Below are 115,343 nucleotides of genomic sequence, written 5' to 3' on the forward strand. Positions count from 1 at the left end.
GCCCCGCCCGGCGCCCCACCGCGCCCCGCCCCGCCGCGCCGCGCCCGCTGCGCCTCGGCAGCCCCCGTCCCCGGCTGCGCATGGTCGGCCTGGCGCTCACCCTGGTGCTGCTCGCGTTCGTGGTACGGCTGCTGCAGGTACAGGCCGTGGACGCCGACACCTATGCCGCCAAGGCCCAGCAGAACCGCTATCTGACCCACACCCTGGCCGCCGAGCGCGGCGGCATCACCGACCGCAACGGCGTGGAACTCGCGACCAGCGTGGACGCGTACGACATCACGGCCGACCCCACGATGTTCACGAGGAAGGCGCTCGAGGTCGGCGACGGACCCGAACAGGCCGCGGCGCTGCTCGGCCCCATCCTCGGCCAGGACACCGCCGAGCTGACCAGGAAGCTGAAGACCCGGGACACCCAGTACGTGCTGCTGGCCCGGCGGCAGACCCCCCAGGTCTGGAAGCAGATCAAGGACCTGAAGAGCACCCTCGCCGACAAGGCGCAAGCGGACCCCGACACCGCCAACGTCCTCGCGGGCGTCTTCCAGGAACCCACCAGCAAGCGCGTCTACCCGGGCGGCGACCTCGCCGCCGCGCTGCTGGGCTGGGTCAACGCCGACGGCAAGGGCGGCGGCGGCCTCGAGGCGCAGCTGAACGAGGAACTGACCGGCAAGGACGGCAAGATCCGGTACGCCCAGTCCGGCGGACGCCAGGTGCCCACCGCCGGCTCCACCGAGACCCCCGCCGTACCGGGGGAGGAGGTCGAGCTCACCCTCGACCGGGACATCCAGTGGGCCGCGCAGAACGCCATCACCGACCAGGTGAAGAAGTCCAAGGCGGACCGCGGGTACGTGATCGTGCAGGACACGAGGACCGGCGAGGTCCTCGCCATGGCCAACGCACCCGGCTTCGACCCCAACGACCTGTCGACGGCCGACGCGGACGCCCTGCGCAACGCGGCCGTCGAGGACGCCTACGAGCCCGGCTCCACCGCCAAGGTCATGTCGATGGCCGCCGTCCTGGAGGAGAACGCGGCGACGCCCGCCACGCACGTCACCGTGCCCAACCGGCTGCAGCGCGGCGACCGGCTCTTCAAGGACGACATCGAACACCCGACCTGGTACCTGACCCTCAACGGTGTCCTCGCCAAATCCAGCAACATCGGCACCATCCTGGCCACCGGCCAGCTGGGCGAGACCCAGCCGCAGGCCAACCGGGTCCTCCACTCGTACCTGCGCAAGTTCGGCATCGGCAGGCCCACCGGACTCGGCCTCCCGGGGGAGACCTCCGGCATCCTCGCGGCCCCCGACAAGTGGTCCACCTCACAGCAGTACACGATCCCCTTCGGACAGGGCGTGTCGATCAACGCCATGCAGGCGGCCTCCGTCTACTCGACGATCGCCAACGGCGGCGTACGTGTCGAACCCACACTGGTGCGCGGCACCAAGGGACCCGACGGACGTTTCACACCCGCACCCAAGCCCGGGAAGACCAGGGTCGTCAGCGAGAAGACGGCGAAGACCCTCGCGCAGATGTTGGAGTCCGTCGTGGACGACCAGGAGGGCACCGGCACCAAGGCCCGTATCCCCGGCTACCGGGTCGCGGGCAAGACGGGTACGGCCAACCGCGTGGATCCGGCCACCGGCAAGTACCGCGGTTACACGTCCTCGTTCGCGGGGTTCGCCCCGGCGGACAACCCGCGGATCACCGTCTACTGCGCGATCCAGAACGCCACCAAGGGCAGCTACTTCGGCGGTCAGATCTGCGGACCCGTGTACAAGCAGGTGATGGAGTTCGCCCTGAAGACGCTTCAAGTACCACCGACCGGTGCCAAGCCCGCCCGGCTGCCCGTCACCTTCACCCCCTGAGCCGGGAACCAGCCACGAACAGCCGGGGAAGCAGTCCGGGAACCCACCGGAAACCCCGGGGAGCAGTCCGGAAACCCACCAGGTACAGCCAACGACGCCCTCAGGAACCAGCTCGTGACAACGAATACCCCCGACCCCGGGAACCACGGCACGCAACCCGCCCCGCCCGCGCCGGACAGCGCTCCGCGCGGGCGACCGTTTAGCTCCGGCGGGGGTGCGCCCGGTACGCTCACCGCCGTGCCACACGCTGATCAGTCCCCCACCCCCCAGAAGGCTCCTGTGACGTTCCCGGGACCGCCACGGCCGGTCCGGGTCTCCGCAACACCCCTCGCGGAGCTCGCCGATCAGCTGGGTGCCGCCGAGCCGGAGGGAACCGCCGAGGTCACGGGCATCACCCATGACTCACGCGCGGTGCGCCCAGGCGACCTGTACGCCGCGCTGCCCGGCGCCCGTCTGCATGGAGCCGACTTCGTGACCCAGGCGGCCGGCCTCGGCGCCGCCGCCGTGCTCACCGACCCGACGGGCGCCGAACGCGCCGCGGCCACCGGACTGCCGGTCCTCGTCGTGGACGACCCGCGGGGGCGGATGGGCGAGCTGGCGGCCACGATCTACGGACACCCCGGACGCGATCTCCTCCAGATCGGCATCACCGGTACCTCCGGCAAGACCACCACCGCCTATCTCGTCGAGGGCGGTCTGAAGACCTTCCGCAGCACCGGGCTGATCGGCACGGTCGAGATGCGCATCGGCGACGAACGCATCAAGTCCGAGCGCACCACCCCCGAAGCCACCGATCTGCAGGCCCTGTTCGCGGTCATGCGTGAGCGCGGGGTGGACGCCGTGGCGATGGAGGTGTCCAGTCACGCCCTGGTCCTCGGCCGGGTCGACGGCTGTGTCTTCGACATCGCCGTCTTCACCAACCTCAGCCCGGAACACATGGAGTTCCACTCCGACATGGAGGACTACTTCCGGGCCAAGGCGCAGCTGTTCACGCCGAAACGCAGCCGGCAGGGCGTGGTCAACTTCGACGACGAGTACGGGCGCAGGCTCGTCGAGGAAGCCACCGTCCCCGTGGTGACGTTCTCCGCGGAGGGCCACCCGGACGCCGACTGGCGGGCCGAGGACGTCCAGGTGGGACCCCTGGACTCGGCGTTCACCGTCGTCGGCCCGAAGGGCGAGCGGATCACGGCGAAGTCGCCCCTCGCCGGTCCCTTCAACGTCGCCAACACGCTCGCCGCGATCGTCGCCCTCGCCACCGCCGGACTCGACCCGCAGCACGCCGCCGACGGCGTAGCCGCCGTACCGGGCGTCCCGGGCCGGCTGGAGCGTGTGGACGCCGGCCAGCCGTATCTCGCGGTCGTCGACTACGCGCACAAGACCGACGCGGTGGAATCCGTCCTGCGGGCCCTGCGCAAGGTCACCGAGGGCAGGCTGCACGTCGTGCTCGGCTGCGGCGGCGACCGTGACAGGACCAAGCGGATGCCGATGGGCGCGGCCGTGGCACGGCTCGCCGACACCGCCGTACTGACCTCCGACAACCCCCGCTCCGAGGATCCGCTCGCGATCCTCGCCACCATGCTCGCGGGCGCGGCCGAGGTGCCGGCGCACGAGCGCGGCGAGGTACAGGTCTTCGAGGACCGGGCCGCCGCCATCGCCGCCGCCGTGGCCCGTGCCCGGCCCGGTGACACGGTGCTGGTCGCGGGCAAGGGCCACGAGCAGGGCCAGGACATCGCCGGCGTGATTCGTCCCTTCGACGACCGCCAGGTGCTTCGCGAAGCTATCCAGCAGACCCAGGGATGAACTTGTGATCGCCCTCTCTCTCGCCGAGATCGCAGCTGTCGTCGGCGGGCAGACGCACGACATACCGGATCCGGAGTCCGTACATGTCACCGGACCTGTCGTCCGGGATTCCCGTGAGGTGGAACCGGGGTGCCTCTTCGTCGCCTTCGTGGGCGAGCGCGTGGACGGCCACGACTTCGCCGCGGCCGTTGTCGAGGCGGGTGCGGCAGCCGTGCTGGCGTCCCGCCCCGTCGGTGTGCCCGCCGTCGTCGTGGACGACGTCCAGCGGGCCCTGGGGGCACTGGCACGCCATGTCGTGGCGCGGCTCGGCACGACCCTCATCGCCCTCACCGGCTCCGCGGGCAAGACCAGCACCAAGGACCTGATCGCGCAGGTGCTGCGGCGCAAGGCGCCGACGGTCTTCACCCCCGGTTCGCTGAACAACGAGATCGGGCTGCCGCTGACGGCGCTCAGTGCCACCGAGGAGACGAAATTCCTCGTCCTGGAGATGGGCGCCCGGGGCATCGGCCACATCCGCTACCTCACGGACCTGACGCCCCCGAAGGTCGGCCTGGTGCTCAACGTCGGCACCGCCCACATCGGCGAGTTCGGCGGCCGCGAGCAGATCGCCCAGGCGAAGGGCGAACTGGTCGAGGGCCTCCCCGAGGACGGCGCGGCGATCCTCAACGCCGACGATCCGCTCGTCCGCGCCATGGCCTCGCGGACCAAGGCCCGGGTGATCCTCTTCGGTGAGTCCGGCGAAGCGGACGTACGCGCCGAGAACGTACGTCTCACAGAGGGCGGACAGCCCGCCTTCACGCTTCACACACCCTCCGGGTGCAGTGACGTGACCATGCGCCTGTACGGTGAGCACCACGTGTCGAACGCGCTCGCCGCGGCCGCCGTCGCCCATGAGCTGGGCATGTCCGCAGACGAGATCGCCGTCGCGCTCTCCGAGGCGGGCTCCCTCTCCCGCTGGCGGATGGAGGTCACCGAGCGCCCGGACGGCGTGACGATCGTCAACGACGCCTACAACGCGAACCCCGAGTCCATGCGGGCCGCCCTCAGGGCGCTGGCGGCCATGGGCAAAGCCGCACAGGCACGAGGGGGCCGCACGTGGGCGGTGCTCGGCAAGATGGCCGAGCTCGGGGACGAGGCGCTCGCCGAGCACGACGCGGTCGGACGGCTCGCCGTCCGGCTCAACGTCAGCAAGCTCGTCGCGGTCGGGGACAGGGAAGCGTCCTGGCTGCAACTGGGCGCATATAACGAGGGTTCGTGGGGTGAGGAGTCGGTGCACGTGTCCGACGCACAGGCGGCGATCGACCTGTTGCGCAGCGAGTTGCGCCCGGGCGACGTCGTGCTCGTGAAGGCGTCCAGGTCGGTCGGACTTGAAGGAGTGGCGCAGGCGCTCCTCGAGAGCGGCGCCGAGGGTGAGGTCTGACGCCCGATGATGAAGCAGATCCTGTTCGCAGGAGTCATTGGCCTCTTCCTGACCCTCGTCGGCACCCCGCTGCTGATCAAGCTGCTGGCCCGCAAGGGCTACGGCCAGTACATCCGCGACGACGGCCCGCGCGAGCACCACCACAAGCGCGGTACGCCGACCATGGGTGGCATCGCCTTCATCCTCGCCACGGTCGCCGCCTATTTCCTGTCCAAGCTGATCACGGGCTACACACCGACCTTCTCGGGTCTGCTGGTGCTCGGGCTGATGGCGGGCATGGGCCTGGTCGGCTTCCTGGACGACTACATCAAGATCGTCAAGCGGCGTTCGCTGGGTCTGCGGGCCAAGGCGAAGATGGCCGGACAGCTGATCGTCGGTGTCGCCTTCGCGGTCCTCGCCCTGCAGTTCGAGGACGCCCGGGGCCAGACACCGGCCTCCACGAGGCTCTCCTTCGTGCAGGACTTCGGCTGGACCATCGGCCCCGTGCTGTTCGTGATCTGGGCGCTGTTCATGATCCTGGCGATGTCGAACGGCGTGAACCTGACCGACGGCCTGGACGGCCTCGCCACCGGTGCCTCCGTGCTGGTCTTCGGCGCGTACACCTTCATCGGCGTCTGGCAGTTCCAGGAGTCCTGCGCCAACACGGAGACGCTGACCAACCCGTCCGCCTGTTACGAGGTGCGAGATCCGCTGGATCTCGCCATCGTCGCCTCCGCGCTCATGGGCGCCTGTCTCGGCTTCCTGTGGTGGAACACCTCACCGGCGAAGATCTTCATGGGTGACACCGGTTCGCTGGCCCTCGGCGGCGCGCTCGCCGGCCTCGCGATCTGCTCCCGCACGGAGCTGCTGCTCGCCCTCCTCGGCGGTCTGTTCGTCCTGATCACCATGTCGGTCGTCATCCAGGTCGGCTCCTTCCGCCTCACCGGCAAGCGCGTCTTCCGCATGGCACCGCTCCAGCACCACTTCGAGCTCAAGGGCTGGTCGGAGGTGCTCGTGGTGGTCCGCTTCTGGATCATTCAGGGCATCTGTGTGATCGTCGGACTTGGCATCTTCTACGCGGGATGGGCGGCCGACAAGTGACCGACTGGCAGGGGAGCGACTGGGCGGGCAGGCACGTCACCGTCGCCGGGCTCGGCGTCTCGGGCCTCCCGGCGGCCAAGGTGCTGCACGGCCTCGGCGCCGTCGTCACGGTCGTCAACGACGGCGACGACGACCGCGCCCGGGCACAGGCCGAGGAACTCCAGGCGCTCGGGGTCACCGTGCGTATTGGCGACGGCGCGACCCTGCCCGAGGGCACCGAACTGATCGTGACCGCTCCCGGCTGGCGGCCGGACAAGCCGTTGTTCGCGGCGGCGGAGGCGGCCGGCGTGCCGGTCTGGGGCGACGTGGAACTCGCCTGGCGGCTCAGGGGGCCCGACGCCCCGCCCTGGCTCGCCGTCACCGGCACCAACGGCAAGACCACCACCGTGCAGATGCTCGCCTCGATCCTGAAGGCGGCCGGGCTGCGCACGGCGGCCGTCGGCAACATCGGCGTCTCACTGCTCGATGCCGTGCTCGGCGACGAGACCTACGACGTCCTGGCCGTCGAGTTGTCGAGCTACCAGCTCCACTGGGCTCCCTCGCTGCGCGCCCACTCGGCGGCCGTGCTCAACCTCGCCCCCGACCACCTCGACTGGCACGGCTCCATGGAGGCCTACGCCACCGACAAGGGCCGTATCTACGAGGGCAATCGCATCGCCTGCGTCTACAACACGGCCGACAAGGCCACCGAGGACCTGGTGCGCGAGGCGGACGTCGAGGAGGGCTGCCGGGCCATCGGCTTCACGCTCGGCACGCCCGGACCCTCCCAACTCGGCGTCGTCGACGGCATCCTGGTCGACCGCGCGTTCGTGGAGAACCGGCAGAAGAACGCCCAGGAACTCGCCCACGTCTCCGACGTCAACCCGCCCGCGCCGCACAACATCGCCAACGCACTGGCCGCGGCCGCGCTGGCCCGCGCCTACGGGGTGCCCGCACAGGCCGTACGGGACGGCCTCAGGGCCTTCACCCCCGACGCCCACCGGATCGCACACGTCGCCGACATCGACCAGGTCGCGTACGTCGACGACTCCAAGGCCACCAACACCCATGCCGCGGAGGCCTCCTTGGCGGCGTATCCGTCGATCGTGTGGATCGCGGGCGGGCTCGCCAAGGGGGCGACCTTCGACGAACTGGTCGCCAAGTCGGCAAAGCGACTTCGCGGGGCGGTGCTGATCGGCGCGGACCGCGCGCTGATCCGCGAGGCGCTCGCGCGACACGCGCCCGAGGTACCCGTGGTGGACCTCGAGCGGACCGACACTGGGGCGATGCTCGCGGCTGTCCGGGAGGCCGCGCGGATCGCTCGCGCGGGCGACACGGTGCTGCTGGCGCCCGCCTGTGCCTCCATGGACATGTTCGTCAACTACAACCAGCGCGGGGACGCGTTCGCGGATGCCGTTCGTGAGCTCGGCTCCGCAAGCGCCTGACGGCGGGGCCGAGCCGGTCCGGGCGCGCCCGGGACCCTGTGGGAGGGACGCGTGACGCCATCGTGGTCGGTGCTTCGGGGACGGCTGCCCGCGGGCCGCACGGCGCCGGCCCGGCCCTCCACCGAGCCCGCACGGGCCGGCGCGGCGGTCACCCCGGATCGCACCCGCGCGGTGGACAGGGGCGCTGATGGCCAGTAGCCGTACCGGCCGTCCCCCGGCTCCGCGCGCCTCCGGACGGTCCGCCACGCCCCGCACGCCGGGCGAGAACCCGGTGCGGCGGCTGGTCCTGCGGGCCCGGCGTGCCTGGGACCGGCCGCTGACCGCTTACTACCTGATCCTCGGCGGCAGTGTGCTGATCACCGTGCTCGGACTGGTGATGGTGTACTCGGCGTCGCAGATCAAGGCCCTGCAACTGTCGCTGCCGGGGTCGTACTTCTTTCGCAAACAGTTCCTGGCCGCCGTTCTCGGGGCCGTGCTGCTGCTGATCGCCTCGCGGATGCCGTCCAAGCTGCACCGGGCGCTGGCCTATCCGATACTCGCGGGATCCGTGTTTCTCATGGTGCTGGTGCAGGTGCCGGGGATAGGGATGTCCGTCAACGGCAACCAGAACTGGATCTCCATCGTCGGCCCCTTCCAGCTCCAGCCCAGTGAGTTCGGCAAGCTGGCGCTCGTCCTGTGGGGCGCGGACCTGCTCGCCCGCAAGCAGGACAAGCGGCTGCTGACCCAGTGGAAGCACATGCTGGTGCCGCTGGTTCCGGCGGCGTTCCTGCTGCTCGGGCTGATCATGCTCGGCGGCGACATGGGAACGGCGATCATCCTGACCGCCATCCTGTTCGGCCTGCTGTGGCTGGCGGGGGCGCCCACCCGGCTCTTCGTCGGGGTGCTGGCCGTGGCCGCGCTGATCGGCGCACTGCTGATCAAGACCAGCTCCAACCGCATGGCCCGGCTCGCCTGCATCGGCGCCACCGACCCCGGCCCGAACGACCAGTGCTGGCAGGCCGTGCACGGCATCTACGCCCTGGCCTCCGGCGGACTCTTCGGTTCCGGTCTCGGTGCCAGTGTGGAAAAATGGGGCCAACTCCCGGAAGCACACACCGACTTCATCTTCGCCGTCACTGGTGAGGAACTGGGCCTCGCGGGGACGCTGTCGGTGCTGGCCCTGTTCGCGGCCCTAGGCTATGCGGGTATCCGCGTGGCCGGACGCACGGAGGACCCCTTCGTGAGGTATGCCGCGGGAGGCGTGACCACCTGGATCACCGCTCAGGCGGTGATCAACATCGGTGCGGTGCTCGGTCTGCTGCCGATCGCCGGTGTCCCGCTCCCGCTGTTCTCCTACGGGGGCTCCGCCCTGCTGCCGACCATGTTCGCCATCGGGTTGCTGATCGCCTTCGCGCGCGAGGACCCCGCTGCGCGGGCCGCGCTTGCGATGCGGCAACCTCGCTTTGGTAGAAAGCGGGCTGGAGGCTCCGGGAGAAACCGGAGTCCTCGGAGCTGGAACACGATGCGACGGCGCGCACCCGCGCGTTCGTCCGGAGAGCGGTGAATTTCGGTGCATGTCGTACTCGCCGGTGGGGGAACCGCCGGCCACATCGAGCCCGCGCTCGCCCTCGCGGACGCCCTGCGCAGGCAGGACCCGACAGTGGGCATCACGGCCCTGGGCACGGAGCGCGGCCTTGAGACACGTCTCGTACCCGAGCGTGGCTACGAACTCGCGCTGATCCCCGCCGTTCCCCTGCCGCGCAAGCCCACCCCCGAGCTGATCACCGTCCCCGGACGGCTGCGCGGCACGATCAAGGCGGCCGAGCAGATCCTGGAGCGCACCAAGGCGGACGCCGTCGTCGGCTTCGGCGGCTACGTCGCCCTGCCCGGCTACCTCGCGGCCAAGCGGCTCGGTGTCCCGATCGTCGTCCACGAGGCCAACGCCCGGCCGGGCCTGGCCAACAAGATCGGTTCGCGGTACGCAGCCCAGGTCGCCGTCTCCACGCCCGACAGCAAGCTGCGCGACGCCCGTTACATCGGCATCCCGCTGCGCCGCTCCATCGCCACCCTCGACCGTGCGGCGATGCGCCCCCAGGCCCGCGCCGCCTTCGGCCTCGACCCCAACCTGCCCACGCTGCTGGTCTCCGGCGGCTCGCAGGGCGCCCGGCGGCTCAACGAGGTGATCCAGCAGGTCGCCCCGCTGCTCCAGCAGTCCGGCATCCAGATCCTGCACGCGGTCGGCCCGAAGAACGAACTGCCGCAGGTGCAGCAGATGCCGGGCATGCCCCCGTACCTGCCGGTACCGTATCTGGACCGGATGGACCTCGCGTACGCCGCCGCCGACATGATGCTCTGCCGCGCGGGCGCGATGACCGTCGCGGAGCTTTCCGCCGTGGGACTGCCGGCGGCCTACGTCCCGCTGCCCATCGGCAACGGCGAGCAACGGCTGAACGCCCAGCCGGTGGTCAAGGCGGGCGGCGGACTGCTGGTCGACGACGCGGAACTGACGCCGCAGTGGGTGCAGTCCCAGGTGGTGCCCGTGCTCACCAATCCGCACCGGCTGTACGAGATGTCCCGCGCCGCAAGCGAGTTCGGCCGCCGGGACGCCGACGACCTGCTTGTCGGCATGGTGTACGAGGCGATCGCCTCGCGCCACCGTCGTTAGCACGTCGGCGAGTGAGCCTCAGGGGCCGCCTGGACACCGGCACAAGCGCCCCGGAGGCGAACCGAGCCTGAAATGGGAGGGCAGCGTGGCCGGACCGACGACCGCCGAGCGCGGTGAACGGCAGCAACTCGATTCCGGCCCGCCCCGGCCGCCCCGTATCGGGTGGCCACCCCTCTCCCGAACTCGTGTGATTGTCATCCTGGTTGGCCTCACGCTGCTGGCCGGGGGCACCCTGTGGACGCTCTACGGCTCGCAGTGGCTGCGGGTGGAGCGTGTGACCGTCTCCGGCACGGACGTGCTCACGCCCGCCCAGGTGCGGGAGGCCGCCGACGTGCCGATCGGATCGCCCCTGATTTCCATCGACACCGATGCGATTGCGGACCGACTCCGGCGAAAATTGCCCCGGATTGACTCGATTGATGTCACCCGTTCCTGGCCTGATGGAATCGACCTGAAAGTGACGGAGCGCAAGCCGGTCCTGGTTGTGGAAAAGGGGGGCGAATTCGTCGAAGTGGATGACGAGGGCGTGCGATTCGCGACCGTCAGGACCGCGCCGAAGGGTGTTCCCACGCTGGAAATCACCCGGGGCCCCGCAGCCAGTCTGCGCCGCTTCGGGACCGAGCGGCTGGCCCGGGAGGCGGTGCGCGTCGTGGCCGTCGCTCCAGCCGCCGTGGGGCGCGACCTACGGACCGTCAAAGTCCGCTCGTACGACTCCATCTCGCTGGAGTTGAGCGGGGGACGGACCGTGGACTGGGGCAGCAGCGAGAAGAGCCGCGCGAAGGCGGCGACACTCAAGGCTCTCATGAAAGCCTCCCCCGGCGCGCGGCACTTCGACGTGAGCGTCCCCACCGCCCCCGCGTCATCGGGAAGTTGACGGGTATCCGCGCAGGCCAGCACCCTGGTTGGGCACCGCTATGGCTGATCACATAGGGTGAAAAGAAAAACGGGAGGTTCGGCGTGTTCGTTGAACGTGCGCCACTTGTCGACTTAGTGTCCTGTTCCGAAGAGTCCAAGGAACAGACACACTGGTAACCCTAAACTTCAGGGTTAGGGTTCGGGTCGGCGTTCGGAACCGTCCCATTCGGCATCAGTCGTCGGATCGCTCCCATGCGAGGCGGCGACACGTAACTCGAGGCGAGAGGCCTTCGACGTGGCAGCACCGCAGAACTACCTCGCAGTCATCAAAGTCATCGGTGTCGGCGGCGGTGGTGTCAATGCCATCAACCGGATGATCGAGGTCGGTCTCAAGGGCGTCGAGTTCATCGCCATCAACACCGACGCGCAAGCTCTGTTGATGAGCGACGCCGACGTCAAGCTCGACGTCGGCCGTGAACTCACCCGCGGACTCGGCGCCGGAGCCAACCCGGCCGTCGGCCGCAAGGCCGCCGAGGACCACCGCGAGGAGATCGAGGAGGTCCTCAAGGGGGCCGACATGGTCTTCGTGACGGCCGGTGAGGGCGGCGGCACCGGAACCGGCGGCGCGCCCGTCGTGGCCAACATCGCGCGTTCGCTCGGCGCCCTCACCATCGGCGTGGTCACCCGCCCGTTCACCTTCGAGGGACGGCGCCGCGCCAACCAGGCCGAGGACGGCATCGCCGAACTCCGCGAGGAGGTCGACACCCTCATCGTCATCCCGAACGACCGGCTGCTGTCCATCTCGGACCGCCAGGTCAGCGTCCTCGACGCCTTCAAGTCCGCCGACCAGGTGCTGCTCTCGGGTGTCCAGGGCATCACCGACCTGATCACCACGCCCGGCCTGATCAACCTCGACTTCGCCGACGTCAAGTCCGTGATGTCCGAGGCCGGTTCGGCCCTCATGGGCATCGGCTCGGCCCGCGGCGACGACCGCGCGGTGGCCGCCGCCGAGATGGCGATCTCCTCCCCGCTCCTCGAGGCCTCCATCGACGGCGCCCGGGGCGTCCTGCTGTCCATCTCCGGCGGCTCGGACCTCGGCCTGTTCGAGATCAACGAGGCCGCCCAGCTGGTGAGCGAGGCCGCGCACCCCGAGGCCAACATCATCTTCGGCGCGGTCATCGACGACGCCCTCGGCGACGAGGTCCGGGTCACCGTGATCGCGGCCGGCTTCGACGGCGGCCAGCCGCCCGCCAAGCGGGACAACGTGCTCGGCTCGTCCTCGGCCCGGCGCGAGGAGCCGACTCCGGCCCGTCCCGCCGAGCGCCCCTCCTTCGGCTCGCTGGGCAGCGTGACCCCGAAGGAGGCGCCGGAGCCGGCGCCCGCCCCCGAACCGGTGAACGAGATCCCGGTCGCGCCGCCGGTGCCGCCGTCGCGTTCCTACTCCGACAGCGCGGCCGAAGAGCTTGACGTCCCGGACTTCCTCAAGTGATCCCGGGCCTCCTGAAGTGATAGGGCAGCACTACACGACGGGTACCGCAGGCGGCGCGCACTTCGCCTTCACCGACCGGTGGGGCGGGGTGAGCGCCGCTCCGTACGAGGAGCTCAACCTGGGGGGCGCGGTCGGTGACGACGCGGACACCGTCCGCACCAACCGCGAACTTGCCGCCAAGTCGCTGGGACTCGACCCGGCCCGGGTGGTCTGGATGAACCAGGTGCACGGCCGTGACGTCGCCGAGGTCGACGGGCCGTGCGGGGAGGGTCCGGCGGCCGAGGTCGACGGAATCGTCACCGCGCGGCGTGGACTCGCGCTCGCCGTGCTCACCGCAGACTGCGTCCCCGTCCTGCTCGCCGACCCCGTCGCCGGGGTGGTGGCGGCGGCCCACGCGGGCCGGCCGGGCATGGTCGCCGGGGTGGTACCCGCCGCCGTCGAGGCGATGGCCCGGCTGGGCGCCGACCCCGCCCGGATCGTCGCCCGCACCGGGCCCGCCGTCTGCGGACGCTGCTACGAGGTCCCCGAGGCCATGCGCACCGCGGTCGCCGCTGTGGAGCCCGCGGCGTTCGCCGAGACCGGCTGGGGAACTCCCGCCGTCGACGTGGCCGCCGGGGTGCATGCGCAACTGGAGCGGCTCGGGGTGCGCGACCGGGAGCGGTCACAGGTGTGCACCATGGAGTCGGAGGACCACTTCTCCTACCGCCGGGAGGGCACCACCGGGCGGCTCGCGGGATATGTGTGGCTGGACTGATCGGAATGACGGAGCGCAGGGAACAACTCACCCGGAATCTGGCGGGTGTTGAGGAGCGCATCGCGGCGGCGTGCTTGGCGGCGGGCCGCAAGCGCGATGAGGTGACGCTGATCGTGGTCACCAAGACCTATCCCGCGAGCGACGTGCGGATCCTCTCCGAGCTCGGGGTGCGGCACGTCGCCGAGAACCGGGACCAGGACGCGGCACCCAAGGCTGCCGAATGTTCGGATTTGCCCATCAGTTGGCATTTTGTCGGTCAACTGCAGACCAACAAGGTTCGATCCGTGGTCGGTTATGCGGATGTGGTGCAATCCGTCGACCGTGCCCGGCTTGTCACCTCCTTGTCGAAAGAGGCCGTGCGGGCCGGGCGGGAGATCGGCTGTCTGATCCAGGTCGCGCTGGACGCGGAGGAGAGCGGCCGGGGGGAGCGCGGTGGCGTGGCGCCCGGCGGGATCGAGGAGTTGGGTGAACTCGTGGCCGGGGCTCCCGGGCTGCGGCTCGACGGACTGATGACCGTGGCGCCGCTCGCCGGGGAGTACGCGGGACGGCAACGGGCGGCCTTCGAGCGGTTGATGGATTTGTCGACCGACCTGCGCCGTGCTCATCCGGCTGCCAACATGGTCTCCGCAGGGATGAGTGCGGACCTCGAGGAGGCCGTGGCGGCAGGGGCGACACATGTACGCGTCGGCAGCGCGGTACTCGGAGTCCGGCCCAGGCTCGGGTAACGTCGCCAGGAAGTCGGACCACAGCAGAAAATATGGTCATTCCCGCTGATCGCGGGCATAACGGCCTCGTGGATGGCGGACACTTGGGAAGTCGTCAGCCGATTCACCACAGAGCGGAGGACTCAGAGCAATGGCCGGCGCGATGCGCAAGATGGCGGTCTACCTCGGCCTCGTGGAGGACGATGGTTACGACGGCCGGGGTTTCGATCCCGACGACGACTTCGAGCCCGAGCTGGACCCGGAGCCCGAGCACGACCGGCGGCGGCACGAGCCGTCGCACCAGTCGCACAGTCCCCACCAACCTCAAAGGGATGAATCGGTACGAGTGGTGCAACCGCCCGCACAGCGCGAGCCGGTGGCCCATTCCGCCCCGCTTCCCCTCGAATCCGGCCGCCCGGCGCGCATCGCTCCCGTGGCATCCATCACACAAGAACGTCAGTCCCTCGAGAAGAACGCACCGGTGATCATGCCCAAGGTCGTGTCCGAGCGAGAGCCGTACCGGATCACCACGCTCCACCCTCGGACCTACAACGAGGCCCGTACCATCGGGGAACACTTCCGTGAAGGCACCCCGGTGATCATGAACCTCACGGAGATGGACGACACCGACGCGAAGCGACTTGTCGACTTTGCCGCCGGTCTCGTCTTCGGCCTGCACGGAAGTATCGAGAGGGTGACGCAGAAGGTGTTCCTGTTGTCGCCTGCTAACGTCGATGTCACGGCGGAGGACAAGGCCCGCATCGCAGAGGGCGGGTTCTTCAACCAGAGCTGAGATGTACCACCGGAAATCGGGCACGGAACGGGGAGAGGGAAGCACGGATCATGGGCGTGGTCTTGGATGTCATCTATATCGCGCTGATGTGTTTCCTCATCGTGCTGATCTTCCGGCTGGTGATGGACTACGTCTTCCAGTTCGCCCGCTCATGGCAGCCCGGCAAGGCCATGGTGGTAGTTCTGGAGGCCACCTACACTGTCACCGATCCACCGCTCAAGCTTCTGCGGCGGTTCATTCCGCCGTTGCGTCTCGGGGGCGTGGCGCTCGACCTGTCCTTCTTCGTACTGATGATCATCGTCTACATCCTGATCTCCGTCGTGAGCCGGCTGTGAACGATACGGTCTTGCCGAACGCCGACGATGCCGACGACTACGTTGAGGTGAAGAGATGCCGTTGACCCCCGAGGACGTGCGGAACAAGCAGTTCACGACCGTCCGCCTCCGAGAAGGCTATGACGAGGACGAGGTCGATGCCTTCCTCGACGAGGTCGAAGCCGAACTGACCCGCCTGCTCCGCGAGAACGAGGACCTGCGCGCCAAACTGGCCGCGGCGACGAGGGCCGCCGCGCAGAACCAGCAACAGGGCATGCGCAAGCCTCCCGAGCCCCAGGATCAACAGCAGCAGGGCATGCCGCAACAGGGCATGCCCCAGCAGGGCATGCCCCAGCAGGGCATGCGCGGTCCGGGCGGTCCGGTACCCGCCGGCATATCGGGCCCGCCGCAGCAGCAGATGGGTGGCCCCATGGGTGGCCCGCCCCAGCTGCCGAGCGGTGCTCCCGCGCTGCCCGCCGGCCCCGGCGGTCAGGGTGGTCCGCAGGGTCCCGGCCCGATGGGTCAGGGTCCGATGGGGCAGGGCCCCATGCAGGGGCAGGGTCCTATGCAGGGGCAGGGTCCGATGCAGGGCCAGGGTCCGATGCAGGGACAGGGCCCCATGCAGGGACAGATGGGCCAGGGTCCGGGTCCGATGCAGGGGCAGATGCAGCCGCAGATGGGTGGCCCGATGGGCGGTCCCATGGGTGGCCCGATGGGCGGCCCCATGGGCGGTCCCGGTCAGGGTCCCGGCGGCGACAGCGCCGCGCGCGTGCTCTCGCTGGCCCAGCAGACCGCCGACCAGGCGATCGCCGAGGCGCGTTCCGAGGCCAACAAGATCGTGGGCGAGGCGCGCAGCCGCGCCGAGGGTCTGGAGCGTGACGCCCGTGCCAAGGCCGACGCCCTGGAGCGGGACGCGCAGGAGAAGCACCGCGTCGCGATGGGTTCGCTGGAATCCGCCCGCGCCACGCTGGAGCGCAAGGTCGAGGACCTGCGCGGCTTCGAGCGCGAGTACCGCACGCGTCTGAAGTCGTACCTCGAGTCCCAGCTGCGTCAGTTGGAGACCCAGGCGGACGACTCGCTGGCTCCGCCGCGCACCCCCGCGGCCCCGTCGCTGCCGCCGTCCCCGGCGCCTTCGATGGCACCGGCCGGTGCGAGCGCCCCGTCGTACGGCGGCAACCAGTCCATGGGTGGCCCGCCCCCGTCCGCGCCCTCCTATGGCGGCCAGCAGCAGATGTCGCCGGCCATGACCCAGCCGATGGCTCCCGTCCGTCCGCAGGGTCCCTCCCCGATGGGCCAGGCGCCGTCGCCGATGCGTGGCTTCCTCATCGACGAGGACGACAACTGACGGGCTCTAATACGCCGTAGGCGTCGGCAGCGTTCAGGGCGAGGCCCCCGGATTTTCCGGGGGCCTCGCCCTTTTGTTCGTGTTGTCCGGTATGGGGGTGCAGTTGTGGGGGTGATGTGGCGAAGGACACATTCTGGTGCGGGCACGGGTGAGGGCCCGGTCCGTCGGAAGGACCGGGCCCTCTTGGGTCGGTTGCGGTCTGCGGCCTCGCCGGGCGCTACGCCTTCCGCAGGCGGAAGGTCAGCGCCAGGCCCTCATCGGTGAACGTCTCGCCGTAGCTGTCGTCCGCCTCGCCTTCGGCGAAGTCCGTGGAGAGCACCTCGTCGGAGATGAGCGGAGCGTGCTCGGACAGGGCCGCGGACACGGCGGGGTCGCTGGAGGACCAGCGCAGGGCGATCCGGTCGGCGACGTCCAGGCCGCTGTTCTTGCGGGCTTCCTGGATCAGGCGGATCGCGTCACGGGCGAGGCCCGCCCTGCGCAGCTCCTCCGTGATCTCCAGGTCCAGGGCGACCGTCGCACCGGAGTCGGACGCCACCGACCAGCCCTCGCGCGGGGTCTCCGTGATGATGACCTCGTCCGGGGCGAGGGCGACCGTCTCGCCGTCGACCTCGACCGAGGCCGTGCCCTCGCGCAGGGCCAGCGACAGGGCGGCCGCGTCCGCGCCCGCGATGGCCTTGGCGACGTCCTGGACGCGCTTGCCGAACCGCTTGCCCAGCGCACGGAAGTTCGCCTTGGCGGTGGTGTCCACCAGCGAGCCGCCCACCTCACTCAGGGAGGCGAGGGAACTGACGTTCAGCTCTTCGGTGATCTGGGTGTGCAGTTCGGGGTCGAGCGACTCGAAGCCTGCGGCGGCGACCAGCGCGCGCGACAGCGGCTGACGGGTCTTGACACCGGACTCCGCGCGCGTGGCGCGGCCCAGTTCCACCAGGCGGCGCACCAGCACCATCTGCTTCGACAGCTCGGGGTCGATGGCGGACAGGTCCGCCTCCGGCCAGGAGGACAGGTGCACGGACTCCGGTGCGCCCGGGGCGACCGGCACGACCAGGTCCTGCCAGACCCGCTCGGTGATGAACGGGGTCAGCGGCGCCATCAGCTTGGTGACCGTCTCGACGACCTCGTGCAGGGTGCGCAGTGCCGCCTTGTCGCCCTGCCAGAAGCGGCGGCGCGAACGGCGTACGTACCAGTTGGACAGGTCGTCGACGAACGCCGACAGGAGCTTGCCGGCGCGCTGGGTGTCGTACGCCTCCAGGGCCTCGGTCACCTGGTCGGTGAGCGCGTGCAGTTCGGACAGCAGCCAGCGGTCGAGGACGGGGCGGTCGGCCGGGGCAGGGTCCGCCTCGGACGGCGCCCAGTTCGACGTGCGGGCGTACAGGGCCTGGAAGGCGACCGTGTTCCAGTACGTCAGCAGCGTCTTGCGGACGACCTCCTGGATGGTGCCGTGGCCCACGCGGCGGGCCGCCCAGGGGGAGCCGCCGGCCGCCATGAACCAGCGCACCGCGTCCGCGCCGTGCTGGTCCATGAGCGGGATCGGTTCGAGTGTGTTGCCCAGGTGCTTGGACATCTTGCGGCCGTCCTCGGCCAGGATGTGGCCGAGGCAGACGACGTTCTCGTACGACGACTTGTCGAAGACCAGCGTGCCGACCGCCATCAGCGTGTAGAACCAGCCACGGGTCTGGTCGATGGCCTCCGAGATGAACTGCGCCGGGTAGCGGGACTCGAAGACGTCCTTGTTCTTGTACGGGTAGCCCCAATGTGCGAACGGCATCGAACCCGAGTCGTACCAGGCGTCGATGACCTCCGGCACGCGTGTGGCCGTCTTCCCGCAGCCGTCCTGGGGGCAGGCGAAGGTGACCTCGTCGATGTACGGGCGGTGCGGGTCGAGGCCCGACTGGTCGGTGCCGGACAGCTCGGTGAGCTCCGCGCGGGAGCCGACGACGGTGAGGTGGTCGTCCTCGCAGCGCCAGATCGGCAGCGGGGTGCCCCAGTAGCGGTTGCGGGACAGCGCCCAGTCGATGTTGTTGTTCAGCCAGTCCCCGTACCGGCCGTTCTTGACCGACTCCGGGTACCAGTTGGTCTTCTCGTTCTCCTGGAGGAGACGGTCCTTGATCGCCGTGGTGCGGATGTACCAGGACGGCTGCGCGTAGTACAGCAGCGCCGTGTGGCAGCGCCAGCAGTGCGGGTAGCTGTGCTCGTACGCGATGTGCTTGAACAGCAGGCCGCGGTCCGCTAGGTCCTCGGTGAGCTTTTCGTCGGCCTTCTTGAAGAAGACGCCGCTTACGAGCGGGACGTCCTCCTCGAACGTGCCGTCGGGGCGCACCGGGTTGACGACGGGCAGGCCGTAGGCGCGGCAGACCTTGAGGTCGTCCTCACCGAAGGCGGGGGACTGGTGGACCAGACCCGTGCCGTCCTCCGTGGTGACGTACTCGGCGTTCACCACGTAGTGGGTCTCGACATCGCCCGGGAACTCCACGAGTTCGAACGGACGTTGATAGGTCCAGCGCTCCATTTCGGCGCCGGTGAAGGTCTGGCCGGTGGTCTCCCAGCCCTCGCCGAGCGCCTTTTCGACGAGCGGCTCGGCGACGACCAGCTTCTCCTCGCCGTCGGTGGCGACGACGTACGTCACCTCGGGGTGGGCGGCGACCGCGGTGTTGGAGACCAGCGTCCACGGGGTCGTCGTCCACACCAGGAGCGCGGCCTCGCCCGCGAGCGGACCGGAGGTGAGCGGGAAACGGACGTACACCGAGGGGTCGACGACCGTCTCGTAGCCCTGCGCCAGCTCGTGGTCGGACAGGCCGGTGCCGCAGCGCGGACACCAGGGGGCGACACGGTGGTCCTGGACCAGCAGGCCCTTGTTGAAGATCTCCTTGAGCGACCACCAGACGGACTCCACGTACTCGGGATCCATCGTGCGGTAGGCGTCGTCCAGATCGACCCAGTAGCCCATGCGGGTCGTCAGCGCGGAGAAGGCGTCGGTGTGGCGGGTCACGGACTCGCGGCACTTGGCGTTGAACTCAGCGATGCCGTACGCCTCGATGTCCTGCTTGCCGCTGAAGCCCAGTTCCTTCTCGACCGCCAGCTCCACCGGCAGGCCGTGGCAGTCCCAGCCGGCCTTGCGGGCCACGTGGTAGCCACGCATGGTGCGGAAGCGCGGGAAGACGTCCTTGAAAACGCGGGCCTCGATGTGGTGGGCCCCCGGCATGCCGTTGGCCGTGGGCGGACCCTCGTAGAACACCCACTCCGGGCGGCCCTCGGACTGCTCCAGGGTCTTGGCGAAGATCTTCTGCTCGCGCCAGAAGTCGAGCACGGCGTGCTCGAGCGCGGGCAGGTCGACCTGAGCGGGCACCTGGCGGTACGTCGGCGTTGTCATCAGCGAGCTTCCTCCGGCGGACTTGCTGCCTTCCGTCCGGAGGGACGAGAGCCTGTTGCTGTCCACGCCGTGTGCGGCGCGCTCCCGCGGTACCACCCTCCTTGGCCCTCCGGTGCGCCCTGTGCTCCGGTGAGCCCTCTCATTGGGGTCGCGATGCCGGGTCTACTGACCGTTGCGGTGTCGCTCCGGTGTTCTTCCGGCGGCTCCGGGGTGATCTTCACGTCGCGCTCGCCCCCGGGCTTCCACCGCCCCCGGGTCGCTCTTGGCCGCGTACGCCGCTACTCGTCCCCATCCACGCTTTTCGCTCCGACCAGTGTACGGCGCCGGGCCCATGGCGGCCGACCGGTTTTCGCGGACCGCCCGCGCGGGGGTGCGCGGGCCCCGCTGGTGCTGTCCGGAGTGACCCGAATGGGCAGGCGCCGATGTTCGTATTCTGGGACGTCCGGCTTGTCGGAATACCTGCCGAAGAGCTGGGCACAACGCATGCAGACCTGGTCCCCGGCGCCCGCGGGGCGGGCGGAACGGTGACTCGCCCCGTTGCCGCGGGCCCCAAGTCGATTTATCGTCCCAGCACGATTTGCATACAAGATCACAATATGCGAAGGGGCCGCGGCCATGGTGGGTAAGAAGACCGCCGTACAGCGCTCGGCGTCCGGGAGACCTACGGATGCCGCGGCCAAGGACGCGAGCGGCAAGAAGAGCACGCGGGCGCCCCTGGGCCGCGGTACCAAGTCCGTGAAGAGGCTGCATGCGGCTGCCTCCGCGGCGAAGACGGGTGCGGGCGCCGCCGGCAAGTCGGCGGCGGCGAAGAAGAGGGCGGTTTCCGGGAAGACCGCGGGGGAGACGGCCGGCACTGGGAAGAAGGCTGCCGCGAGGGTTGCTGGTGGGGCTGGAGAGCCTGGTGAAGCCACTGGTACGCGGGCGCCTGCTTCCGCGGCGACCGCCGGGGGAACCGCTGCTGAGAAGGCGGCGACGGTTCCGAAGGCGGGCGCCTCGAAGAAGGGCGCGGTCCGTGCAGCGACTGCCGGCCCGGGCGCCTCGAAGGCGGCCGTTGCGGAGACTGCCGAGACTGCCGAGACTGCCGAGAGGGGCGCGGCGAAGGGCGCTGCGGGCGGTGTGAAGGTCGCTGCCGGCGGTGCGCAGGGCGCCGCGGGCGGTGTGAGGGGCGGCGCCGCCGGTGGGACGGCTGCCGAGGAAAGCGCTGCGACCAAGACGGGTCGGAAGAAGGCAGGCACGAGAAAGACCGCTTCCGGGGAGGCGGGCGCTCAGAGAGCGGGCGCCGGGAAGACGGGCGCCCGGAAGGCGCGCGCCGGGCAACCGGGCGCTGAGGAGACGGCCGCAAGGAAGACGGCGACCAAGGACAGGGCAGGCAAGAAGGCCGCTGCCAAGGAGGCGGCCGGGGGTAAGGCTGCTGCCAAGGAGGTGGCCGGGGACAAGGCCGCTGCCAAGGAGGCGGGCAGGGGTAAGGCCGGCACCAAGGGAGCGGGCGAGGACAAGGTCGTCGGCAGGGGAGCGGGCGGTGAGCGAGCCGCTGCTGGGAAGGGCCCCCCTGGGAAGCGTGGGGCGATGAGGAGTGGCGCGGCGAAGGGCGGCAACACGGAGAAGGCCGCTACGGCTACGGGTACGCCCCAGCGTGCCGCCGCGGCGAGGGGCACCACTGAGCGGGCCGCTGGGGCGGGCGGCGCCAAGAAGAGCACTTCCACGAAGAGTGCGGCCAAGAAGAGCCCGGCCGCGAAGACGACGGGAGCTACGACGGTGGTTGCTAAGAAGACTCCTGGCACGGCCACGGCGGAGAGCGAACCCACCGCCGTCCCCAAGGCACGGTTCAGCGCGGTGGAGCCCGGTGAACTCGCGGTGCGTCCCGGCGAGGACCCCTGGTCGGAGGAGGAGGTCGCCGAGGCCCGGGCGGAACTGCAGTCGGAGTCCGTGCGGCTGAGTACCGAGATCACGTCGTCAGAGCAGGCGCTCGCGGGTCTCATGCGGGACTCCGGGGACGGCGCGGGAGATGACCAGGCCGACACCGGCACGAAGAACATCACGCGCGAGCACGAGATGGCGCTCGCCGCCAACGCGCGCGAGATGCTCATCCAGACCGATCGCGCCCTGGAGCGCCTGGACGCCGGCACCTACGGGCTCTGCGAGAACTGCGGCAACCCCATCGGCAAGGCCCGGATGCAGGCCTTCCCGCGGGCGACCCTGTGTGTGGAGTGCAAGCAGAAGCAGGAACGCCGCTAGACGGACCTGAGTACGGACAGGAGCGGACAGGAGCGGACGGGAGGCGGACAAGAGCGGACGGGAGCGGACGGTAACGGGAGCGTGACGACAGGGCCCGGGAGGCGCGTGGTCCCGCGCGGCGGTGCCGTAACCTCGTCCTCAGTCAGGCACCTAGGTTGAGGGATTCACGTGGCAGAGGCGGAGCGCATCATCGGTACGCCGGACATCCCGGAGGGGGCAGAGGCCGAGCCGGAGCACGACGAGGGCGCGGCGGCCGGGCACGTGGCCGAGGAGCCGGCACGGCCGAAGGGCAAGCGCCGGATCGCGGTGCTCTTCGCCGTGGCCGCCTTCGCCTACCTTCTCGACCTGGGCAGCAAGATGCTGGTGGTCGCGAAGCTGGAGCACCACGCCCCCATCAACGTCATCGGTGACTGGCTGCGGTTCGAGGCGATCCGAAACGCGGGCGCCGCCTTCGGGATCGGCGAGGCGTTCACGGTGATCTTCACGGTGATCGCCGCGGCTGTGATCGTGGTGATCGTCCGGCTCGCCCGCAAGCTGTACAGCCTCCCCTGGGCGATCGCCCTCGGTCTGCTGCTCGGCGGCGCGCTGGGCAACCTCACCGACCGGATCTTCCGCTCGCCGGGCGTCTTCGAGGGCGCGGTGGTGGACTTCATCGCGCCCAAGGGCTTCGCGGTCTTCAACCTGGCCGACTCGGCGATCGTGTGCGGCGGCATTCTGATCGTGCTGCTGTCGTTCCGCGGGCTGGACCCCGACGGCACCGTCCACAAGGGCTGAGCCCGCCGAAGATCCGTCCCGCGGGCGGCAGATGGGCCGGGGCCGCCGAGGCTCGCGTACGGGGCTGTCGGACCCGTCCGGCATACTCGACCGAGTGAGCACGCTTCCCGAGATCCGCACCCTGCCCGTACCCGACGGCCTGGAGGGCGAGCGCGTCGACGCCGCCATCTCCCGGATGTTCGGGTTCTCCCGTACGAAAGCCGCCGAGCTGGCCGCGGCGGGCAAGGTGCTGGTGGACGGCGCGGCGGTGGGCAAGTCGGAGCGGGTGCGCGGCGGCGCCTGGCTCGAGGTGGAGATGCCGCAGGCGCCCGCGCCCGTACAGATCGTCGCCGAGCCCGTCGAGGGCATGGAGATCGTGCACGACGACGATGACGTGGTCGTCATAGTGAAGCCGGTCGGTGTGGCCGCGCATCCCAGCCCCGGCTGGACCGGGCCGACCGTGATCGGCGGGCTCGCCGCCGCCGGGTACCGCATCTCGACGTCGGGCGCCGCCGAGCGCCAGGGCATCGTGCACCGCCTGGACGTGGGCACATCGGGCCTGATGGTGGTGGCCAAGTCGGAGTACGCGTACACGTTCCTCAAGCGCCAGTTCAAGGAGCGCACGGTCGACAAGCGCTACCACACCCTGGTTCAGGGCCACCCGGACCCGACGAGCGGCACGATCGACGCCCCCATCGGCCGGCACCCGAACCACGACTACAAGTGGGCGGTCACGGCCGACGGCAAGCCCTCGGTCACGCACTACGACCTGGTGGAGGCGTTCCGCGCGGCCTCGCTGCTCGACATCAAGCTGGAGACGGGGCGCACCCATCAGATCCGCGTTCACATGGCGGCCCACCGCCACCCGTGCGTGGGCGACCTGACGTACGGCGCGGACCCGACGCTCGCGAAGCGGCTCGGCCTGACCCGTCAGTGGCTGCACGCCGTACGCCTCGGCTTCGAGCACCCCGCCGACGGCCGGTGGGTGGAGTTCGGGAGCGACTACCCCGAGGACCTCCAGAAGGCACTGGACCGGGTGCGCGAGGAGACCTACGCGTGAGCCGTGAGCCAGGCCCGAACAGGGGCCCGTCGTACGAGGTACGCGTCGCCGAGGACCCCGCCGACCGCGAGGCGTGCTTCGCGGTGCGCAAGGAGGTCTTCGTCGTCGAGCAGCACGTCCCCGAGGACATCGAGTACGACGCCTACGACCCCGGTGCGCTGCACGTGCTGGCGATCCGTGCCGACGGCGTGCCGCTCGGCACCGGCCGGCTGCTGTACGGCGCGGAGGCGGCCGCCAAGACCGGCGGCGACCTCACGGTGGGTTCCCTGGGGCGGCTGGCGGTGGCCCGGGAGGCGCGCGGGCTGGGTGTCGGCGTCGCGCTGGTGGGCGCCATCGAGGAGGCGGCACGCGCGCGTGGGCTCGCCGCCGTCGACCTGCACGCGCAGACACACGCGCTCGGCTTCTACGAACGGCTGGGGTACGTGACGTACGGGCCGGAGTTCCCCGACGCCGGGATACCGCACCGGGCCATGCGCAAGGACCTCTGACCCCGCCCGTTCTGACGGGCCCCCACGGGCCGTGGTCCGTAGGATCGGTTCATGACGCGCAACGTGGTGATCAGCGGTGGTGGCACGGGCATCGGGCTGGCCACGGCGCGGTCCTTCGCGGCCCACGGTGACCAGGTGCTGCTGCTCGGGCGGCGTGCCGAGGTGTTGCGGGACGCGGAGGTGCCGGGCGCGCTGACGTACGCCGCCGACCTCAGCGAGCCCGGCGCGGTGCGGGGCGTCGCCGAGTTCGTCGGAAGGGAACTGGGCGCGGTCGACGTGCTGGTCCACAGTGCGGGCGGGGCGGGGCATCTGGAGCCCGGGGCAGGCACCGACGATCCGATCGAGGCGGCTGCGTACGACTGGAGCCTCAACTTCCGGCTCAACACGCTGACCGCCGTGCTGCTCACCGAGGCGCTGCGGGACCGGCTCGCCACCCCGGGCGGGCGGTTGCTGTTCCTCAGTTCGATCGCCGCCTACCGGGGGTCGGGGGTGGTGTCCTACGCCGCGGCCAAGGCGGCCCTGCATCCGTATGCCTTCGCCCTGGCACGGGAGTTGGGGCCGCGGGGGATCACCGTGAACGTCGTGGCGCCCGGTTATGTGCAGGACACGGAGTTCTTCGGCGACCACATGGACGAAGCGCGGCGCGAGCGGTTGATCGCGGAGACCTCCACCGGGCGGGCCGGTACCCCCGCGGATGTCGCCGCCACCCTGCACTGGCTCGCCTCCCCGGGGGCGGCGCACATCACGGCCCAGGTGATCCAGGTCAACGGTGGCGCGGAGCGGGGCCATTGAGCCGGTGACGAGGCGCCTGCTCGCGCTGCGCCACGGCCGATCGCGTGCGCTGTGGCCGGTGGCGTCCGCTCCGCGGCCGATGCGTGTGCGCTGTGCGATGCGCGTGCTCCGCGGCCGGCGTCACCTCCGCTCCGTACCCGGTGCCTGATGGGCGCGGTGGGTGCGGGGCCTCGGGACCTCGCCGTCCGGGGACGCGGTGGGCCGGTGGCCGTCCGGGCGGTGGCCGTTGCCGTGGACGGGCGGCAGTACCGCTTCCGCGGTGTTCACCCGGGGCAGGGAGTGGGGGTGCTCGTTCGCGAGCCAGGCCATGAGCTGCTCGCGGACGGTGACGCGCACGGTCCAGATGTCGTCCGGGTCCTTCGCCGTGACCAGGGCACGGACCTGCATGGTGTTGGGTGTGGAGTCGGTGACCGACAGGTCCCAGGCCCGGCCGTCCCAGGCGGGACACCGGCGCAGGATGTCGCGGAGCTTCTCGCGCATCTCCGGGATCGGTGTGCTGTGGTCGACGTGCAGGAAGACCGTGCCGGTCATCTGCGCGCCGCCGCGCGACCAGTTCTCGAAGGGCTTGCTGGTGAAGTACGACACCGGCATCGTGATCCGCCGCTCGTCCCAGGTCCGCACGGTGAGGTGGGTCAGCGTGATCTCGTCGATGGTCCCCCACTCGCCGTCCACCACCACGACGTCACCGAGCCGCACCGTGTCGCCGAAGGCGATCTGCAGCCCCGCGAAGAGGTTGCTCAGCGTGGACTGGGCGGCGACACCGGCGATCGCGGCGATGATGCCTGCCGAGGCCAGCAGCGAGGCACCGGCGGCCCGCATCGCGGGGAAGGTGAGCAGCATCGCCGCGACCGCGACCACCCCGATGATGGCGGCGACCACCCGCATGATGAGCGTCACCTGCGTGCGCACCCGGCGGACCCGGGCCGGATCGCGGTGGGCGTGTGCGTAGCGGGTGAACGAGGTCTCGACGATCGCCGCCGCGACCCGTATCGCCAGCCACGCGGCCGAGCCGATCAGCACCAGGGTCAGCGCTCTTCCCACGCCGACCCTGTAGCCGTCCAAGATGTTCGCCTGGTCGTAGGAGCCTCTGAGCAGGGCGGCGCACAGCACGAGTTGGAAGGGGATGCGGGCACGGCGCAGCAGACCCCACAGCGGGGTCTCGCGGTGCCGTTCGTCGGCCTTCCGCATCAGGCGGTCGACCGCCCACCCCACAACCAGCGTGAGGACGACCGAACCACCGATGACGATCAGCGGACGCAGTACGTTCTCCATGCCTTCGACGGTAACCAGTCCCGGCCCGCTCCGAACATACGGGTTGGAACGGGCACTGTCGGTGACGGCTGGCACGATGGCCTCATGAACATCATGCTGTTCCATTCGACGTACGGGCTCCGGCCCGCGGTGCGCGCGGCGGCGGACCGGCTGCGCGGGGCGGGCCACGAGGTGTGGACGCCCGACCTGTACGAGGGGCGCACCTTCGGGACCGTCGAGGAGGGCATGGCCTTCAAGGACGAGATCGGCAAGGAGGAGCTGCTCAAGCGTGCCGTCCTGGCCGCCGCGCCGTACTCCGAGCGCGGTCTCGTCTACGCGGGGTTCTCGCTGGGCGCGTCCGTCGCCCAGACCCTCGCGCTCGGCGACCACAAGGCGCGCGGGCTGCTGCTCCTGCACGGCACGTCCGACATCGCGGCGAGCGCGTCGGTGGACGAACTGCCGGTCCAGCTGCATGTGGCGGAGCCGGACGTGTTCGAGACGGAGGACTGGCTGAGCGCCTGGTACCTGCAGATGCGCCGGGCCGGAGCGGACGTGGAGATCCACCGCTATCGCGGGGCGGGGCACCTCTACACCGACCCGGACCTCCCCGACTATGACGAGGAGGCCGCCGAGGCCACCTGGCGGGTGGCGCTCGGCTTCCTCGACACTCTGTAGTCCGCGCTCCGCGGCCCGCTCGCGGGAGGGTGTCAGCGCACCGGCGCGTTCACCCGCTCCACCTTCTGCGTTCCGGTCCGCGTCCGGTACGAACGCGCCCAGGTCGAGGTCGCCGTGGGGCTCGTGCGGCTGGACAGGACGTAGTAGTCCATCTGCGCGCGCTCCGCGGTGAGGTCCAGGACGCCGTAGCCGTGGCGGTCGGTGTCGACCCAGTGGACGTGCCGGTTGGCGGCCCGGATCAGCGGGGCGGCCACGGCGGAGACGGTGCCCTCGGGGACCTTGAGGATGTCGTCGAGGTTGTCGGAGGTGACCGAGGTGACCACGAACTCCGTGGCGGCCGACGCGGACAGCGGGTAGGTGCCGGCGTCCAGCGGCACGTCGTTGGCCCACGCCATGTGGATGTCCCCGGTGAGGAAGACGGTGTTGCGGATGGCGTTGTCGCGCAGGTGGGCGAGGAGTTCGCGGCGGTCGTCGGTGTAGCCGTCCCACTGGTCGGTGTTGAGGGCGAGGCCCTCCTGCGGCAGTCCCAGCAGCTTGGCGAGCGGCCTGAGCAGGTCCGCGGAGAGCGAACCGATGGCGAACGGCGCGATCATCACCGAGTTGCCGACCAGCCGCCAGGTGGCGCCGGAGGACTTCAGCCCGGCCTTCAGCCAGTCGAGCTGGGCGCGGCCGGTGAGCGTACGGCTGGGGTCGTCGACCGAGCCGCTGCCGGTGCTCACCTGCTGGGAGCGGAAGGTGCGCAGGTCGAGCAGGGAGAGGTCGGCGAGCTTGCCGAAGCGCAGCCTGCGGTAGGTGGTGCCCTCGACGGCGGGGCGGACCGGCATCCACTCGAAGTAGGCCTGCCTGGCGGCGGACTGACGCGCCGACCAGGTGCCCTCGGCGCCCTCGGTGTGGTTCTCGGCGCCGCCGGACCAGGCGTCGTTGGCGATCTCGTGGTCGTCCCAGATGGCGATGGCGGGGGCGGCCCGGTGCAGGGCCTGCAGGTCCGGGTCGGTCTTGTAACGGCCGTGCCGGGCGCGGTAGTCGGCGAGGGTGACTGTTTCGTGCGTGGGGACGTGCGGGCGGACGACGGTACCGCGCGTTCCGTACTCACCGGTCGGGTACTCGTAGATGTAGTCGCCGAGGTGCAGCCAGGCGTCCAGGTCGCCGCGTGCGGCCAGGTGCCGGTAGGCGCTGAAGTAGCCGGCCTCCCAGTTGGAGCAGGAGACCACGCCGAAGCGCAGGCCCGTGACTGCGGCGTCGGCGGCCGGGGCGGTGCGGGTGCGGGCGACGGGTGAGTCGGCGCCCTCGCAGGAGAAGCGGAACCAGTAGTCGGTGGCCGGCTTCAGGCCCCGGATGTCCGCCTTGACGGTGTGGTCGGTGGTGGCCGACGCCTTGGTGGAGCCCTTGGCCACCACGTCGGTGAACGCCTTGTCGGTGGCGACGGTCCAGCTGACCTCGGTGTCCGGGCCGAGCCCGGAGCCCGGAACCGCGTCGGCGGTGGGTGTCACCCGGGTCCACAGCAGGATGCCGTCGGGCAGCGGGTCACCGGAGGCCACACCGTGCTGGAAGGCGGGGACCTCGGCGGCGCGGGCGGGTACGGCGGTGGCGAGGGGCGCGAGGGCCGCGGTCGCGGCGGCGGCCTTGACGACCGTGCGGCGGCGGGGTGCGAGCAGCTCCCCGGAGCGCGAAGAGCCGTTGGGCTCGGCCGAGTTGGGGTTATCGGATGATCTGTATCCACTGGTCACGAGCGATCAGATTACTGATCAGTACGATCGAAGAGCGGGCGAACTCGTAAAGTTCGCCCGCTCTTCTCCTCCCAGTACTCCGGCTCGTACTCCGGCTCGTGCCCCGGCTCGTTTTCCGGCGCCGTCAGGCCTTGAGCGCCTTGTCCAGCGCCGCGTTGAACTCCGCCACGGTCATCGGCGGGTTGTCCCCGGTGCCGGTGAGCGTCTTGCCGTCCATCTTCAGGGTCGGGGTCCCCTGCACGCCGCTGTCGTCGAACTTGGCGGACATCTCCAGCGCCCACTTGTCGTAGGTGCCGTTCTTCACCGCGGTCTCGAACTCCTTGTTGTTCTTCAGCGCGGGCACGGTGTCGGCGACCTCGATCAGATACGCGTCGTCCTTGAACTTGTCCTCGCTCTCCTCCGGGTGGTACTTCACCGAGTAGAGCGCGGTCTTGTACTCGAGGAAAGCGTCGGTGCTCACGTTCAGCGCGGCGCCCATGGCGCTCAGCGCGTTCTTGGAGCCCTCGCCGTTGGTGTTCCGGTCGATGAACGAGGCGCCTATGTACTGGACCTTGAACTTGCCCTCCTCGACGTCCTTGTCCACGGTCGAGCCGACGGTCTGCTCGAACTGCGCGCAGACCGGGCAGCGCGGGTCCTCGTAAAGCTCCAGCGTCTTCTTGGCGCCCGCCTTGCCGATGACGACGGTCGTGCCGTTCTCGCCGCTGGTGTTGGCCGGCTTGACCAGCTTGTCGTTCTTGGCCTCCTCCCAGTAGCCGGGCTTGTTGGCCTGGACGACGGCGTAGCCGACACCGCCGGCCGCGGCGAGCACGCCGACGATGGAGCAGGCGACGATGATCTGCCGCTTGGCCTTGGCCTTCTTGGCCTGGCGCTCGCGCTCCTGACGCAGCCGCTCACGGGCCGCCGTCTTCGCCGCCTGGCTGTTCCTCTTGCTCATGATCGTTCTTCTCCGTGGATGATGACACGCACGCGTAGTGCGCGAAGGACGTGGACGGATGGTGGATGTGCTGCTCAGGCGAATACGGCCGAGCAGGGCGGTCCACGCCGTCCCACGGAGTGCACGAAGAGGCGGCCGCGGGTGGTGCGCGCGCGGCACACGGGGCGCGGCAGCCGGCGAACGGGCGTCAGCCGCACCGTCACCACGGCGACCGCGACCAGCAGCGGGCGGAAGGTCGAGACGGCCACCGCGGCCAGCACCTGGGCCAGCGCCCGCTCGCCGCGCCGCAGCCAGCCCGCCGCGATCAGGCCCACGCCGACGTGCGCGGCGAGCAGCAGCCAGGCGGCGGAGGCGTCCGCGTGCGCCAGGAGCGTGGCGGCCCGGTCCGGGCTGCCGCCGGCCATCCGGGCCAGCGGGGTGCCCGTGCTGCCGCCGGCGCACAGCACATCCAGGCCGACCGAGCGCAGCGGGCCCGCGACGGGGCCGCCCGCCCTGCCGTAGCAGGAGTACTGGCCCGTGGTGAACACCGTGTCGGCGGCCAGCTCCAGCGGGATCAGCACCGCGGCGATCCGCCCGAAGCCGCGCTCGCGGCCCGCGAGCGCGAACGCGACGACGAAGACGGCGGCGCCGACCGCGGCCACCGTGCCCAAGGGCAGGGGTACCCGGGACAGCAGCACGTGCGACGCGGTGGAGAGCGTCATCACGAGCGCCGTGAAGAGAGCCGCGCGGAGGGCTCTGAACTGGGTCCCGGATATGTCCATGGCGGTGGAGAGTGTCGCACGTGCTCCCGTAAACGCCCCTTAAAGGGTTGCTGTGCGTCACGGGAGCGTTGTACGACGGGGTCGAAGGGCTTCCTCTGCGGGGTGTCGAAGGCTTTCGTTACGGGTTACAGGCCGGGGATCCGGCCGTTGCGGAACAGGTCCACGAAGATCTGGTGATCGGCACGCGCGCGTGCGCCGTAGTCGTGCGCGAAGTCCACCAGGAGCTCACCGAAGCCGTCCTCGTCGGCCGCGATCGCCGCGTCGATGGCCCGCTCCGTGGAGAACGGGACCAGCTCCGAGTGGCCGCTGTCGTCGTCCGCGGCGGCGTGCATCGTCGCCGTCGCCCGGCCCAGGTCCGCGACGACCGCGGCGATCTCCTCGGGATCGGAGATGTCGCCCCAGTCCAGGTCCACGGCGTACGGCGAGATCTCGGCGACCAGCTGTCCCGCGCCGTCCAGCTCCGTCCAGCCCAGCCAGGGGTCGGCGTGCGCCTGCAGCGCGCGCTGGGAGATCACCGTGCGGTGGCCCTCGTGCTGGAAGTACTCCCGGATCGCCGGATCGGTGATGTGCCGGGAGACGGCCGGGGTCTGGGCCTGCTTGATGTAGATCACCACATCGTTCTCCAGGGCGTCGCTGTGGCCCTCGAGGAGGATGTTGTACGACGGCAGACCGGCGGAGCCGATGCCGATGCCGCGACGGCCGACGACGTCCTTCACCCGGTAGGAGTCCGGGCGGGCCAGCGATGTCTCCGGCAGCGTCTCCAGATAGCCGTCGAAGGCCGCCAGCACCTTGTAGCGGGTTGCCGCGTCCAGCTCGATGGAGCCGCCGCCCGGGGCGAAGCGGCGCTCGAAGTCACGGATCTCGGTCATCGAGTCCAGCAGCCCGAAACGGGTCAGCGAGCGGGCGTCGCGCAGAGCGTCCAGCAGCGGGCCCTCAGCCGTGTCCAGGGTGAACGGCGGCACCTCGTCGCTCTTGGCGCCCGTGGCGAGCGCGTGGATGCGCTCGCGGTACGCCGCCGCGTAGACCTGGACCAGCTCGGTGATCTGCCGGTCGCTGAGCGCCTTCGCGTACCCGATCAGCGCCACCGACGCGGCCAGCCGCTTGAGGTCCCAGGTGAAGGGGCCGACGTAGGCCTCGTCGAAGTCGTTGACGTTGAAGATCAGGCGGCCGTTGGCGTCCATGTACGTGCCGAAGTTCTCGGCGTGCAGATCGCCGTGGATCCACACGCGCGAGGTGCGCTCGTCCAGGTAGGGGCCACGGCTCACCGTCCCGCCGCCGCGCACGGCGTTCTCGGGGTTCACGCCGGTCTCGGGGTTCACGCCGTTCACGCCGTTCTCGGCGTCGAGGTCGTGGTAGAAGAGGCACGCCGTACCCCGGTAGAAGGCGAAGGCCGAGGCCGCCATCTTCCGGAACTTCACACGGAAGGCAGCCGGGTCGGCGGCCAGGAGCTCGCCGAAGGCGGTGTCGAAGACGGCGAGGATCTGCTCGCCGCGTTGCTCGGCGCTGAGCTGCGGGACCGACATCGCTGGGTGCCTCCTGGTGCTTCGTGTGGGACGGCGTTTTCCGTCAGTTTCATCCGTCGGATCCAACGGACGACGGTGCACGGGAGTGCCCGCGAACCCTCGCATGAAGGTACGGGGGAGAGGCCCCTTAGTGTCAGTGTCGAGGCATAGACTTCGACGCTGTCCGCCAGACTGTCCGCAGCCGGTAGCGGACTCGTCGATGCCTGCCCGCCCGTCACCCGACCACCGCCCCTCAACGAGGCGCTTCGCGCCGCACCTGTTCCACTGGAGGCCGAAACCGTGTCAAAGCCGCCGTTCACGCACCTGCACGTCCACACCCAGTACTCGCTGCTGGACGGTGCCGCGCGGCTGAAGGACATGTTCAACGCCTGCAACGAGATGGGCATGACGCACATCGCCATGTCCGACCACGGCAACCTGCACGGGGCGTACGACTTCTTCCACTCCGCGCAGAAGGCGGGGATCACTCCGATCATCGGGATCGAGGCCTACGTGGCCCCCGAGTCCCGGCGCAACAAGCGCAAGATCCAGTGGGGCCAGCCGCACCAGAAGCGGGACGACGTCTCGGGTTCCGGTGGGTACACCCACAAGACGATCTGGGCGGCGAACAGCACGGGTCTGCACAACCTCTTCCGGCTGTCCTCCGACGCCTACGCCGAGGGCTGGCTGCAGAAGTGGCCCCGGATGGACAAGGAGACCATCTCCCAGTGGTCCGAGGGGCTCATCGCCTCCACCGGCTGCCCCTCCGGAGAGCTCCAGACCCGGCTGCGTCTCGGCCAGTACGACGAGGCCCTGAAGTCGGCCGCCGAGTACCAGGACATCTTCGGCAAGGACCGCTACTTCCTGGAGTTGATGGACCACGGTATCGAGATCGAGCGCCGCGTCCGGGACGGGCTCCTCGACATCGGCAGGAAGCTCGGCATCCCGCCGCTCGTGACCAACGACTCGCACTACACCTACGCGCACGAGGCGTCCGCGCACGACGCGCTGCTGTGCATCCAGACCGGCAAGAACCTCTCCGACCCGGACCGCTTCAAGTTCGACGGCACGGGCTACTACCTGAAGTCGACCGACGAGATGTACGCGATCGACTCCTCGGACGCCTGGCAGGAGGGCTGCCGCAACACGCTCCTGGTCGCCGAGCAGGTCGACACCACCGGGATGTTCGAAAAGCGCGACCTCATGCCGAAGTTCGACATCCCGGAGGGCTACACCGAGGTCACCTGGTTCAAGGAGGAAGTCCGGCGCGGCATGGAGCGCCGGTTCCCGGGAGGGATCCCCGAGGACCGCCAGAAGCAGGTCGAGTACGAGATGGACGTCATCATCCAGATGGGGTTCCCGGGCTACTTCCTAGTCGTCGCCGACTTCATCATGTGGGCCAAGAACAACGGCATCGCGGTCGGCCCCGGCCGTGGCTCCGCGGCCGGCTCGATCGTCGCCTACGCCCTCGGCATCACCGACCTCGACCCGATCCCGCACGGCCTGATCTTCGAGCGGTTCCTCAACCCCGAGCGCGTCTCCATGCCCGACGTCGACATCGACTTCGACGAGCGTCGGCGCGTCGAGGTCATCAGGTACGTGACGGAGAAGTACGGCGCAGACAAGGTCGCCATGATCGGCACCTACGGCACCATCAAGGCCAAGAACGCGATCAAGGACTCCGCGCGCGTGCTGGGCTACCCGTACGCGATGGGCGACCGCATCACCAAGGCGATGCCCGCCGACGTCCTCGGCAAGGGCATCAACCTCGACGGCATCACCAACCCCGAGCACCCCCGCTACTCGGAGGCCGGCGAGGTCCGGTCGATGTACGAGAACGAACCGGACGTCAAGAAGGTCATCGACACCGCCAAGGGCGTCGAGGGACTGGTCCGGCAGATGGGTGTGCACGCGGCCGGCGTGATCATGTCCAGCGAGACCATCACCGAGCACGTCCCCGTCTGGGTGAGGCACACCGACGGCGTCACCATCACCCAGTGGGACTACCCGAGCTGCGAGTCGCTCGGCCTGCTGAAGATGGACTTCCTGGGTCTGCGCAACCTGACGATCATGGACGACGCCGTGAAGATGGTGAAGTCCAACAAGGGGATCGACATCGATCTCCTGAGTCTCCCGCTCGACGACCCCACGACCTTCGAACTGCTCCAGCGCGGCGACACCCTCGGCGTCTTCCAGTTCGACGGCGGCCCCATGCGTTCGCTGCTGCGGCTGATGAAGCCCGACAACTTCGAGGACATCTCCGCCGTCTCCGCGCTCTACCGTCCCGGCCCCATGGGCATGGACTCGCACACCAACTACGCGCTGCGCAAGAACGGCCTGCAGGAGATCACCCCCATCCACAAGGAGCTCGAAGAGCCCCTGAAGGAGGTCCTGGACGTCACCTACGGCCTGATCGTCTATCAGGAGCAGGTGCAGAAGGCCGCCCAGATCATCGCCGGGTACTCGCTCGGCGAGGCCGACATCCTCCGCCGTGTGATGGGCAAGAAGAAGCCCGACGAACTGGCGAAGAACTTCACCATCTTCCAGGCCGGTGCCCAGAAGAACGGCTACAGCGACGAGGCGATCCAGGCCCTGTGGGACGTACTGGTCCCCTTCGCCGGCTACGCCTTCAACAAGGCGCACTCGGCCGCGTACGGACTGGTCTCCTACTGGACCGCGTACCTGAAGGCGAACCATCCCGCCGAGTACATGGCCGCCCTGCTCACCTCCGTCAAGGACGACAAGGACAAGTCGGCGGTCTACCTCAACGAATGCCGCCGCATGGGCATCAAGGTGCTGCCGCCGGACGTCAACGAGTCGATGTCCAACTTCGCCGCGCAGGGCGACGACGTGATCCTCTTCGGGCTCTCCGCGGTCCGCAACGTCGGTACCAACGTGGTCGAGTCGATCATCCGCTGCCGCAAGGCCAAGGGGAAGTACAGCTCCTTCCCCGACTACCTGGACAAGGTCGAGGCGGTCGTCTGCAACAAGCGCACCACCGAATCACTGATCAAGGCCGGCGCGTTCGACACGATGGGGCACACCCGCAAGGGCCTCACTGCGCAGTACGAGCCGATGATCGACAACGTGGTCGCGGTCAAACGCAAAGAGGCCGAGGGCCAGTTCGACCTCTTCGGCGGCATGGGCGATGACAGCGCCGACGAGCCCGGGTTCGGCCTCGACGTCACCTTCTCCGAGGACGAGTGGGACAAGACCTATCTGCTCGCCCAGGAACGGGAGATGCTCGGCCTGTACGTCTCCGATCATCCGCTCTTCGGCCTGGAACACGTGCTGTCGGACAAGGCGGACGCGGCCATCGCCCAGCTCACCGGGGGCGACTTCTCCGACGGCGCGGTCGTCACCATCGGCGGCATCATCTCCGGCCTCCAACGCAAGATGACCAAGCAGGGCAACGCCTGGGCCATCGCCACGGTGGAGGACCTCGCCGGCTCCATCGAGTGCATGTTCTTCCCCGCGACCTACCAGCTGGTGTCCACCCAACTCGTCGAGGACGCCGTGGTGTTCGTCAAGGGACGCCTCGACAAACGCGAGGACATTCCCCGCCTCGTCGCCATGGAACTGATGGTCCCCGACCTGTCCAACGCGGGCACCAACGCGCCCGTGGTCCTCACCATCCCGGCGGTCAAGGTCACCCCGCCCATGGTCAGCCGGCTCGGCGAGATCCTCAGCCACCACAAGGGCGACAGCGAGGTGCGCATCAAACTCCAGGGCCCCCGCAAGACCACCGTGCTGCGGCTCGACCGGCACCGGGTGAAGCCCGATCCCGCGCTCTTCGGCGACCTGAAGGTGCTGCTCGGCCCGTCCTGCCTGGCGGGCTGACGCCGGACGGCCAGAGGACGACATGAGCGAGGGGCGCGCCCGGGACAAGCGCGCCCCTCCGTGCTGCCGGAACTCAACGGCCCACGGTGAACGCCTCAGTTGTGGCCGAAGCGCTTCTGCTGTCTACGGGCCATGTCGGCCGGGCTGCCCTGCCCGGACGACATCGGGGACTGACGGTCCTCCGTGGTCGTCGTCCGCGCCGGTTCCTGTGCCTGCCCGGCCTGCGAGGAACGGCTCTTCTTCGGCTCGCGTTCCCTGTTCTTGTTCTTGGCCATGGTGATCTGCCTCCTGGGGAGTTCTAGGGGCCAGGGCCGGGATCAGATTCACATACGGCAACAAAGGGCGCATTTCAGAGAATTACCGTGCGTAATAAGCGCTGCCGGGAAGCGATCTCCCGATACGCCACGCCGAAGATCGAGTTCCGGCCGTTAACCCCCGCGAGGTCGGGCAGACTCGAAGGAAGCCCGCAGTCGTCGAAGCCGCACCGGACTCTCCGACACGGTTGTGTGGATCCCCGGAGAAGTCCAGGAAAGAGGGTGGATCGCGTGGACCGCTGCATCGTCCTGGTGGACGCCGGATATCTGCTGGGGGCCGCCGCGAGTCTGCTCGCAGGTGAACCCTCCCGGTCCCGGATCACCATCGATCACACCGCCCTCGTCCACGGGCTGCGAGAACGCGCCGAATCCGACACGGAACGGCCGCTGCTGCGCATCTACTGGTTCGACGGCGCCCCCGACCGGGTGCCGCAGCCCGAGCACCGCCGGCTGCGCGTGATGCCCCGGGTCACCGTCCGGCTGGGCGCACTGACCCGTAGCGACGGGCGATGGGCGCAGAAGGGCGTGGACGCCGCGATGCACGCCGAACTGACCGAACTGGCCCGCAACCGCGCCTGCTCGGACGTGGTGCTGGTGACCGGCGACGGGGATCTGCTGCCGGGCATGATGGCCGCGAAGGAACACGGGGTCGCCGTGCACCTGTGGGCGGTGCAGGCAGCCGACGGCGACTACAACCAGTCCGAGGACCTCGTCGCCGAGGCCGACGAGCGGCGCGTGCTCGACCGGGCCTGGATCACCAAGGCCGTCCGCGCCAAGGAACTCGGCGGGGTGTGCGCGCCGCCGCCCGCCCCCCGCCCGGAGATCGCCGCGATCCTCTCGGCCCCGCTGCCGGACTCTGCCCTCACCGCCGAACGCACCCCCGAGGGCTCCACCGGCGTGCGCCACGGACGGGCGGCCGGCGATGAGGACGGCGCACCGGAGCGGGTGCCGACCGCGAAGGGCGTGCCCACACCCAAGGACCTCGCGGCACTACGGGGCCCCGGAGCGCAGGTCGCACAGCAGCCCGCGAACGCGACGCTGCGGTGGTCCTCCGACAAGGGATGGGTCGACCGTCCCGGCGTCGTCCCCGAGCCACCGGAGGCCGCCTCACTGCCGACGCTCGCCCAGCTCACCACGGCCGAACAGCGGTGGGCCGACCGCGAGGAGGACATCACGGCCGTGGGCGGAGACCCCTACGAGGTGGGACAGGTCTTCGCGCGGCGCTGGATGGAACGGCTGCCGGACCAGAGCCATCTGCAGAAACTGTCCACCATGTACCCGCGGATCCCGCACCGCGTCGACGGCGAGCTGCTGCGCTACGCCGCCCGGTTCGGGCTGCTCGCCCACAAGGACGACCAGATCGACGAACACGACCGGTACGCGATCCGGGCGGGGTTCTGGCGGGAGATCGACGTACGGACGGCCGCTGAGCACGCTCCCGCGGGGGAGTGAGGCGGGCGCTGCGCGGCTGTGCGGGTGTGGCTCTCGTAGTGTGTTCTCGCCGCTGCGCGGCTTGCCCCCGTAGTGCGTTCTCGCCGCTGCGCGGCAAGGGCTGCTCGCCGCTGCGCGGCTGCGTTCCCCGCAGTGAGGTCTCGCCGCTGCGCGGCGTCATTCCCACCCACCCGCCCTTTTTGCCCGTTTCGCGGGCATGGAGGAGCGCCGCTGCGCGGCTTCGTGCCCGCTTCGGGGGCGCCGCCGGGTGGCTGTCTGCTCGTTTCGCGGGCCCTGATTTCGCCACTGGGCGGCTGCCTGGCTGTCTGTCCGTCCTGCGGGCTGTGTTGCGCCGTCGTGGGGCGGGGCCCTTGCGGTGACCCGGGAACGGTGTTGGGTGCGGGACCCCGTAGGCTCGTTCCTCGTGAGTACGCGCAACGCACCGACAGCTTTCCGGCCCCGGGGCGATGTCGTGTGTCTCGTGCGGGAACTCACCAAGGTCTATCCCGCCGTGCGAGGGCGCCGCGGGGCGCCGGACTCGCCTGCCGTGAGGGCCACGGACGGAGTGGGGCTGGAGATCCGACGCGGTGAGATCTTCGGGCTGCTCGGGCCGAACGGCGCCGGAAAGTCCACACTGGTACGGCAGTTGACGGGGCTGATGCGGCCCGACAGCGGCAGCGTGGAGATCCTCGGGCACGATGTCGTACGGCATCCCGAGCGCGCCGCGCGCATCCTCGCCTACCTCGGACAGGAGTCCAGCGCACTGGACGAGCTGACCGTGTCGCTCGCCGCCGAGACCACCGGCCGGCTGCGCGGGCTCGAGGCGCGGCACGCGCGGGCGGAGCGGGACGCCGTGCTGGAGGAGCTCGGTCTCACCGCCATCGCCGGGCGGCCGATCAAGAAGCTCTCCGGCGGCCAGCGCCGGCTGGCGTGCTTCGCCGCCGCGCTGGTCGGCGAGCGCCCGCTGCTCGTCCTCGACGAGCCCACCACCGGAATGGATCCGATCGCGCGCCGCGCCGTGTGGTCCGCCGTCGACCGGCGCCGTGCGGAGCAGGGCACCACCGTGCTGTTGGTCACCCACAACGTCATCGAGGCGGAGACGGTCCTGGACCGGGTGGCCGTGCTCGACCGGGGCCGGGTCATCGCCTGCGACACGCCGGCCGGACTCAAGGAGAGGGTCGCGGGTGAGGTAAGGGTCGAGCTCGTCTGGCGCGACCGGCCGCCGCTCGACGTGCCCGAGGTCGCCGTGCTGCGGTCGCGTGCCGTGGAGTCCGGGCGGCGCTGGACGCTGCGGCTCGGCCCCGAGGAGGCCCGGGCCGCCGTCGGCGCGGTCACCGGGGGTGACGCCTTCGCCGCCCTGGACGACTTCACCCTCGCCACACCGACCCTGGAGGATGTCTACCTGGCCCTGGGCGGCGATGCGCAGGGGTTGGTCAAGGCATGAGTCGCACCGGGGACGGAACCCCGCAGGACATGAGCACGGCGGCGGCCGCATCCGTACCGAACAGGACGGCAGCCGGAGCGAAGAGGAGCAGCTCGACGTGAGTGTCGTACCCGCTGAGGTCCTGCCGGGCAGTGCCCTGCCCGTGGACGAGGCCCCCACCGCGGCCGAGCTGGGCCCGCGCGCGCGGCTGCTGCCCGCGCTCTGCGCCGTGTACCGGGCGCAGCTGTCCCGGGCCCGGGTGGCCCGGATCCCACTGCTGTTCGTGGCCACGTTCCAGTCGATCGGGATCATGGTCCTGATGCGCGGGGTCGTCGACGGCGGGGGAGAGGCCCGGGCGGTGGTGGCCGGCTCCGCGGTGCTCGTGGTCGCCTTCGTCGCGCTGAACCTGCTCGCCCAGTACTTCGGACAGCTGCGGGCCGACGGCGGCCTCGACCACTACGCCACGCTTCCGGTGCCGCCCGCTTCGGTGGTGCTGGGAGCGGCCGCCGCGTACGCCTCGTTCACCGTGCCCGGGACGGTCGTCACCGCGGTCGTCGGCTGTGTGCTCTTCCAGCTGCCGCTGGCCCATCTGTGGGTGCTGGCCGCGGTGATCCCGGTGGCCGGGGCCGCGCTCGCCGGGCTCGGGGCCGCGCTCGGGCTCCTCGCGCCCCGGCCGGAGCTCGCCACGCTGCTCGGGCAGCTGGGCATGTCGGCGGCGCTGCTGCTCGGGGTGCTGCCGCCGGACCGGCTGCCCGAGGTGGTGCGGTTCGCCCGCGATCTGCTGCCCTCCACCTATGGAGTGGAAGCTTTCGCGCTTACGTTCGACGAACATCCGGACTGGGCCGTGGTCCTCGCCGATCTCGGGGTGTGCGCCGCGGTCGGGGTCGCCTCACTGGCCGTGGCGACCTGGGCCTACCGCCGGGCGGCCGTCCGGTGACGCGGCCCGCGGAAGATCCTGGCACGATGGGCAGGGTGACGGCTCCGCTGAATCCGACTCCGCATCCGCATCCGCAGTCCCCCCAGGACGCCTGGCAGGTACCGCCCGGCGGGGGATACGCCACGTACGACCAGGACGGCCCTGGGATGAAGACCGAAGTGCGGCAGGCCGCAGTGATCACGGTGGCAGTCGCCCTCGGGGGGCTGCTGCTCGGCGTGCTGTGGTGGCGGCTCGCGCCGAACGTGCCGCTGGTCGCGGACGGTCAGGCCGTGTACCTGAAGGACACCGAGGGGGAGCAGGCCGTCGGAGTGGACGGTACGTTCACTCTGCTCGCGTTGGCGTTCGGCCTGGTCAGTGCGGTCGTCGTGTTCCTGGTCCGGCGGCGGGGCGGGGTGCCGCTGGTGATCGGGCTCACGGTGGGCGGGCTGCTCGGTGCGGTGCTCGCGTGGCGGTTCGGGGTGTGGCTCGGGCCCACGAGCGATGTGGCCGCGCGGGCGCGGGAGGTCGGGGAGGGGGTCACCTTCTCCGGTCCGATCGAGCTCAAGGCGAAGGGTGCGCTGTTGGCGTGGCCCATAGCCGCGCTTCTGGTCCACCTCGGCCTTACGGCTCTGTTCGGGCCGCGTGATCCTGACCCGTACGCGGAGGGCGGTTATCCGCCGCCTCCGGCGCCGCCGGTTTCCTAGAGCCTGGGGTACCTGGGCCGTTGCGCGCTCTCGGGTATTAGGTGTGCGGGGTGCCTGGTGGGGGGTGGTTCGCCCCCTCCGCCCCTACCCGTCCCGTCCCCGGGGGCCGGCCCCGGAGCCCCGTCGAGGGCTGCCGTCCCCGGACCCCCGCTATCGGCCTGAACGGCCTCGTCCTCAAACGCCGGACGGGCTGGACAACGCGGCCAGACCGCGACGGCAGACGGGTCCTGAACAACGCAGCCCAGACCGTACCGGACGGTCAGGACAACGCAGCTCAGACCGTCAGGCCGAGAGCCTCAGGGAGCTGGTTTGCGGAGCCGGGGCCGGGGCGGAAGCCCCGGGTGGAAGAGGCTCACGCGCACGGGTGAGTTAACCCCGTGCCGGGCATCGGTGTGGCCTACGACGGCCTGTGGCCGTGGTTGGCCCTGTGCTTGCGGACGCGCCACTTGCGCTTGCGGGTTTTCTTCGACATATGTCCGTATTAGCCGAAGAGTCCGCTCTCGTCGAGTGCTCACGCACGGGCGATCGGGGCAACCACCGCGTCCGTGAGGCCGGCCAGGTCGGTGGGGGAGAGCTCGACCTCCAGGCCCCGGCGGCCCGCCGAGACGCAGATCGTGGGGTGGGACTTCGCCGAGTCGTCCAGGACCGTGCGCAGCTTCTTGCGCTGGCCCAGCGGGGAGATGCCGCCGCGCACGTAGCCCGTGGTGCGTTCCGCGAGCGCCGGGTCCGCCATCGCCGCGCGCTTGCCGCCCACCGCCGCCGCCAGCGCCTTGAGGTCCAGCGAGCCCGCGACCGGAACCACCGCGACCGTCAGCTCGCCGTCGACATCAGCGATCAGCGTCTTGAAGACCCGTTCGGGTGAGACCCCCATGGCCTCGGCCGCCTCCTCGCCGTACGAGGGGTGTGCGGGGTCGTGCTCGTACGCGTGGACCGTGAACTCGATGCCCGCGGAGGTCAGGGTCACCGTCGCGGGCGTCCCGCCGGGCTGCTGGGACCGCTTCTTCTTCGCCAAGGTGTCAGACGCCTTACTCAGTTGAGGCTGGTGGGACTGCGCGTCAGCTCCGTCGCGGGCAGCGACGGGAGGCTGCGGATGATCGCCGTCTCGGTGCGCAGCAGCTTCAGCTCGTCGCGCAGCCGGGACGCGGTGTCCGGTGCCTGGAGCAGCCGCTGCTTCGACGGCACGTCCAGCATCGCCGCCGCCGCGACGAGGTACGAGACCACCGATGGTTCGTCGGGCAGTTCCGTCCCGGTGGACAGCGACCGCTCCCGGGCGCCGGCCAGCCGCTTCTGGTACTGCCGGAAGGCGCGCAGCACGCCCTCGGCGAGCGCGCCGGCCTCGTCCCCTGGGTCCTCGGGCAGTTCCTCCAGTTCGGCCGTCAGGAACTCGCCGGAGGCGTCCACCGAGCGCAGGCGCACGCGGGTGGTCCCGGTGGCCAGCACCTCGAAGGTGCCGTCCTCGCGTTCCCGGATGGTGGCCGCGTCGGCGATACAGCCGACCTCGTGGAACGCGTTGACGGGATCGTCGCCGAACCCGGCCGCGGGACCGCGCTGCACGGCGGTGGTGGGATCGGGCATGCCGGGCGCGCTGGGCGCCACCTCGTGGCCGTCGCGGATGGCGACGACCGCGAACCGGCGCGGCTCGTCCTCGGGGGTCTTCAGCAGTTCGCGCATCATGGCGCGGTAGCGCTCCTCGAAGACGTTCAGCGGGAGGACGAGTCCCGGGAACAGCACCGAGTTCAGCGGGAAGAGCGGGAGACGGACGGTGGTCACGACGCAGAAGCCTAGTGGTCCGCGGGGCGCACGGGTCCGCGTTGCCCACTCCGTGGATGCAGGGGCAGCCGCGAGGCGACCTCGAGGCGTACCCCGTCGCGCAGTTCGAGGAACTGTCCGAGCGGGTCGTCGGAGATGCGATCCCAGGGGAACGAGGTGGCGTACGGGCCGATCAGACGCAGCTGACGCAGGGCGTCGTCCCAGCGTTCGAGGCGGACCAGGACGTAGGTGAGCAGGTTCCGGATCTCGGCGGGCCACGGGTCGGCGGGGTGGTACCGGTCGGAGACCGCGATCGCGAGGTCGGCCGCCGCGTCCAGGCGCTCCCGGCCCACGGTCGCCCGGGTCCCGGCCGCGGTGAGGTACGCGAACGCGGCGCGGGCCGGCAGCGCCTGCACCAGCGAGCCGGGCAGCGCGTCCTGGGCGGCCCGCTCGGCGAAGTCGAAGCACTCGCGGTGCGAGCCGTACCAGGCGGCCGAGAGGTACTGCAGGGCCGCCACATGGCAGCCGTAGTGGTGCGGGGAGCGGCGGACGGCCTCGCCCCACAGCTTCTCGAACTCGGTGTGCGAGGCGTTGGTGCCGCGGGCGTGGTCCAGCGCGACCCGCCAGGGCACCGGGTCGCGGGAGTCGCCCTCCGCGGCGGCGGTGATCAACGGGGTGACCTCGCGCAGGAGTTCGGCGCGGGCCGGGGACTCCCAGCCGCGGCGCACGGCGAGCTCGGCCTTCACCAGGAGGGCGTCCGGGTCGTGGGGGGCCGAGGACTGCCAGTGCTCGAACCACTCGGGGCGGGAGCGCGCGAAGGCGGCGAGACGGATCACGTGCCGGTCGCGGCTCTCCCATTCGCCGGCCTCGCGGGAGGTGGCAAGCAATTTGGCCGCCGGGCCGTACTCGCCGCGGCCCGCCGCGACCAGGGCGGGTCCCAGCTGGTCGTCGGGGGCGTCGAGCAGTATCTCGTCGTCGGGGGGGAGGCCGAGGGCGAGGCGGGGGGTGTTCCTGGTCATCCGGGCGGTGCGGATGAGGGCGCTCAGCAAAGCCATGGTGGGAACCATTGAAAAGCGCAGGTGGGAGCTGGGCCAGAGGGTGCGCGGTGACGCTTTTGTAACCGCACTTTGGTTGTACGGAGATAAGTCAAGGCTAGGTAAAAGACGACAGTTGTTCAGCTGTGCGGGTGCTGTTCGCCGCCCCGGCGGATTCAGCTCCGGCGCAGCATCCGCGTGGCTCCCGCCGCCACCGTCGTCGCCAGGATCCAGCCGAGGACGATCACTATGGCGGCCGCCCACTGCCAGCCGCCGCGCAGACGCCAGTGACCCGCCTGACCCAGGTCGATCACCGGGATCAGCAGGTCGAGGGCGAAGAGCGCTGCGTTCCAGTTGGGACCCTCGCCGGGTTTCAGCGGGGGGTGGTCCGCGTGGGCGAACGCCACCGAGCTCGCCGCCCACAGCACCGCCATCCACACCGCCGCCCGCCCGGGGCGGTACCCGTACGCGACCGTCCAGTCCTGTGCGTACCCCCACAGCTTGCCCGCGAGCGGCAGCGTCTCGCGGCGCCGCCGCTGCTTGGCCAGCAGGACCTCCCGGGCGTCCGCGTCCTCACCGCCGTTGCGCAGGACCGTGGCCAGGCGCTCGTACGGCTCCGGGTTGTACTCGGCGGTCGCCGCGGACACCCACTTCAGCCGCTCCGCCAGCGGGAAGCGTCCCCGGGGCACGAGGCTGTCGTAGCTGAAGCCCCCCATGTGCAGATTGCCGGGCCCCGGCCAACTGGAGACCTTGTCGACCAGGTTGCCGACCCGCGCCCCGGACAGCACGACCTTGCCGCGCTGCGGCCGCTCGCCCAGGAAACGCAGCTCGGGCGTCTGGATCCGGCGCAGCGACACCTCCTGGTCGTCGCCGAGGTCGAACCGGGCCCGGTCGAGGTCGAGCGCGTCCCCGAACCTTCCGTCGTCCAGGCGTATCCCGCCCTGGCACTCGAAGCGCTGCACCCGGGTGCCGCGGGCCGGTGTGGTGCCGCTGGTCAGCAGCGGGTTGCCGACGCCGGCGGGGGTCAGGTGCAGGGTGCGTTCCACGGTCAGCTGCGGTGCGTTCAGCGCCCGCTTGCCGTAGGGATTCGCCAGTTTGGCGCCGCGCAGACTCAGCGACACGCCGACCTGCGCGCCGCGCAGACTCAGCTCCCCGTGCGACTCCAGCATCTCCGCCTGCAGGTCCTGCCCCACCGTCATGCCGTCGCCGGTGATCGAGCGCCCGCGCCGGTCCCGGTAGACCACGGCCTGGTTGAGCATCAGGTCCGTGCCGATGTGCGCGTCGGTGAGCCGGGCGCCGTTGTGGAAGCGGCAGCGCGGCAGATGCAGATCGCCCTCGGTGCGCACCCGGGCCGCCTCCAGCCGCGGCACCGAGCAGTCCACCAGCCGTACCGTGGTGAACCTGGCCTCCGGCAGCAGGATCTCCTTCTCGAAGCGGCAGCCCTTCAGCTCCACGTACGGCACGATCGTGCCGCCCGCGAGATCCAGCACGTCCGTGATCAGCACGCCCTGGAGCTTCAGCGACGACACCCGGCCCGCCAGCGCGGGCGGCCCGTCCAGCAGCAGCCAGCACACGATCCGGGCCCGCACACTGCGCTCCGGCCCCCATGGGTGCCCGCCGTGCGGATCGTCCACGTCGGCGTCCCCGCTCCGGAGGTCGTACACGCTGCCGTTGCGGAACGCCTGCCACATGCCCGCCTCGGTGGCGGTCAGTCCGTCCGGCAGTTCCCCGCTGCCGGCGCCGTCGGTCACAGTTCTCTCTTCTCCCTCTGCTACTCGGTGGTTCGTACAACCGTTCATGCCCGCTCGGTGACGAAGCGAACGCTAGTAGTGAAGGGGATCTTCCGGGGCGCGTATCAGCAACTGATACAAGCCACCGGCGCCCGATGCGGGTCTGAGAGAATTGATGCCGTGCTGCAATCTCTCTCGCTGGCCCGAATCGATCTGCGCGGCGACGCCCTCCCCGAGGGCGCGGCCCTGCGCGACCTGCTGCCCCGTGCCGACTTCGACGTCGCGTCCGCCCTGGAGAAGGTGCGGCCGATCTGCGAGGCCGTCCATCATCGGGGCGACGCGGCACTGATCGACTACGCGGAGAAGTTCGACGGGGTCAGGCTCGACCAGGTCAGGGTGCCCGCCGCGGCGCTCGCCCGCGCCCTGGAGGAACTCGACCCGGCCGTGCGCGCGGCCATGGAGGAGTCCATCCGCCGCGCCCGTCTGGTCCACCGCGAGCAGCGCCGCACCCCGCACACCACCCAGGTCGTGTCCGGCGGCACGGTCACCGAGAAGTGGGTGCCGGTCGAGCGGGTCGGGCTGTACGCACCCGGCGGCCGGTCCGTCTACCCCTCCTCGGTGATCATGAACGTGGTTCCGGCGCAGGAGGCCGGCGTCGGCTCCGTCGCCCTCGCCTCGCCGGCCCAGGCCGAGTTCGGCGGGCTGCCGCACCCGACCATCCTCGCCGCCTGCGCGCTGCTCGGCGTCGACGAGGTGTACGCGGCGGGCGGCGCTACCGCCGTCGCGATGTTCGCGTACGGCACCGAGTCCTGCGCGCCCGCCAATATGGTCACCGGGCCCGGCAACATCTGGGTCGCCGCGGCCAAGCGCTACTTCACCGGGAAGATCGGCATCGACGCCGAGGCCGGCCCGACCGAGATCGCCGTCCTCGCCGACGAGACCGCCGACCCGGCGCACATCGCGTCCGACCTGATCAGCCAGGCCGAGCACGACCCGCTGGCCGCCGCCGTCCTCGTCACCGACTCGGTGGGCCTGGCCGACGCGGTGGAGAAGGAGCTTCAGCCGCAGATCGCGGCCACCAAGCACATCGAGGACCGGATCCGCCCGGCCCTCGCGGGCAGGCAGTCCGCGATCGTGCTCGTCGACGGCATCGACGAGGGACTGCGGGTCGTCAACGCCTACGGCGCCGAGCACCTGGAGATCCAGACGGTGGACGCCGCCGCCGTCGCGGAACGGGTCGTCAACGCGGGGGCGATCTTCGTCGGCCCCTGGGCGCCCGTCTCGCTCGGCGACTACTGCGCGGGCTCCAACCACGTTCTGCCCACCGGCGGCTGCGCCTGCCACTCCTCCGGACTGTCCGTCCAGTCCTTTCTGCGCGGCATCCACATCGTCGACTACACACAGGACGCCCTGGCCGAGGTCGCCCACCACGTGGTGACGCTCGCGGAGGCGGAGGACCTGCCGGCGCACGGCGCGGCGGTCAAGGCGCGGTTCGGATGGAAGGTGCCCGAGAACAAGTGACCGGTAACCCCGCAGCGTCCCCCTGGGACGAACTCCCCGTCCGCGACGAGCTGCGCGGCAAGTCCCCCTACGGCGCACCCCAGCTCGACGTCCCCGTCCGGCTGAACACCAACGAGAACCCCTACCCGCTGCCGGAACCTCTCGTCGAACGCATCGCCGAACGGGTGCGCGAAGCCGCGCGGAACCTCAACCGCTACCCCGACCGGGACGCGGTGGAACTGCGCACAGAACTCGCCAAATACCTGACGAAGACCGGCGGGCACCGCGTCGGCCTCGCGAACGTCTGGGCCGCCAACGGCTCGAACGAGGTCATCCAGCAACTGCTGCAGACCTTCGGCGGACCGGGGCGCACGGCGATCGGCTTCGAGCCGTCGTACTCGATGCACGGCCTGATCGCGCGCGGCACGGGCACCGGCTGGATCTCCGGACCGCGCGGCGACGACTTCTCCATCGACGTCGCCGCCGCCGAGAAGGCGATCGCCGAGCACCGGCCCGACGTCGTCTTCGTGACCACCCCCAACAACCCCACCGGCAACGCGGTCCCGCGGGAGACGGTCCTCGCCCTGTACGAGGCGGCCCAGGCGGCGAAGCCCTCAATGGTGGTGGTGGACGAGGCGTACATCGAGTTCAGCCACGGCGACTCGCTGCTGCCGCTGATCGAAGGACGGCCGAATCTCGTCGTCTCACGGACCATGTCCAAGGCGTTCGGCGCGGCCGGCCTGCGCCTCGGCTACCTCGCCGCGCACCCCGCCGTCGTGGACGCGGTGCAGCTGGTACGGCTGCCGTACCACCTCTCGGCCGTCACCCAGGCCACCGCCCTCGCCGCCCTGGAGCACACCGATACGCTGCTGGGATACGTCGAGCAGCTGAAGACCGAGCGGGACCGCCTGGTCACCGAGCTGCGGGCGATCGGCTACGAGGTGACGGAATCGGACGCCAACTTCGTGCAGTTCGGCCGGTTCCCCGACGCCCACGAGGCCTGGCAGAAGATCCTCGACCGGGGCGTCCTCGTCCGCGACAACGGTGTACCGGGGTGGCTGCGGGTCTCCGCGGGAACTCCGGAAGAGAACGACGCGTTCCTCGACGCGGTACGTGAGTTGAAGAAAGAGCAGGAGCAGATCGCATGAGCCGCGTAGGACGCGTGGAGCGCACCACCAAGGAGACCTCGGTGCTCGTCGAGATCGATCTCGACGGCTCCGGAAAGGTCGACGTGTCTACGGGCGTCGGCTTCTACGACCACATGCTCGACCAGCTCGGCCGGCACGGTCTGTTCGACCTGACCGTGAAGACCGAGGGCGACCTGCACATCGACTCGCACCACACCATCGAGGACACCGCGCTCGCCCTCGGCGCCGCCTTCAAGCAGGCGCTCGGCGACAAGGTGGGGATCTACCGCTTCGGCAACTGCACGGTCCCGCTGGACGAGTCGCTCGCCCAGGTCACCGTCGACCTCTCCGGCCGCCCCTACCTCGTGCACACCGAGCCCGAGAACATGGCGCCGATGATCGGCGAGTACGACACCACGATGACCCGGCACATCCTGGAGTCCTTCGTCGCCCAGGCGCAGATCGCGCTGCACGTGCACGTGCCGTACGGCCGCAACGCCCACCACATCGTGGAGTGCCAGTTCAAGGCGCTCGCCCGCGCCCTCAGGTACGCCAGCGAGCGCGACCCGCGCGCGGCCGGCATTCTTCCGTCCACGAAGGGCGCGCTGTAAACCCATGAACGGTCTTTCCACCGTCCTGATCGTCGTCGGCCTCTTCCTGGTCGGCGGGATCATCTCCTTCGCCAAGCAGCAGATGCCCAAGGGGCTGATCGCGCTGCTCTCCATCGGCGCCGCGATGTGCCTCGTGGCAGGCGTCCTGAGGCTGGAGGTGTGGAATTGAGCACTCCCAAAAGCGTGGTCGTCTTCGACTACGGCTTCGGCAACGTACGGTCCGCCGAGCGTGCCCTCGCCCGCACCGGCGCGAACGTCGAGATAACGCGCGACTTCGACAAGGCCATGAACGCCGACGGACTGCTGGTGCCCGGTGTCGGCGCCTTCGCGGCCTGCATGAACGGGCTGCGCGAGGCCCGCGGCGACTGGATCGTCGACCGCCGGCTGGCCGGCGGTCGCCCGGTGATGGGCATCTGCGTCGGCATGCAGATCCTCTTCGCGCGCGGCATCGAGCACGGAGTGGAGAGCGAGGGCCTCGCCGAGTGGCCCGGCGCGGTCGAGCCGCTGCAGGCGGACATCGTCCCCCACATGGGCTGGAACACCGTCGAGGCGCCCGCGGACTCGCAGCTCTTCGCCGGCCTGGACGCGGACGCGCGGTACTACTTCGTGCACTCCTACGCCGTCCACGACTGGAGCCTGGAGACGCACAACCCGGCCCTGACCGCGCCCCTGGTCAGCTGGTCCACGCACGGCAAGCCCTTCGTGGCGGCCGTCGAGAACGGCGCCCTGTGGGCCACGCAGTTCCACCCCGAGAAGTCCGGCGACGCCGGAGCGCAGCTGCTCACCAACTGGATCGAGACCCTGTAGGGATGTCCTCTGTGTCGCACAAGCTCGAACTCCTCCCCGCCGTCGACGTCCGCGACGGGCAGGCCGTCCGCCTGGTCCACGGCGAGTCCGGTACGGAGACCTCGTACGGCTCCCCGCTGGAGGCCGCCCTCGCCTGGCAGCGGTCGGGCGCCGAGTGGCTGCACCTGGTCGATCTGGACGCCGCGTTCGGCACCGGGAACAACCGCGAGCTGATCGCCGAGGTGGCCGGGGCGATGGACATCAAGGTGGAGCTGTCCGGCGGCATCCGCGACGACGACACGCTCGCCGCCGCCCTCGCCACCGGCTGCACCCGGGTGAACCTCGGCACGGCCGCCCTGGAGACCCCCGAATGGGTCGCCAAGGTCATCGCCGAGCACGGCGACAAGATCGCGGTGGGCCTGGACGTGCGGGGCACCACGCTGCGGGGCCGCGGCTGGACCCGCGACGGCGGAGACCTCTACGAGACGCTGGAGCGCCTCAACAAGGAGGGCTGCGCACGGTACGTGGTCACGGACATCGCCAAGGACGGCACCCTGCAGGGCCCGAACCTGGAACTGCTGAGGAACGTCTGCGGGGCGACGGACCGCCCGGTGGTGGCCTCCGGCGGTGTGTCGTCGTTGGACGACCTCAGGGCGATCGCCGGTCTCGTGCCCCTCGGTGTCGAGGGCGCGATCGTCGGGAAGGCCCTGTACGCGAAGGCGTTCACCCTGGAAGAGGCCTTGGAGGCTGTTTCATGACTGTCCTGAAGACGGGTGCGGTGTCATGACGTCCGAAGCCGTGCGGCGCGTGCAGGGCGGAAGCCCCTGGGAGGAGTCCTTCGGTTTCGCGCGTGCCGTCGCGGCGGGCGACCGTGTGCTGGTGGCGGGCACGACGGCCTTCAAGGGTGACGTGCTGTACGGGGAGGGCGACCCGTACGAGCAGGCCAAGATGGCCTTTTCCACCGCGGTGGAGGCGCTCGGCGAGTTCGGGCTCGGTGCCGAGTCCGTGATCCGGACGCGGATGTATCTGACCCACGCGCGGGACGTGGAGGAAGTGGGCCGGGCCCACAAGGAGTTCTTCGACTCCGTGCGCCCGGCAGCGACCATGCTGGTCGTGGACGGCTTCGTCGACCCGCGCATCCTGGTCGAAGTGGAACTGGAAGCCTTCCGGGGCTAGAAGAACACAAAAGGAGCCGTGGATTCATGACCCTGGCGGTCCGAGTCATCCCCTGCCTGGACGTGGACAACGGCCGGGTCGTCAAGGGTGTCAACTTCCAGAACCTGCGGGACGCCGGCGATCCCGTCGAGATGGCCAAGGTGTACGACGCCGAGGGCGCGGACGAACTGACTTTCCTGGACATCACCGCCTCCTCCGGCAACCGGGAGACCACCTACGACGTGGTTCGTCGTACGGCCGAACAGGTCTTCATCCCGCTGACGGTCGGCGGTGGCGTGCGCACCGCCGAGGACGTGGACAGGCTGCTGCGGGCCGGGGCGGACAAGGTCGGGGTGAACACGGCCGCGATCGCCCGCCCCGACCTGATCCGCGAGATCGCCGAGCGCTTCGGCCGCCAGGTCCTGGTCCTCTCCGTGGACGCGCGGCGCACGGAGTCGGGCTCCTTCGAGGTCACCACCCACGGTGGCCGCCGCGGCACCGGCATCGACGCGGTCGAGTGGGCGCACCGGGCGGCGGAACTGGGCGCGGGAGAGATCCTGCTCAACTCGATGGACGCCGACGGCACGAAGGACGGCTACGACCTGGAAATGATCGCGGCGGTCCGCAAGCACGTCACGATCCCCGTCATCGCCTCCGGCGGCGCGGGCAAACTGGCCGACTTCGCCCCGGCGATCACCGCGGGCGCGGACGCGGTCCTCGCGGCGTCCGTCTTCCACTTCGGCGATCTGCGGATCGGCGAGGTGAAGGAGGCACTGCGGGGGGCGGGGCACTGCGTGCGCTGACCTTGTGACCTTCCGGCGTTTCCGGCGTTCCGGGACGTCCCTGGTCGAGCCCCGGCGTTGGTGGCCGGGGCTCCGGGTCGGCTCGTACTCGGGTCTGATCCAATGGTCCGTCCCCGAGCTGTCTCAGATCCTCGACTGTCTTCGGATCCCTCGCTCGGCTGCTCGAGATCCTCAGCTGCGTCGAATACCGAGTGCCTCAGGTACCCAGTGGCCTCAGGTCCGAGTGCCTCAGATACCGAGTTGCTTCGCCTCGTGCAGGGCGGCGATCGCGCTCTTGTCGCCGTCCAGCTCCACATCGGCCGCGTTCTGCCGACCGTACGTGAACAGCAGCAGTTCCGACGGCTCCCCGGTCACCGTCACCACCGGGGTGCCCTTGTGTGCGACGGCCGTCTGACCGTTCGGACGCCGCAGCACCAGACCGGTGGGCGCTCGGCGGCCCATAAGACGGGCCGTGCGCTCCAGCCGGGACCACAGGGCGTCCTGGAACACCGGATCCAGCGTGCGCGGCGCCCAGTCGGGCTGCGCACGCCGCACGTCCTCCGTGTGGACGTAGAACTCCACCGTGTTCGACGCCTCGTCGATCTGCTTGAGGGAGAAGGGCGACATGCGGGGCGGGCCGGTGCGGATGAGCTGGATCAGTTCCTCGTACGGCTTGGCGGTGAACTCCGCCATCGCCCGCTCCAGCCGCGGCGCCAGCTGCTTGATCAGTATCCCGCCGGCGGCGTCCGGACGGCGCTCGCGCACCACCACGTGCGCCGCCAGGTCCCGCGTGGTCCAGCCCTCGCACAGAGTGGGGGCGTCCGGGCCCTCGGCCTCCAAGATATCGGCCAGAAGGAGTCGTTCACGCTTCGCATGGGTCGACATGGGGTCAGCCTACGACCGGGCACCGGGTCCGCACAGGGGACACCTCGGCGGACGGCGCGCGGCTGATTACTGACTGTTCCGGCCGGCGCCTTACCGACCGTCCCGGCCTGCGCCTCAGCAGCCGTCCCGGCCCGCGCCGACGGTCCGGCCTGTGGACAACCGCGGGTCCCGTCCGCGGCTCGCGGCACAATGGCCCCATGACCAGCACGCCCCCACCCAGCAGCCCCGGTGGCCTCGACCCGGAGATCGCCGCCCGCCTCAAGCGCAGCGCCGACGGGCTCCTGCCCGCCATCGCCCAGCAGTACGACACCGGGGAGGTGCTGATGCTCGGCTGGATGGACGACGAGGCCCTGCACCGCACGCTGACCACGGGCCGCTGCACGTACTGGTCGCGCAGCCGTCAGGAGTACTGGGCCAAGGGGGACACCTCCGGCCACGTCCAGCTGGTGAAGTCGGTGGCGCTGGACTGCGACGCCGACGCGGTGCTGGTGCGGGTGGACCAGGTGGGCGCGGCCTGCCACACCGGCGACCGCACCTGCTTCGACGCCGACGTCCTGCTGAAGGACGCCGGGCCGGAAGTACCGTCGGACGCACCCGCACAGGATCAGTAAGGTCAGCCGCCATGGACCTCGAGACGTTCCGCAAGCTGGCCACCGACCGCCGTGTCATCCCCGTCAGCCGCAAGCTCCTCGCCGACGCCGACACCCCGGTCGCGCTCTACCGCAAGCTCGCCGCCGAGCGCCCCGGCACCTTCCTGCTGGAGTCCGCGGAGAACGGCCGTTCCTGGTCCCGGTACTCCTTCGTGGGCGTCCGCTCGGCCGCCACGCTCACCGAGCGAGACGGCCAGGCGCACTGGCTGGGCGCCCCGCCGGTCGGCGTCCCCGTCGGCGGCGACCCGCTGGCCGCCCTGCGTGCCACCATCGAGGCCCTGCACACCCCGCACGGTGAGGGCCTGCCCCCGTTCACCGGCGGCATGGTCGGCTACCTCGGCTACGACATCGTGCGCCGCCTGGAGAAGATCGGCCCCGGTGAGCGGGACGATCTCAAGCTGCCCGAGCTGACCATGCTGCTCACCTCCGACCTCGCCGTCCTCGACCACTGGGACGGCACGGTCCAGCTGATCGCCAACGCGATCAACCACAACGACCTCGACACCGGTGTCGACGAGGCGTACGCCGACGCGGTCGCCCGCCTCGACGCCATGGAGGCGGACCTCGCGCGCCCCGTCTCGGGGCCCCCGGCCGCCCTGCCCCCGTCCGAACTGCCCGAGTACACGGCCCTGTGGGGCGGCCCGGACTTCCGGGAGGCGGTCGAGGACATCAAGGAGCGCATCCGGGCGGGCGAGGCCTTCCAGGTGGTGCCCTCACAACGGTTCGAAACCCCGTGCACGGCGAGCGCGCTCGACGTCTACCGGGTGCTGCGGGCGACCAACCCGTCGCCGTACATGTACCTCTTCCGTTTCGACGAGTTCGACGTGGTGGGCTCCTCCCCGGAGGCGCTCGTCAAGGTCGAGGACGGGCAGGCCATGGTCCATCCCATCGCCGGGACCCGGCCGCGGGGCGCGAGCCCGCAGGAGGACCAGGCCCTCGCCGACGAGTTGCTCGCCGACCCCAAGGAGCGGGCCGAGCACCTGATGCTGGTCGACCTCGGGCGCAACGACCTGGGGCGGGTCTGCGAACCCGGCTCGGTCGAGGTCGTGGACTTCATGTCCATCGAGCGGTACTCGCACGTGATGCACATCGTCTCGACGGTCACCGGGCGGGTGGCGGCGGGGCGCACCGCCTTCGACGTGCTCACCGCATGCTTCCCGGCAGGCACCCTGTCCGGGGCGCCGAAGCCACGAGCGATGCAGATCATCGACGAACTCGAGCCGTCCCGGCGCGGGTTGTACGGCGGCTGCGTCGGCTATCTGGACTTCGCGGGCGACTCCGACACCGCGATCGCCATCCGCACCGCGCTGCTGCGCGACGGCACGGCGTATGTGCAGGCCGGAGCCGGCATCGTCGCCGACTCCGACCCGGTCGCGGAGGACGCCGAGTGCCGCAACAAGGCCGCGGCCGTGCTCCGCGCCGTCCACACGGCCAACCGGCTCGGCGGAGCAGCCGATTGACGGTCCGGCAGCCGGGCGGCTCGACGATCCTGTCGATCCGTCAGCTGTTGGAATCCGACTGTTGGTGCGGTCCGTCGGCTGGTGCGGTGGGGCTGTTGGTGCGGTCCGTCAGCTGGTGCGACGATGGGGCCTGTTGGTGACGTTCGTCAGCCGGTGCGGTCCGGAACCGGTGCGGTCCGCCGGTCGGTCCGGCAGGTCAGCCGGTTCGGTCCTGGAGTCGGTTCGGGCGCGTCAGCCGGTTCGGTCCTGTAAGCCGGTTCCGTCCGGTCGGCTCGCCCCGTCCGGTCGGCTCGCCCCGTCCGGTCGGCTCGCCCCGTCCGGTCGGCTCGCCCCGTCCGGTCGGCTCGCCTCGTCCGTCCGGTCCGCCCCGGCCGTTCGGTCCGTCGGCCGTGGCAGCCGGTGGCTGATATGGCCCCGGTTGACTCGCGTCGCCTGCCGCGCGCGATAGTGGGACACGTGACTGCCGCTCCCCGCCCTCGCCCCGAAGCCGAAGCCGAAGCCGCCGGACCCGGCCGTTCCGGTCGCCGCAGCCTCGCGGTCGCCCTGTTGTGCGGCGCCGCCGGCGCGGCCGTCGCGCTGCTCGCCTCCCGGCAGGGGTGGTCCGAGGGCACCGCCTCCGTTGCGGGCGGTGACCTCCCGCTCACAGCCAAGGGCAGCGATGTCACGGGCGTTCCCGCCGCCCTCGCGGTCGTGGGCCTCGCCGCGCTCGTCGCCGTCTTCGCCGTGCGCCGCGCGGGCCGTTCCCTGGTCGCGGGACTGCTCGCGCTGTCCGGAGCCGGGACGATGGCGGCGGCGCTGGTCGGCGCCGGGGACGGCACGGCACTGGACGAGAAGGCGGCCCAGGTCTCCGGTGACACCTCGGCCACGGCCGACGCGCTTACCCACACGGCCTGGCCCTACGTCGCCGCCCTCGGCGGCTTCCTGATCCTGCTGGCCGGGCTGCTCGCACTGCGGTACGGCAAGCTGTGGCCCTCGATGTCGGGACGCTACGAACGGGACGGCAGCCCCCGCACGCGCCGTGTCCGGCCGGTGGCCGACCCCGACCGGCCCGAGGACATCTGGAAGGCGCTGGACCGGGGAGAGGACCCGACGGGCGCTTAGGGCTTGCCGGGATACAACTTGCGTGCTCCGGGTCTTGACACTGCAGCTCAGGACAGATGCTCGCCGACGATTTATTTCCCGGCAAGCCCTTAGCCGGGCGACGGGGGTGGACCCGTCCCAGCCGGGTGCCTGAACTGGGGTTCGGTTCTGTGGCGGAGGTCGCACGGGCACCCCGCGGTCACCCCCTAGCCTGGGTGCGGGACAATGGGCCGGGAGCATCGGACTCTCGGACGACGTAGACAGCAACGAGGAGCAAGTCATGGCGGGCAGCAGCCACGGACACACCCCGGCCGCCTGGACCGGTGTCACCATCATGTTCATCGGTTTTTGCGTCGCGGGTGCCTTCATGGTGATGGCCAACCCGTTGGGCTTCTGGGCCGGCATGGTGATCGTGGCCCTCGGCGGGGTCGTCGGCTGGGCGATGAGCGCCGCGGGGCTGGGCCAGCCGAAGAGCGCACAGCAGCCCGTCGTGACCGCCGCCGCCGCGGAGAAGGGCGCTCCGGAGCCGGTCAGCGTGGAGAGCTGAGCCGCGCACGAGCTTGAGCCGCACGCGCGCACGAGCATGAGCCGCGCACGAGCGTGGCCCGTGGAGGCGGCCCCGGCCACACCGGCCGGGGCCGCCTCCTTCGCTGTCGGCGCGGTGGGCGGTCGCGGGGGCGCGAAGAACCCGCGGCAAGGGGAGAATGCATGGGGTGAACGCCGAACATCAGGTGAGCCGGGCGCCCACGGTTCCCGTCGCCGCGGCGGGGCCCGTCCCGGGCGCGCCCGGTCGTGGCACGGCCGTGCGCCGGCTGGCGCTCCCCGCGGGGGTGCTGGGGGCCGTCGTCGGGGCCTTCGCGTATGTCGGCGCCGTCGATCCGAACGAGCCCGGCCACTACCCCGTCTGTCCGCTCCTGCACTACACAGGCGTGTACTGCCCGGGCTGCGGCGGATTGCGCAGCGCGTACGCCCTCGTGCACGGAGATCTCATCACCGCGCTGCACGCCAACGCACTCGCCGTCGCCGGATACGTCGTGTTCGCCGCGGTGTGGACCGTCTGGGTGGTCCGGGCGGCCCGGGGGCGGCCCCTGCGCATCGACCTCGGGCCGGTACGGATGTGGAGCATCGGCGTCCTCCTGGCGCTCTTCACGGTTGTCCGGAACCTGCCGTTCGGTGGCTGGCTCCACCCTTGATCAACCCATGAACGTCCAGTTAGTGGGACCGCCGTCAACCGGATGCGAGGGCTCTGCCCACCTCCGGATACCATCGCAGTGACCACGGAAGCCGCCCGGAGCGGCTCACGGTCACAAGCACCATCTGCTTTTTGACCGCCAACCGTCAGGAAGGGGGCCGCTCGCGTGAGTGTGCTCGACGAGATCATCGACGGAGTCCGTGCCGACCTCGCGGAGCGGCAGGCACGCGTCAGCCTCGACGAGCTCAAGGAACGCGCGGCGAAGGCCCCCGCCGCCAAGGACGGCGTGGCTGCCCTGCGCGGTGACGGCGTCAAGGTGATCTGCGAGGTGAAGCGGTCCAGCCCGTCCAAGGGCGCGCTCGCGGCGATCGCCGACCCGGCCGGGCTCGCCGCCGACTACGAGGCGGGCGGCGCGGCGGTCATCTCGGTCCTCACCGAACAGCGCCGCTTCGGCGGCTCGCTCGCCGACCTCGAGGCGGTCCGCGCCCGCGTGGACATCCCCGTCCTGCGCAAGGACTTCATCGTCACCTCCTACCAGCTGTGGGAGGCCCGGGCCTACGGGGCCGACCTGGCACTGCTGATCGTGGCGGCGCTGGACCAGCCCGCGCTGGAGTCGCTGATCGAGCGCGCCGTCTCCATCGGCCTCACCCCGCTCGTCGAGGTGCACGACGAGGACGAGGTGGAGCGGGCGGTGGACGCCGGAGCCAAGGTGATCGGCATCAACGCGCGCAACCTCAAGACGCTCGAGGTGGACCGCACGACCTTCGAACGGGTCGCCCCCGAGATCCCGGGCGGCCTCATCAAGGTCGCCGAGTCCGGCGTGCGCGGCCCCCACGACCTCATCGCGTACGCCAACGCGGGCGCCGACGCGGTCCTCGTGGGCGAGTCGCTGGTCACCGGGCGCGACCCCAAGACGGCGGTCTCCGACCTCGTGGCGGCCGGGGCCCACCCCGCGCTGCGGCAGGGGCGGGGCTGAGCACTCATGACCCTGCGCCGCGTCGTGGCCCGACACCGGACGAGCCTCCGCTCGACCGGTGCGGTGGCCTGCGCGGCGCGGCCCCTCGACCCCTATGCGCGGTTGGCCCGGGGGTGCCGGCCCCGTGGGTGCCGTGCACCCGCGCGGCGCGTGCACGGGCGGCGCGTGCGTTATGTGATCGGCGATGAGCCGGGTCAGGTGAACGGCATGCGATGGCGCGCCGGTCTGTGCGCCGCGGCCGGGGCCTGAGGCAGCCTTTCTCGCCCCCGCCGCTCCTACCCTTCCCATCCCCAGGGGCTGCCGCCCCTTCAACCCCGCTCCCGGGCTGCCGCCCCGGACCGCGCGTCGGACATCGGCCGGGCGGCCCCGTCCTCAAACGCCGAGCGGGCTGGATCCGAGCTGACCCGCGCTGTTGCGTGTGGGCAGGTGGGGGCGCGTCCCGTCAGGGGCGCGGGGAACCACGCGATCAGTCACAGGCGGCCGGCACTGTGGGGTCGAAGGGCAGCGCCCTGGCGATGGGACGGGTAGAGGCGGCGGGGGCGGCGGGAGCGCGGCAAAGCAGCCTGTCACCCACCGCACCGGCCTCCCGCCGCAGCGCACAAACGCGACTACCGTCAATCCCACCAAGAGTTCGGGGCGCACGCCCCTGTGAGGTATCGGATGTCCAGCGAGTTCTTCATCCCAGACCCGGACGGTCACGTTCCAAGCGCCGAGGGCTACTTCGGCGCGTTCGGCGGCAAGTTCATCCCGGAGGCCCTCGTCGCCGCCGTGGACGAGGTCGCCGTCGAGTACGACAAGGCCAAGACCGACCCCGAGTTCGCACGCGAGCTCGACGACCTGCTCGTCAACTACACCGGTCGGCCCAGCGCCCTCACCGAGGTGCCCCGGTTCGCCGGGCACGCCGGGGGCGCCCGTGTCTTCCTGAAGCGGGAGGACCTCAACCACACCGGCTCACACAAGATCAACAACGTGCTCGGGCAGGCCCTGCTCACCAAGCGCATGGGCAAGACCCGCGTCATCGCCGAGACCGGCGCGGGACAGCACGGTGTGGCCACCGCCACGGCCTGCGCCCTCTTCGGGCTCGACTGCACCATCTACATGGGCGAGATCGACACCCAGCGGCAGGCCCTCAACGTGGCCCGGATGCGGATGCTCGGCGCCGAGGTCATCGCCGTGAAGTCGGGCAGCCGGACCCTCAAGGACGCCATCAACGAGGCGTTCCGGGACTGGGTCGCCAACGTCGAGCACACCCACTACCTCTTCGGGACGGTCGCCGGGCCCCACCCCTTCCCGGCCATGGTGCGCGACTTCCACCGTGTCATCGGCGTCGAGGCGCGGCGGCAGCTCCTGGAGCGCGCCGGGCGGCTCCCGGACGCCGCCATCGCCTGCGTCGGCGGCGGCTCCAACGCCATCGGCCTCTTCCACGCCTTCATCCCGGACGCCTCCGTCCGCCTCATCGGCTGCGAGCCGGCCGGGCACGGGATCGAGACCGGCGAGCACGCGGCGACCCTCACCGCGGGGGAGCCAGGCATCCTGCACGGGTCCCGGTCCTACGTCCTGCAGGACGACGAGGGCCAGATCACCGAGCCGTACTCGATCTCGGCCGGACTCGACTATCCGGGCATCGGGCCGGAGCACTCGTACCTGAAGGACTCCGGCCGCGGCGAGTACCGCGCGGTCACCGACGACGCGGCCATGCAGGCCCTGCGCCTGCTGTCGCGGACCGAGGGCATCATCCCGGCGATCGAGAGCGCCCACGCGCTCGCAGGCGCCTTGGAGGTGGGCCGCGAGCTGGGCCCGGACGGGCTGATCGTGGTCAACCTCTCCGGCCGCGGGGACAAGGACATGGACACCGCCGCACGCTACTTCGGCCTCTACGACACCGACGCGGCCGTCGCCGCGGACGCCGACGCCGACACCGCCGAGATCGAAGGGGACGCCAAGTGAGCGGGAACATCCAACTGCTGACCGACACCCTCGCCGGCGCCAGGGCCGAGGGCCGGTCCGCGCTCATCGCCTACCTCCCGGCAGGCTTCCCGACCGTGGACGGCGGCATCGACGCCATCAAGGCCGTCTTCGACGGGGGAGCGGACGTCGTCGAGGTGGGACTGCCGCACAGTGACCCCGTCCTCGACGGGCCCGTCATCCAGACCGCCGACGACATCGCCCTGCGCGGCGGAGTAAAGATCGCGGACGTGATGCGGACCGTCCGCGAGGCGCACGCGGCCACCGGGAAGCCGGTGCTCGTGATGACGTACTGGAACCCGATCGACCGCTACGGCGTCGAGCGGTTCACCGCCGAGCTCGCCGAGGCGGGCGGGGCCGGGTGCATCCTGCCGGACCTGCCGGTGCAGGAGTCGGCGCTGTGGAGGGAGCACGCCGAGAAGCACGGTCTCGCCACCGTCTTCGTGGTCGCGCCCAGCAGCAAGGACGCCCGGCTCGCCGAGATCACCGCGGCCGGCTCCGGCTTCGTCTACGCGGCCTCCCTGATGGGCGTCACCGGCACCCGGGAGTCCGTGGGCGCGCAGGCGCAGGACCTGGTGGAGCGCACGCGGGCCACCACCGCCCTGCCGGTCTGCGTCGGGCTCGGCGTCTCCAACGCGGCGCAGGCCGCCGAGGTCGCGGGCTTCGCAGACGGGGTGATCGTCGGTTCGGCGTTCGTCAAGCGGATGCTGGACGCGCCGGACGAAGCGGCGGGCCTGGAGGCCGTACGGGAGCTGGCGGCCGAACTCGCGAAGGGCGTGCGCGGCACCGCGTAACGTCACAGAACAACCGCTCACCCGAACGAGTGGACCTGGGACCGGGGAGGCGCGCTGGGCCTCCCCGGTTCGTTCTGCCCGATGTGAGCGAGAGAAACCGTGAGGGAAAGCGCACCGCCCGGGAGCGGCTGGCGGCGGAGCGGGCGAAGCAGCAGGCGGCGAACAAGCGCCGCCGCACACTGATCGTGGGCGCCGGTGTGGTCTGCGTGCTGGGCCTGGCCGCGGTGATCGGTGTGGTGGCGGCCAACGCCGGCAAGGACGAGGGGGACGCGTCGGGCCCGCTCATCACCCCGTCCGGAGCGACCGGCAAGGACGGCCTCGCCATCCCCGTCGGCAGGGGCGCCGCGCAGTCGACCCTCGTCGTGTGGGAGGACTTCCGCTGCCCGGCCTGCAAGAGCTTCGAGGACAGCTACCGCTCGGCGATCCACGAGCTGACCGAAGCGGGGCGGCTGAAGGTCGAGTACCACCTCGCGACGATCATCGACGGGAACATGGGCGGCAGCGGCTCACGGCGCGCGGCGAACGCGGCGGCGTGTGCCCAGGACGCCGGAAAGTTCGTGCCGTACCACGACGTCCTGTTCCAGAACCAGCCCCCTGAGCCGGACGACGCCTACGGCAACGACGCGAAGCTCAAGGAACTGGCGCGCAAGGTCGACGGCCTGGCGGGCCCCGCCTTCGACAAGTGCGTGGACGAGGGCAGGCACAACGCCTGGGTCGCCAAATCGGCCGACGCCTTCCTCAAGGGCGGCTTCCGCGGCACGCCGGCCGTGTTCCTCAACGGCAAGGACCTCTTCGCGGACCGCGGTATGACTCCGGAGAAGTTCAAGCAGATGGTGGAGACGGCGGACCAGGCCTGACGGCCCGTTATCGAGCCGTAGTCCGGGGCGGCTGCCCGCCCGGGCGCCCGGCAGGGTAGCGTCGTGCCTGCCATGGAACTTGCCTTCATTCCCAGCCCGTCGCGCGGTGTGGTCAATCTCGGCCCCATCCCGCTGCGCGGATACGCGTTCTGCATCATCATCGGCGTGTTCGTTGCCGTCTGGCTCGGCAACAAACGCTGGATCGCCCGCGGCGGACGGCCCGGCACGGTCGCGGACATCGCCGTGTGGGCGGTGCCGTTCGGCCTCATCGGCGGGCGGCTCTACCACGTGATCACGGACTACGAGCTGTACTTCAGCGAGGGCCGCGACTGGGTCGACGCGTTCAAGGTCTGGGAGGGCGGCCTCGGCATCTGGGGCGCGATCGCACTCGGCGCGGTCGGCGCGTGGATCGGCTGCCGGCGCCGGGGCATCCCGCTGCCGGCGTGGGCCGACGCGGTCGCCCCCGGCATCGCGTTCGCGCAGGCGATCGGTCGCTGGGGCAACTGGTTCAACCAGGAACTGTACGGACGCGCCACCGACCTCCCCTGGGCCCTGGAGATCACCTCCTCGGACGACGGGCGGGTGCCCGGCACCTACCACCCGACGTTCCTGTACGAGTCGCTGTGGTGCATCGGCGTCGGTTTCCTGGTGATCTGGGCGGACCGCCGCTTCAAGCTGGGGCACGGGCGGGCGTTCGCGCTGTACGTCGCCTCGTACTGCGTGGGCCGCTTCTGGATCGAGTACCTGCGGGTGGACGAAGCACACCAGATCCTGGGTCTGCGCCTGAACAACTGGACCTCGGTCGCGGTGTTCCTGCTCGCCGTGCTCTACCTGGTGCTGTCCGCCCGGACGCGACCGGGCCGTGAGGAGATCGTCGAGCCGGCGGCCGTCGAACCGTCCGACGAGAGCGCCTCCGACGAGAGCGCCGCCGGTAAGGGCGCCGCCGACGAGAGCGCCTCCAGTGGGGCGACCGAGGCCTCCGCCGACTCCTCCGGCTCCCCCGGCAAGGACGCCGTCGGCAAGAAGGACGCCGTCAGCACAGAGAAGGACGCGGAGACGAAGGGTTCTTCCGCGCAGGCGAAGGCGGAGGCGGCGAAGGAGTCCGAGCCGGAGTCCGAGTCGGAGCCGGAGAAGGCCAAGAGCGAGGCCGAGTCGGCCAAGAAGGGCTGACCCTCCCGTCGGTCGCCCGGGCCTTCACGGCCCGGGCGGGACTGCTGGGAACGCTCAGGGCCGTCGGTGGGCCAGGGCGAGCGTGCGGTGGGCGCCCGCGACGATCGCCGCGTCCACGAAACGTCCGTCGGGCAGCGCCAGGGCGCCGCCGCCGACGACGGCCGCCTTCGCGATCTCCTCGGCCGCCTCGATCTCCTCGGTGGTCGGCGCGTACGCGCGTTCGATCACCGGTAGCTGGCGCGGATGGATCGCGGCTCGCCCGAGGAAGCCCAGCGCCTTCCCGTGGGCGCACGACTCGGCCAGTCCGGCGAGATCACGCACGTCGGGGTAGACCGACTGCGCGGGGGAGGGCAGCCCGGCCGCCCGCGCCGCACACACCACCCGGCTGCGCATCCAGTCGAGCCCGCTGTCAGCGACACCCAGCTCCGCCCGCAGATCGGCCTCCCCGAGCGAGACACCGCGCACCGCCGGATGCGCGCCGGCCAGGGCGTAGGCGTTCTCGATCCCGCGAGCCGATTCCAGCAGGACGTGGAGGGGGAGCGCGGTGCGCTCCGCGACCCTCACGACCTCGGCCGGCGCACTGACCTTGGGCAGCCGCAGCCCCGACAGACCTCGCAGGGCCGACAGCGCGGCCAGGTCGGCCTCCGACGCGGGGCTGCCGAGGGCGTTGACGCGGACGTGCACGGGGACGGGGGGCTCGGCCGTGAGCAGTTCGGCGGTCGCCGCGCGGGCGTACTCCTTGCGGTCGGGAGCCACCGCGTCCTCCAGGTCGATCAGGACGACGTCGGCCCCGGCCGCCAGTGCCTTCGCCACCACGGAGGGGCGGTCGCCCGGTACGTAGAGCCAGGTGAGGGGCATGGGCGCGGGGGCGGTGGGCCTTGCCGGCCCCGCGGGCCGTGTCGGCCCCCTCGGCCCCGTCGGCCCCTCAATGGTGTTCATACGGCACCCTCCGCTCTCAGTGCTGCGATCTCCGCAGCGTCCAGTCCGAGTTCGGTGAGCACGGCCTCCGTGTCCGCCCCGTGCGGGCGCCCCGGCCAGCGGATCCCGCCCGGGGTCTCGGTCAGCCGGAAGAGGACGTTCTGCATGCGCAGCGGGCCGAGCTCGGGATCGTCGACCGTGGTGACCGTGTCCAGCGCCGCGTACTGCGGATCCGCCATGACGTCCCGTACGTCGTACACCGGCGCCACCGCCGCCTCCGCCTTCTCGAACGCCGCCAGCACCTCGGACCGGCTGTGCCGCTCGATCCAGGAGCCGACCGCGTCGTCCAGGACGTCCGTGTGCCGGGCCCGGTCCGCACCCGTGGCGAACCACGGTTCGTCGATCAGCTCCGGCCGCCCCACCAGGCGCATCACCCGCTCCGCGACCGACTGCGCCGAGGTGGACACCGCGACCCAGGTTCCGTCCGCCGTGCGATAGGTGTTGCGCGGTGCGTTGTTCGCCGAACGGTTGCCGGTCCGCGGCTGCACATGACCCAGCTGGTCGTACCAGAGCGGCTGCGGGCCGAGCACGGTCAGGATGGGTTCGATGATCGCCATGTCGACGACCTGTCCGCGGCCGGTGCTCTGCCGGGCGGTCAGCGCCGTCATCACCGCGTACGCCGTCGCCAGACCCGCGATCGAGTCGGCCAGCCCGAACGGCGGCAGCGTCGGCGGCGCATCCGGCTCACCCGTGATCGCCGCGAAGCCGCTCATCGCCTCGGCGAGCGTGCCGAAGCCGGGGCGGTGGGCGTAGGGGCCGAACTGGCCGAAGCCGGTGACCCGGGCCAGCACCAGCCGGGAGTTGGCCGCGGACAGTTCGTCCCATCCGAGGCCCCATCGCTCCAGGGTGCCCGGGCGGAAGTTCTCGATCACGACGTCCGCGGTGGCGGCCAGGCCGAGCAGCACCTCCCGGCCGCCCTTGCTGGAGAGGTCGACGGTGATGGCGCGCTTGTTGCGGCCGAGCAGCTTCCACCACAGGCCGACGCCGTCCTTGGCGGGGCCGTGCCCGCGCGAGGGGTCCGGTCGGCGCGGATGCTCGACCTTGACGACCTCGGCCCCGAAGTCGCCGAGCAGGGTCGCGGCGAGGGGACCGGCGAAGAGGGTGGCGAGGTCCAGGACGCGCAGTCCGGTGAGGGGGCCGTGGAGCTGGGCGGGGGTGGTCATGAGTGGGGGGACTCCCGGTGCGTCAGGCCGAACGTGAGCTCGGCGAGGGTGTCGAAGCCGGTGCCGTCGAAGCCGGCGACGGAGGTGGCGAGGCGGTTCTTGAGCGGGGCCGTCCAGCGGGCGGGAAGGGGACTGCCGGACAGCAGGCCCGCGACACTGCCCGCCGTGGCGCCGTTGGAGTCGGTGTCCCAGCCACCGGACACCGCACGGCAGACGGAGGCCTCGAAGTCGCCGTCCGCATGGGTGAGGGCGGCCGCGACGAGGGCCGCGTTGGGGATGACATGGACCCAGTGGTAGGCGTCGTGGGCGGTGTGCAGCCGGTCGACCACCTTCTCGAAGTCCCGTTCGGCGAGGGCGAGTCGGACGGCGTCGTCGACGGCCCGGTGGAGCCGGGAGCCGGGTGGGACGACCGTGAGGCCGGTGCGGAGGCAATGGTGGACATCGTGGCTGCCCGTCGCCGCCTCGGCGATCGTCGCCGCGACGAACATCGCGCCGTAGACGCCGTTCGCGGTGTGGGTGAGCGTGGCGTCGCGGTGGGCCTGTTCGGCGGCGGCCGCAGGGTCGCCCGGATTGGTCCAGCCGTGGACGTCGGCGCGGATCAGGGCGCCGACCCATTCGCGGAACGGGTTGTGGTGGGTGGCCGTGTGCGGGGGCTCGAGGCCCGTCAGGAGGTTGCGGTAGGCGATGCGTTCCGCGGTGAAGGTACGGGCGGCGGGGAGTTCCGCCAGCCAGAGGGCCGCCACGTCCCCGGTGCTGAAACGCTTGCCGTGGCGTTGCAGCAACAGCAGGTTGAGGAGCGGGTAGTTGAGGTCGTCGTCCTCGGGCATGCCGTCGATGTTCTCGGCGAGCGAGGTCGTGGCGGAGCGGCGGTTCCACGGGTGCGCCGCGGCGATGGCCGCGGGCAGCCCGCGGCCCGTGAACCAGGTGTGCAGCGGCCAGTTCCCCGTGGCCCGGGCGATGGCGCGGATGCCGTGCAGGGGGAGCTTCTCCACCGGTTTGCCGAGCAGGCACCCCGCGGCCCTGCCGAGCCATGCGGCTTCCAGGCGGGCCACGGAGGCACGGCCGGTCGTGGTGGTGTCGGTCGCTGTCCTGCCGGTCGTGGTGGTGGTGCTGGTTGCCGTGGCACCGGTCGCGGTGGTGTTGGTCGCGGTCCAGCCGGTCTGGATGGCGCCGGTCTCGATGGTGCTGGTCGCGGTAGAGCCGGGCCGGTCGGTGCTGTGCTGGTCGCCGGGCCTGTGGGTGCCAGGCTTGCCGGTGCCGTGCTCGTCGCCGGACCGGTCGGTGCCGGGCCGGATGGTGTCGCGCCAGTCGGGGCACAGGGCCCGGATCTCCGCCAGGTCTGTCGGCTCGCGGGCCGCCGACCCGTTGGGCAGGAGGGCCAGCTCGTCGAGCAGCGCCTCCGCCAGGACCCGTAGCCGGGCCGGTGCCGGAGGCGACGAGGCGCCCGCGCTGAGCGGGGCCTCCCGGCCGCCCGCCGCCCGCCACCGGGCCGCGATCTCGGCGGGGTCCCGTCCGTCCTCCCGGGCCTGGCGCAGTTCGTGCCCCACCAGGTCCTCCGGCTGGACCCAGGTCAGGCGCAGCGGGTGCGTGGCCGGGTGCGGCGGTGGCCTCATGGCGACAGCTCCGTGAACGCAGACTCATGGGCCCTGCGGCGGCTCACGTCCCGTTCGAAGATCTCCCGGGTGACCTCCGTGAGCGCCTGCGCCGGCGCGTGCAGATCCAGCCGGCTGGCCTCCGCCACCCGCTTCGACCACTCGGACGGCACCCGCGAACCGAGCGCGCCCGCCACGGCCCCCGCCATCGTGGCGATCGAGTCGCAGTCCCGGCCGTAGTTCACCGCGCCCAGCACCGCATGGTGGTAGTCGCCCCGGGCGACGACCACCATGCCGAGGGCAACGGGGAGTTCCTCGATCGAGTGGAGCCGGGAGGGACGGCGGGCGCCGAGCGAAGGGGAACGGTAGTCGGGGCCCACCGTGTCGAACGGCTCGACCGCGGCACGTAGCGGCCGCAGCGCCGACTCGAAGTCGGTGTGGCGGGCGGCCACCTCGCACACCGCCTCGATCGCGGCGCGCGTGCCGTCCTTCGCCAGTGCCAGACACGCCGCAACGACCGAGTCCGGGGTCGCGCCGGGCGCACAGGCCGCCGCGACTGCCGCCGCGAGGACACCCGCGGCCTCCCGCCCGTACGACGACTGGTGCGCCCCGGCGATGTCGAGCGCCTCGGCGTAGGCGCCCGCCGGATTGGCCGCGTTGACCAGCCCGACCGGGGCCGAGTACATCGCGGCCCCGCAGTTGACGATGTTGCCGACGCCTGCCTCCCGGGGGTCCACATGGCCGTAGTGGAGCCGTGCCACCAGCCACTTCTCCGCCAGGAAGATCCGCTGCAGGGGGAGCGCCTCGGCCTCGAGTTCCGGGATCCAGCGCGGTGTGGTCATCAGGTCGGGCACCAGGTGCTCGGCGATCGCGTACGCGTCCAGGTGATCGCGGACGGCGGCGTACACCCGGACCAGCGCGTGTGTCATCAGGGTGTCGTCGGTGACGTGCCCGTCCCCCTTGTGGTACGGCGCGACGGGGCGGGCGGTGCGCCAGTCGTCGCCGTACCAGGGGCCGACGATGCCGTGCACCCGTCCCCCGTGCCGCTCGGCGATCCGCTCGGGGGGCCAGCCCTCGACGGGCCCGCCGAGGGCGTCGCCGACGGCGGCTCCCACAAGGGCGCCGGTGATGCGTTCGTCGAGGGTCGCTGCTGCCGGCCGCTCCGGAGTTTTGGGCGTCATGCCCGAATTATCCGCCCGGTGCGGTCAGTTCCGAAGCTGCCAGCAACTCGGCGAGTTCCACCAGGTCCGTGCCGGTCAGCCCGGGCAGCGTGCACCCGGAGAGGGTGCGGCAGGCCTCCCGCCAGGTGGCCGGTACCGCGGCGGCGCCGCCGAGCGCGCCGGTGAGCGCGCCGGCCAGGGCCGGGGCGGAGTCGGCGACGCGGGACAGACAGGCCGCGGCCGGCACCGCCTCCCGGAGCCGGCCGCGCGCGGCGGTGGCCAGGGCCAGCGCCACGGGGACGGTTTCGGCGGCGGCGATCCCGTAGCTGTAGACGTGGTCGACGATCCTGTGCTCCAGCGGTGGTACGAGGGCGAAGGCGCTGTCCGCGGCCTCGGCGAGCTTCAGCGCCTGCCGGGCGTTGCGGCCGGCTTCGGTGTGCTCGGGGAGTTCGGCGAGCGCGGCGGCCACGCAGGTGTCCACGTCGGCGCCGGTCAGCGCGAGCGCGATCGCCGCGGCCATCGCGCGGGCACCGTGGACGCCGTCGCCGTCCTGGGTGTAGCGCGCGTCGAACTCGGCCAGGTCCGCGGCGGGGCCCGGCTCGCCGGGGTGTGCCACGGCCAGTACGCAGGCCCGTACGCAGGCCGCGTCGTCGAAGTAGTGGGGGTTGTCGTGCCCGGTGGCGGGCGGGCGCAGCCCGGCGGCGAGGTTGCCGAGGCCCGCGCGTACGGAGATCCGGGCGCGCAGGGGGAGCACCGCCGACTCGACCTCCGGGGCGCGGTCCGCGGCGGCGGCGACCTCGCTGGCGACCGCGTTCCAGGACAGGTCGATCGCGGCACGCATCCGGCGCTCGCGGCTCAGGTCCCCCAGGGCGCTGCCGTCGGCGGCCCGCAGCACCGCTTCGGCGGCGAAGGCCGCCCACTCGGCGTCGTCGGAGGGGCCGAGCCGAAGCGGTTCGGGCGGCTGGTTGAGCGCGATCGGCACCGGCAGGGTGGTGGTCGCGTTCCGCTCGGCGAAGGTGTCCAGCTCGCGGGTGAGCCGACGGGTCCACTCGGGCATCCGGGCGGCCCGGTGCCGGGCCGCGGGCCAGCCCGCCGCGTCCCCGGCCGCGAGGCCCAGCAGAAGACCTTCGATGCGGCGCGGGGGAGTGGACGGGGGCCGCACCGCGGGAGGAGTGGCGCTCGTGGGGCGCTCGTGGGGGTTCACCGCTCGGCCCCCGTGGCCCCGCGCACCGCCACGCCGCCCGGTACCAGCAGGTCCGCCACCTCCAGGACGTGGTGGCCCCGCATCGACGGCAGACAGCTGCCGCGGGCCGGGCCGATGGCGGATGCCCAGGCGGTCGGGATCGCGCCGGCGCCCCGGCTCGCCCCGGCCAGGGCGCCCGCCACCGCCCCGGTGGTGTCCGCGTCGCGGCCCATGTTCACCGCGGTCAGGACGGCCTCCGGGAAGTCGCCGTCGGCCGCCGCGTACGCGCCGAAGGCGAGGGCCACCGCCTCGGGGGCCAGGTCCGTCCACGGGTAGCCGCCGATCACCACCGCGGAGCGGACCGCCCGTTCGCCGCGGCGCGCCGCCGCCACGGCGCGGCGCAGGGTGCGGGCCGTCCAGGAGTCGTCGGGCAGCACGGCCAGTGCCGAGGCCACCACCGCCGGCGGAGAAGCCCCCGCCATCGCGGCCGCGACCCCGGCCGCCACCGCCTGTCCGCCGTAGATGCCCTCCCCGTCGTGGCTGACCGAGCCGTCGATCGCCACCAGCCGTGCCGCCTCGGCGGGGCGGCCCGCGGCGAACACCCCGAAGGGAGCCGCACGCATCGCGAGACCGTCGCTCCAGGCGTGCCGGTGCTGGGCGGAGATCGGCGCCGCGAGCCCTCGGCGCAGGTTCTCCAGCGTGCCCCGTTCGCTGAAGCCCGCTCCCCGGAACGGGCCCTCGTCCCGGTCCGCGATCCACCGGTGCCAGGCCGCCTCCACATGCCGGGGGGTGAGCGCCGAGCCGTGCCGGGCCAGCAGCAGTCCGGAGAAGATCGCGTACTCGGTGTCGTCCGTGCCCGCCGGGTGCTCGGTCACGTATCCGGTGATGCGGCCCCAGCGCGCGCGGATCTCGGACGGCTTCAGGTTCTCGGCCGGTGCGCCGAGCGCGTCCCCGACGGCCAGTCCGAGCAGCGCTCCGCGCGCCCGTTCGCGCAGGCCGACCGCGTCCCCCGGAGCCGGGGCGGGGGGAGCGCAGGCGATGGAAGCCGTGGTGGAGGTGGAGACGACAGCGGCGCTGGGCGCGGCGGTGGATGGGGTGGTGGGCGTGCAGGTGGAGGCGGGGGTGGATGGGGTGGTGGGCGTGCAGGTGGAGGCGGGGCTGGGCGCGGCGGTGGATGTGGAGGCGGGGCTCGGCGCGACGGCGGATGTGGAGGTGGAGGCGGTCTTGGGCGCGGCGTTGGATGTTGGCGTCGAAGCGGTGCTGGAGGCCGCGGTGGATGTTGGCGTGGACGCGGTGCTTGGCGCGGCGATGGATGTGGGCGTGGAGGGGGTGCTGGAAGCGGCGGTGGATGTGGCGATGGAAGCCATTCGGAGCCTCTCCTCTCAGGGCTCCCGCCGGAGTCGGTGCGGGGCCTGTGTCCCCGCGGGACCGTGCGGAGCCCTGTGCGGATCTCTCCCCCGCTCGGCGCCGCACCGGCCTCCCGAGGCGTCCGTGTCACCCGGACGACATTTGTGCGTACCTTGCTTCGAATGAGCGGCGGGCCGTAAATGCGCAGGTAAGTACGGCCTTCCTTGCTGGCGAGCAGGAATTCAGAGGCGTACGTTCGGTGTTGTCGAGAAGTGGAATCCGTCCAATCAAGCGTCTTGGGGTGCCTGGTATGGCCATCATCGAAACCGGAGCGACCCTGCATGAGGCGCACCGCGACAACCACACTCACCGGGACGTCAACGGCGGCTGGTTGCGCCCCGCCGTCTTCGGCGCCATGGACGGGCTCGTCTCCAATCTCGCGCTGATGACCGGTGTCGCCGGCGGCTCCGTCAGTCAGCAGACGATCATCCTCACCGGCCTGGCGGGACTGGCCGCCGGAGCCTTCTCCATGGCTGCCGGCGAGTACACCTCCGTCGCCTCGCAGCGCGAACTGGTCGAGGCCGAGCTCGACGTGGAGCGGCGGGAACTGCGCAAGCACCCGAAGGACGAGGAGGCGGAGCTCGCCGCGCTCTACCGGAGCCGCGGTGTGGAGCCGGAGCTGGCGCGCGAGGTCGCCCGGCAACTGTCGAAGGACCCCGAGCAGGCCCTGGAGATACACGCGCGCGAGGAACTGGGCATCGACCCCGGTGACCTCCCCTCGCCCGTCGTCGCCGCGGTCTCCTCCTTCGGCTCCTTCGCCCTGGGTGCCCTGCTGCCCGTGCTGCCGTACCTGCTCGGCGCGAGTGCGCTGTGGCCCGCCGTGCTGGTGGCGCTGGCCGGCCTCTTCCTGTGCGGTGCGGTGGTGGCCCGGGTGACCGCGCGGTCCTGGTGGTACAGCGGGCTGCGGCAGCTCGCCCTCGGCGGCGCCGCGGCCGGTGTGACCTACGCCCTGGGCAGCCTGTTCGGCACGGCCGTAGGATGATGCATCGAGGAACTATGCGCGAGATCGCATAAGTAGCCGTTACTCGGCGGTTTCAAATCCATGACCACTGGGCATGAGCCGTAAGCACTGTGGGCAATGAGGCTCGCAGGCGCCCATGCTCGGCGGGCGACGTTGCCCTCTGCGCCCAGGCCCCGCGGTCATTGATCTGTCCGTCCGGGTCCCCTTTACCCCACCGCTACGAGCCCCATCGAACCGCTCGCAGCGGTGTCCGCATGCTGGAACGATGCATCCGGTTCCCGAGAAGCGTTTCATCATGTAACCTGCACGAAATTTCGCCAGGGCCAACGTCGTCCCTCGGTAACCGAATATGCCAAGACGACGACGGGAGAGCCGATGCGTACGCCGCGCCAGCCGTCCCAGCATTCCACGAGCGGCCAGAAGTGGTCGTTCATGGATGCTCGCCCTGCTGCGCAGGGTATGTACGACCCCCGCGCCGAGCGCGACGCCTGTGGCGTCGGCTTCGTGGCCACCCTCACCGGTGAGGCGAGCCATGCGCTGGTCGAGCAGGCGCTCACCGTGCTGCGCAACCTCGAGCACCGCGGCGCCACCGGTTCCGAACCGGACTCGGGTGACGGCGCCGGCATCCTCTCCCAGGTCCCCGACGCGTTCTTCCGCGAAGTGGCCGGATTCGAGCTGCCCGAGGCCGGTGCATACGCCGTCGGTATCGCCTTCCTGCCCGAGGACGGCTCGGCGGACGCCGTCGCCCGTATCGAGGAGATCGCCGCCGAGGAGGACCTGACCGTCCTCGGCTGGCGCGAGGTGCCCGTCGCGCCCGAACTGCTCGGCGCCACCGCCCGCTCCACGATGCCCGCGTTCCGCCAGCTCTTCGTCACCGACGGCACCAGCAAGGGCATCGACCTCGACCGCCGTGCGTTCGTCCTGCGCAAGCGCGCCGAGCGCGAGGTGGACGTCTACTTCCCGTCGCTGTCGGCCCGCACGATCGTCTACAAGGGCATGCTGACCACCGGTCAGCTCGAGCCCTTCTTCCCGGACCTGTCCGACCGTCGTTTCGCCTCCGCGATCGCGCTCGTCCACTCACGCTTCTCGACGAACACCTTCCCGAGCTGGCCGCTCGCCCACCCGTACCGCTTCGTCGCGCACAACGGCGAGATCAACACGGTCATGGGCAACCGCAACTGGATGCGGGCGCGTGAGTCGCAGCTCGTGTCCGACCTGTTCGGCCCGCAGGAGAAGCTGGAGCGGATCTTCCCGATCGCCACGCCCGAGGCCTCCGACTCCGCCTCCTTCGACGAGGTCCTGGAGTTGCTGCACCTCGGCGGCCGTTCCCTGCCGCACTCCGTGCTGATGATGATCCCGGAGGCGTGGGAGAACCACGACACCATGGACCCGACACGGCGTGCCTTCTACCAGTTCCACTCCACGATGATGGAGCCCTGGGACGGCCCCGCCTGCGTCACCTTCACCGACGGCACCCAGGTCGGCGCGGTCCTCGACCGCAACGGCCTGCGCCCCGGCCGCTACTGGGTCACCGACGACGGCCTCGTCGTCCTCGGCTCCGAGGTCGGCGTCCTCGACATCGACCCCGCCAAGGTGGTCCGCAAGGGCCGCCTCCAGCCCGGCCGGATGTTCCTCGTGGACACCGCCGAGCACCGCATCATCGAGGACGACGAGATCAAGGCGCAGCTCGCCGCCGAGCACCCGTACCAGGAGTGGCTGGAAGCCGGCGAGATCGAGCTCAGCGACCTGCCCGAGCGCGAGCACATCGTGCACACCCACGCCTCGGTCACCCGCCGCCAGCAGACCTTCGGCTACACCGAGGAAGAGCTGCGCGTCCTCCTCGCGCCGATGGCCAAGGCCGGTGCGGAGCCGATCGGCTCCATGGGCACGGACTCGCCGATCGCCGCGCTGTCCGAGCGCCCCCGGCTGCTCTTCGACTACTTCACGCAGCTGTTCGCGCAGGTCACCAACCCGCCGCTGGACGCCATCCGCGAGGAGCTGGTCACCTCCCTGCGCTCGTCGCTGGGCCCGGAGGGCAACCTCCTCGAGCCCACCGCCGCGTCCTGCCGCTCGGTCACCCTGCCCTTCCCGGTGATCGACAACGACGAGCTGGCCAAGCTCATCCACATCAACGCCGACGGCGACATGCCCGGCATGAAGGCCGCGACCCTCTCCGGCCTGTTCCGGGTCTCCGGCGGCGGTGAGTCCCTCGCCGCGCGCATCGAGGAGATCTGCGCCGAGGCCGACGCCGCCATCGGCAACGGCGCCCGGCTGATCGTGCTCTCCGACCGGCACTCCGACGCCGAGCACGCGCCGATCCCGTCGCTGCTGCTCACCGCGGCCGTCCACCACCACCTCATCCGCACCAAGCAGCGCACCCAGGTGGGTCTGCTGGTGGAGGCCGGCGACGTCCGCGAGGTCCACCACGTCGCCCTGCTCATCGGCTACGGTGCCGCCGCCGTCAACCCCTACCTGGCGATGGAGTCCGTCGAGGACCTCGTCCGAGCAGGGACGTTCCTGCCCGGTATCGAGCCCGAGAAGGCGATCCGCAACCTGATCTACGCCCTCGGCAAGGGCGTCCTCAAGGTCATGTCCAAGATGGGCATCTCCACTGTCGCCTCCTACCGCGGCGCCCAGGTCTTCGAGGCCGTCGGCCTGGACGAGGCCTTCGTCGAGAAGTACTTCAACGGCACCGCCACCAAGATCGGCGGCGTCGGCATCGACGTCATCGCCAAGGAGGTCGCCGCCCGGCACGCCAAGGCGTACCCGGCCTCCGGCATCGCCCCGGCGCACCGCGCGCTGGAGATCGGCGGCGAGTATCAGTGGCGCCGTGAGGGCGAGCCGCACCTGTTCGACCCCGAGACGGTCTTCCGCCTCCAGCACTCCACGCGCACCGCCCGCTACGACATCTTCAAGAAGTACACGGACCGCGTGAACGAGCAGTCCGAGCGGCTGATGACACTGCGCGGTCTGTTCGGCTTCAAGTCCGACCGGCCCTCGATCCCGATCGAGGAGGTCGAGCCCGCCTCCGAGATCGTCAAGCGGTTCTCCACCGGCGCCATGTCGTACGGCTCCATCTCCAAGGAGGCGCACGAGACCCTCGCCATCGCCATGAACCAACTGGGCGGCAAGTCCAACACCGGTGAGGGCGGCGAGGACCCGGAGCGCCTGTACGACCCGGCGCGCCGCTCCAGCATCAAGCAGGTGGCGTCCGGCCGCTTCGGCGTGACCTCCGAGTACCTGGTCAACGCGGACGACATCCAGATCAAGATGGCCCAGGGCGCCAAGCCCGGCGAGGGCGGCCAGCTGCCCGGCCACAAGGTGTACCCGTGGGTCGCCAAGACCCGGCACTCGACGCCCGGTGTCGGCCTGATCTCCCCGCCGCCGCACCACGACATCTACTCCATCGAGGACCTGGCACAGCTGATCCACGACCTGAAGAACGCCAACCCTCAGGCCCGCATCCACGTGAAGCTGGTCTCCGAGGTCGGCGTCGGCACGGTCGCGGCGGGTGTGTCGAAGGCGCACGCGGACGTCGTCCTCATCTCGGGTCACGACGGAGGCACCGGTGCCTCCCCGCTGACCTCGCTGAAGCACGCGGGCGGCCCCTGGGAACTCGGTCTCGCCGAGACCCAGCAGACGCTGCTGCTCAACGGACTGCGCGACCGCATCGTGGTCCAGACGGACGGTCAGCTGAAGACCGGCCGTGACGTCGTCATCGCCGCGCTGCTCGGCGCCGAGGAGTTCGGTTTCGCTACCGCGCCGCTCGTCGTCTCCGGCTGCGTCATGATGCGCGTCTGCCACCTGGACACCTGCCCGGTCGGTATCGCCACCCAGAACCCGGTGCTGCGCGACCGGTTCTCCGGCAAGGCCGAATACGTGGTGAACTTCTTCCGGTTCATCGCCGAGGAGGTCCGCGAACTGCTGGCCGAGCTGGGCTTCCACTCCATCGAGGAGGCCGTGGGTCACGCCGAGGCACTCGACGTCACCCGCGCGGTCAACCACTGGAAGGCGCAGGGCCTGGACCTGGAGCCGCTGTTCCACGTGCCCGACCTGCCCGAGGGCGCGGTGCGCCACCAGCTCGTCGCCCAGGACCACGGCCTGGAGAAGGCGCTCGACAACGAGCTCATCAAGCTCGCCGCCGACGCCCTCGCCGCCGACTCCCAGGCCGACGCCCAGCCGGTGCGGGCCCGGGTCGCCATCCGCAACATCAACCGCACGGTCGGCACCATGCTCGGCCACGAGGTGACGAAGAAGTTCGGCGGCGCGGGTCTGCCCGACGACACCATCGACATCACCTTCACCGGCTCCGCGGGCCAGTCCTTCGGCGCGTTCCTGCCGCGCGGCATCACCCTTCGCCTGGAGGGCGACGCCAACGACTACGTCGGCAAGGGCCTCTCCGGCGGCCGTGTCGTCGTCCGCCCGGACCGCGGCGCCGACCACCTCGCCGAGTTCTCCACCATCGCGGGCAACACCATCGCCTACGGCGCCACCGGCGGCGAACTGTTCCTGCGCGGCCGCACCGGCGAGCGGTTCTGCGTCCGCAACTCCGGCGCGACGGTCGTCTCCGAGGGCGTGGGAGACCACGGCTGCGAGTACATGACCGGCGGCCACGCGGTGGTCCTCGGCGAGACCGGACGCAACTTCGCGGCCGGCATGTCCGGCGGTGTCGCCTACGTGATCGACCTCAACCGCGACAACGTCAACGCCGGCAACGTGGACGCCATCGAGCCGCTGGACGACACCGACAAGGAATGGCTGCACGACGTGGTGCGCAGGCACGCCGAGGAGACCGGCTCCACGGTCGCCGAGAAGCTGCTCGCCGAGTGGTCGGTGTCGGTGGACCGCTTCAGCAAGATAATCCCCAGCACGTACAAGGCAGTGCTCGCCGCCAAGGACGCCGCCGAGCGAGCCGGTCTCTCCGAGACCGCGACCCACGAGAAGATGATGGAGGCGGCGATCAATGGCTGACCCGAAGGGCTTCCTGAACCACGGCCGTGAGGTCGCCAAGTCCCGTCCGGTCGGCGAGCGCGTCAAGGACTGGAACGAGGTCTACGTCCCCGGCTCGCTGCTGCCGATCATCTCCAAGCAGGCCTCGCGCTGCATGGACTGCGGCATCCCGTTCTGCCACAACGGCTGTCCGCTCGGGAACCTGATCCCCGAGTGGAACGACTACGCCTACCGCGAGGACTGGACGGAGGCGTCCGAGCGGCTGCACGCCACGAACAACTTCCCGGAGTTCACGGGCCGGCTGTGCCCGGCGCCCTGCGAGGCGGCGTGCGTCCTCGGCATCAACCAGCCGCCGGTCACCATCAAGAACGTCGAGGTCTCCATCATCGACAAGGCGTGGGACAGCGGTGACGTCAAGCCGCAGGCCCCCGAGCGCCTGTCCGGCAAGACGGTCGCGGTGATCGGCTCGGGTCCGGCCGGCCTGGCCGCCGCGCAGCAGCTGACGCGGGCCGGTCACACGGTCGCCGTGTACGAGCGCGCGGACCGTATCGGCGGTCTGCTCCGCTACGGCATCCCCGAGTTCAAGATGGAGAAGCGGCACATCAACCGCCGCATCGAGCAGATGCGCGCGGAGGGCACCCGCTTCCGCACCGGGATCGAGATCGGGCGCGACCTGACGGCGACGGACCTGCGCAAGCGCTACGACGCCGTCGTCGTCGCCGCCGGCGCCACGATGGCCCGTGACCTGCCCGTCCCCGGACGGGAGCTCAAGGGCGTCTACCAGGCGATGGAGTACCTGCCGCTGGCCAACAAGGTCCAGGAGGGCGACTACGTCACCACGCCGATCTCCGCCGAGGACAAGCACGTCGTCGTGATCGGCGGCGGTGACACTGGCGCGGACTGCGTGGGCACCGCCCACCGCCAGGGCGCGGCCTCCGTCACCCAGCTGGAGATCATGCCGCGGCCGGGCGAGGACCGGGCACCGCACCAGCCGTGGCCGACCTTCCCGATGCTGTACAAGGTCACCTCCGCGCACGAGGAGGGCGGCGAGCGGGTCTACTCCGTCTCCACCACCCACTTCGAGGGTGACGAGGACGGCAACGTGCAGTGGCTGCACCTCATCGAGGTCGAGTTCGTCGACGGCAAGCTGACCCAGAAGCCGGGCACCGAGCGGAAGATCCCGGCGCAGCTGGTGACGCTGGCGATGGGTTTCACCGGCACGGACGTCGAGAACGGGCTGGTCGAGCAGTTCGGTCTCGAGCTGGACGAGCGCGGGAACATCGCTCGCGACGCGGACTTCCAGACCAACGTTCCCGGTGTGTTCGTGGCGGGTGACGCCGGCCGCGGCCAGTCGTTGATCGTCTGGGCCATCGCGGAGGGCCGCTCGGCCGCACGGGGCGTCGACCGCTTCCTCACGGGCGCGAGCGAACTCCCGGCCCCGATCCGCCCGACGGACCGGGCGCTGATGGTCTGACCTCACTGGTCTGACCTTGCTCGTCTGACCTGCGGTGGGCCTGACGGCCCCTCATATACGTCCCGTACAAAGGCGTACGGAACACGCGCGACGCCCGCCCCTGTCCCCGACCGGACACTGGGGTGGGCGTCGTCGCTTTTCCCGCCGGCGCCGTGGTAAGTCCTCCCCGGCAAGCAAGCACAGAAGGGGGCAGGGCATGACCGGGATCAGTCTCAGCAAGGTGGAGGAGACCGCGCCCGCGCTGGTCGGCCTGTACAAGAGCGCGGGAGTGTCACTCACCAAGTACGGGCTCGACGGACAGCGGGCCGCCGTCTACCTCGTCGTCGACTACTCGGGGTCCATGAAGCCCTACTACAACGACGGCAGCGTGCAGGCGCTGGCCGACCGTGTGCTCAGCCTGGCTGCGCATTTCGACGACGACGGAACCGTACCCGTGGTCTTCTTCTCCACGGACATCGACGCCGTCACCGACATCGCGCTCGACGACCACCAGGGCCGTATCGAACGGATCGTGGCCGGACTCGGGCACATGGGAAAGACCAGCTACCACCTGGCCATGGACGCCGTCATCGACCACTACCTCGACTCCGGCGCCAAGGCGCCCGCCCTGGTCGTCTTCCAGACCGATGGCGGACCCATCAACAAGCTCGCCGCCGAACGGTATCTGTGCAAGGCCGCGAAACTCCCGCTGTTCTGGCAGTTCATCGGCTTCGGCGACCCCGACAGCCGGCAGTTCGAATTCCTGCGGAAGCTGGACGAGTTGCCGGTGCCGCAGAAGCGTACGGTGGACAACGCCGGGTTCTTCCACGCCGGGACCGAGCCACGGAAGGTGTCGGACGGGGAGCTGTACGACTGCCTGGTAGGCGAGTTCAGCGGGTGGCTGGCTGCGGCCCGCGAGCAGGGGATCCTGCGGTAGAGGGCCCCATGGTCGGCTCACCCGAGTCCGGCTCGCTCCAGCCCTGCTCACGAGTCCGGCTCACTTCGACCCGGCTGACTCAACCCGGCTGACTCCAGCCGTGCCCACCCGAGCCCCGCTCACTCACGGGGGAGTCCTCCGTCGCCGAGCACGGCGGCCCTGCACTCGCTCGGGCTGCCCCAGGCGGTGCGCAGCGCACGGGCCTTGGTCAGCCACAGCGAGAGGTCGCACTCGGCGGTGTAGCCGATGGCGCCGTGCAACTGGAGGGCAGTGCGGGCGGCGGCGTACGCCGCCTCGCACGCGGCGACCTTCGCGGCGGCGACGTCCACGGGGTCGAGGGTGACCGCCGCCCCGAACACCAATGGCCGGGCGAACTCCAACCCGACCATCGCTTCGGCCAGTTGGTGTTTGACCGCCTGGAAGGAGCCGACGGGCACGCCGAACTGGTGCCGCTGTCCGACGTAGGCGACGGTCCGGTCGAGCAGCGCGAGTCCGACACCGAGCGCCTGGGCCGCGGTGGTGAGCCGGGCGTAGGTGAAGGCTTCCGGTGCCGGTGTCCCGGAGAGGAGTTCGCCGCCGGAGGAGGGGAGGGTGAGCCGCCGCGCCGGGTCCAGGGAGGACCGCGCCCCGGGCCGCTCCCGCGGTGGCCCCTCCTGCGCGGCGGACGTGAGCCGCAGCCGCTCGCCCTCCACGGTGAGTACGAGGTCCGCCGCGTCCCCGTCCAGCGCGTACGGTGCGCCGACCGTGACCATGGTCTCGCCCGACACCACTCCCGGCAGCAGCCGCTTGGCCGGGCCCGGATCGGACAGCCCGGCCAGCAGCGCGCACGCCGCCACCATCTCCACCAGCGGCCCCGGTACCGTATGGCGGCCCAGTTCCACGAACGCCGCCGCCAGCTCCACCGGCAGCGGGCCCACTCCCTCGTACGTCTCAGGGACCGCCAGCGCGAAGAGACCCGCGTCGGCGAGACGGGACCACAGCGCCCGCCCGGGGGCCCGATCGCCCGCGCTCCAGGACCGGACGACCGACGGTGTGCCGGCCGCGGTCAGCATCGCGTCCAGCGAGGCGGCGAAGTCCCGCTGCTCGGTGGTCAGGAGGAAACGCATCAGCGGCGGCCCTTCGGGAGGCCGAGCAGGCGCTCGGCGACGATGTCGCGCTGGATCTCGTTGGTGCCCGCGTAGATGGGGCCCGCGAGGGAGAAGACATACCCCTCCGACCAGGCCGTGTCCGCCAACTCCCCTTCAGGGCCGAGGAGATCGAGCGCCGTTTCGTGCAGCGCGATGTCGTACTCGGACCAGAACAGCTTGTTCAGGCTGGACTCCGGTCCGATCGGTTCGCCGTCGAGGAATCGGGAGGCGGCCGCGTAGGTGAAGAGTTGGTAGGCGCGGGCGCCGATCAGCGCGTCCGCGACCCGGTCCCGGGCGTCGGGCGGGCCCCCGCGCTCCCGCCACAGCCGGTGCAGCCGGTCCGCGGCGGCCAGGAAACGGCCGGGTGAGCGCAGGGTCAGCCCCCGTTCGTTGCCGGCCGTCGACATCGCCACCCGCCAGCCGTGGCCCGGCTCGCCGATGACGTCCTCGTCCGGCACGAACACGTCGTCGAGGAACAGCTCCGCGAACGCGGGCTTGCCGTCGAGCCGGGCGATCGGGCGGACGGTCACGCCCGGCGCCCGCAGGTCGAACATCAGATAGGTGAGCCCCTGGTGCGGTTTCGGGGTGTCCGGGTCGCTGCGGAACAGCCCGAAGGCCCGGTCCGCGAACGCCGCCCTCGACGACCACGTCTTCTGCCCGGTCAGCAACCAGCCTCCGGAGGTACGCACCGCTTTCGACCGCAGCGCGGCCAGGTCGGAACCGGCCTCCGGCTCCGACCAGGCCTGTGCCCAGATCACCTCGCCGGTGGCCATCGACGGCAGGACGCGGGTGCGCTGTTCCTCGGTGCCGTGGGCGAAGAGGGTGGGCGCCAGGAGATTGATGCCGTTCTGGCTGACCCGGCCCGGGGCGCCCGCCGCGTAGTACTCCTCCTCGAACACCAGCCACCGCATGAGGTCCACGCCCCGCCCGCCGTACGCGGCGGGCCAGGACACCACCGACCAGCCGTCCGCGGCCAGTTCGGCCTCCCACGCGCGGTGCGCCGCGAAGCCCTCCGCCGTCTCCAGCGACGGCAGCGGAACCCCCGGCACGTGCTCGGTGAGCCAGGCACGTGCCTCGGCCCGGAAGGAGTCCTCCTCCGGGGTGAAGGCGAGATCCATCGACGATCATCCCTTCCCTAACAAGTGTTTGGTAGGTTAGCGTGGAGCCATGACCGACGTCGAGAGCCCGGCCTATGTGTCCGGGCACGGCCTGCTCACCGGGCGTACCGCCGTCATCACCGCCGCCGCGGGCGCGGGGATCGGCGGGGCGACCGCGCGCCGCTTCCTGGAGGAGGGCGCTCGGGTCCTGATCAGTGACGCGCACACGCGGCGGCTCAAGGAGTACGAGGCCGAGCTCGCCGAGGCGTTCCCGGGGTCGGTGGCGGCCCTGCCCTGCGACGTCACCGACGAGTCGCAGGTGAGCTCCCTCTTCGACACCGCGATACGCCTCCATGGCCGGCTCGACGTCGTCGTCAACAACGCCGGCCTGGGCGGCACTGCACCGCTCGTCGACATGACCGACGAACAATGGTCGAAGGTGCTCGACGTGACCCTCAACGGCACGTTCCGCTGCACACGCGCGGCCCTGCGCGCGATGAAGCAGACGGGCGGCGGGGTCATCGTCAACAACGCCTCCGTCGTCGGCTGGCGCGCCCAGGCCGGGCAGGCCCACTACGCCGCAGCGAAGGCGGGAGTGATGGCGCTGACCCGGTGCGCGGCCGTGGAAGCCGCCGAGTACGGGGTCCGGGTGAACGCCGTCTCACCGAGCCTCGCCATGCACCCGCACCTGGTGAAGGTGACCACCCCCGAACTGCTCCAGGAACTCACCGCCCGGGAAGCCTTCGGGCGGTACGCCGAGCCCTGGGAGATCGCCAACGTGATCGTGTTCCTGGCGTCCGGCTACTCCTCCTACCTGACGGGCGAGGTCGTCTCCGTCAGCAGCCAGCATGCGTAGGGCCACCGATGCCCAGGACCACAATGGAACCGTGCCTACGAAGAAGCAGTCCCAGGTGACCGCCGCACCCACCCGCCGCCGTGAGCTCCTCGACACCGCCGCCGAGGTCTTCGCCGAGCAGGGCTACAACGCCACCACCGTACGCAAGATCGCGGACCACGCGGGCATGCTCGCGGGCAGCCTCTACTACCACTTCGACTCCAAGGAATCGATGCTGGAGGAGATCCTGCGGACCTTCCTCGACGAACTGTGGGACGGCTACGACACCGTCCTCGCCGCCGAGCTCGGTCCCCGCGAGACCCTGCGGGCGCTGGTCACCGAATCCTTCCGCGAGATCGACCGGCATCGCGCGGCCGTCGCGATCTACCAGAAGGAGTCCCGGCATCTCGCCGCCCAGCAGCGGTTCGCGTTCCTCACCGAATCGCAGCGCAAGTTCGAGAAGACCTGGCTGTCCACCCTGGAACGAGGGGTCGCCGCCGAGGTCTTCCGCGCAGACCTCGACGTCCGGCTCACCTACCGGTTCGTGCGCGACACCGTGTGGGTCGCCGCGTCCTGGTATCGGCCGGGCGGACAGCACAGCCCGGAGGAGATCGCCCGCCAGTACCTGTCGATGGTGCTGGACGGCATCGCCATACGTCCACAGCCGTTGACCTGAGGTGAGTCAGGGAGTTGCCATGGCCGAGGCCTACATCGTCGAAGCGGTCCGTACGCCCGTCGGGCGGCGCAGGGGAGGACTGGCCGGGGTGCACCCGGCGGACCTCGGGGCGCACGTCCTGAAGGCACTCATCGAGCGGTCCGGGGTCGACCCGGCCGCCGTCGAGGACGTGGTCTTCGGCTGTCTGGACACCGTCGGACCGCAGGCCGGGGACATCGCCCGCACCTGCTGGCTGGCCGCCGGGCTGCCCGAGGAGGTGCCGGGCGTGACCGTCGACCGGCAGTGCGGATCCTCCCAGCAGGCCGTGCACTTCGCCGCCCAGGGCGTGCTGTCCGGCACCCAGGACCTGGTCGTCGCGGGCGGCGTGCAGAATATGTCACAGATACCCATCGCCTTCGCCTCCCGGCAGGCCACCGAACCCCTCGGGCTCACCCAGGGCCCCTTCGCCGGCAGCGAGGGCTGGCGTGCACGCTACGGCGAGAAGCCCGTGAACCAGTTCGCCGGCGCCGAGATGATCGCCGCGAAGTGGGGCATCACCCGCCGCGACCAGGAGGAGTACGCGCTCGGCTCCCACCGCCGCGCCATCCGTGCCATCGACGAGGGACGCTTCGAGAAGGAGACCGTGGCCTACGGCGAGGTCACGGTCGACGAAGGGCCGCGCCGGGACACCTCCCTGGAGAAGATGGCCGGGCTCGACCCCGTCATCCCGGGCGGCACCATCACCGCCGCCTGCTCCTCACAGGTCTCCGACGGAGCCGCCGCCATGCTCCTCGCCTCCGAGCGGGCGGTCCGCGAGCACGGACTGACCCCACGGGCCCGGGTGCACCACCTGTCGGTCCGCGGCGAGGACCCCATCCGCATGCTGTCCGCGCCGATCCCGGCCACCGCGCACGCCCTGAAGAAGACCGGCCTGTCGATCGACGACATCGACCTCGTCGAGATCAACGAAGCCTTCGCACCGGTCGTCCTGGCCTGGCTGAAGGAGACCGGAGCCGACCCGGAGAGGGTCAACGTCAACGGCGGAGCGATCGCCCTCGGCCACCCCCTGGGCGCCACCGGCGTGAAACTGATGACGACCCTCCTGAACGAACTGGAGCGCACCGGCGGCCGCTACGGACTGCAAACGATGTGCGAGGGCGGTGGCCAGGCGAACGTGACGATCATCGAGCGCGTCTGACACTCACCGGCCGGGAACGAAGCCGGCCGAGGCACCGCCCCGCCGGGGCGGTGCCGGCGGGGCGGTGCTCCCCGACGGGGCGCCCCCGCCGGGAGCGTGCGGACCGCTGCGTCAGCGGCCGAGCGAGAACCCCAGCAGGACCGCCGCTGACACCTCCACCATGCCCGGCGTCAGATCACCGGCCGAGTCGCCGCCACCCCCGCCGTGACCCCGGTAGCCGCGATACTCCTCGGCGTCCACGTCCTGAATGTGCAGCACGGTACCCAGCGAGACGCCCGCCGACTCCGTGTAGACCTCCGCCTTCCGGCGCGCCGCGGCCACCGCCTTGCGCCGCGCCTCGTCCCGCAATGCCGGCTTGTCGTGCACATCGAACTCCACGCTGTCGATGTGATGGGCGCCCGCGTTCACCGCATCCACGATGAGCTGCTGCAGATCGTCGAGCGCCCCGGACTCGATGGCATACGACGCCTTGCACCGGTAGCCGATGAACTTCCGGCCGGACCCGTACTCGTACTCGGAGCTGAGTCTGAGCCGCGAACCGGACACCGAGGCGTCCGGTATGCCATGCCGGCGCAGCGTCTCGCGCAGCTGCGACACCGCCCTGCCCGCCTTCTGGAACGCCTGGTCCGGCGACGGCTCCAGCACATCCACCGCCAGCTTCACCCGGACCAGCTGAGGCTTGACGCGTACGCTTCCGGCACCGTAGACACTGAGCCCCCAGGGCTCGTTGATCGACTGGGTCATCCGGGCATTGAAGCACCCGGCACCGGCAGCCCGCCCAGTGTTTCCCGCGCCTCGGCCATCACCCGTTCCACCAGCTCCGCACACGACGGCAGGTCCTCGATCACCCCGGCGACCTGGCCCGCGGCCATCACCCCCAGATCCGTACGCCCCTGAACCATCGCCGCCCGCAGCAGCATCGGCGTGTTGGCGGCGAGCAGCACCTGACTCCACGTCAGATCCTTGCCGTGCCGCATCGCGAGCCCGTCGCGGACCACCCGCCGCCAGCTCAGCCCCGACAGCCTCCGGAAACCGGCCGCCCGGCGAACGGCCCGCACCAGAGCCTCCGTACGGCCCGCCCGCTCCAGCGCGTCGACCAGCTCGGTGCGCAGCATCCGGTGCGGCAGACCGTCCACCGCCCGGGTCACCGTGATGTCCCCGACGCCCGCCGCCAGATACCTCGCCTTCACCGCGTCCGGCACCGTCGAGTCGGAGGTCAGCAGGAACCGCGTGCCCATCGCGATGCCCGCCGCCCCGTACGCCATCGCCGCCACCAGCCCCCGCCCGTCGTGGAACCCGCCCGCCGCCACCACCGGGATGTCGACCGCGTCCACGACCTGCGGCAGCAGCACCGTCGTGGCCACCTCACCGGTGTGCCCGCCACCCTCGCCGCCCTGCACGATCACCGCGTCCGCACCCCAGGCCGCCACCTTCTCGGCGTGCCGCCGAGCGCCGACGGAGGGGATGACGACGACACCCGCCTCCTTCAACTCGGCTATCAGCTCCTTCGACGGAGCGAGCGCGAAGGACGCCACCCGCACACCCGCGTCGATGATGATCCGCACCCGGTCGCCCGCGTCACCCGCGTCCGCACGGAGATTGACCCCGAACGGCGCGTCCGTCCGGGACCTGACCTCCGCCACCGCGCCACGCAACTCGTCGAGTGTCATCGTGGCGGAGGCCAGGATGCCGAGCGCGCCGGCGTTCGCCGTGGCGGACACCAGCCGCGGGCCCGCCACCCAACCCATGCCGGTCTGCACGATGGGATGGCGCACCCCGACCAGCTTGGTCAGCGCCGTTTCCATCACTCCCTCACCTCGCGCTCGCGGGTGGCCGCCGGATCGATCACCTCACGGATCAGCCGCAACTCCTCCACCGTCGGGTCACGCGTGTACGGCACCTCGTCCGGAACCGCCAGATCGAAACCCGTCGCTTCCCCGACCCGCTCGACCGTGACCCCCGGGTGCAACGACACCAACCGCATCGACCGGTCCGCGGTCGCGAAGTCGAAGACGCCTAGATCGGAGACCACCCGCGGAATGCGGTGGAAGCGGGCCGTCGCCGGATGCTCGGCCGCACGGTCGTACCCGACCCCGCACACCATGTCCACCCGCTCGACGAAGACCCGCCGCGAGTGCCTCGGTATCCAGTAACTGGTCGGATTGTTGAGCGTGTTGACGGGCGCCCCGCGCACACCCAGCAGCTGGCGGCCCGGCCGCGCCCAGTCACCGATGCACGAGATGTTCTGGTTGCCGAAGCGGTCGATCTGGCTCGCCCCCATCATCACGTGCCGCCGGCCGCCGGTGACCAGCGCCAGGTGCTGGCGGTAGGGCAGCCAGCCCTCCACCGAGCCGTCCGGCCCCACCAGCAACGCCTCGCCGTCGGTCAGCAGCAGGTCCGGAGAGAAGGTGCGCCGGGCGAGCCGGGCACCGATCGACGGGATCACACCCATCGGACTGGCGAGTATCTCCCCGGCGCCGCGCCAGGCCTCCGCGCAGGCGATCACGCAGTACTCGGCACGGGTGACCCGGAAGCCGGACACGGCCCCCGGGCCCGACGCGGCGGAGCGGGCGGCCGCCTCGGGGGACGGGGTGGCCTCAGGCATCGGGAACCTCCTTGTGCCAGGCCCGTACGGCCGCTTGATAGGCGTGCTCGTCACCGGAGAGGAACCGCTCCGCGAACTCGGGCCAGGGCGTGGTCGCGTAATGCCGCTGGAAGCGCTCGTCCCGGTCGTAGTCGGGGGCGCAGGAAGTGAAGTGCGCCCCATTGGGAGCCTCCACCACGCCCGTCACGGTGTGCCGCTTCACCAGCAGCGTCTGCGGCGCGGCCTCCTTGGCCGGCTCGGCGGTGCCGATGTTGTCCACGAGCTGCTCGCAGGACACGTACGCGCTGTCGGCCGCCTCGCAGAACAGGTCGTCGAAGTAGGGGTCGGGGCCCAGATACTGGCCGTTGCCCAGCCGGTCCGCACGATTGAGATGCACCAGGGCGGCATCCATCCGCAGCGCGGGCATGGCGACGAACTCCTCCGGCGGCCCCGAGGCCTCCTCGGCGTACGGCGACACCACCGTCCGCAGCCCGGGATTGACCCGCATCACGTCCGAACCGACCCCGGCGCGCACCGGCAGGAACGGAAGCCGGTTCGCAGCCGCGTGCAGCCCCCACATGAACATCGCCTCGTCGACCTCCATCAGCTCCAGTGCCCCGCTCTCGCGCGCCACCCGGTAGTTCGGTTCGAGCGGGACGGAGTCGAGCGTGACGAACGCGGTGACCAGCTTGCGGATCCGCCCGGCCGCCGCGAGCAGACCGACGTCGGGCCCGCCGTAGGAGATCACGGTGAGGTCGGTGACCTCCGACCGCAGCAGCGCACGCACCAGCGCCATCGGTTTCCGGCGCGACCCCCAGCCGCCGATACCGATCGTCATCCCGCTGCCCAGCCGCGCGACGACCTCGTCCACGGTCATCGTCTTGTCACTCATTCGGGCCCCTCACTGCCGCTCGCCGGTCGCTGCCGAAGGTGTCGCGGACCCGGTCGGCCACCCCGCTGAGGTTCGCCTCGAAGGTGAAGCCCTGCTCGAAGCGGTAACTGCGGCGCACGTCCACCGGATCGATGCCGTTGATGGCGGCCTTGGCCAGCCTGAGCAGCCGCCCGTCCCTGGCGGCGATCTCGCGGGCCAGCTCCAGCGCCGCACCCGGCAGTTCGGCGCGCGGCACCACCCGCCACACCGAACCGTGCGCGTGCAACTCGGCTGCCGTAACGGTGCGCGCCGTGTAGTACAGGGCGCGCATCAGATGCTGCGGGACCAGGCGCGACAGATGGGTCGCCGCGCCCAGCGCGCCGCGGTCGAGCTCGGGCAGACCGAATGTCGCGTCGTCACTCGCCACGATCGCGTCCGCGTTCCCCACCAGGCCGATCCCGCCGCCCAGGCAGAACCCGTGCACCGCCGCCACCACCGGCACCTCGCACTCGTAGACCGCCGCGAACGCCTCGAAGCAGCCCTGGTTGGCGCCGATCAGCGCATCGTGTCCGCGCGCCTGTATCTCCTTGATGTCCACTCCCGCGTTGAACCCCCGCCCGGCCGCCGCCAGCACCACACAGCGGACTTCCGGGTCGCGGCCCGCCGTGCGCACGGCTCCGGCCAGCTCCGACCAGCCACGCACCGGCAGTGCGTTCACCGGCGGGAAGTCCACGGTGACGACGGAAATCCCCTTTTCCGGGGACGAGGTGGAGACACCCATGAGCGCATCAGCTACCTTTCCACCAAACGTTTGTTAGGCACCTCGAAGCTAGCAGCGATGGGAACCGAGCGGGAGGCCCTGTGGACAACCGGGAGCCGGAGTCTGTGGACAGCCGGGATCCTGTGGACGGCCGGGATCCTGTGGACAACCGCGAGCGACGGAACATCGGACACCGGCCGGGCCCGGACCGGACTGCGGGCCCGGACGGAACCGCCCGCGCCGCGGGCCCGGACGGAACCGCCCGCACCGTGAACCCGGAGCGGACTGCCCGCCTACCGGGCCCGGACCTCAGCGGCCGCACGGTCGTCGTCACCGGTGGCACCCGGGGTGTCGGCGCCGGTATCGCCCGGGCCTTCGCCGCCGCCGGAGCCCACGTCGTCGTCTGCGCCCGCCGGCCCCCCGACCTGCCGCTCGACGGGACCGAGTTCCGCCCGGTCGACCTGCGCGACCCGGACGCCGTCCGCGCCTTCTTCACCGGCCTGCCCCGGCTCGACGTGCTCGTCAACAACGCCGGCGGCGCCCCCTACCGGCCGCTCGCTGAAGCCGACGCGGAGCGCCACGCCCGGGTCATCGACCTCAACCTCGTCGCGCCGCTGACCGCGTCACTGGCCGCCCATGACCTCCTCAGACTGGCCAGGGGGTCGATCGTGATGATCGGCAGTGTCAGCGGGAGCCGGCCCTCGCCCGGAACGGCCGCGTACGGGGCGGCGAAGGCCGGGCTGGAGAGCCTCGCCCGCTCCATGGCGATGGAGTGGGCGCCCGAGATCCGGGTCAACACCCTCGTCGTCGGCATGGTCCGCACCGAGCGGTCCGGGCTCCACTACGGGGGCGAGGAGGGCATCGCGGCCGTCTCGCGCAACGTCCCGCTGGGCCGGCTCGCCGACCCCCGCGACGTCGGCGAGGCCGCCGTGTTCCTCGCCTCGGACGCCGCCGCCTACATCACCGGCGCCGCACTGCTCGTCCACGGTGGCGGTGAGCGGCCGCCCTTCCTCGACGCCGCGACCGTCAACCGGCACCAGGGAGAACCGTGGGCCGCCAACAAGGAGAGCTGAGAGGGGAATCGCGATGAGCGCACCACTGCTGTGCGAGGGCCGGGTCGTCGTCGTCACCGGCGCCGGCCGGGGGCTCGGGCGTGCGCATGCCCTGGCGTTCGCCGCCGAGGGCGCCAAGGTCGTTGTCAACGACCTCGGTGTCGGCCTCGACGGTACGCCCGGCCCGGACAGCCCGGCGGCACGTGTCGTTGACGAGATCCGGGCGGCGGGCGGCGAGGCGGTCGCGCACGGGGGTGACGTCGCGACCTCCGAAGGGGCCGCGGACCTCGTCTCCACCGCGCTGGAGACGTTCGGGCGGCTGGACACCCTCGTCAACAACGCCGGCTTCCTGCGGGACCGGATGCTGGTCAATCTCGACGAGGACGCCTGGGACGATGTCGTCCGGGTCCATCTGAAGGGGCACTTCCTGCCGCTGAAGCACGCGGCGGCGCACTGGCGCGCGGAGGCCAAGTCGGGGCGGGCGCCCACGGCCCGGATCGTCAACACCAGTAGTGGGGCCGGGCTCCTCGGATCGGTCGGGCAGGGGAACTACAGCGCGGCGAAGGCCGGGATCGTGGGACTCACCCTGGTCGCGGCGGCCGAACTGGGCCGCTACGGCGTGCAGGTCAACGCCATCGCGCCGGCCGCGCGTACCCGGATGACGGAGAAGACCTTCGCCGACACGATGGCCGCCCCCGCGGAGGGCTTCGACCCGATGGCACCGGAGAACGTCTCGCCGTTGGTCGTCTGGCTCGGTTCCGGCGCGAGCGCCGGGGTGACGGGGCGGGTCTTCGAGGTGGAGGCGGGGCGCCTCACTGTCATGGAGGGCTGGCACCCCGGACCCACGGCCGACAAGGGGGCCCGCTGGGAGCCTGGGGAGGCGGGGGAGGCGGTCCTCAAGCTTCTGGCTCAGGCACGGGAACCGGGGACGGTCTACGGAGCGGGGTAGGGCGGGCCGGGGTTCTCCGACCGCCCCGGCAGTCCGTCCCGCAGTTCGCCCCCGAGGTCATCCCGTAGTCCGTCCCGTGGTTGGTCCCCGTGCTCGTCCGGCAGTTCGTCCCGTGGTTGGTCCCCGTGCTCGTCCGGCAGTTCGTCCCGTGGTTGGTCCCCGTGCTCGTCCGGCAGTTCGTCCCGTGGTTGGTCCCCGTGCTCGTCCCGCAGTTCGCCCCGTGGTTGGTCCCCGTGCTCGTCCCGCAGTTCGCCCCGCGGTTGGCCTCCGAACTCGCCCCGTAGTCCGCCCTGCAGTTGGCCCCCGAGCTCGTCCCGGAGTTCACCTCGGAGCCGCTGCTGGAGCTCCGCCACGATCACCGCGTGTCCCGTCTGCTGGTCGTTGCCCGCCGCCAGGCGCCCGTCGCGGAGGAGTTCCACCGTGACCGTCTCCGCGTCCTCGCCTTCCCGGGTGCGGCGGGTGACGTACTCGTGGCCGGGCCCGTACGCCGCCTCCAGGCCGGCCCTGAGTTCCGTCCCGACGTCCAGGGTCAGCCAGCGGCGCGCCTCCGCCAGCGCCGCCACCAGGGTCTCCCGCCGGGCACCGGCGCCGTGGGCCAGCAGCGTGCGGACACAGCCGGGGGAGCCGCGGCGAGCGGCCGCGACCAGTGGGGGCTCGCCGTTGGGGCCGGGCCGGTCGGGTTGGGCGCCGGCTGCGAGGAGTTCCGCGAGCACCGCCACTTTCCCCCGCTGCACCGCCCAGGTCACCGCCCGGAATCCGAACCCCTCCTCCAGGTCGGGCGTCGCCCCGGCCGCCAGCAGAGCCCGTACGACGTCGAGATGCCCGCCGCACGCGGCTCCGCACAGCGGTGCGTCGGTGCCCGCGCTGAGCCGGTCGGGGGCGGCCCCGGCGGCCAGCAGCAGACGGACGATGCCCGGTTCGTCGCTCACCGCCGCCAGATACAGCACGGTCTGGCCGTCCTCGTCCACCGACTCCGGGCTCGCCCCCGCGCGCAGCAGCCGCAGCACCGCGTTCTCGTCGCCTGCGTACACCGCCGTGACCAACGTCGGCGGCTCTTGCCTGTTCATATGCCGACCTTCGCCCGAGAAGGACCTGACAGGCAAAGGAGTTTGGGGTGTTCTGTGCCACTTCTCATGGAACGCCGAGTGGCTGCTCGGCCGACCGGCCACGTAGCCGCGCGGCCACCTGGCCCTATGTGACGCCCAGGAGATAGGTGAGGTCAGGTGAGGTCAGGTGTCGCATTCCAGGACCGTCCGGCACAGCGCGCACCGCGCCCGTACCCGTCCGCGCACCGGTACCCGGATCCGCTGGTGGCAGGTCGGGCAGGGGAAGGAGACACGCAGCGGCTCGCGGCCGGCGGGGGTGAAGTCGTAGGGGACGCCGGGCTGCGGGTGACCGGGTGCGTGGTGGTCCTGGGCGTGGCGGCGGTCCTTGGCGTAGCGGCGGCGGCCCGCCCAGCCGGCCGCGGTCAGCGGGGGCTGCTGCTCGTCGTGGCGGGCCTGTGTCATCCCCCTCGTGTACGCCGTGTACGCCTGCGGACTGGTGAACCAGGGTGCGGGGTCCTCACCGAAGAACAGGGCCCGTTTGGCGAGGACGTAGCCGAACTCCTCGGGTGTGAGGTAGCCGAGTTTCTGGGAGGAGGTGGCGTCCTCGCGGTAGGCGTCGAGAAGCAGCCACCCCGCGCCCAGATAGGTCGTCGCGGTGTCGGTGAGGATCTCGTTGTCGCGGGTGCCGGGAAACGACAGGTCGAGGCGGTGCAGATAGACGTGCATGACCTCGTGCGCCAGTGCGGCGCCGATGTCCCGTCGGTGGGTGCGGAAGCGATCGTTGAGCTCGATGAAGTACTCCGGGCCTGCGGCGAGTTCGACGTTGGCCGCGTGCGTCATCTCGCGGAAGCTGACGATCATCCGAGCGTCCGGCAGCCGGAAGTGCCGCACCATCTCGTGGGCCACCCGCTGTGCGCCCAGATGCAGGTCGTCGGTGTCACAGAAGGCGACGTCGACGGGGGTGACGCTGGTGGCGAAGGTGGCGATCGTGTCGTAGGAGAGCCTTTTGTAGAGCGCGGTGATGGCCGCCCGCACCGTCTGCAGATGCGGGAATCCGTGCTCGACCGGTCCGCCGTCCGCCACTCCGGCACCCCCTCAGAGGGTTCCACTGTAAGTGGATGTGCGCCGATTTTCGCTGGTTGGCCCCCTGGCATGGCCGGAAAGGGACCCTTGTCGCTCCCGACGGCAGATCTTCATACTTCAAGCACGCCATGACGGGATCTTCGCCCGGCTGACCGTTGCCGTTTGGCTTGGCATGTACCTGTCATAAGCGGTCCAACCCCCCACGAGAGGAAATCCGTTGAACAAGCTGTTTTCCTTCCTCAAGAGAGCCGCGGCGGTCGGTGCCGCCGCCCTCGCCATCGCCAGCCTCCAGCCCATCAGCGCACAGGCCGCGCCCTCCCCGGTCGTCGGGGGCACCCGCGCCGCGCAGGGCGAGTTCCCGTTCATGGTCCGGCTCTCGATGGGCTGTGGCGGCGCGCTCTACACCCAGCAGATCGTGCTCACCGCCGCCCACTGTGTGAGCGGATCCGGAAACAACACCAGCATCACTGCCACCGCCGGTGTCGTGGACCTCCAGTCCACCACCGGCCGCGTCCAGGTCCGCTCCACCAAGGTCCTCCAGGCCCCCGGCTACAACGGCACCGGCAAGGACTGGGCACTGATCAAGCTCGCCCAGCCCATCAACCTGCCGACCCTGAAGATCGCCACCACCACCCAGTACAACAACGGTGACTTCACCGTCGCCGGCTGGGGCGCGGCCCGCGAGGGCGGAGCCCAGCAGCGCTACCTCCTCAAGGCCACCGTGCCGTTCGTCGACGACGCCACCTGCAAGGCTTCCGGCGGCAGCTACAGCGGCCTCGTCGCGGGCGAGGAGATCTGCGCCGGCTTCGAACAGGGCGGCGTCGACACCTGCCAGGGCGACTCCGGCGGCCCCATGTTCCGCAAGGACAACGCCGGCGCCTGGATCCAGGTCGGCATCGTCAGCTGGGGCGAGGGCTGCGCCCGGCCCGACGCTCCCGGCGTCTACGCCGAGGTGTCCACGTTCGCGGCCGACATAGCCCGCTACGCCGCGACTCTGTAGCGGCCAGGCAGCGAGGCAGCCGACAGGCAGCCAGGCGGCCAGGCGGCCAGGCGGCCCGGCGGCTCAGCGGGCGGCGGGGCAGTGGCCGGCGGTCAGTGGCTGACACCCTGGGCTGACACCCAGCGGTCCGCAGCCAGCGGTCCGCAGCCAGCGGCCGGCAGCCAGCGGCCCTGGCCCCGGGCACTGACCCCGCCCCGGCACCCCGGCACCCCGGCACACCGCACTGGGCCCCCGGGCCAACGCCAGCAGCCCACCGAGTCCGCGAGTCCCCCGAGCCTCGCGGACTCGGTGATCTCGAAAGCCCGACCGGCGTGGGCGTCCGCCACGGACGCCCACGCTCGGTGACGACAGCGGCGGCGGTCGCGGCAACCACCCCCTGGCGGCCCGCAGCCCAGCCGCCCTGCGCGGCCAAGCCGCACGACTACGGCCGCAGTCACCCCACGGCCGCAGTCACCCCACGGCCGCAGTCACCCCACGGCCGCAGTCACCCCACGGCCGCAGTCACCCCACGGCCGCAGTCACGCCCCCGCCGCGATCACGACGACCTTTCCGGCCCCGACAGCACCGGCGCCTCACCCGCCCCCTCGAACTCCAGCACCCACACGTCGTTCAGGCCCTCGCGCAGCACCGGCCCCGGAACGTACAGCGACAGCTGCGGCCCCACCGACCAGTACCGCCCCAGGTTGAAGCCGTTCACCCAGACGAACCCCCGCGTCCAGCCCGGCAGTTGGAGCGACGCGTCACCGACGCCGCGCACCTCGACCGTCCCCCGGTAAAGGCCCCGGGACCCGTCGTCCGGCAACTCCCCGAACGGCACCCCGTCGACGGCGTCCGGCGCGTCCAGCGCCTCCAGACGCAACGCCCGGGCCCGCACCCCGTGCAGATACTGCCGCTCGTGCAGCACACCCCCGGCGATGCCTTTCGGCTCCCCGGACCTCGGCCCGTAGTTGACCCGTCCCAGCGACTCCACCCACAGATCCACCCGCGCCGGCCCCGGAATCGGCTTCAGCTCCGGCTCGTCCTCCGTCAGCACGCCCGCCGGCACGCCGTCCACGTGCACCACCGCGATGTCCCGCAACTCCCGCGCGACCAGCGGATACGGCTGCCGCGGCCCGGGCACGTCCACGCTGTAGTGCACCAGCCCGCGCTCCACACCCAGTTCCTCGAACGTGGGCGGCAACGGCCGCTCCACCACCGGGTCACCGACCGCGTCCAGCACCCCGTCCAGGTCCGCCCACGCCGTGAGGGAGGCCGTGGCGGACGACCCCAGAACGGGCCACGCCGACGGCACATCGGGCAGCGGTCCGTCCGCGTACTCGGCGAACACCTCCCGGAAGGCCCAGAACTTCGCGGTGGGGCGGCCGAGTTCGTCGATCGGGGCGTCGTAGTCGTAGGAGGTGGTGTCCGGCTCCAGCGGACCGTCATGCATCGCGCCACCACTGCGGTTGGCACCCGCCCAGCCCGCGAAGTTCGTACCGCCGTGCGCCATGTACACATTGACCGACGCCCCGCACTCCAGGATCTCCCTGAGCGCCCGCGCCGCGTCCTCGGCGTCCCGCACGACATGCTCCCCGCCCCAGCGGTCGAACCAGCCGCACCAGAACTCCATGCACATCAACGGACCCGACGGCCGGTGACGGCGCAGCGTCTCGAAGGCCGCGGCCGCCTGCGAACCGAAGTTCACCGTGGCCAGCACCCCGTCGATCGACCCCCCGGTGAGCATGTGGTCCTCCGGGCCGTCCGACGTGCACAGCGGCACCGTCACGCCCTCCGCGCGCAGCAGCTCCGCCACGTGCCGCAGATACACCTGGTCCGAACCGTAACTGCCGTACTCGTTCTCCGCCTGCACCATCAGCACCGGACCCCCGCGGTCGATCTGCCGCGGCACGACCTCACGCAGCACCCGCCCGAACCAGCGGTCCAGATGCCCCAGATATGTCTCGTCCCGGGTGCGCACCCGGGTGCCCAACTCACCCGTCAGCCAGTACGGCAGCCCACCGTTCTCCCACTCCGCGCAGATGTAGGGACCCGGCCGCACGATCGCCCACAATCCGGCGTCCCCTGCCGCGTCCAGAAAACGGCCCAGGGCCTCCACATCCCGGTACCGGCCCGGAGCCGGCTCGTGCAGATTCCACGGAACGTACGTCTCAACGCAGTTGAGACCCATCGCCCGCAACAGCCCCAGCCGGTGCTCCCACTGCTCCTCGTGCACCCGGAAGTAGTGCAAGGCACCGGACAGCAGCCGCACCGGCCGGCCGTCCAGCAGAAAATCCGTGTCCCCCACCGTGAAATCGTTCATGGCACCATCTTTTGCCCTGGCGGCGGCCGAGTCCATGGACAAAGATCGGCGATGGTTGGACCCAAGCAGCAGGGAAGCCGGGCCGGGGACCCGAGCCGTAGGGGAGGGGCGGGGACCCGAGCCGTAGGGGAGGGGAAGGGGGAGCGGATGTACCACACGTGGATGCGGTTCTTCACTCCCGGACCGGTCCACCAGAAACTGGGCCTGGTCTGCCTCGGCGTCGGCCTGCAGTACGGCCCCCTGCCCGTCGTCGGACCGCGCACCCTCGACCACCACGTCGCCGTCGTCGTCAGCTCCGGCGGCGGCTGGTTCCAGGGCGGCGACGGCCGCCGCGTCCCCGTCAGCGCGCCCGCCCTGCTCTGGCTCACCCCCGGCGTCCCCCACCACTACGGGCCCGACCCGGACGTCGGCTGGGACGAGGGCTTCGTCGTCTTCGCCGGCCCCGTCACCGCCACCTACACCGAACTCGGGTACATCGAACCCGACCGCCCCGTCGTCCCCCTCTCCGATGCCGGACCCGCCCGCGCCACCATCGGCCGCATCGCGCGCGCCGCCCGCCGCGGCAACCCCCTCCTGGAGGTCGAGACCGGCGCCGCCGTCCACGAACTCCTCGTCGCCCTGCGCCGGTCCCGCGCCGACACCTCACCCGACGGGCACCCCGTCCTCCAGGCCCTCGCCCGCGACGCGTTCCAGCCGCTGTCCGTCGCCGAACACGCCGCCCGGCACGGCATGACCCCCGCCGAACTGCGCTCCGCAGTACGCCGCGGCGCCGGCTGCAGCCCCAAGGACTACCTCCTCGGCATCCGCCTCGGCCGAGCCAAGGAACTCCTCGCCGCCACCGAACTCCCCGTCGCCGCCGTGGCCCGCCGCGTCGGCTACGACGACCCCGCCTACTTCTCCCGCCTGTTCACCCGCCGCGTCGGCATGCCCCCGGTCCGCTTCCGCGCCCAGCAAGGCCGCGCGGTCCCCGGCGGCTGGAGCAACCAGGTACCGGACCCCGACGACCCGCCGATGATCGAAGGGGCGCACGGCGAGTGAGGGCGCGGTGCCCCCGCACCCGCACGAGGAACGGCAATCGCCTCCCGGTCACCCACGCGGACACCCTGCCGCCCCTGCGGGCGAGACGGTGAGGGGGCGGACGGGGCGGGGGTGGTGCGCGCCGTAGGGTGGCGCCATGACCACCCGCAACGCCGACCCGGCCGTCCCCACCCGCAACGCCGACCCGGCCGTCCCCACCGGCGACGTCGACCCCGCCGTCCGTGCCGAGCTCGCACGGCTGCGCGACAGCATCGACAACATCGACGCCGCCGTCGTCCACATGCTCGCCGAACGCTTCAAGTGCACCCAGCAGGTCGGCCACCTCAAGGCCGCACACCGGCTGCCGCCCGCCGACCCCGCCCGCGAGGCCCGCCAGATCACCCGCCTCCGCGAACTCGCCGAGAGCGCCAAGCTGGACCCGGCCTTCGCCGAGAAACTCCTGAACTTCATCATCGCCGAGGTGATCAGGCACCACGAGCGGATCGCCGACGGCGCGGAGAGCGGGCAGTCCGCCCCGGAGAGCTGATTGTCGGGCGGTGTCCCGCCCCGCCACGCGCTGTCCGCGGAGCCTTGCCGTCCGGCTGGACACTCCGGCAGCAGCCCGTCGCCGGTGCCGATGAGCACCCGGCCCGGCCCGGCCACGGTCCGGCGCGACTCTGCCCAACCCGGTCCGACCTGGTCCGGTCCGACCTGGTCCGGTCCGATCCGGTCCGGTCCGACCTGGTCCGGTCCGATCCGGTCCGGTCCGGTCCGACCCGGTCCGTGACCTGGTCCGTCCGACCTGGTCCGGTCCGGCCACGGTCAGCGCGGTCGTCATAGCGGACGCGGCGATCACGGCGGCGCGAGCGCGGTGCGGCGCCGCCGCACCGCGCCGTCACCAAGATCAAGCGCGACGACCTCGCCGCCGTCGCAGGTGACGCACAGCGACCGGCGCACAGCCACAGGCACAGCGCTCGGACGCACAGCGACCCGCGCACAGCGTGGACGCCCGGCGACCGCGCAGCGCAGCACCCGGACGCACGGCGACGGACGCAGCACCGGGCGCCCAGCGACCGGCGCGGCACCCGGTCGCCCAGCGACCGCGCAGCGCACCACCCGGACGCACGGCGACGGACCCAGTACCGGACGCCCAGCGACCCGCGCAGCACCGGACGCACGGCGACCGGACGGCCATCGCCGCAGCACCCGGTCGGCACGGCAGAGGACGGCCACGCCGGTCATCCTCGCAACGGCCACAGGCCGGAACCGGGTGCGGGAGGGCCGCCAGGGCCGGAAAACCCCACCCACACCCCAAAGTCCCGCCCACCCCCTCGGCTCCCCGGCGAAATTGAGGCATCCTGCGCTGAGCACCGCCTGCCGACAGCCGCCCGGCACACCCGGTCGGCCAAGCGATCCGCCACCGGCCGACCCGTCCACCGGCACGGCACGGCCCGGCCGGCCAAGCGAGGGGACGTCGGGCCATGCCCTCGGACACCAAGATCCTCATCGTCGACGACCACGAGGACACCCTGTACGCCCTGGAGAGCACACTCGCCCCGCTCGGCTATCTGCTCACCCGCGCCACCAGCGGCGACGACGCCCTCAAACAGGTCCTGCGCGGCCACGTCGGGCTGCTCCTCCTCGACGTCCGCATGCCCGGCGTCAGCGGCCTCGACGTCGTCCGCTACATGCGCCGACTCGAACAGACCCAGCACATCCCGATCATCCTCGTCACCGGATTCGGTCCCGACACACAGCTCACCACCACCGCCTTCCACCTCGGCGTCGCCGACCTCGTCATGAAACCCGTCGACCCCTGGGCCCTGCGCACCAAAGTGCGCTACCTCTACGACACCCACCAGCGCTACCGCGCCATGGAGCACGAAATACGCCAACTGCGCGCCCAAACCCGCGAGCACGCCTGATCAACGCCTCATCACGCTTGCCGGACGCCCCTGTGCCGCACGCCGCCCATCAGGCAGCATGGCCCTCATGTCCGTACTGACGCGCGACGACGCGCAGACCCGTGCCCGGCTCCTCGACGTCCACCGCTACCGGATCGAGCTCGACCTGACCCGCGGCGAGGAGACCTTCGACTCACGCACCACCATCCGCTTCACCGCCCACGCGGACGCGGACACCTTCGTCGAGCTCAAGCCGGCCGAACTGCGCTCCGCCACCCTGGACGGACACCACCTCGACCTCGACACCTTCGACGACGACCGAATCCCCCTCAAGGGCCTCACCGCCGGCGAACACGAACTCCACATCGACGCCGTCATGCGCTACTCCAGCACCGGCGAGGGCATGCACCGCTTCACCGACCCCACCGACGGCGAAACCTACGTCTACACCCAACTCGCCATGGACGACGCCCCACGGGTCTTCGCCGCCTTCGACCAGCCCGACCTCAAGGCCGTCTTCGAACTCACCGTCAAAGCACCCGACGGCTGGAGCGTCCTCGCCAACTCCCTCACCACCGACACCGGCAACGGCACCTGGCAGGCCGCCCCCACCCCACCCATCTCCACCTACCTCGTCGCCGTCGCAGCCGGCCCCTGGCACTCCGTCCGCACCGAACACCAGGGCCTGCCCTTCGGCATCCACTGCCGCCGCTCCCTCGCCCCCCACCTCGACACCGACGTCGACGAAATCCTCCAGATCACCCAGCAGTGCTACGACCGCTACCACGAGAAGTTCGAAGAGCCCTACCCCTTCGACTCCTACGACCAGGCGTTCGTCCCCGAGTTCAACTTCGGCGCCATGGAGAACCCCGGCCTCGTCACCTTCCGCGACGAGTTCGTCTACCGCTCCGCCGTCACCGACACCGAACGCCAGACCCGCGCCATGGTCATCGCCCACGAAATGGCCCACATGTGGTTCGGCGACCTCGTCACCCTGCGCTGGTGGGACGACATCTGGCTCAACGAGTCCTTCGCCGAGTACATGGGCTACCAGACCCTCACCGAAGCCACCCGCTACAAGGACACCTGGGTCGACTTCGGCATCACCCGAAAAGCCTGGGGCTACGACGCCGACCAGCGCCCCTCCACCCACCCCGTCGCCCCCGAGGAGGTGAACGACACCGCCTCCGCCATGCTCAACTTCGACGGTATCTCCTATGCCAAGGGAGCCTCCGCCCTCCGGCAACTCGTCGCCTGGCTCGGCGAAAAGGAATTCCTCGCCGGCATCAACACCCACTTCGCCCGCCACAAATTCGGCAACGCCACCCTCACCGACTTCATCGACTCCCTCGCATCCGCCACCGAACGCGACGTCCACGCCTGGGCCGAGAGCTGGCTGCGCACCACCGGAGTCGACACCCTCACCGCCTCCGTCACCGCCGAACCCCGTGAGTGGACCCTCACCCTCGACCGCACCGGCACCCGCCCGCACCGCATCAGCGTCGGCGTCTACGACCGCGACCCCGACGAAGCCCTCATCCTCCGCGAACGCTACGAAACCGACGTCCCCACCGCCCCCAGCGCCCGCCCCGGCACCCGGCCCGCCCTCGTCGTCCCCAACGAACACGACCTCACCTACGCCAAGATCCGCCTCGACGAACAATCCCTGGAAAACACCCTGCGCGGCCTGTCCGGCGTCCCCGGACCCCTCACCCGCGCGGTCCTGTGGAACACCCTGCGTGACATGGTCCGCGACGGCGAACTCGAACCCACCGCCTACCTGGAGACCGCCGCCGCCCACCTGCCCGAGGAAACCGACCTCGCCGTCGTCCAAGGCGTCCTCAACTTCGCCTCCGACCAGGTCGCCAACCGCCTCCTGCCCCCCACGGACCGGCCCGCCGCCCTCACCACCCTCACCTCCCTGTGCCGCGCCCTCATCCGCCGCACCGAGGACGGCTCCCACCCCGGCCTGCGCCTCACCGCCGTACGTCACCGCATCGACACCGCCGCCCAGCCCGACACCATCGGCTCCTGGCTCGACGAAGGCACCGTCCCCGGCGGACCCGAACTCGACCCCGAACTGCGCTGGCGCATCCTCGGCCGCCTCGCCGTCCTCGGCGCCATCGACGACGCCGTCATCGAAGCCGAGCTCATCCAGGACCCCAGCGCCACCGGCCGGGAAGGCGCCGCCCGCTGCCGCGCCGCCCTCCCCGACCCCGCCGCGAAACAAGCCGCCTGGGATGCCATGTTCGCCTCCGACGACCTCTCCAACTACCTGTTCACCGCCACCGCCAAGGGCTTCTGGCAACCCGAACAGGCCGACCTCGTGAAGGAGTACGTCCCCCGCTACTACGAGGACGCACCCGCGGTCGCCGCCCGCCGCGGCCCCGCCATCGCCGAAGCCGCCGGACGCTGGGCCTTCCCCGCGTACGCGATCGACGCGGACAATCTGCGCCTGGGCACCCAGTGCCTCGACTCCGGCGAGCTCGTCCCGGCCCTGCGCCGCAAACTCACCGACCAGCTCGACGACCTCGCCAGGGCGCTGCGCGTGCGTTCATAACGGACACCCGGAAACGGGCGCACGGCTAGGAACGCCCGGCAACGGGCGCACGGCTACGAACGCCCGGCAACGGGCGCAACGGCTACGCACGCATGGCCACGGACGCCCGGCCACGGACGCACCGCAGCGGACGCCGGCAGCGGACGCACGCCGAAGTGCCTGCGGGCGCACGGCAACAACGCACCGGAGCGGACGCACGGCAGCGACGCACCGCAGCGGACGCACGGCACAACCAGCGAAGCGCGCAGATTCCCCCCGAGGGGGGAATCTGCGCGCTTTTCGGGCGTGGCGCCCGATTACCGTACAAGCTGGATTCCCCCGCCGTGCGCCCCGAAGGACAACACCATGAGCCTGCCGCCGCTCGCCTCAGGAGCCGAAGGCCCCCACGCCCTGCGGCCGCTCACCACCACCGTGCTCGACTCCCTCGCCCGCGGCACCGCCACACGAGGCCGACCCCTGCCCGCCGGAGGACCCGCCGCCGTCGCCCAACGGCTGCACGAGACCATCGGCGACGTCCTGCCCCAGCACGGCACCGGAGCCACCGCCGCACTCACCACCCTCGTCCAAGCCCTCACAGAAGGCGCCGCCGACCCCGCCCACCCCCTGTGCGCAGGCCACCTCCACTGCCCACCCCTCGCCGTCGCCACCGCCGCAGACCTGGCCGCGTCCGCCCTCAACCCCTCCCTCGACTCCTGGGACCAGGCCCCCGCCGCATCGGAACTCGAAACACTCGTCACCGACGCCCTCGCACACGAGGTCTACGGCACACAGGCCGCCGCCCTCGTCACCACCGGCGGCACCGAGTCCAACCAGCTCGCCCTCCTCCTCGCCCGCGAACTCACCGGCCCCGCCCAACTCGTGTGCGGAGCAGCCGCCCACCACTCACTGCACCGCGCCGCCTGGCTCCTCGCACTGCCCCAACCCGTCGTCCTACCCGCCCCCACCGGCACCCTCGACCCGGCCGCCCTCCACCAAGCCCTCACCACCCTGCACGGCCCCCTACTCGTGGCCGCCACCGCAGGCACCACCGACGCCGGACTCATCGACCCCCTCCCCGACATCGCCGCCGTCTGCCAAGCCCACAACGCCCGCCTCCACATCGACGCCGCCTACGGCGGAGGCCTCCTCTTCAGCGACCACCACCGCCCCCTGCTCCACGGCATCACCCACGCCCACACCGTCACCCTCGACCTGCACAAACTCGGCTGGCAACCAGCCGCCGCCGGACTCCTCGCCATCCGCCACCCCGACGAGACCGCCGCCCTCCACCACCGCGCCGACTACCTCAACGCCCAAGACGACACCGAAGCCGGCCACCCCGACCTACTCGGCCGCTCCCTGCGCACCACCCGCCGCCCCGACATCCTCAAAATCGCAGTCACCCTCAAAGCACTCGGCCGCACCGGCCTCGGCACCCTCGTCGACCAGGTCTGCGCCCACGCCCAAACCCTCGCCGACCTCATCACCGCCCACCCCCGCCTCGAACTTCACTCAACACCCACCATCAGCACCGTCCTGTTCAGGCCAACCAACACCCCCGACACCACCGTGGCCCGCATACGCAGAACCCTCCTCGAAGAAGGCCACGCCGTCCTCGGCCGCGCCCACCTCGACGACCGGCTCTGGCTCAAAGCCACCCTCCTCAACCCCCACACGCGGCCCGACGACCTCGCCACCCTGCTCGAACTCGTGGAAGGACACACCCCCCGATGAGCCCCGCACCCCACGAGCCCACCACCATCCGCGACCTCGTCGGCATCGGCATCGGCCCCTTCAACCTCTCCCTCGCCGCCCTCGCCCACCCCCTCATCGAACTCGACACCGTCTTCTACGACCAACGCCCCGCCTTCCACTGGCACCCCGGCCTCCTCGTCGACGGCGCCACGCTCCAAGTCCCCTTTCTCGCCGACCTCGTCACCCTCGCCGACCCCACCAGCCCCTGGACCTTCCTCAACTACCTCCGCAGCCGCGAACGCCTCTTCCCCTTCTACTTCGCCGAGCACTTCCACATCCAACGCGCCGAATACGACGCCTACTGCCGCTGGGTCAGCGAAAACCTCCCCGCCCTCAAGTTCGGGCACCGCGTCGACGCCGTCCGCTGGAACACCGACCGCGCCCTGTTCGAAGTCGACTGCACCCAACTCGACACCAACGGCGAAGCCACCGCCGCCCTCCGCACCCACACCAAGAACGTCGTCCTCGGCATCGGCACCGCCCCCTACATCCCCGACCCCCTCAAACCCCTCGTCGACGGCCCCGGCGCACCCGTCATCCACGCCGCCGACTACCTCCAGCACCGCGACCGCCTCCTCACCGCAGGCCACATCACCGTCGTCGGCTCAGGACAATCCGGCGCCGAAGTCTTCCTCGACCTCCTCAAACACCGACCCCACGGCCACGAAGGACTCCACTGGCTCGCCCGCACCGAAGCCTTCGCCCCCATGGAGTACTCCAAGCTCGGCCTCGAACACTTCACCCCCGACTACACCCACTACTTCCACGCCCTCCCCGAACCCGTCCGCGACCGCCTCGTCCCCGCCCAATGGCAACTCCACCGCGGCATCGACACCCACACCATCGCCGCCATCCACGACGAGCTCTACCGCCGCACCCTCCACGGCGGCTGGCCCGACGCCGTCCTCACCCCCGGCGTCAACGTCCGCACCGCCGGACGCATCGCCATCACCAAGATCGAACTCCACCTGGAACACATCCAGCAGGGCACCCGCTCCCGCCTCGCCACCGACGCCGTCGTCCTCGCCACCGGCTACCGCGAACGCCCCCTCGACCACCTCCTCGCCGGACTCGACCCCCACCTCCACCGCGACAGCTCCGGCCGCCCCGGCATCGACGACCACCACCGCCTCCACCTCGACCCAGCCGTCACCGGCACCGTCTACGTCCAGAACGCCGAACTCCACACCCACGGCGTCGGCACCCCAGACCTCGGCCTCGCCGCCTGGCGCAGCGCAACCATCCTCAACACCCTCACCGACAAAGAGCCCTACCCCCTCCCACAACGCACCGCCTTCACCACCTTCGGCCTCCAACAACAAAAGCCTCGGATCCCGTCCACCCGCCAGGCACCCGTCCTGACACCCCTGGTGGACGGGACCTGAGGCTCCCGCACCCTACGAACTACCGAACTACCGAACTACCGAACTACCGAACTGCCGAAGTACCGAACTGCCGGACAACCACCGGCACTAGAACACCGGCGTACCCTCCCGCGTCAGCCGCCAGCCCACCGACGCGAAATCCTTCGGATCCAGCACACCCTTCGCCGTCACCCACTCAGCGATACGCGTCCGGATCTCCGTCGACTCCGCCCACACCTCCGGCGCCGACGCCACATGCGGGAACGCACCGCCACCATTCGCCCGGTAATTGTTCACCGCGAACACGAAACGCTGCGCATCCTCCAGCGCCACACCCTCGAACGTCAGATTCTTGATCCGCGAACCCGCCGGCTCCGCGATGTCGATGTCGTACCCCACACCCGACACATAGTCGTAGTTGTAGTCCGGCCGACCCCCAGCATTGGTCAGCTTCTCCACATCGACCGCCGCACCCGCCGCCGTCCGCACGAAATACTCCGCCGAATACTCCAGGTACGCCCGCACCTGCGCACCCGTCATCACCTTCGCCACCAGCGTGTTGTCATACACATACAGGCTCGACAGATCCCGGATCGTCACATCCCCCGCCGGAATCTCCGACGTCCGCGAGAACGGCGACGCCTGCGCGATCACCGGCAGCGACACATACTCCGTACCCGCCAACGCCGCCCGCACCACGTCCTCCTGGACCCTGGTGATCAGATCGATGATCGGAGCGTCCTTGAACCGCGCCTCGACCGTCGTCAAAGCCTCCGTCGCCGTACCCACCACCTGGTTCACGTACTTCACCACCGCAGCGTGCTCATCCGCCAGCAACCTGGTGATCTTCGGGTCGTCGGCGACGGCGTTGGAGTTGAGCAACGAGGCCTTCACGGACTCGACCTCCCACCGCCCCTTCTCCAACACCAGCTCGAAGTCGAACAGCGTCAACCGCTCCGCGAAACACAGCGGCTCCGACAACACCACCGTCTTCCCCGTCTGCTCATTGACGACCTTCAACTCCGGAATCTCCACATGCGCGTGCCCGACGAGAATCGCGTCGATCCCCGGCACCTGCCTCGCCACGTTCGCCGCCGCATTCTCCACATGCGGCAACTGATCCCCGTACGACGACGTCCCCGACGACCCACTGTGCGCCGACACGACCACCACGTCCGCACCCATCGACCGCAGCTTCGGCACCCACTTCGCCGCCTGCTCCTCCAACCCCGGGAACGTCAACTTCCCCTGCACATAAGCCTTGTCCCAGATCGCGATCCCAGGATTCGTCAACCCGAGAACCGCAACCTTGACCGGCGGCGCACCCGGCACCTGGAACTTCTTCATGAAGTACGGAGGGAACGCCGGCTTCAACGTCTTCGCGTCCAACGCGTTCGCACCCAGCAACGGAAAACGGCACTGCGACTCGAACTTCCGCAGCGTCTCGATCCCGTAGTTGAACTCGTGGTTCCCCAGCGCCACCGCGTCGTACCCGATGGCATTCATCGCCTGCGCCATCGGATGCACCGGACCACCCTTCGCGGTGATCGGATCGACCTTCGCGTAGTAGTACGTCAGCGGCGTCCCCTGGATAGTGTCACCCGCGTCCAGCAGCAGCGTGTTGCACCGCCCCTTCTCCGCACGGACCTGGTCGACCAGGGTCGAAATCCGCGCCAGCCCCTGCGCGTTGCCCGCCTTGTCGGAGTACTCCGCGTCCTTGAAGTAGTCCCAGTTGAAGACGTGCCCGTGCAGATCCGTCGTGCCCATCACGGTCAACGCATACCGCCGCACAGGCTTCCTCCCCACGGCCGCACCCCCCGCCTGCTGCCCCGTCTGGGCCTGGGCCGCAGGAGTACCGACCCCGGTGGCGAGCGCGACGCCCGCCCCCGTCACAGCGGACTTCTTGAGGAACTTCCGGCGGTTCAAGGGCATTTTTGTCGCAACTCCTCAGGTGGAACATGGTCATGACGCGCGTAGATTCTGACCCGTACATGACCCGGCGCAACAGACCTGCCAGGTTTCAAAATGATGACCACCGCGAGCTACGGCCCAGGCCCTCCCCGAACTGCCACAGTGGAAATAGACGACCGCAACAGGCGGAACCACCACCCAAGGGACCAGCACCCCGACGGCCACCATCCGAAGCACCGCCGGCCAAGGGGCCGCCAGTCAAAGGCCCACCACCCAACGGACCGCCAGAAGCAAGGACAACCACCCATGGACGAACAACCCACCCACCCCCACGGCACCCCCAACGCCCCGCGCGTAGCAGTCCGCGGAGAAGCCCACCTCGAAGTCGACCCCGAAATCGCCCGCATCGGCATCACCGTCAGCGCCCGCGGCACCGACCGCCGCGACACCCTGAACGACCTCACCCGCCGCAACACCGCCGTACTCGACCTCGTCAAAAGCTACGGAGACGCCGTAGAACGCGTAGAAACCGGCGCCCTCTCGATCACCCCCGAACTCACCGAACACGGCCGCCGCGAACGCATCCGCGCCTACCACGGCCGCGTCCACACCACCGCCGAACTCACCGACTTCACCGCACTCGGAGAACTCACCACCCGACTCGCCGACCTCGACCTCACCAGCGTCAGCGGCCCCTGGTGGACCCTGCGCCCGGACTCACCCGCCTACCGCGAATCCCGCCGCACAGCCGTCCACGAAGCCGTCCAGCGCGCCCGCGAATACGCCGAAGCCCTCGGCGCCGGCCTTGTCGCCCTCGTCGAACTCTCCGACACCGGCCTGACCGGCCCCGCCCCCCGCACAACCCGCGGCCTCAGCCCGCAAATGGCCCGCCACGGCGCAATGGAGGACTATGCCGCCGAAACCGTCGACGCCGTCGATCTCGAACCCGTGCGACAGATCGTGACGGCCCAGGTCGAAGCGCACTTCATCATGACCCCGCCACAACTGTGAACAATTCCGCTCACCTGTTTCGCTGAGACCACCGAAATGCTCATCGGAGCAACCGCTCGCACAATTCAACGGTTGTCGGCAATCCTTCACCCAAGCGTTGTTGAGTAGACACGCCCAACGAAATCCTTACCCGCCGGTAAGGCATACGCTCGAAACATGCGCCGAGCAAAGATCGTCTGCACTCTAGGGCCCGCCACCGACTCCTACGACCAGATCAAAGCCCTGGTCGAAGCCGGAATGGACGTAGCCCGCCTCAACCTCAGCCACGGCACCCACGCCGAGCACGAGGAGCGCTACCACCGTGTACGAAAAGCCGCCGAAGAGCTCGGCCGCAACGTCGGCATCCTCGCCGACCTTCAAGGCCCGAAGATCCGCCTCGGCAGCTTCACCGAAGGACCCGTACTCCTTGAACGCGGAGACACCTTCACCATCACCGTCGAAGAAAACACCAAAGGCGACCGCCACACCTGCGGAACCACCTACGCCGGACTCGCCACCGACGTCACACCCGGTGAACGCATCCTCGTGGACGACGGCAAAGTCTGCCTCCAGGTCACCGGCGTCGACGGCCCCCGCGTCCACACCACCGTCGTCGAAGGCGGGCTCATCTCCGACCACAAGGGCCTCAACCTCCCCGGAGTCGCCGTCTCCGTCCCCGCCCTCTCCGACAAGGACGAAGCCGACCTCCGCTGGGCCCTGCGCCACGGACTCGACATCATCGCCCTCTCCTTCGTCCGCAGCGGACACGACATCGACGACGTTCACCGCATCATGCGCGAAGAAAACCGCCGGCTCCCTGTCATCGCCAAGATCGAGAAACCTCAGGCCGTCGACAACCTCGAGAACATCGTCGCCGCCTTCGACGGCATCATGGTCGCCCGCGGCGACCTCGGCGTCGAAATGCCCCTCGAGCAGGTCCCGATGGTCCAAAAACGCGCCATCAAACTCGCCAAACGCAACGCCAAACCGGTCATCGTCGCCACCCAGATGCTCGACTCGATGATCGACAACTCCCGGCCCACCCGAGCCGAAGCCTCCGACGTCGCCAACGCGATCATCGACGGCACGGACGCCGTGATGCTCTCCGGCGAGACCAGCGTCGGGGCGCACCCCATCGGCACCGTGAAGACGATGTCCCGCATCGTCGAGGCGGCGGAGGAGGACCTCCTCGCCAAGGGGCTCCCGCAGCTCACCGAGTCGAACAAGCCCCGCACCCAGGGCGGCTCCGTCGCCCGCGCCGCCGCAGAGATCGGCGACTTCCTCGACGCGAAGTTCCTCGTCGCCTTCACCCAGTCCGGCGACACCGCCCGCCGCCTCTCCCGCTACCGCTCCCCGATCCCCGTCCTCGCCTTCACCCCCGACCCCGCGACCCGGGCGCAGCTGAACCTCACCTGGGGCGTGGAAGCCTTCCTCGGCCCGGCCGTGGCCGCGACGGACGCGATGGTGACCCAGGTCGACGAACAACTCCTGAGGATCGGCCGCTGCGACAAGGGAGACATCGTCGTCATCACGGCGGGCTCTCCGCCCGGGGTGTCCGGCGGGACGAACATGGTCCGCGTCCACCACGTGGGGGAGGACGACAGCCCCAAGTAGTAGGGGCGGTGCCGCGGGTCAGTCAGTACTTGGGGCCTACGTGGGCGTCCATGAGGGCTACTGAGGCTTTTCGGGCTACGGAGACGTTGAACGGGTTTCCGTTGCGCTTGCAGTACGTCCACTCCACGCCGAGTTTGTCGAGAGTGTCCGTGTAAAGGCGGCGAATGTCGTCGGAGACGTTGGTGAAGAAGTACCTGGGATATTCGTAGCGTTTGCACTCTCCGGCGACGAGCCGCGTTGTCCAGTTGGTGATGCGGCAACCGTCGGAGTGGATGAGACCGCGGACGAATTCCCAGGGGTGGGCGTCGACGATTTCCTGTTGCCAGGGTTCGAGGGCGATCTTGCGTTCGTGCTTTTTGCCGGGGCCGTGTTGAGGGAATAGGCAGTTGAGGTGCTTGAAGTACACCTTGACATTGTGGGCGCCGCCCACGCGGACCCGACATGTGGCGTTGTGCGGGAAGACTACGCGCAAGGCCTTCTCTGCTTTTCCTTGGATGCCGGGCCACGCGTCGTCGAGCGTGATCATGAGGCTCGGCACTCGGTGCTTGGCGTAGTGGCTGATGTGGCCATCGCCGAGGTAGAGGCCGAGCAGGTAGCTGTATGCGTTCTCGTCCAATGGGCGGCTGTCACATCGTGGGCAGAGCAGCGATGGGGGAGTCGTCACCGGTTCGCCGCGCTTCACTCGGTCCGTGTGCTTCCAGTAGCTGATCGTCCCGAGCGGCACGCTTAGCTGTCGGGCCACATCCGTGTTGCGGGCCCCGTCGCGCAGCAGCGTGAGTGCTTGTTGCCGAACTTCCGCTCCGTGATAGTTCACGTGTGCCACTCTGGGTCACTGATCGTGACTGAGTGCAGCAAAAAAGCGGAGGTTCACGAGAATGTGGGCCTCCGCTTACGAAACGTGACCTTGGAATCTAAGGATAAGTGCCCCGGGTCGGACTCGAACCGACACTGTATGGGTTTTGAATCCATTGCCTGCTGCCAATTGGGCTACCGGGGCCCAGTGAATCGAAGGTTTACCTCGACCCGCTGCCTGACCACCATACCGCAGCTAGGTACGCTCTTGTCAGCAGTACCCGTCTGCCCCGCAGCAAGGAGCCCCGAGTGACCGCCCCCGAGTCGCCTGAACCCGTCGCCGACGACGACAAGTCGCACGTGCCCCCTCTGACCACCCGTGTCGTCATCGCCGAGGACGAGGCGCTCATCCGGCTCGATCTGAAAGAGATGCTGGAGGAGGAGGGCTACACCGTCGTGGGTGAGGCCGGTGACGGGGAGCAGGCCGTGGAGCTGGCTCGTGAGCACCGGCCGGATCTGGTGATCCTGGATGTGAAGATGCCGAAGATGGACGGTATCTCCGCGGCGGAGAAGATCGCGGAGGAGTCCATCGCGCCTGTCCTGATGCTGACGGCGTTCTCGCAGCGTGATCTCGTCGAGAGGGCTCGCGACGCTGGTGCGATGGCGTATCTCGTGAAGCCTTTCAGCAAGAGCGATGTCGTGCCCGCGATCGAGATGGCGGTGTCGCGGTTCACGGAGCTCAAGCAGTTGGAGCAGGAGGTCGCGGATCTCACGCAGCGGTTGGAGACGCGGAAGCTGGTGGATCGGGCGAAGTCGATTTTGCAGACGGAGTACGGGTTGTCGGAGCCGGCGGCGTTCCGGTGGATTCAGAAGACGTCGATGGATCGTCGTATGTCGATGCAGCAGGTGGCTGAGGCGGTTATTCAGGACGCGGATGAGAAGAAGGCCGCGAAGGGCGGTTGAGCGCTCGCAGAACGAACTCGTAGTACGAGAACGAGGCCCGCGTCCCCGGTAAGGGGGCGCGGGCCTCGTCGTGTGGCTGGGATGCCGAGGGGTCAGTCCTCGCCCAGGTATGCCTTGCGTACGGATTCGTCGTGGAGGAGGTCTTCTCCGGTGCCGGAGAGGACGACCTTGCCGATTTCCATGACGTGGCCCTGGTCGGCGAGGGAGAGGGCTGCTTGGGCGTTCTGCTCGACGAGCAGGATGGTGGTGCCCTGGGCCTTCAGTTCGGAGATGGTCGCCATGATTTTCTGCATCATGATCGGTGAGAGGCCCATGGAGGGTTCGTCGAGCATGAGGAGTTTGGGCTGGGACATGAGGGCGCGTCCCATGGCGAGCATCTGCTGTTCTCCGCCGGAGAGGGTTCCGGCGGCCTGCTTCCTGCGTTCTCCGAGGATGGGGAAGAGGTCGTAGGCGCGCTGGATGTCCTTTTCGATGCCTTCTTTGTCGCTGCGGAGGAAGGCACCGAGTTGGAGGTTTTCGGCGATGGTTAGCCGGGGGAAGATGTGTCGGCCTTCGGGGGAGTGGGCGAGTCCGAGGGCGACGATCTTGTGGGCGGGTACGCCGGTGAGGGGTTTGCCGTCGAAGGTGATGCGGCCCGAGGTGGGCTTGAGGAGGCCGGAGAGTGTGCGCAGGGTAGTGGTCTTGCCGGCGCCGTTGGTGCCGATGAGGGTGACTACCTGGCCTGCTTCGACGCTGAAGGAGATGCCTTTGACGGCTTCGATTTTGCCGTAGGCCACCCGGAGGTCCTCGACCTCGAGGAGTGCGGTCACTGGGTGTCTCCCTTGGTGCTGGGGGCCGCTTCGGCGTGGGCTTCGGCGGCTGCTACTTCGGCGGCTTCCTCTTCTCCGGGTGCGCCCTCGAAGGGGGTTCCGAGGTATGCGGCGATGACGCGTTCGTCGCTCTGGACGACCTCGGAGGTTCCTTCGACGAGTTTTTCGCCTTGGACGAGGCAGGCGACGCGGTCGCTGAGGTTGAAGACGAAGCGCATGTCGTGCTCGATGAGGAGGACGGCGATGCCCTTGTCGCGGATGGCGAAGACGAGTTCTTCGGTGGCGCGGGTTTCCTGGGGGTTCATGCCGGCGGTGGGCTCGTCGAGGAGGAGCAGGCCGGGTTCGCTGGCGAGTGCCCGGGCGATTTCGAGCTTGCGCTGTTCGCCGTAGGGCAGGTTGCGGGCGAGGTGGTCGCGCTTGTGGGCGAGGCCGATGAACTCGAGGAGTTCCATGGCGCGTTCCTCGGAGGCTTTTTCCGCCTTCTTGAAGCCGGGGCCGCGCAGCAGGGCGGACCAGAGGCCTTCTTTGGTGCGGGTGTGGCGGCCGACGAGGACGTTTTCCAGAACGGTCATGTTGGCGAAGAGCCGGATGTTCTGGAAGGTGCGGGCGATTCCTGCCTTGGTGACGAGGTGGGGCTTGGGCGGCAGGACGGTGCCCTTGTAGGAGACGGTGCCTTCGGTGGGCACGTAGAGGCCGGTGAGGCAGTTGAAGAAGGTTGTCTTTCCGGCGCCGTTGGGTCCGATGAGGCCGACGATTTCTCCGGTGTTGACGGTGAAGTCGACGGAGCGTACGGCGGTGAGGCCGCCGAAGCGCATGGTGACGGCGCGGGCTTCGAGTACTGGTGTGGTCATGTCGGTTACGCCCCCGCCTTGGTGACGGCCGGTTCGTCGGCGAGTGTTTCTGTGTCTGGTACGTCGAGTTGGCCGGTCTCGTGGAATTCGAGTTGGCGGCGGCGGTTGGCGATGATGCCTTCGGGGCGGAAGCGCATGAGGAGGATGAGTGCGATGCCGAAGGCGAGGAGTGATTTGTCCTGGAGGAAGACGAGCTTTTCCGGGAGGAGGTAGAGGAGTGCGGCGCCGAGGAGGGGTCCGGCGACGGTGCCCATGCCGCCGAGGACGACGGCGGCCAGGAGGAAGGCCGAGTTGGGCGGGGTGGAGCCGGCGAACTGGTAGGGGTTGGGGACGACGCTGTAGGTGACGTGGGCGCTGACGGTGCCGGCGAGGCCGGCGAGTGAGGCGCCGAGGGCGAAGGCGATGAGTTTGACGTTGAAGCCGTTGATGCCCATGGCGGTGGCGGCGGTTTCGTCTTCGCGGATGGCGATCCAGGAGCGGCCGATGCGGGAGTCGGCGGCGCGGGTGTAGACGAGGACGACGATGGCCATGACGAGGACCATCAGCAGGTAGTAGTTGGCGAATCGGCCGATGGTGAAGCCGGCGATGTCGTGGGATTCCCCGAAGTTGAATCCGAAGAAGTCGAGGTCGGGGATGGAGGGGATGCCGTTGGGGCCGTTGGTGATGTCGGGTCCGGAGTCGCCGTCCATGTTGTTGACGGCGATGCGGAAGATTTCTCCGAAGCCGAGGGTGACGATGGCGAGGTAGTCGCCGCGCAGTCGCAGGGTGGGGGCGCCGATGAGGACGCCGAAGATGAGTGATGCGGCGGCGCCGGTGAGGGCGGAGGCCCAGAACGGGAATTGGACGCCGGAGATGGTGGAGAACTCGGAGCCGGAGACGAGGGCGGCGGTGTAGGCGCCGACGCCGAGGAAGGCGACGTATCCAAGGTCGAGTAGGCCGGCGAGGCCGACGACGATGTTGAGGCCGAGGGCGACGGTCCCGAAGATCAGGATGTTGACGCCGATGTTGGCGTAGTGGTCGTCGGTCTGGGTGAAGGGGAAGGCGATGGCGGCGAGGAAGCCCATGGCGAGGGTGAAGCTGCGGTTGCCGGTGACGAGGTGGGAGAACCTGTCGAGGAGTCCGGCGGTGTGCAGGGCCCAGACGGCGAAGACCACGAGGATCAGGTAGCCGATGAAGAGTTCGCCGTACGCGGTGTCGATGCCGTAGGTGAAGGTGATGAGGCCGACGATGGTGACGGCGGTGATGATGAGACGCTGCTGCCAGGGTGTGGTGGGGGTTGCGGCGGGGATCTTCTCCGCTTTGGCGGTGTAGTGGCGGAGGGTTTCCTTGGTGGTGTCGCCGGTGGGTTCGGGTAGTGCGAAGGCGCCGATGACGGGCAGCAGGGAGGCGATGGCGGCGATGTATCCGCCTGGTTCGAGGTTGACGAGTCCGCCGAGCTTGGCGGCTATCGCGATGACGGTGAACCAGGTGGTGCCGAGGGCGCCGAGGGCTGTCAGGGCGAGGGGGGCGTTGTTGCCTGCGGGGGTGAGCCAGCGCAGGCCGCGTACGCCGTAGCCGGCGAGGGCGAAGAGGACGATGAGGATGCCGCCGGTGAAGGTGAGCCACTGCAGGCCGCCGGGGTAGCCGTAGACGGTGAGGTCGCCGGGGAATTCGGCGGTCCAGGTCCAGGCGAGGAAGGCGGAGGCCGCGGTCGCCGCGCCGCCGATGAGTGTGAGGGCGCGGGCGGCGTTGGCGGGCAGGGGTATGAGGCCCCGTTCGGTGGTTGCCGTGGGCGTCTTGGGGGTCTCGGGCGTTGCTGGGGTCTTGGTCTCGGTCATGATGTCACGCCCTGTCCGCTACGCGCTCGCCGAGGAGGCCTTGTGGCCTGAAGAGCAGGACGAGGATGAGGAGGCAGAAGGCCCAGACGTTGGCCCAGCTCTGGCCGCCCAGCTGCTGCATGCCGGGGATGCCGTCGATGTAGGCGGAGGCGAGGGTTTCGGCGATGCCGAGGACGATGCCGCCGAGCATGGCGCCGTAGATGTTGCCGATGCCGCCGAGGACGGCTGCGGTGAACGCTTTGAGGCCCATGAGGAAGCCCATGCGGTAGTCGATGCTGCCGTATTTGAGGCCGAAGGCGACGGCGGCGACTGCGGCGAAGAAGCCGCCGATGGCGAAGGCGATCACGATGATGCGGTTGGTGTCGATGCCCATGAGCTGTGCGGTGTCGGGGTCCTGGGCGGTGGCTTGCATGGCTCGGCCGGTGCGGCTGCGGCGCACGAAGAAGGCGAGGGAGGCCATGCAGACGACAGCGGCGAGGACCAGGAAGATGTCGGCGTCCTTGATGGTGACGGAGCCGAGGTCGTGGGTGGCGTCGAGGCCGGGGAAGGCGCGGGCTTTGTCGGCCTGGGGGTAGAAGTTGCGGACGACCTCTTGGAGTGCCAGGGAGAGGCCGATCGCGGTGATGAGCGGTGCCAGTCGTGGGGCTCCGCGCAGGGGTCGGTAGGCGAACCGTTCCGCTCCGACGGCGATGAGGACCGCGACGAGGCCGCCGCCGATGAGCATCAGGGGTACGAGGGCCCACATCGAGGTGCCGGAGGGGAGGGCGAGGTAGACCGTGAGGGCTCCGAAGCCTCCGGTCATGAAGATTTCGCCGTGCGCGAAGTTGATGAGCTGGACGATGCCGTAAACCATCGTGTAGCCGATGGCGATCAGCCCGTACATCGAGCCGAGGAGCAGCCCGTTGGCCAGCTGCTGCGGCAGGGTGTTCACCGCATGGCCTCCATTGTCGTCAGGTCGTTGTGCACTGTGGCGTGCACACGGGTGGAATGTGGAAAGGGCCGCGCGGTCGGGGTCCTCCTTCCGCGCGGCCCGTGTGTTGCTGTGGTGCGGGTGGGGTCAGCTGGGGTCGTACGTGCCGGTCTTGACGGCCTTCCACTCGCCCTTTACGACCTGGTAGACGGTGAGCTGCTTGTTGGTGGTGTCGCCGAACTCGTCGAAGGAGACCTTGCCGCTGATGCCTTCGAAGTCGGTCTTCTGGACGGCATCGACGACCTTGGAGCGGAGGTCTTCGCCGGTGGGCAGCTTGCCGCCGTTGGCTTCCTTGACGGCCTTCACGGCGTTGATGATGGCCGTGGTGGCGTCGTAGGAATAGGCGCCGTAGGCGCCGTAGTCGCCCTTGTAGCCCTTGGACTTGTAGGTCTCGACGAATGTCTTGGCGGCGGGCAGGGTGTCGACGGGGACGCCGATGGCGGTGGCGAGGTCGCCCTCGGAGGCGGTGCCCGCGGCCTCGATGTAGGTGCTGGCGAACATGCCGTCGCCGCCGAAGAGCGGGATCTTGACGCCGGTGTCCTTGAGCTGCTTGGTGATGAGTGCGGACTCGTCGTACTGGCCGCCGTAGTAGACCATGTCGGCGCCGGAGTTCTTGATCTTGGTGGCGAGGGAGCCGAAGTCCTTGTCGCCGGTGTTCACGTGGTCGGTTCCGGCGACCTTGCCGCCGAGCTTGGTGAACGCTTCGTTGAAGAGTTTGGCGAGGCCGGCGCCGTAGGTCTGCTTGTCGTCGACGACGAAGACCTTCTTCTTCTTGAGGCCGTTGAATGCGTAGTCGGCCGCGAAGCCGCCCTGGAGGGCGTCGGTGGTGGCGGTGCGGAAGTACGTCTTGTACGGCCGCTTGGGGGCGGTCTGCCAGTTCTTGCCCATGGTGAGCTCGGGGTTGGTGTTCGAGGGCGAGACCTGGACCATGTTGGCCGAGGCGAAGACCTGCAGCATCGACTGGGCGACACCGGAGTTGAGGGGGCCGACGGCGCCGACGACGGACTTGTCGCCGGTGAGGGCGGTGGCGTTCTGCTGGCCGATGCCGGGCTGCGCCTTGTCGTCGAGGGCTTTGATCTTGAAGGTGACGCCTTCGACGAGCTTCTTGCTGTTGGCGTCGTCGATGGCTATCTGGGCGCCGTACTGGATGCCGAGGCCGGTGGTGGAGTTCTCACCGGAGAGGGGGGCGCTGACGCCGATGGTGAGCACGGTGCCGCTGTCGCCACCGCTGCTGTCGCCCTTGTCGTCTCGGGAGCCGCAGGCGGTGAGGGTCAGAGCTCCGGTGGTGAGCACGGAGGTGAGGATCACCAGAGAACGCTGTCGCACAATCAGTCCTTTCCGCTGGCGCGACCCGCCCTGTGGGGTCGACTGGCGCCGCGTGGATACCGAACTCCCGATGGAGCGGTGACTGGCCGTGACTCTAAGCCTGGTCAGTGGCCATGGGCATCGCCCGACGCGGGCTTGTGACTCTCTTGTTATGACGTGATGGGCATCGAGTGGCACAAAGGGCGTTCGCCGGTGCTATTTCCGTTCCATATTTTGAGAAG

97 protein-coding genes, 1 tRNA gene and 1 pseudogene are annotated in these 115,343 nt (G+C 70.5%); 63 read left to right on the forward strand and 36 right to left on the reverse strand.

Annotated features, from left to right (window positions below; genetic code table 11):
* From EF387_RS18460 to EF387_RS18525, 14 genes are all read left to right on the forward strand, one after another.
* Nucleotides 1–1,862 (forward strand): peptidoglycan D,D-transpeptidase FtsI family protein (locus EF387_RS18460; protein ID WP_238431588.1); only part of this gene is annotated, 1,862 nt, incomplete at its 5' end.
* 279 nt (nt 1,863–2,141) lie between these two features.
* The gene (locus EF387_RS18465) at nt 2,142–3,662 is read left to right on the forward strand and encodes a UDP-N-acetylmuramoyl-L-alanyl-D-glutamate--2,6-diaminopimelate ligase (protein WP_128377972.1); all 1,521 of its coding nucleotides are present in this window, start codon (nt 2,142–2,144) and stop codon (nt 3,660–3,662) included.
* A gap of 4 nt (nt 3,663–3,666) precedes the next feature.
* Nucleotides 3,667–5,082 carry a UDP-N-acetylmuramoyl-tripeptide--D-alanyl-D-alanine ligase gene (locus EF387_RS18470; RefSeq protein ID WP_128377674.1) on the forward strand — a complete coding sequence of 472 codons (1,416 nt, stop codon included), beginning with the start codon at nt 3,667–3,669 and terminating at the stop codon, nt 5,080–5,082.
* A 6-nt stretch (nt 5,083–5,088) separates the two neighbouring features.
* Nucleotides 5,089–6,162: a phospho-N-acetylmuramoyl-pentapeptide-transferase gene (mraY, locus tag EF387_RS18475; protein WP_128377675.1), complete on the forward strand. Its 1,074-nt coding sequence runs from the start codon at nt 5,089–5,091 to the stop codon at nt 6,160–6,162.
* Nucleotides 6,144–7,586, forward strand: coding sequence for a UDP-N-acetylmuramoyl-L-alanine--D-glutamate ligase (gene murD / locus EF387_RS18480; RefSeq protein ID WP_128377676.1), 1,443 nt, complete (start codon nt 6,144–6,146; stop codon nt 7,584–7,586). Before mraY ends, murD begins: the two co-directional genes overlap by 19 nt.
* 187 nt (nt 7,587–7,773) lie before the next feature.
* Nucleotides 7,774–9,129: a putative lipid II flippase FtsW gene (gene ftsW / locus EF387_RS18485; protein ID WP_128377677.1), complete on the forward strand. Its 1,356-nt coding sequence runs from the start codon at nt 7,774–7,776 to the stop codon at nt 9,127–9,129.
* Nucleotides 9,130–9,135: 6 nt separating this feature from the next.
* Nucleotides 9,136–10,230, forward strand: a complete 1,095-nt coding sequence (gene murG, locus EF387_RS18490) for an undecaprenyldiphospho-muramoylpentapeptide beta-N-acetylglucosaminyltransferase (protein ID WP_128377678.1) — start codon at nt 9,136–9,138, stop codon at nt 10,228–10,230.
* An 85-nt stretch (nt 10,231–10,315) separates the two neighbouring features.
* Nucleotides 10,316–11,104: a cell division protein FtsQ/DivIB gene (locus EF387_RS18495; protein ID WP_128377679.1), complete on the forward strand. Its 789-nt coding sequence runs from the start codon at nt 10,316–10,318 to the stop codon at nt 11,102–11,104.
* A gap of 276 nt (nt 11,105–11,380) precedes the next feature.
* Nucleotides 11,381–12,574 carry a cell division protein FtsZ gene (gene ftsZ, locus EF387_RS18500; protein ID WP_128377680.1) on the forward strand — a complete coding sequence of 398 codons (1,194 nt, stop codon included), beginning with the start codon at nt 11,381–11,383 and terminating at the stop codon, nt 12,572–12,574.
* Between the two features lie 16 nt (nt 12,575–12,590).
* Entirely contained in the window at nt 12,591–13,328 is a 738-nt protein-coding gene (gene pgeF, locus EF387_RS18505; protein ID WP_128377681.1) for a peptidoglycan editing factor PgeF, read from the forward strand.
* 5 nt (nt 13,329–13,333) lie between these two features.
* A complete protein-coding gene (locus tag EF387_RS18510; RefSeq protein ID WP_128377682.1) occupies nt 13,334–14,053 on the forward strand; it encodes a YggS family pyridoxal phosphate-dependent enzyme in 720 nt (239 codons plus the stop codon).
* Nucleotides 14,054–14,183: 130 nt separating this feature from the next.
* A complete protein-coding gene (locus tag EF387_RS18515) occupies nt 14,184–14,825 on the forward strand; it encodes a cell division protein SepF (RefSeq protein WP_128377683.1) in 642 nt (213 codons plus the stop codon).
* 50 nt (nt 14,826–14,875) lie between these two features.
* The gene (locus EF387_RS18520; RefSeq protein ID WP_128377684.1) at nt 14,876–15,160 is read left to right on the forward strand and encodes a YggT family protein; all 285 of its coding nucleotides are present in this window, start codon (nt 14,876–14,878) and stop codon (nt 15,158–15,160) included.
* A 55-nt stretch (nt 15,161–15,215) separates the two neighbouring features.
* Nucleotides 15,216–16,484 carry a DivIVA domain-containing protein gene (locus EF387_RS18525; RefSeq protein ID WP_128377685.1) on the forward strand — a complete coding sequence of 423 codons (1,269 nt, stop codon included), beginning with the start codon at nt 15,216–15,218 and terminating at the stop codon, nt 16,482–16,484.
* Nucleotides 16,485–16,701: 217 nt separating this feature from the next.
* On the opposite strand, the gene ileS is transcribed toward EF387_RS18525, so the two are convergent.
* A complete protein-coding gene (gene ileS / locus EF387_RS18530; protein ID WP_128377686.1) occupies nt 16,702–19,851 on the reverse strand; it encodes an isoleucine--tRNA ligase in 3,150 nt (1,049 codons plus the stop codon).
* Between the two features lie 615 nt (nt 19,852–20,466).
* On the opposite strand from ileS, the gene EF387_RS18540 reads away from it, so the two are divergent.
* The 5 genes from EF387_RS18540 (at nt 20,467) to EF387_RS18560 (ending at nt 25,179) form a co-directional block, all read left to right on the forward strand.
* Nucleotides 20,467–22,086, forward strand: a complete 1,620-nt coding sequence (locus tag EF387_RS18540) for a TraR/DksA family transcriptional regulator (protein ID WP_128377688.1) — start codon at nt 20,467–20,469, stop codon at nt 22,084–22,086.
* Nucleotides 22,087–22,254: 168 nt separating this feature from the next.
* Nucleotides 22,255–22,860: a signal peptidase II gene (gene lspA, locus EF387_RS18545; protein WP_128377689.1), complete on the forward strand. Its 606-nt coding sequence runs from the start codon at nt 22,255–22,257 to the stop codon at nt 22,858–22,860.
* 94 nt (nt 22,861–22,954) lie between these two features.
* On the forward strand, nt 22,955–23,899 hold the full coding sequence (locus EF387_RS18550) for an RluA family pseudouridine synthase (protein ID WP_128377690.1): 945 nt from the start codon (nt 22,955–22,957) through the stop codon (nt 23,897–23,899).
* On the forward strand, nt 23,896–24,387 hold the full coding sequence (locus tag EF387_RS18555; protein ID WP_128377691.1) for a GNAT family N-acetyltransferase: 492 nt from the start codon (nt 23,896–23,898) through the stop codon (nt 24,385–24,387). Before EF387_RS18550 ends, EF387_RS18555 begins: the two co-directional genes overlap by 4 nt.
* 51 nt (nt 24,388–24,438) lie before the next feature.
* Nucleotides 24,439–25,179: an SDR family NAD(P)-dependent oxidoreductase gene (locus tag EF387_RS18560; RefSeq protein ID WP_128377692.1), complete on the forward strand. Its 741-nt coding sequence runs from the start codon at nt 24,439–24,441 to the stop codon at nt 25,177–25,179.
* A gap of 120 nt (nt 25,180–25,299) precedes the next feature.
* Here EF387_RS18560 and EF387_RS18565 read toward each other — a convergent pair whose 3' ends face one another.
* Nucleotides 25,300–26,451 carry a mechanosensitive ion channel family protein gene (locus EF387_RS18565; protein ID WP_128377693.1) on the reverse strand — a complete coding sequence of 384 codons (1,152 nt, stop codon included), beginning with the start codon at nt 26,449–26,451 and terminating at the stop codon, nt 25,300–25,302.
* An 84-nt stretch (nt 26,452–26,535) separates the two neighbouring features.
* On the opposite strand from EF387_RS18565, the gene EF387_RS18570 reads away from it, so the two are divergent.
* Entirely contained in the window at nt 26,536–27,105 is a 570-nt protein-coding gene (locus EF387_RS18570; RefSeq protein WP_128377694.1) for a dienelactone hydrolase family protein, read from the forward strand.
* A 32-nt stretch (nt 27,106–27,137) separates the two neighbouring features.
* Here EF387_RS18570 and EF387_RS18575 read toward each other — a convergent pair whose 3' ends face one another.
* The 4 genes from EF387_RS18575 to EF387_RS18590 all read right to left on the reverse strand — a co-directional run bounded on the left by EF387_RS18575 (nt 27,138) and on the right by EF387_RS18590 (nt 32,050).
* Nucleotides 27,138–28,832 carry an alkaline phosphatase D family protein gene (locus tag EF387_RS18575; RefSeq protein WP_420802594.1) on the reverse strand — a complete coding sequence of 565 codons (1,695 nt, stop codon included), beginning with the start codon at nt 28,830–28,832 and terminating at the stop codon, nt 27,138–27,140.
* Nucleotides 28,833–28,956: 124 nt separating this feature from the next.
* Nucleotides 28,957–29,766, reverse strand: a complete 810-nt coding sequence (locus EF387_RS18580) for a thioredoxin domain-containing protein (protein ID WP_128377695.1) — start codon at nt 29,764–29,766, stop codon at nt 28,957–28,959.
* 74 nt (nt 29,767–29,840) lie between these two features.
* Nucleotides 29,841–30,527, reverse strand: coding sequence for a hypothetical protein (locus EF387_RS18585; RefSeq protein WP_128377696.1), 687 nt, complete (start codon nt 30,525–30,527; stop codon nt 29,841–29,843).
* A gap of 125 nt (nt 30,528–30,652) precedes the next feature.
* Entirely contained in the window at nt 30,653–32,050 is a 1,398-nt protein-coding gene (locus EF387_RS18590) for a DUF2252 domain-containing protein (protein ID WP_128377697.1), read from the reverse strand.
* A 279-nt stretch (nt 32,051–32,329) separates the two neighbouring features.
* Here EF387_RS18590 and dnaE point away from each other — a divergent pair, with 279 nt between their 5' ends.
* Nucleotides 32,330–35,869, forward strand: a complete 3,540-nt coding sequence (gene dnaE, locus EF387_RS18595; RefSeq protein ID WP_128377698.1) for a DNA polymerase III subunit alpha — start codon at nt 32,330–32,332, stop codon at nt 35,867–35,869.
* A 95-nt stretch (nt 35,870–35,964) separates the two neighbouring features.
* On the opposite strand, the gene EF387_RS18600 is transcribed toward dnaE, so the two are convergent.
* Nucleotides 35,965–36,144 carry a hypothetical protein gene (locus tag EF387_RS18600; protein WP_128377699.1) on the reverse strand — a complete coding sequence of 60 codons (180 nt, stop codon included), beginning with the start codon at nt 36,142–36,144 and terminating at the stop codon, nt 35,965–35,967.
* A gap of 270 nt (nt 36,145–36,414) precedes the next feature.
* Here EF387_RS18600 and EF387_RS18605 point away from each other — a divergent pair, with 270 nt between their 5' ends.
* The 4 genes from EF387_RS18605 (at nt 36,415) to EF387_RS18620 (ending at nt 40,657) form a co-directional block, all read left to right on the forward strand.
* Nucleotides 36,415–37,635, forward strand: a complete 1,221-nt coding sequence (locus EF387_RS18605; protein ID WP_128377974.1) for an NYN domain-containing protein — start codon at nt 36,415–36,417, stop codon at nt 37,633–37,635.
* 451 nt (nt 37,636–38,086) lie between these two features.
* Nucleotides 38,087–39,058 (forward strand): ABC transporter ATP-binding protein, encoded by a 972-nt coding sequence (locus EF387_RS18610; RefSeq protein WP_128377975.1) that lies wholly within the window; start codon nt 38,087–38,089, stop codon nt 39,056–39,058.
* A gap of 97 nt (nt 39,059–39,155) precedes the next feature.
* Nucleotides 39,156–39,974 (forward strand): ABC transporter permease, encoded by an 819-nt coding sequence (locus tag EF387_RS18615; protein WP_238431589.1) that lies wholly within the window; start codon nt 39,156–39,158, stop codon nt 39,972–39,974.
* A 35-nt stretch (nt 39,975–40,009) separates the two neighbouring features.
* The gene (locus EF387_RS18620) at nt 40,010–40,657 is read left to right on the forward strand and encodes an AAA family ATPase (protein ID WP_128377701.1); all 648 of its coding nucleotides are present in this window, start codon (nt 40,010–40,012) and stop codon (nt 40,655–40,657) included.
* Between the two features lie 511 nt (nt 40,658–41,168).
* Here the strand turns inward: EF387_RS18620 and ybaK are convergent.
* The 4 genes from ybaK to EF387_RS18645 all read right to left on the reverse strand — a co-directional run bounded on the left by ybaK (nt 41,169) and on the right by EF387_RS18645 (nt 45,191).
* A complete protein-coding gene (ybaK, locus tag EF387_RS18630; RefSeq protein ID WP_128377702.1) occupies nt 41,169–41,669 on the reverse strand; it encodes a Cys-tRNA(Pro) deacylase in 501 nt (166 codons plus the stop codon).
* 17 nt (nt 41,670–41,686) lie between these two features.
* A complete protein-coding gene (locus tag EF387_RS18635; RefSeq protein ID WP_128377703.1) occupies nt 41,687–42,427 on the reverse strand; it encodes an LON peptidase substrate-binding domain-containing protein in 741 nt (246 codons plus the stop codon).
* A gap of 11 nt (nt 42,428–42,438) precedes the next feature.
* Nucleotides 42,439–43,473, reverse strand: coding sequence for a hypothetical protein (locus tag EF387_RS18640; protein WP_202918310.1), 1,035 nt, complete (start codon nt 43,471–43,473; stop codon nt 42,439–42,441).
* A 143-nt stretch (nt 43,474–43,616) separates the two neighbouring features.
* A complete protein-coding gene (locus EF387_RS18645) occupies nt 43,617–45,191 on the reverse strand; it encodes an oxidoreductase (protein ID WP_128377705.1) in 1,575 nt (524 codons plus the stop codon).
* A gap of 177 nt (nt 45,192–45,368) precedes the next feature.
* Between EF387_RS18645 and hisD the strand changes: the two genes are divergently transcribed.
* From hisD to hisF, 8 genes are read left to right on the forward strand one after another with little or no spacing between them, the layout of a single operon-like run.
* On the forward strand, nt 45,369–46,691 hold the full coding sequence (gene hisD / locus EF387_RS18650) for a histidinol dehydrogenase (RefSeq protein ID WP_128377976.1): 1,323 nt from the start codon (nt 45,369–45,371) through the stop codon (nt 46,689–46,691).
* The gene (locus tag EF387_RS18655) at nt 46,688–47,818 is read left to right on the forward strand and encodes a histidinol-phosphate transaminase (protein ID WP_238431590.1); all 1,131 of its coding nucleotides are present in this window, start codon (nt 46,688–46,690) and stop codon (nt 47,816–47,818) included. Before hisD ends, EF387_RS18655 begins: the two co-directional genes overlap by 4 nt.
* A complete protein-coding gene (gene hisB, locus EF387_RS18660) occupies nt 47,815–48,408 on the forward strand; it encodes an imidazoleglycerol-phosphate dehydratase HisB (protein WP_010987556.1) in 594 nt (197 codons plus the stop codon). Before EF387_RS18655 ends, hisB begins: the two co-directional genes overlap by 4 nt.
* Before the next feature lie 4 nt (nt 48,409–48,412).
* Nucleotides 48,413–48,577 carry a hypothetical protein gene (locus tag EF387_RS47490; protein ID WP_202918311.1) on the forward strand — a complete coding sequence of 55 codons (165 nt, stop codon included), beginning with the start codon at nt 48,413–48,415 and terminating at the stop codon, nt 48,575–48,577.
* Nucleotides 48,574–49,215, forward strand: coding sequence for an imidazole glycerol phosphate synthase subunit HisH (gene hisH, locus EF387_RS18665; protein WP_128377707.1), 642 nt, complete (start codon nt 48,574–48,576; stop codon nt 49,213–49,215). The genes EF387_RS47490 and hisH overlap by 4 nt, the downstream gene beginning before the upstream one ends.
* Before the next feature lie 2 nt (nt 49,216–49,217).
* Nucleotides 49,218–49,952 (forward strand): bifunctional 1-(5-phosphoribosyl)-5-((5-phosphoribosylamino)methylideneamino)imidazole-4-carboxamide isomerase/phosphoribosylanthranilate isomerase PriA, encoded by a 735-nt coding sequence (gene priA / locus EF387_RS18670; protein ID WP_128377708.1) that lies wholly within the window; start codon nt 49,218–49,220, stop codon nt 49,950–49,952.
* 25 nt (nt 49,953–49,977) lie between these two features.
* Nucleotides 49,978–50,370, forward strand: coding sequence for a RidA family protein (locus EF387_RS18675; protein WP_128377709.1), 393 nt, complete (start codon nt 49,978–49,980; stop codon nt 50,368–50,370).
* A 26-nt stretch (nt 50,371–50,396) separates the two neighbouring features.
* Nucleotides 50,397–51,152 carry an imidazole glycerol phosphate synthase subunit HisF gene (hisF, locus tag EF387_RS18680; RefSeq protein WP_128377710.1) on the forward strand — a complete coding sequence of 252 codons (756 nt, stop codon included), beginning with the start codon at nt 50,397–50,399 and terminating at the stop codon, nt 51,150–51,152.
* 228 nt (nt 51,153–51,380) lie between these two features.
* Here the strand turns inward: hisF and EF387_RS18685 are convergent, their stop codons facing one another.
* Entirely contained in the window at nt 51,381–52,016 is a 636-nt protein-coding gene (locus EF387_RS18685) for a TIGR03085 family metal-binding protein (protein WP_128377711.1), read from the reverse strand.
* A 197-nt stretch (nt 52,017–52,213) separates the two neighbouring features.
* Between EF387_RS18685 and hisI the strand changes: the two genes are divergently transcribed.
* The 11 genes from hisI to lgt all read left to right on the forward strand — a co-directional run bounded on the left by hisI (nt 52,214) and on the right by lgt (nt 62,160).
* Nucleotides 52,214–52,627, forward strand: coding sequence for a phosphoribosyl-AMP cyclohydrolase (hisI, locus tag EF387_RS18690; RefSeq protein ID WP_128377712.1), 414 nt, complete (start codon nt 52,214–52,216; stop codon nt 52,625–52,627).
* Nucleotides 52,628–52,638: 11 nt separating this feature from the next.
* The gene (locus EF387_RS18695; protein WP_128377713.1) at nt 52,639–54,126 is read left to right on the forward strand and encodes an anthranilate synthase component I; all 1,488 of its coding nucleotides are present in this window, start codon (nt 52,639–52,641) and stop codon (nt 54,124–54,126) included.
* Nucleotides 54,127–54,573: 447 nt separating this feature from the next.
* On the forward strand, nt 54,574–55,227 hold the full coding sequence (locus tag EF387_RS18700) for a TIGR02234 family membrane protein (RefSeq protein ID WP_128377714.1): 654 nt from the start codon (nt 54,574–54,576) through the stop codon (nt 55,225–55,227).
* A 259-nt stretch (nt 55,228–55,486) separates the two neighbouring features.
* Nucleotides 55,487–55,753, forward strand: a complete 267-nt coding sequence (locus EF387_RS18705; protein ID WP_128377715.1) for an HGxxPAAW family protein — start codon at nt 55,487–55,489, stop codon at nt 55,751–55,753.
* Between the two features lie 157 nt (nt 55,754–55,910).
* Nucleotides 55,911–56,399 (forward strand): DUF2752 domain-containing protein, encoded by a 489-nt coding sequence (locus tag EF387_RS18710; RefSeq protein WP_128377716.1) that lies wholly within the window; start codon nt 55,911–55,913, stop codon nt 56,397–56,399.
* 165 nt (nt 56,400–56,564) lie between these two features.
* Complete coding sequence (trpC, locus tag EF387_RS18715; RefSeq protein ID WP_128377717.1) at nt 56,565–57,374, forward strand: indole-3-glycerol phosphate synthase TrpC; 810 nt, start codon at nt 56,565–56,567, stop codon at nt 57,372–57,374.
* A 6-nt stretch (nt 57,375–57,380) separates the two neighbouring features.
* Nucleotides 57,381–57,623, forward strand: a complete 243-nt coding sequence (trpM, locus tag EF387_RS49755) for a tryptophan biosynthesis modulator TrpM (RefSeq protein ID WP_420802595.1) — start codon at nt 57,381–57,383, stop codon at nt 57,621–57,623.
* A gap of 411 nt (nt 57,624–58,034) precedes the next feature.
* Nucleotides 58,035–59,321 carry a tryptophan synthase subunit beta gene (trpB, locus tag EF387_RS18730; RefSeq protein ID WP_128377719.1) on the forward strand — a complete coding sequence of 429 codons (1,287 nt, stop codon included), beginning with the start codon at nt 58,035–58,037 and terminating at the stop codon, nt 59,319–59,321.
* Complete coding sequence (gene trpA, locus EF387_RS18735) at nt 59,318–60,133, forward strand: tryptophan synthase subunit alpha (RefSeq protein ID WP_128377720.1); 816 nt, start codon at nt 59,318–59,320, stop codon at nt 60,131–60,133. Before trpB ends, trpA begins: the two co-directional genes overlap by 4 nt.
* A gap of 83 nt (nt 60,134–60,216) precedes the next feature.
* Nucleotides 60,217–60,990, forward strand: a complete 774-nt coding sequence (locus EF387_RS18740) for a DsbA family protein (protein WP_128377721.1) — start codon at nt 60,217–60,219, stop codon at nt 60,988–60,990.
* 72 nt (nt 60,991–61,062) lie between these two features.
* Nucleotides 61,063–62,160 (forward strand): prolipoprotein diacylglyceryl transferase, encoded by a 1,098-nt coding sequence (gene lgt, locus EF387_RS18745; RefSeq protein ID WP_128377978.1) that lies wholly within the window; start codon nt 61,063–61,065, stop codon nt 62,158–62,160.
* A gap of 54 nt (nt 62,161–62,214) precedes the next feature.
* Here lgt and EF387_RS18750 read toward each other — a convergent pair whose 3' ends face one another.
* From EF387_RS18750 to EF387_RS18775, 6 genes are all read right to left on the reverse strand, one after another.
* Nucleotides 62,215–63,018 (reverse strand): HpcH/HpaI aldolase/citrate lyase family protein, encoded by an 804-nt coding sequence (locus tag EF387_RS18750; RefSeq protein WP_128377722.1) that lies wholly within the window; start codon nt 63,016–63,018, stop codon nt 62,215–62,217.
* A 77-nt stretch (nt 63,019–63,095) separates the two neighbouring features.
* Nucleotides 63,096–64,301 carry a CaiB/BaiF CoA transferase family protein gene (locus tag EF387_RS18755; RefSeq protein WP_128377723.1) on the reverse strand — a complete coding sequence of 402 codons (1,206 nt, stop codon included), beginning with the start codon at nt 64,299–64,301 and terminating at the stop codon, nt 63,096–63,098.
* Nucleotides 64,298–65,914, reverse strand: a complete 1,617-nt coding sequence (locus tag EF387_RS18760) for an ADP-ribosylglycohydrolase family protein (protein WP_202918312.1) — start codon at nt 65,912–65,914, stop codon at nt 64,298–64,300. Before EF387_RS18760 ends, EF387_RS18755 begins: the two co-directional genes overlap by 4 nt.
* Nucleotides 65,911–67,074, reverse strand: coding sequence for an ADP-ribosylglycohydrolase family protein (locus EF387_RS18765; protein WP_128377724.1), 1,164 nt, complete (start codon nt 67,072–67,074; stop codon nt 65,911–65,913). Before EF387_RS18765 ends, EF387_RS18760 begins: the two co-directional genes overlap by 4 nt.
* Before the next feature lie 7 nt (nt 67,075–67,081).
* Nucleotides 67,082–68,353 carry an ADP-ribosylglycohydrolase family protein gene (locus tag EF387_RS18770; RefSeq protein WP_420802598.1) on the reverse strand — a complete coding sequence of 424 codons (1,272 nt, stop codon included), beginning with the start codon at nt 68,351–68,353 and terminating at the stop codon, nt 67,082–67,084.
* Nucleotides 68,254–69,276 (reverse strand): ADP-ribosylglycohydrolase family protein, encoded by a 1,023-nt coding sequence (locus EF387_RS18775; RefSeq protein ID WP_128377979.1) that lies wholly within the window; start codon nt 69,274–69,276, stop codon nt 68,254–68,256. Before EF387_RS18775 ends, EF387_RS18770 begins: the two co-directional genes overlap by 100 nt.
* Nucleotides 69,277–69,893: 617 nt before the next feature.
* Here EF387_RS18775 and EF387_RS18780 point away from each other — a divergent pair.
* The 4 genes from EF387_RS18780 (at nt 69,894) to EF387_RS18795 (ending at nt 77,944) form a co-directional block, all read left to right on the forward strand.
* Nucleotides 69,894–70,625: a VIT1/CCC1 transporter family protein gene (locus tag EF387_RS18780; protein ID WP_128377726.1), complete on the forward strand. Its 732-nt coding sequence runs from the start codon at nt 69,894–69,896 to the stop codon at nt 70,623–70,625.
* Nucleotides 70,626–70,979: 354 nt separating this feature from the next.
* Complete coding sequence (gene gltB / locus EF387_RS18785) at nt 70,980–75,575, forward strand: glutamate synthase large subunit (protein ID WP_128377727.1); 4,596 nt, start codon at nt 70,980–70,982, stop codon at nt 75,573–75,575.
* The gene (locus EF387_RS18790) at nt 75,568–77,028 is read left to right on the forward strand and encodes a glutamate synthase subunit beta (protein ID WP_128377728.1); all 1,461 of its coding nucleotides are present in this window, start codon (nt 75,568–75,570) and stop codon (nt 77,026–77,028) included. Before gltB ends, EF387_RS18790 begins: the two co-directional genes overlap by 8 nt.
* Nucleotides 77,029–77,224: 196 nt before the next feature.
* Nucleotides 77,225–77,944: a vWA domain-containing protein gene (locus EF387_RS18795; RefSeq protein WP_128377729.1), complete on the forward strand. Its 720-nt coding sequence runs from the start codon at nt 77,225–77,227 to the stop codon at nt 77,942–77,944.
* A gap of 119 nt (nt 77,945–78,063) precedes the next feature.
* Here EF387_RS18795 and EF387_RS18800 read toward each other — a convergent pair whose 3' ends face one another.
* Together EF387_RS18800 and EF387_RS18805 are read right to left on the reverse strand one after the other, a co-directional pair.
* Nucleotides 78,064–79,050 carry an acyl-CoA dehydrogenase family protein gene (locus EF387_RS18800; protein ID WP_128377730.1) on the reverse strand — a complete coding sequence of 329 codons (987 nt, stop codon included), beginning with the start codon at nt 79,048–79,050 and terminating at the stop codon, nt 78,064–78,066.
* Complete coding sequence (locus tag EF387_RS18805; RefSeq protein WP_128377731.1) at nt 79,050–80,189, reverse strand: acyl-CoA dehydrogenase family protein; 1,140 nt, start codon at nt 80,187–80,189, stop codon at nt 79,050–79,052. The genes EF387_RS18800 and EF387_RS18805 overlap by 1 nt, the downstream gene beginning before the upstream one ends.
* 49 nt (nt 80,190–80,238) lie before the next feature.
* On the opposite strand from EF387_RS18805, the gene EF387_RS18810 reads away from it, so the two are divergent.
* The 3 genes from EF387_RS18810 to EF387_RS18820 are packed head-to-tail and all read left to right on the forward strand — an operon-like array spanning nt 80,239 to nt 82,856.
* Nucleotides 80,239–81,024: an SDR family oxidoreductase gene (locus EF387_RS18810; protein WP_128377732.1), complete on the forward strand. Its 786-nt coding sequence runs from the start codon at nt 80,239–80,241 to the stop codon at nt 81,022–81,024.
* 31 nt (nt 81,025–81,055) lie between these two features.
* Complete coding sequence (locus EF387_RS18815; RefSeq protein ID WP_128377733.1) at nt 81,056–81,679, forward strand: TetR/AcrR family transcriptional regulator; 624 nt, start codon at nt 81,056–81,058, stop codon at nt 81,677–81,679.
* 19 nt (nt 81,680–81,698) lie between these two features.
* A complete protein-coding gene (locus tag EF387_RS18820) occupies nt 81,699–82,856 on the forward strand; it encodes an acetyl-CoA C-acetyltransferase (protein ID WP_128377734.1) in 1,158 nt (385 codons plus the stop codon).
* 111 nt (nt 82,857–82,967) lie between these two features.
* Here EF387_RS18820 and EF387_RS18825 read toward each other — a convergent pair whose 3' ends face one another.
* From EF387_RS18825 to EF387_RS18845, 5 genes are read right to left on the reverse strand one after another with little or no spacing between them, the layout of a single operon-like run.
* Nucleotides 82,968–83,600, reverse strand: coding sequence for an SIMPL domain-containing protein (locus tag EF387_RS18825; protein WP_128377735.1), 633 nt, complete (start codon nt 83,598–83,600; stop codon nt 82,968–82,970).
* Entirely contained in the window at nt 83,597–84,661 is a 1,065-nt protein-coding gene (locus EF387_RS18830) for an NAD(P)H-dependent flavin oxidoreductase (RefSeq protein WP_128377736.1), read from the reverse strand. Before EF387_RS18830 ends, EF387_RS18825 begins: the two co-directional genes overlap by 4 nt.
* Complete coding sequence (locus EF387_RS18835) at nt 84,661–85,461, reverse strand: CoA-transferase subunit beta (RefSeq protein ID WP_128377737.1); 801 nt, start codon at nt 85,459–85,461, stop codon at nt 84,661–84,663. The genes EF387_RS18830 and EF387_RS18835 overlap by 1 nt, the downstream gene beginning before the upstream one ends.
* A complete protein-coding gene (locus EF387_RS18840) occupies nt 85,454–86,332 on the reverse strand; it encodes a CoA transferase subunit A (RefSeq protein WP_128377738.1) in 879 nt (292 codons plus the stop codon). The genes EF387_RS18835 and EF387_RS18840 overlap by 8 nt, the downstream gene beginning before the upstream one ends.
* A complete protein-coding gene (locus EF387_RS18845; RefSeq protein ID WP_128377739.1) occupies nt 86,325–87,092 on the reverse strand; it encodes an enoyl-CoA hydratase family protein in 768 nt (255 codons plus the stop codon). Before EF387_RS18845 ends, EF387_RS18840 begins: the two co-directional genes overlap by 8 nt.
* Before the next feature lie 248 nt (nt 87,093–87,340).
* Between EF387_RS18845 and EF387_RS18850 the strand changes: the two genes are divergently transcribed.
* Nucleotides 87,341–88,144, forward strand: a complete 804-nt coding sequence (locus EF387_RS18850) for an SDR family oxidoreductase (RefSeq protein ID WP_128377980.1) — start codon at nt 87,341–87,343, stop codon at nt 88,142–88,144.
* Nucleotides 88,145–88,157: 13 nt separating this feature from the next.
* Nucleotides 88,158–89,072, forward strand: coding sequence for an SDR family oxidoreductase (locus EF387_RS18855; protein ID WP_128377740.1), 915 nt, complete (start codon nt 88,158–88,160; stop codon nt 89,070–89,072).
* On the opposite strand, the gene EF387_RS18860 is transcribed toward EF387_RS18855, so the two are convergent.
* Both EF387_RS18860 and EF387_RS18865 read right to left on the reverse strand, forming a co-directional pair.
* The gene (locus EF387_RS18860) at nt 89,057–90,139 is read right to left on the reverse strand and encodes an ankyrin repeat domain-containing protein (protein WP_202918313.1); all 1,083 of its coding nucleotides are present in this window, start codon (nt 90,137–90,139) and stop codon (nt 89,057–89,059) included. The two genes, EF387_RS18855 and EF387_RS18860, sit on opposite strands and share 16 nt — an antisense overlap.
* 162 nt (nt 90,140–90,301) lie before the next feature.
* Entirely contained in the window at nt 90,302–91,201 is a 900-nt protein-coding gene (locus EF387_RS18865) for a hypothetical protein (protein WP_128377741.1), read from the reverse strand.
* Between the two features lie 217 nt (nt 91,202–91,418).
* Here EF387_RS18865 and EF387_RS18870 point away from each other — a divergent pair, with 217 nt between their 5' ends.
* Nucleotides 91,419–92,201, forward strand: coding sequence for a S1 family peptidase (locus EF387_RS18870; RefSeq protein WP_128377742.1), 783 nt, complete (start codon nt 91,419–91,421; stop codon nt 92,199–92,201).
* A gap of 535 nt (nt 92,202–92,736) precedes the next feature.
* On the opposite strand, the gene EF387_RS18875 is transcribed toward EF387_RS18870, so the two are convergent.
* On the reverse strand, nt 92,737–94,500 hold the full coding sequence (locus EF387_RS18875) for a glycoside hydrolase family 35 protein (protein ID WP_128377743.1): 1,764 nt from the start codon (nt 94,498–94,500) through the stop codon (nt 92,737–92,739).
* A 147-nt stretch (nt 94,501–94,647) separates the two neighbouring features.
* Here EF387_RS18875 and EF387_RS18880 point away from each other — a divergent pair, with 147 nt between their 5' ends.
* From EF387_RS18880 to EF387_RS18905, 6 genes and pseudogenes are all read left to right on the forward strand, one after another.
* Complete coding sequence (locus EF387_RS18880) at nt 94,648–95,538, forward strand: helix-turn-helix domain-containing protein (RefSeq protein WP_128377744.1); 891 nt, start codon at nt 94,648–94,650, stop codon at nt 95,536–95,538.
* A gap of 136 nt (nt 95,539–95,674) precedes the next feature.
* Nucleotides 95,675–96,064 carry a chorismate mutase gene (locus EF387_RS18885; protein ID WP_128377745.1) on the forward strand — a complete coding sequence of 130 codons (390 nt, stop codon included), beginning with the start codon at nt 95,675–95,677 and terminating at the stop codon, nt 96,062–96,064.
* A gap of 934 nt (nt 96,065–96,998) precedes the next feature.
* Nucleotides 96,999–97,436 (forward strand): annotated as a pseudogene (locus tag EF387_RS18890) (response regulator); the annotation flags it as partial.
* A gap of 64 nt (nt 97,437–97,500) precedes the next feature.
* Entirely contained in the window at nt 97,501–99,981 is a 2,481-nt protein-coding gene (gene pepN / locus EF387_RS18895; RefSeq protein ID WP_202918314.1) for an aminopeptidase N, read from the forward strand.
* Between the two features lie 345 nt (nt 99,982–100,326).
* The gene (locus EF387_RS18900) at nt 100,327–101,694 is read left to right on the forward strand and encodes a pyridoxal phosphate-dependent decarboxylase family protein (protein ID WP_128377748.1); all 1,368 of its coding nucleotides are present in this window, start codon (nt 100,327–100,329) and stop codon (nt 101,692–101,694) included.
* Complete coding sequence (locus EF387_RS18905) at nt 101,691–103,100, forward strand: lysine N(6)-hydroxylase/L-ornithine N(5)-oxygenase family protein (protein WP_128377749.1); 1,410 nt, start codon at nt 101,691–101,693, stop codon at nt 103,098–103,100. Before EF387_RS18900 ends, EF387_RS18905 begins: the two co-directional genes overlap by 4 nt.
* Before the next feature lie 87 nt (nt 103,101–103,187).
* On the opposite strand, the gene EF387_RS18910 is transcribed toward EF387_RS18905, so the two are convergent.
* Nucleotides 103,188–105,011: a bifunctional metallophosphatase/5'-nucleotidase gene (locus EF387_RS18910; RefSeq protein ID WP_128377750.1), complete on the reverse strand. Its 1,824-nt coding sequence runs from the start codon at nt 105,009–105,011 to the stop codon at nt 103,188–103,190.
* 285 nt (nt 105,012–105,296) lie between these two features.
* Between EF387_RS18910 and EF387_RS18920 the strand changes: the two genes are divergently transcribed.
* Nucleotides 105,297–106,001, forward strand: a complete 705-nt coding sequence (locus EF387_RS18920; protein WP_128377752.1) for an SIMPL domain-containing protein — start codon at nt 105,297–105,299, stop codon at nt 105,999–106,001.
* A 156-nt stretch (nt 106,002–106,157) separates the two neighbouring features.
* Entirely contained in the window at nt 106,158–107,594 is a 1,437-nt protein-coding gene (gene pyk / locus EF387_RS18925; protein WP_128377753.1) for a pyruvate kinase, read from the forward strand.
* Between the two features lie 22 nt (nt 107,595–107,616).
* Here the strand turns inward: pyk and EF387_RS18930 are convergent, their stop codons facing one another.
* Both EF387_RS18930 and EF387_RS18935 read right to left on the reverse strand, forming a co-directional pair.
* Nucleotides 107,617–108,408, reverse strand: coding sequence for a helix-turn-helix domain-containing protein (locus EF387_RS18930; protein WP_128377754.1), 792 nt, complete (start codon nt 108,406–108,408; stop codon nt 107,617–107,619).
* Nucleotides 108,409–108,516: 108 nt separating this feature from the next.
* Nucleotides 108,517–108,591, reverse strand: a tRNA-Leu gene (locus EF387_RS18935).
* Nucleotides 108,592–108,695: 104 nt separating this feature from the next.
* Between EF387_RS18935 and EF387_RS18940 the strand changes: the two genes are divergently transcribed.
* Entirely contained in the window at nt 108,696–109,349 is a 654-nt protein-coding gene (locus EF387_RS18940; RefSeq protein WP_128377755.1) for an ANTAR domain-containing response regulator, read from the forward strand.
* A 92-nt stretch (nt 109,350–109,441) separates the two neighbouring features.
* Here the strand turns inward: EF387_RS18940 and EF387_RS18945 are convergent, their stop codons facing one another.
* The 5 genes from EF387_RS18945 to EF387_RS18965 all read right to left on the reverse strand — a co-directional run bounded on the left by EF387_RS18945 (nt 109,442) and on the right by EF387_RS18965 (nt 115,107).
* Nucleotides 109,442–110,158 (reverse strand): ABC transporter ATP-binding protein, encoded by a 717-nt coding sequence (locus tag EF387_RS18945; protein ID WP_128377756.1) that lies wholly within the window; start codon nt 110,156–110,158, stop codon nt 109,442–109,444.
* Nucleotides 110,155–111,009: an ABC transporter ATP-binding protein gene (locus EF387_RS18950; protein WP_128377757.1), complete on the reverse strand. Its 855-nt coding sequence runs from the start codon at nt 111,007–111,009 to the stop codon at nt 110,155–110,157. Before EF387_RS18950 ends, EF387_RS18945 begins: the two co-directional genes overlap by 4 nt.
* 5 nt (nt 111,010–111,014) lie before the next feature.
* Nucleotides 111,015–112,826: a branched-chain amino acid ABC transporter permease gene (locus tag EF387_RS18955; RefSeq protein ID WP_128377758.1), complete on the reverse strand. Its 1,812-nt coding sequence runs from the start codon at nt 112,824–112,826 to the stop codon at nt 111,015–111,017.
* A 4-nt stretch (nt 112,827–112,830) separates the two neighbouring features.
* Nucleotides 112,831–113,757 (reverse strand): branched-chain amino acid ABC transporter permease, encoded by a 927-nt coding sequence (locus tag EF387_RS18960; protein ID WP_128377759.1) that lies wholly within the window; start codon nt 113,755–113,757, stop codon nt 112,831–112,833.
* Between the two features lie 126 nt (nt 113,758–113,883).
* On the reverse strand, nt 113,884–115,107 hold the full coding sequence (locus tag EF387_RS18965; RefSeq protein WP_128377981.1) for a branched-chain amino acid ABC transporter substrate-binding protein: 1,224 nt from the start codon (nt 115,105–115,107) through the stop codon (nt 113,884–113,886).
* Nucleotides 115,108–115,343 lie beyond the last annotated feature (236 nt).

The organism is Streptomyces cavernae (genome assembly GCF_004023625.1).
In the GTDB taxonomy this organism is placed as follows: Bacteria; Actinomycetota; Actinomycetes; order Streptomycetales; family Streptomycetaceae; genus Streptomyces; species Streptomyces cavernae.

Bases quoted from the DNA above. Each gene is read 5' to 3' on its own strand.
- mraY (WP_128377675.1), top strand. From the start codon at position 5,089: ATGATGAAGCAGATCCTGTTCGCAGGAGTCATTGGCCTCTTCCTGACC.
- murD (WP_128377676.1), top strand. From the start codon at position 6,144: ATGGGCGGCCGACAAGTGACCGACTGGCAGGGGAGCGACTGGGCGGGC.
- ftsW (WP_128377677.1), top strand. From the start codon at position 7,774: ATGGCCAGTAGCCGTACCGGCCGTCCCCCGGCTCCGCGCGCCTCCGGA.
- EF387_RS18510 (WP_128377682.1), top strand. From the start codon at position 13,334: ATGACGGAGCGCAGGGAACAACTCACCCGGAATCTGGCGGGTGTTGAG.
- EF387_RS18515 (WP_128377683.1), top strand. From the start codon at position 14,184: ATGGCCGGCGCGATGCGCAAGATGGCGGTCTACCTCGGCCTCGTGGAG.
- EF387_RS18520 (WP_128377684.1), top strand. From the start codon at position 14,876: ATGGGCGTGGTCTTGGATGTCATCTATATCGCGCTGATGTGTTTCCTC.
- EF387_RS18525 (WP_128377685.1), top strand. From the start codon at position 15,216: ATGCCGTTGACCCCCGAGGACGTGCGGAACAAGCAGTTCACGACCGTC.
- ileS (WP_128377686.1), bottom strand. From the start codon at position 19,851: ATGACAACGCCGACGTACCGCCAGGTGCCCGCTCAGGTCGACCTGCCC.
- EF387_RS18540 (WP_128377688.1), top strand. From the start codon at position 20,467: ATGGTGGGTAAGAAGACCGCCGTACAGCGCTCGGCGTCCGGGAGACCT.
- EF387_RS18560 (WP_128377692.1), top strand. From the start codon at position 24,439: ATGACGCGCAACGTGGTGATCAGCGGTGGTGGCACGGGCATCGGGCTG.
- EF387_RS18565 (WP_128377693.1), bottom strand. From the start codon at position 26,451: ATGGAGAACGTACTGCGTCCGCTGATCGTCATCGGTGGTTCGGTCGTC.
- EF387_RS18570 (WP_128377694.1), top strand. From the start codon at position 26,536: ATGAACATCATGCTGTTCCATTCGACGTACGGGCTCCGGCCCGCGGTG.
- EF387_RS18580 (WP_128377695.1), bottom strand. From the start codon at position 29,766: ATGAGCAAGAGGAACAGCCAGGCGGCGAAGACGGCGGCCCGTGAGCGG.
- EF387_RS18585 (WP_128377696.1), bottom strand. From the start codon at position 30,527: ATGGACATATCCGGGACCCAGTTCAGAGCCCTCCGCGCGGCTCTCTTC.
- EF387_RS18590 (WP_128377697.1), bottom strand. From the start codon at position 32,050: ATGTCGGTCCCGCAGCTCAGCGCCGAGCAACGCGGCGAGCAGATCCTC.
- EF387_RS18600 (WP_128377699.1), bottom strand. From the start codon at position 36,144: ATGGCCAAGAACAAGAACAGGGAACGCGAGCCGAAGAAGAGCCGTTCC.
- EF387_RS18640 (WP_202918310.1), bottom strand. From the start codon at position 43,473: ATGGTTCCCACCATGGCTTTGCTGAGCGCCCTCATCCGCACCGCCCGG.
- hisB (WP_010987556.1), top strand. From the start codon at position 47,815: ATGAGCCGCGTAGGACGCGTGGAGCGCACCACCAAGGAGACCTCGGTG.
- EF387_RS47490 (WP_202918311.1), top strand. From the start codon at position 48,413: ATGAACGGTCTTTCCACCGTCCTGATCGTCGTCGGCCTCTTCCTGGTC.
- priA (WP_128377708.1), top strand. From the start codon at position 49,218: ATGTCCTCTGTGTCGCACAAGCTCGAACTCCTCCCCGCCGTCGACGTC.
- EF387_RS18675 (WP_128377709.1), top strand. From the start codon at position 49,978: ATGACGTCCGAAGCCGTGCGGCGCGTGCAGGGCGGAAGCCCCTGGGAG.
- hisF (WP_128377710.1), top strand. From the start codon at position 50,397: ATGACCCTGGCGGTCCGAGTCATCCCCTGCCTGGACGTGGACAACGGC.
- EF387_RS18685 (WP_128377711.1), bottom strand. From the start codon at position 52,016: ATGTCGACCCATGCGAAGCGTGAACGACTCCTTCTGGCCGATATCTTG.
- hisI (WP_128377712.1), top strand. From the start codon at position 52,214: ATGACCAGCACGCCCCCACCCAGCAGCCCCGGTGGCCTCGACCCGGAG.
- EF387_RS18695 (WP_128377713.1), top strand. From the start codon at position 52,639: ATGGACCTCGAGACGTTCCGCAAGCTGGCCACCGACCGCCGTGTCATC.
- EF387_RS18705 (WP_128377715.1), top strand. From the start codon at position 55,487: ATGGCGGGCAGCAGCCACGGACACACCCCGGCCGCCTGGACCGGTGTC.
- EF387_RS18710 (WP_128377716.1), top strand. From the start codon at position 55,911: ATGCATGGGGTGAACGCCGAACATCAGGTGAGCCGGGCGCCCACGGTT.
- trpM (WP_420802595.1), top strand. From the start codon at position 57,381: ATGACCCTGCGCCGCGTCGTGGCCCGACACCGGACGAGCCTCCGCTCG.
- trpB (WP_128377719.1), top strand. From the start codon at position 58,035: ATGTCCAGCGAGTTCTTCATCCCAGACCCGGACGGTCACGTTCCAAGC.
- lgt (WP_128377978.1), top strand. From the start codon at position 61,063: ATGGAACTTGCCTTCATTCCCAGCCCGTCGCGCGGTGTGGTCAATCTC.
- EF387_RS18750 (WP_128377722.1), bottom strand. From the start codon at position 63,018: ATGCCCCTCACCTGGCTCTACGTACCGGGCGACCGCCCCTCCGTGGTG.
- EF387_RS18755 (WP_128377723.1), bottom strand. From the start codon at position 64,301: ATGACCACCCCCGCCCAGCTCCACGGCCCCCTCACCGGACTGCGCGTC.
- EF387_RS18760 (WP_202918312.1), bottom strand. From the start codon at position 65,914: ATGAGGCCACCGCCGCACCCGGCCACGCACCCGCTGCGCCTGACCTGG.
- EF387_RS18765 (WP_128377724.1), bottom strand. From the start codon at position 67,074: ATGACGCCCAAAACTCCGGAGCGGCCGGCAGCAGCGACCCTCGACGAA.
- EF387_RS18780 (WP_128377726.1), top strand. From the start codon at position 69,894: ATGGCCATCATCGAAACCGGAGCGACCCTGCATGAGGCGCACCGCGAC.
- gltB (WP_128377727.1), top strand. From the start codon at position 70,980: ATGCGTACGCCGCGCCAGCCGTCCCAGCATTCCACGAGCGGCCAGAAG.
- EF387_RS18790 (WP_128377728.1), top strand. From the start codon at position 75,568: ATGGCTGACCCGAAGGGCTTCCTGAACCACGGCCGTGAGGTCGCCAAG.
- EF387_RS18795 (WP_128377729.1), top strand. From the start codon at position 77,225: ATGACCGGGATCAGTCTCAGCAAGGTGGAGGAGACCGCGCCCGCGCTG.
- EF387_RS18800 (WP_128377730.1), bottom strand. From the start codon at position 79,050: ATGCGTTTCCTCCTGACCACCGAGCAGCGGGACTTCGCCGCCTCGCTG.
- EF387_RS18805 (WP_128377731.1), bottom strand. From the start codon at position 80,189: ATGGATCTCGCCTTCACCCCGGAGGAGGACTCCTTCCGGGCCGAGGCA.
- EF387_RS18810 (WP_128377732.1), top strand. From the start codon at position 80,239: ATGACCGACGTCGAGAGCCCGGCCTATGTGTCCGGGCACGGCCTGCTC.
- EF387_RS18820 (WP_128377734.1), top strand. From the start codon at position 81,699: ATGGCCGAGGCCTACATCGTCGAAGCGGTCCGTACGCCCGTCGGGCGG.
- EF387_RS18825 (WP_128377735.1), bottom strand. From the start codon at position 83,600: ATGACCCAGTCGATCAACGAGCCCTGGGGGCTCAGTGTCTACGGTGCC.
- EF387_RS18830 (WP_128377736.1), bottom strand. From the start codon at position 84,661: ATGGAAACGGCGCTGACCAAGCTGGTCGGGGTGCGCCATCCCATCGTG.
- EF387_RS18835 (WP_128377737.1), bottom strand. From the start codon at position 85,461: ATGCCTGAGGCCACCCCGTCCCCCGAGGCGGCCGCCCGCTCCGCCGCG.
- EF387_RS18840 (WP_128377738.1), bottom strand. From the start codon at position 86,332: ATGAGTGACAAGACGATGACCGTGGACGAGGTCGTCGCGCGGCTGGGC.
- EF387_RS18845 (WP_128377739.1), bottom strand. From the start codon at position 87,092: ATGGGTGTCTCCACCTCGTCCCCGGAAAAGGGGATTTCCGTCGTCACC.
- EF387_RS18855 (WP_128377740.1), top strand. From the start codon at position 88,158: ATGAGCGCACCACTGCTGTGCGAGGGCCGGGTCGTCGTCGTCACCGGC.
- EF387_RS18860 (WP_202918313.1), bottom strand. From the start codon at position 90,139: ATGAACAGGCAAGAGCCGCCGACGTTGGTCACGGCGGTGTACGCAGGC.
- EF387_RS18875 (WP_128377743.1), bottom strand. From the start codon at position 94,500: ATGAACGATTTCACGGTGGGGGACACGGATTTTCTGCTGGACGGCCGG.
- EF387_RS18880 (WP_128377744.1), top strand. From the start codon at position 94,648: ATGTACCACACGTGGATGCGGTTCTTCACTCCCGGACCGGTCCACCAG.
- EF387_RS18885 (WP_128377745.1), top strand. From the start codon at position 95,675: ATGACCACCCGCAACGCCGACCCGGCCGTCCCCACCCGCAACGCCGAC.
- pepN (WP_202918314.1), top strand. From the start codon at position 97,501: ATGGCCCTCATGTCCGTACTGACGCGCGACGACGCGCAGACCCGTGCC.
- EF387_RS18900 (WP_128377748.1), top strand. From the start codon at position 100,327: ATGAGCCTGCCGCCGCTCGCCTCAGGAGCCGAAGGCCCCCACGCCCTG.
- EF387_RS18905 (WP_128377749.1), top strand. From the start codon at position 101,691: ATGAGCCCCGCACCCCACGAGCCCACCACCATCCGCGACCTCGTCGGC.
- EF387_RS18910 (WP_128377750.1), bottom strand. From the start codon at position 105,011: ATGCCCTTGAACCGCCGGAAGTTCCTCAAGAAGTCCGCTGTGACGGGG.
- EF387_RS18920 (WP_128377752.1), top strand. From the start codon at position 105,297: ATGGACGAACAACCCACCCACCCCCACGGCACCCCCAACGCCCCGCGC.
- pyk (WP_128377753.1), top strand. From the start codon at position 106,158: ATGCGCCGAGCAAAGATCGTCTGCACTCTAGGGCCCGCCACCGACTCC.
- EF387_RS18950 (WP_128377757.1), bottom strand. From the start codon at position 111,009: ATGACCACACCAGTACTCGAAGCCCGCGCCGTCACCATGCGCTTCGGC.
- EF387_RS18955 (WP_128377758.1), bottom strand. From the start codon at position 112,826: ATGACCGAGACCAAGACCCCAGCAACGCCCGAGACCCCCAAGACGCCC.